We start from the raw sequence: 115,343 nt of genomic DNA, 5'->3' as shown, positions 1-115,343 counted from the left end.
CTACTAAAACTATAGGATAAAAGTAATTTTAAGCTGTGTTTTGCTTTTTATTTTGAAAATAAATTTTACTTTTGAAATCCCTACTATTCCTATAGGATAATAAATTTAACTAAAAATGATTACTGATCAGCTGATTGTAAATAACGAAAAGGAGAAAAGTACTTACGCCAAGGATAGTACTTCGGAAAGTCCTAAAAGAAGCATTGCTAAATCTGTAAGTTGGAGGGTTGTAGGAACATTGGATACCATTTTAATATCATGGCTTGTAACAGGAACCCTAAGTTTAGCTTTTTCAATTGGATTGGTTGAGTTGGTCACCAAAATGGTACTTTACTTTTTTCACGAAAGAATATGGAACTCCATTAAATGGGGTAAATAAAAGTTAGGACAATGGCATTGACTCAAGAAGAAATACAGAATTTGAATCGCCAGTTTAAGGGGATACCACCAGAAGAAATTATCTCATGGGCTATTGGTCATGGTAGGATATCCGTTGTTACTACCAATTTTAGGCCTTACGAGGTGGCCATTCTTCATGCTGTCACCGGAGTGAATAATAAAATTCCCGTAATCTGGTGCGATACGGGCTACAATACACCACAAACGTATCGGCATGCCGAAGAGTTGATAACCCGTTTAGGGCTTAACATAAAACTATATGTGCCAAAGCAGACGTCTGCTCATCGTGATGTGGTCATGGGTATCCCAAATATTGAAAATCCATTGCACAAGGAGTTCACAGAGCAAGTGAAGTTGGAACCATTCCGAAGGGCTATGGCTGAGCACAAACCGGATGTTTGGTTCACCAACTTGCGTAAAGGACAAACAGCACATAGGGATTCCTTGGATGTTTTGAGTTTGAGCAAAGATGGAGTGCTAAAAGTAAGTCCGTTCTACCATTGGAGCGATACCCAGTTAGATGCTTACTTGAAGGAGAAAGGGTTGCCCAACGAGCATAAATATTTCGACCCAACTAAAGTATTGGCAAACAGAGAATGTGGTTTGCATACCTAATAAAATATAAATGATCACCTTGAGTATCAGCGAGAGGTAAAAATAAAATGAAACTTTGAGTACACTCACAGAAGAAATTAAACGACCAGAGACCTTGAATGGCCTTGAAAGACCTAGTGCAAATGCTCTGGAACATGAAGCAATTTACATCATGCGCGAAGTGGCAGCACAGTTTGAAAAACCCGTACTGCTGTTTTCTGGAGGTAAGGATTCCATCACTTTGGTGCGTTTGGCCCAAAAGGCGTTTTGGCCGGCCAAGATACCATTCCCATTAATGCATATCGACACTGGTCATAACTTCCCAGAAACAATCGAGTTCAGGGATAGGTTGGTTGAGAATCTTGGTGTAGAGTTAATTGTACGCAATGTTCAGGATTCCATTGATGAGGGAAAAGTTGTAGAAGAAACAGGAAAATACGCCAGTAGAAATATGTTGCAGACCACAACATTGTTGGATGCCATAGAGGAATTTAAGTTCGATGCTTGTATTGGCGGGGCTAGAAGGGATGAAGAAAAGGCAAGGGCTAAAGAGCGCATTTTTTCAGTGCGTGACGATTTTGGACAATGGGACGAAAAGAATCAACGTCCAGAATTGTTCGACATGCTCAATGGTGAAATTGAAATAGGTCAAAACGTAAGGGTGTTCCCGATCAGCAATTGGACCGAGTTGGATGTTTGGAGCTATATCCAAAAGGAAAACATAGAAATCCCATCCATTTATTTCGCGCACAAACGAAACACCTTCCTCAGGGATGGACTGATTTGGTCTGCGGAAGATGAAGTAGTGTTTAGGGCAGATGACGAACAAGTGGAAGAACGAATGGTGCGTTTTAGAACTGTGGGAGATATGAGCTGCACAGCAGCAGTAGAGTCTTATGCCGATACCATCGATAAAGTGGTGACGGAAATTAGGGATTCCAGAATTTCGGAAAGAGGGGCGCGGATTGATGACAAACGTTCCGAAGCAGCCATGGAAAAACGCAAACAACAAGGATATTTCTAAAAATCAAAAGTCATTTCCACGAAGGTGGAAATCTAAAAAAAATAAAGCATTGGAAGTTTTAAAAATAGCAACAGCAGGCAGTGTAGACGACGGTAAAAGTACCTTGATTGGAAGACTACTGTACGATACAAAATCAATGACCGACGACAAATTGGAGGCTATTGAAAGAACCAGCAAGCAAAAAGGATACGATTATCTCGATTTTTCATTGGCAACCGATGGATTAGTGGCTGAAAGAGAACAGGGTATCACCATTGATGTGGCCCATATCTACTTTTCCACCCCGACTAAAAGTTACATTATTGCCGATACCCCTGGCCATGTAGAGTATACTCGAAATATGGTTACGGGAGCATCAACATCACAAGCATCCATTATTTTGATTGATGCCAGAAAAGGAGTGATTGAGCAAACACACCGTCATTTTTTCATCAATAACCTCTTGAGGGTAAAAGATGTGATTGTTGCTATTAATAAAATGGACTTGGTGGATTTCTCTGAAGAAACGTACAACAATATCAAAGCCGATTTCGAGGAATTGATGGGTAAAAGGGATTATCAAGATCAAAACATAACCTTTATTCCTGTTAGTGCTTTAAAAGGAGACAACGTGGTAAATCGTTCCGAACATATGCCTTGGTACAAAGGGCAAACCTTATTGGAGCATTTAGAGGAATTAGATCAAAAAGATATTTACAATACAGGGACTCCACGTTTCCCTGTCCAATATGTAATCCGTCCAAAGACAGAGGATTTTCATGATTTCCGTGGATTTGCAGGAAAGGTATATGGAGGAGAACTCAGTGTGGGTGATGAAGTAGTTGTGCTACCCTCTATGACCCGATCTAAGATTAAAGACATTTATTTTTACAATAAAGAATATCAAACAGCACCAAGACGATCTTCAGTAACAATTACTTTGGAAGATGAAGTAAATGTAAGTAGAGGAGACATGTTGGTAAAAGCAGAGGATTTGCCAATAGTGGACAAACAATTGACGGCGACTGTATCCTGGATGGATAGCGATAACTTTACCCCAGGGGCAAAATACGTACTCCAACATGGAGTAAATAAGGTGTTGGCAAAGGTAGATACCATTGAGCATAAAATTCATCCGGATTATTCGGGAATTGAGGAGAATGTAACCTCGCTTCAAATGAACGACATTGCCAAAGTGCGCTTAAGGCTGAACAAACCTATTTTTTATGATAGGTTTAAGGATCATCGTACCAACGGTTCCTTCATTATAATCGACAGCCGAACAAACACAACAGCAGGCGTAGGATTTATTGAATAGTTTTTCCGCTTCGGTGGAAAGAAAGGGAGTTTATTTGTATTAACTCTATTAAATAGATAGGAAAACTAGATTATGCAAAGTTTTAGAACAGAAATAGAAAACCCAGTTGTAGAAAAGGACATCATTGAATTGGAGAAAAAGATTCGCCAGTTTAAAGGTGGAAACATTGATGAGGAAAAATTCCGAAGTCTACGATTGGCACGTGGTGTTTACGGTCAGCGTCAGCAAGGTGTGCAGATGATTCGAATCAAGTTGCCCTACGGAAAGGTAAGCTCCAATCAATTGCTCCGAATTGCCGATGTTTCCGACGAATATTCCAGGGGAAGATTGCATATCACCACCCGTCAGGATATCCAGATTCACTATGTGGATTTAGAACGTACCCCTGAGCTTTGGGCGCAATTGGAAAAGGACCAAGTGACCCTTCGTGAAGCCTGCGGAAATACGGTTCGTAACGTAACCGCAAGCGAAACCGCTGGCATTGATGTGGATGAACCTTTCGATGTTTCTCCATACGCTCAAGCGGTTTTCGAATACTTCTTAAGAAACCCCATCGGTCAGGAAATGGGAAGAAAATTCAAGGTTTCTTTCTCCGCCAGTGACGCAGATACGGGACTTTCCTATATGCATGATCTTGGTTTTATCGCCAAAGAGAAAGATGGCGAAAGGGGTTTTAAGGTGATGTTGGCCGGTGGATTGGGTTCACAGCCACGCCACGCCGATGAACTGTACAGTTTTTTGCCCACCGATAAAATTATTCCGTTGATGGAAGGCGTTATTCGTGTTTTTGATAGATACGGAGAACGAAAAAGTAGGGCAAAAGCAAGAATGAAGTTTTTGTTAAAGGACATTGGTCTGGATGGCTTCAAAAAATTGCTCGAAGAAGAACAATTGGCCATCCCTCATCAAACCTACCCAATCAATATTGAAGATTATCCTATAGTAAAAGTAGCTGAGGTTGAAACTCCTGAAGTTTCCATAGAGGACCAAGAAACTTTCGAACAATGGAAATCCACCAACTTGGTGCCTCAAAAACAAGAAGGTTATGTGGCTATCGGCATTAAAGTACTATTGGGTGATTTTTATACCGACAAAGCCCGCGAATTAGCAAAAATGGTTCAGGATTATGCCGCTGGTGAGATTCGTTTGTCCCTCAGACAAAATATTTTGATTCCTTATGTGAAGGAGGAATTGGTTCCTTTCTTTTACCAAGAATTAAAGAAATTGGGCTTCGCTGAAGCAGGGTATAACAAGGCGTTGGATATCACGGCCTGTCCGGGTACGGATACCTGTAATTTAGGTATTGCCAGCAGTACGGGAATCGCCGATGAGCTTGAAAGAGTAATCAAAGCAGAATATCCAGAATACATCAACAATCCAGATGTTGTCATCAAAATTAGTGGATGTATGAATGCCTGCGGACAGCACAATATGGCCCACATTGGATTCCAAGGAATGTCCGTAAGAACCAAGGATAAATTAGTGGCGCCCGCCCTTCAGGTTTTGTTGGGAGGCGGAAACTATGGCGATGGTAGAGCAAGATTTGCGGATAAGGTCGCCAAAATTCCAAGTAAAAGAGGTCCGCAAGCCTTACGTCTTATTTTGGATGATTTTGAAGCCAACGGAAATGGAGCATCCTTCACCGATTATTATGAGGAAAAAGGGCAGCATTATTTTTATGACTTCCTTAAACCTTTGACGGATGTGGATAATCTGACCCAAGATGATTTCATTGACTGGGGCAACGAAGAAAAGTATAAAAAAGAAATAGGAATTGGGGAATGTGCCGGTGTTATCGTTGACTTGGTGGCCACATTGTTCTTTGAAAGCCAAGAGAAAATAGAAAATGCCGAAGAAGCTATCAACGAAGGAAAATGGGCGGCTAGTATCTATTATTCCTATCAATCCATTGTGAATTCTGCCAAGGCATTATTGACTTCGGAGAAAGTAAAGGTAAATACCCATGCAAGCATCATCAGGGATTTTGACAAGCTGTATGTGGAAGAAGGAAAAATAGCCTTTGAGGGCGGGTTTGGAGAAGTAGCCCTTCAATTGAACAAGAACGAACCATCCGAAGCTTTTGCTGAAAACTACTTGGAAGATGCCAAAACCGTTTTGGAGAGGTTGGAAACGTTCAGAAAATTAGAATTGGAACATGCGTAGAGGAAAGTTGACAGTGGTAGGCGCGGGCCCAGGCGATGTGGATTTAATAACCCTAAAAGGAATCAAAGCCTTGCAAAATGCAGATGTTGTTCTGTATGATGCATTGGTGTCCGCAGAGCTATTGGAATACGCTGCAGAAGCTGAGAAAATATTTGTAGGAAAACGCAAAGGATGCTATGCGTATCAACAAGAACAAATCAATGATTTGATTGTTGAACGAGCCACTCAAGGATTACAAGTAGTTCGATTAAAAGGTGGTGACCCCTTTGTGTTTGGAAGAGGAGCTGAAGAGATGGAGCATGCATCTGGATATGGAATTGAAGTAGCCGTAGTGCCGGGAATTTCATCTTCGGTATCCGTTCCGGCATCACAAAATATTCCTGTGACCAAGAGGGGTGCAGCCGAAAGTTTTTGGGTGATTACCGGGACTACCAAAGAACACAAGCTTTCAACGGATGTGGCATTGGCTGCAAAATCCAATGCAACGGTCATTATTCTTATGGGGATGTCCAAGCTTGGGGAAATCATGGAACTTTTTAAAAGAGAAGGAAAAGAAAATATACCGGTTGCCATTATTCAAAATGGGACAACTGAAAATGAAAAGATTGGAGTTAGCACTGTTGCTTCCATTGAGGACAAGGCAAGGGAGCAGCAGTTATCCAATCCAGCCATTATTATTATCGGAGAAGTGGTGAACCATCGCCAAAAACTCTTGGATATTCAAAATGAATATCAAAATCAGGGAAAAAAATTGCTAGAAAAAGTTTAATCAAAATGTCAGGTCGAAGTATGTCACCCTGAGCACAATCCAAGGGGACTTTAAGACCATTTAAAAGGAGAATTATGATAAAAACAGATATCATTATAATCGGAGCGGGCCCAACAGGATTGTTTACGGTTTTTGAGGCAGGGTTGCTCAAACTAAAATGTCATTTAATCGATGCTTTGCCACAACCCGGAGGGCAATGTTCAGAAATATATCCGAAGAAACCCATATACGATATTCCAGCCTATCCCGAAATTTTAGCGGGTACTTTGGTAGATAATCTTATGGAGCAAATCAAGCCATTTGAACCCGGCTTTACTTTGGGAGAACGTGCAGAAACTTTGGATAAACAAGAAGATGGTTCTTATATCGTTACCACCAACAAGGGAACGCAGCATCACGCACCGGTAGTTGTAATTGCCGGTGGACTCGGTTCTTTTGAGCCCAGAAAACCATTGATTCCAAATATTGGACTTTTTGAAAGCAAGGGAGTTGAGTATATGATCAAGGATCCGGAGCAATTTAGGGATAAAAAAGTAGTGATATCGGGTGGCGGAGATTCTGCGTTGGACTGGGCCATATTCTTGGCCGATGTAGCCTCCGAAGTTTCCTTGGTTCACCGAAGAAATGAATTCCGAGGAGCGCTCGATTCTGTGGAAAAAGCACGTGAATTGGCCAAATTGGGCAAAATTCAATTGTTCACCAAGGCTGAGGTAAAGGAAATACATGGTAAGGAAGACCTTCATGCGGTGGTAATCAAGTATAATGAGGAAGAGAAGGAACCAACCTACTTGGAAACAGATTACTTTATTCCGTTGTTTGGATTATCTCCCAAGCTTGGACCCATTGGTAATTGGGGCTTGGAAATAGAGAAGAACGCCATTAAGGTGAACAACGCAAAGGATTACCAGACCAACCTTCCAGGGGTGTTTGCCATTGGAGATGTTAATACGTACCCGGGTAAGCTGAAGTTGATTCTGTCCGGATTCCACGAAGCGGCCGTAATGTGCCAATTTGCCTATCAAATCATCAATCCAGATAAGCGATTTGTAATGAAGTATACTACGGTAGGTGGTGTGCAAGGATTTGATGGATCTAAAAAAGAAGCCAAAAAAGAAGTAGTGCAGAGCATCAATTAAAATCAATTATATAGTTCTCGGAGACACCTTTTGAAAGTAATTTTGAAAGGTGTTTTTGTTTTTAGGGTATATTTGAATTTTACAAGAATATGGATACGCCTTTCACATTAAGTGATTTCTATAGCAAACTTGGTTTGCCCATCCCGGATAATATTGGGAAGGATATTGGGCATTTCAATGTTTTCAATATAGCAGAATACCGAACACGGTTGAACAAAGGTGAAATGCGATATGATAGGCGAGCCTATTTTAAGATTAGCCTTATCAATGGTAAGAACAAAGCCGAATATGCGGACAAAGTGATTCACATTGAGAACAAGGCCCTTTTGTTCGCCTCGCCCAAAATCCCTTATAATTATGTACCTCAGGATGAGGAGCAATCGGGATACTTTTGTGTGTTCACGGAAAGCTTTTTATCCAAAGATAAAAGCGGAATCATTCTTGAAAAATTGCCGCTTTTTCAACCCGGAGGTTATCCCATATTGAATATCTCGGATGAGAATTACAACGAACTGGAACAGATGTTCGTTAAAATTGACAAGGAACTATCTTCGGACTATCCCTTCAAATTTGATTTGATTCGGGCGTATGTGATCGAGATATTGCATATGGGACAAAAGCTACATCCAGTTCCACCTGTGGAGAATGGAAAAAATGCAGCCATACGAATAACCGATATGTTTGTGGAACTTCTGGAACGTCAGTTTCCTATAAATACTCCAGCCCAAAAACTATTATTAAAAACTGCCAACGATTTTGCAGAGCGCTTGGCCGTGCATGCCAATCACTTGAACAAGGTACTCAAAGAGACCACAGGAAGTACCACAACCGCTGTAATCCAAGCCAGAATATTCGAAGAAGCCAAAATACTGCTGAACAATACAGATTGGAACATTTCAGAGATTGCCTTTAGCTTAGGATTTGAAGAAGTGGCACATTTTTCCAATTTCTTTAAAAAACACGCTCAACTATCCCCACTAAAGTTCAGATCTACCATCAAGGTTTGATTTTTACAAAAAACCGATTGATACTTGCAACCCCATCGGGGTATTCGCAGCTAATTTTGTTTTGAAATTATAAATCAAATAAAATGAGCAAAGAAAAAATAGTATTGGTAACCGGTGGAAGTCGGGGACTCGGAGAAGATATGGCCATCAACCTGGCCAAAAAAGGATTGAATGTTTTATTGACATACCGTACAAACAAAGAAGAGGCGGACAAGACCGTGAGTGAAATTGAAAAAAATGGTCAAAAAGGCTACGCGCTTCAACTGGATGTGGCCGACAACCAAAGTTTTGATGCCTTTGTAGATAATGTCAAAAGCGTACTTGATTCCCATTTTGAAGCATCAAAAATTGACTACTTGGTCAACAATGCAGGAATTGGAATAAATGCATCCATTGTCGAAACTACCGAAGAGCAATTCGATGCCTTAGTGAACATCCATTTTAAGGGGGTATTTTTCTTGACCCAGAAACTATTGCCCATCCTTTCAGATGGAGGAGGAATCGTAAATATTTCAAGCGGCTTGGCACGCTTTTCATTCCCGGGTTATTCCGTTTATGGTTCAATGAAAGCTGCCATCGAAACATTGACACGTTACCAGGCCAAAGAATTGGGTGCACGTCAAATTAGGTCCAATGTGGTTGCCCCCGGGGCCATCGAGACCGATTTTGGTGGTGGTGCCAATAAAAATGATGAAGGAAAAAGAACGGCCATTGCAAATTTTACAGCCTTGGGCCGTGTTGGAATCCCCAGCGACATTGGCGGTGTGGTAGCTTTTTTGTGTACGGAAGATGCCAAATGGGTCAATGCACAATGCATCGAAGTATCTGGTGGAATGATGGTCTAGAAAACATCACAAAGAACTGTAAAAAACGGGTTGAGCAATCAATCCGTTTTTTATTGTTGGTTTTCTAAAAATTAAAGGGGTTTTTTTGCTTTTCACTAAGGAGTGCCGTTTCTTTGCAGTTCAGTTCATTAATAAGTTGAAAGTGTTATCAAGAAAGGTGGAGGGATTGGACCCTGTGAAGCCTTAGCAACCCTCGACTTCGAGAAGGTGCTACATTCTACCCTTGTCTTGAACTGGTTTCAAGACCTTTAGGAAGTTTAACTTGTAAGGGGAAGGATAACGTAAAGCATACAGCACAGCATCTACGCACTTTTCTTGATCTCACTACATCCTTTTTTGAAGGTAAATTATACTATGGAAAAAATTGAAGACATATTGAAGAAACGGATTTTGGTGTTGGATGGGGCCATGGGCACCATGTTACAACGCTATAAATTCGAAGAAGCTGATTTTAAGGGAGAACGTTTCAAGGATTGGCCCAGTGATTTACAGGGAAACAACGATTTGCTATCCTTAACTCAGCCAGAGGCCGTCAAAGAGGTGCATAGGTCGTTTTTGGAATCAGGTGCGGATATAATCGAAACCAATACGTTTTCAGGTACAACCATTGCCATGGCCGACTATGGCATGGAAGAATTGGTGTATGAACTGAATTATGAATCTGCGAAGATTGCAAAGCAAGTAGCCCAAGAGTTTACGGAAAAAGACCCAAGCAAGCCCAGATTTGTGGCTGGAAGTATGGGGCCGACCAACAAAACGGCCAGTATGTCCCCCGATGTCAACGACCCTGGGTATCGTGCTATCTCTTTTGATGAGCTCCGAATGGCATATAAACAACAAGTAGAGGCCCTACTCGATGGTGGTGTTGACCTTTTGTTGGTCGAGACCATTTTTGATACCTTGAATGCCAAGGCAGCCCTTTTTGCCATTGAAGAGGTAAAAGACGAACGTAATATTGAAGTGCCGGTTATGGTCAGTGGCACCATTACCGATGCATCGGGAAGAACATTATCCGGACAAACAGCCGAGGCCTTTTTGATTTCGATATCCCATATTCCCATTTTGTCCGTTGGATTCAATTGTGCCTTGGGTGCCAAACAGTTGGTGCCCCATTTGGAGGTTGTTTCAGCAAAATCAGAATATGCCATTTCGGCGCACCCCAATGCAGGATTGCCCAACGCCTTTGGCGAGTACGATGAAACACCGGAACAAATGGCGGTGCAGATAAAGGAATATGTGGACAAAGGTCTAGTGAATATTGTGGGAGGTTGTTGTGGAACTACTCCAAAGCATATTAAGGCCATTGCCAATGTGGTAAAGGATTATAAACCGAGGTTGTTGTCCGTTGTCCGTTAATCGTTGTTAGGAATCAATATTATGGATTACAAAGAACTAGATGTTTGGCTACAAGCAAGGGAATTAGTGAAGAAAGTGTATATACTTTCAGGAAGCTTTCCCAAAGAAGAACAGTTTTCTCTAACGTCCCAATTAAGAAGATGTGTAGTTTCAGTATCTTCTAACATAGCGGAGGGTTGCGGAAGACAAACAGCCAAGGAGGCTATATATTTTTTACATATTGCAAGGGGTTCACTTTTTGAAGCTGAGACTCAAATTATTTTGGCCAAAGATTTAGAAATGGTTTCAGGTGCGGACGAAATACTTGGAGATATAGAAAGAGTAAAGAAATTGTTGAACGGGTTTATCAACTATCACAAAAAATTATGAGTTCCATGAACGATAAACGAACAACGATAAACGAACAACGATATTTAAAACTAAGTGGCCTTGAACCCTTGGTCGTGACTCCGGAAAGCAATTTCATAAATGTGGGGGAGCGCACCAATGTAGCGGGTTCCAAGCGGTTTTTAAGACTTATCAAAGAAGAAAAATTTGATGAGGCCTTGGACGTTGCGCGAGATCAAGTGGAGGGCGGCGCCCAAATTATCGACGTGAACATGGATGATGGCCTGATCGATGGTAAGAAGGCCATGGTCAAGTTTTTGAACCTAATCGTTTCCGAGCCCGATATTGCACGAGTGCCTATAATGATTGATAGCTCCAAATGGGAAATCATTGAAGCAGGATTACAAGTGGTGCAAGGTAAATGTGTGGTAAATTCCATCAGCCTAAAAGAGGGAAAGGAAGAGTTTGTACGTCATGCAAGACTCATCAAAAGATATGGAGCCGCCGTCATAGTTATGGCATTTGATGAAGTTGGTCAGGCAGATACGTTGGAGCGCCGTAAAGAAATCGCAAAGCGATCGTATGACATTTTGGTCAACGAAGTAAACTTTCCACCTGAGGACATCATTTTTGATTTGAACATTTTCCCTGTTGCCACAGGAATGGATGAGCATAAGAACAATGCCATCGATTTTATTGAAGGTACGCGTTGGGTGCGGGAAAACTTGCCTTATTGTAGTGTTAGTGGAGGTGTGAGCAATGTATCGTTCTCGTTTAGAGGGAATAATCCCGTCCGGGAAGCGATTAACTCAGCCTTTTTGTTTCATGCAATAAAAGCAGGGATGAATATGGGGATCGTAAACCCAACTATGTTGGAGGTATATGATGATATCCCTAAAGATTTGTTGGAACATGTTGAAGATGTGCTGTTGAATAGACGGGACGATGCCACGGAGAGATTGTTAGAGTTTGCAGAAACTGTTGTAGGCACAAAAAAAGAATCAAAAGTAGACCTCTCTTGGAGAGAGGAACCACTTCAAGATCGTATTACCCGTGCTCTTGTTAAGGGAATAGATCAATATATTCTGGAAGATATTGAGGAGGCTCGTCAACAGGCTGCCAAACCATTGCATGTAATCGAAGGAAATTTGATGACGGGGATGAATGTGGTTGGAGACCTTTTCGGAAGTGGAAAAATGTTTTTGCCACAAGTAGTAAAATCCGCAAGGGTGATGAAAAAGGCTGTAGCCTATTTAACACCTTATATTGAAGCGTCAAAAGATGAAAACGCCAAGGCCGCAGGGAAAATACTGATGGCCACCGTAAAAGGTGATGTGCACGATATTGGAAAGAACATCGTAAGTGTAGTTTTAGCCTGTAACAATTATCAAATTGTGGATATGGGGGTGATGGTGCCTCCAGAAAAAATCATCAACAAGGCCAAGGAGGAACAAGTAGATATTATTGGTTTGAGCGGCTTGATTACCCCTTCTTTGGACGAAATGGTGTTTTTAGCCAAGGAAATGGAGCGTCAAAACTTTGATGTTCCCTTATTGATAGGTGGTGCAACCACAAGCAAGGCGCACACGGCAGTAAAAATCGACCCACAATACAGTCAAGCGGTGGTGCATGTTAACGATGCCTCAAGAGCGGTAACAGTGGTGGGTGATTTGCTTCAGGATGAGACCTCTGTCAAGTATAAAAAATCCATCAAACTGGATTACGAGAGTTTTAGGGATAAATTTTTAAACCGCTCCAAACAGAAAGAGTATTTGACCTTGGAACAGGCGAGGGAAAATAAACTTCAAATTGAGTGGAACCCATCAGACATAAAAAAACCGAATCAATTGGGTGTTCAGGTTTGGGAAGATTTTAATTTGACCAAATTGGAAGAATTTATCGATTGGACCCCATTTTTCCGTAGTTGGGACCTGCATGGTAAATATCCCGACATTTTAACGGATGATGTGGTGGGCGAACAAGCCACCGAACTTTTTACAGATGCCAAGGAGTTATTGAAGAAAGTCTTGGATGAAAAGTTATTGAAAGCCAAGGCTGTTTTTGGACTATTCCCTGCCAATCAAATTAATGAAGATGATATTGAAGTTCTCAGTTCGAACGGAGTCAAGACCGGGAAAGAAACCTTCATTTTTAGGACCCTTCGTCAACAATTGAAAAAACGCAAAGGAGTTCCCAATATCGCATTGGCGGATTTTATTGCTCCCAAGGATTCTGGAATTAAGGATTACATTGGGTGTTTTTGCGTAAGTACAGGATTCGGAACCCAAGAGTTGGCTACTGAGTTTGAGAAAAATCACGATGATTATAATTCCATTATGATCAAAGCATTGGCGGACAGATTTGCAGAAGCTTTTGCCGAATATCTGCATAAAGAAGTACGAACCAAATATTGGGGCTATGCGGTTGATGAAAACTTGGACAACACCGACCTGATCCAAGAAAAATACCGTGGAATACGCCCAGCTCCGGGCTACCCTGCTTGTCCCGACCATTTGGAAAAACTCACTATTTGGGATATGATGGACGTAGAAGAAAAAATAGGAGTAAAGCTGACCGATAGTTTGGCCATGTGGCCAGCTGCCAGTGTGAGCGGCTACTATTTTGGACACCCGCAGGCCAAGTATTTTGGATTGGGAAAAATAAAGCAAGATCAAGTTCAGGATTTTGCTGAGCGAAAAAATATTAAATTGGAGGAGGCTCAAAAATGGCTGGCTCCTAATATAGTTGACGAATAACCAATGAAAATCACAGACCACATAAAAAAGGCAAAGGGAGAAACCCTGTTTAGTTTTGAAATTGTGCCGCCTGTAAAGGGAAAAAGCATTCAGGAACTGTATAACAATATTGATCCTTTAATGGAGTTTAAACCGCCTTTTATTGATGTGACCACCTCTAGGGAAGAGTATGTTTACAAAGAAAAAGATGGGTTGTTGGACAAAAAACTGACTCGCACTCGTCCCGGAACCTTGGGCATTTGCGCCTCATTAAAACACAAATACAATGTGGATACTGTTCCCCATGTGATTTGTGGTGGTTTTACTAAAGAAGAGACCGAATACCTGTTGGTAGATTGCCAATACTTGGAGATAGAAAATGTAATGGCGCTACGAGGCGATGCCAGAAAAGAGGAAAAATATTTTACACCTACCAAAGGAGGACATCAATATGCCACCGAATTGGTGGAACAGATTCAAAATATAAATGAGGGTAATTATTTGCACGATACCATTGAATCTAGTGATTTGAGTAGTTTTTGCATTGGTGTGGCAGGCTATCCTGAAAAGCATATGGAAGCACCATCCTTGCAATCCGATTTAAAGCGGTTGAAACAAAAAGTGGATTTGGGTGCGGATTATGTAGTGACCCAAATGTTTTTTGACAACCAAAAATTCTTTGAATTTGTGGAGGCTGCAAGGGAAATGGGAATCAATGTGCCCATTATTCCGGGGATTAAACCCATTGCTGTAAAAAGGCATTTGCATTTATTGCCACAAGTTTTCAGGGTAGATCTTCCCCAAGATTTAATTGATGCCGTTGAGGCCTGTAAAACCAATAAAGAAGTACGACAAGTTGGGGTGGAATGGGCCATTCAACAATCAAAGGAGTTAAGAGATGCAGGAGTACCTGTATTGCATTATTACTCTATGGGAAAATCAGATAATGTTAAGGCAATTGCCAAGGAACTTTTTTAATTTCCTACATTAGCGCCCCATGAGGTACCTACTTTGCCTAATCTTATTGTTGATTTCATTTTTTGGGATTTCTCAAACTACCGAAGTTCCAAAGAATTTTGTATTTGATACTAACCTGTTCTACGGTTCTATTCTTTTGCACAATCCGGATATTTCGCATTTGATTACCGATCATCCTGGCGGTATTATTTTGGGTGTCAGTAGAAAAACCTACGGACATAAAGAATGGGAGGCTGATTTTGGATATCCGGATACCGGTTACACATTTGTTTATCAAAATACCAATAACCCAACATTAGGTGAACTTTATAGTGTATACGGACATTACAATTTCTATCTTTTAAAGAGAAACCTCCAACTTAGAATAGCCCAAGGAATTGCCTATAATACCAACCCCTATAATAAGGATGAAAATTTTAGAAATAACGCTTACGGAAGTCATATTTTAAGTAGCACCTTATTAATGTTGAACTATCATAAGGAAAACCTCTTTGCAGGTTTGGGCGTGAATGCAGGACTTTCCTTTATTCACTATTCCAATGCTAATTTTAAAGCGCCCAATACATCTACCAACACATTTGCAATTAATCTTGGCTTGACCTATAATCTTGATAAGGAAGCAGTATATGAGTATTTAAAGCCAGAATCTAAAGGAAAAATTACGGAACCCGTTCGTTATAATTTAGTACTAAGGGGAGGAGCTAACGAAAGTGATGTGATTAATATGGGAAGGTATGGCTTTGCCATTGTTTCTGCTTATGCAGATAAACGTTTGGGCAAGCGAAGTGCCATTCAATTGGGAGCCGACGTTTTCTTTTCTAACTTTCTAAAAGAACTGATTCGATATCAATCCATTGCATTTCCCGAACTTAACGTAGACCCAGATACGGATTATAAAAGAGTGGGCTTGTTTGTTGGGCATGAGCTTTTTGTGAATAACATGAGTGTTGTGGCCCAGTTGGGATATTATATTTATTATCCATTTGATTTTGAGGGAAAGGTTTATAACCGAATTGGGATGAAACGATACTTTGGAGATAAAATCTTTGGAGCCATAACTTTAAAATCACATGGAGCCAAAGCAGAGGCGGTTGAATTTGGAATCGGGGTAAGATTATGAAACGGAGGAAGTTCGAAATACAAAATACAAAGTGTCCCCTTGAAGGATTTTTAGGGGTGTTTGTGATACTATTTGCATTTTTTTTGGTTTCCTGCAACGGCGATAACGTACCAGATTGTTTTCAGAATGAAGGAGATATAGTCCGTGAAACGTTGGATGTTCCCGAGTTTGGTACTATTACTGTTTTTGAAAACTTAAATGTGGTTGTAAAACAGGGTGATGAACAACAAGTAGAGGTAGAAACAGGAGAATATCTGTTGAATGATGTTTCTGCCGTTGTAGAAGATGACCGATTGATATTACGGAACGAAAATAGCTGCAATTATGTTAGGGATTATGGATTGACCACTATTTATGTGACCTCACCTAATATTGCAGAAATACGAAGCAGTACAGGCTTGCCCATAACCAGTGATGGTATATTGAATTATCCGAGTCTTAATTTGATTGCAGAAAGTTACACGAACTCAGAAACAGAAACGACGGATGGCTCTTTTGATCTGAATTTAAATGCAACCACAGTTAGAATCGTAGTAAATGGAATAGCCTATTTCAAACTTCGAGGGAATACCGAAAACTTTAATGTGACTGTAGCAGCGGGGGATTCAAGGATTGAAGCGGAAGAATTAGTTGCAGAAAGGGTAACCATTAATCACAGAGGTTCCAACGATGTGTTTGTGAATCCGCAACAAAGTTTAAGCGGCGTGATTCGTGGCACAGGTGATGTGATTAGCGTGAATCGACCTGTGGAAGTAGATGTTGAGGAATTATTCAATGGCAGATTGATATTCCAAGACTAACATGCTTCAAACTATGACATAAATCGTCATAGTCTATACTATTTCTCGTTAATTTCGAAGTTCAAATCGAACGCTTGGGAAATCTTTTTACACATATCAAAAACTTGTTCGTTCCGTTTCCAAAGGTGGAATCGATGGAAGGATTACACGGGTTGGAAAAAGCCAACGCCCTTTTCCATAATCTGGTGGCGGAAAAAAAAGTGCCAGGTTTGGCGGCGATCATTTTGGAGAAAGGAGAAATCCAACTTCAAAAAGGATATGGTTTTGCCAATTTGGAAAACAGGAAAAAAATTGACCCAAAGCGGACTGTTTTTCGCATTGCCAGTATTTCCAAATGCATAACGGGATTGGCATTGGGCAAAATGATGGAAGATGGAATCGTGGATTTGGATGAATCTTTTTACACCTATGTGCCCTACTACCCCAGAAAGAAATATGATTTTACGCTTCGCCAATTGGCAAGTCATACTGCAGGGATTCGTGGGTATCGAGGCAAAGAATTTGCCTTGAATCAAGATTATTCTATAAAGGAAGGGATAGAAATCTTTAAAGACGACCCTTTGTTTTTCGAGCCAGGAACTAGTTATCTCTACAATAGTTTTGATTTTGTGTTGTTGTCCCTGGCCATGCAAGAAGCGAGTGGAGTGTCATTTCAAAAATACGTTGAGGAAAATATATTGACACCCTTGGACCTAAAAAACACTTTTCCATCGCAAAAAAATGTCAGTTCGGGCGCAGTCGAGAATATAGCACAGTTCTATACCAAAAGATCATTGTGCTTTAAGAAGGCCGTTGAAGTAAATAATGCCTATAAATTGGCTGGTGGCGGTTATTTATCAACCTGTGAAGATGCGGCCAAACTGGGACAATCCATCCTAGAGCAGAAATTGCTCAAAAAAGAAACCTATGCCCAATTGCTGACATCTCAAATTATCGATGGCGCCCCTATTTACTACGGTCTCGGATTTCAAGTCAGCCAAGATGGCAATGGCAGAGCATTTGTAGGTCACGTTGGAAGCAGTGTAGGGGCTTATACCAATCTGTTCGTATATCCAGAGCAGGAGAAAGTGATTGCTATCCTGATCAATTGTACAGACCCAAAAGTCCAAAAAGAATTAGACTTAGTCATTGAAACTATTTTTGGTAGTACGGTTTAAACCTTACCTGCCAATGCCTCCTCAATTTCCAACGCATATTTCTTGCACAAATCAAAAGTGTCGGTCACATCTTCCATAGTGGTTCTTGGGTTGATGAGACACATTCGAAGCACAATCTGTCCATTTAAAATGGTGGTAACAAGCAAAGCTTTGCGTGAATCCACCACTTTTCCAGAAATGTACTGGTTGATTTTATCCAGCTCTTTTTCCGAGTACTTTTTGTTGATGGGGTTGTATCTAAAGTTGATGACGGCCAAAGTCGCTGGGAAAACAACTTCCCAACTCTTACTACCACGTAGCATCGTTTCTACTTCTTCGGCCAAATCAATATTGTAGGTAATGGCGTCCCGGAATTCTTTTAAACCAAAGGTTTTTAAGGACATGTAAAACTTGAGTGCCCTAAACCTACGGGTCAACTGGATGCCGTGGTCGTAAAAATTGATTTCGGAGGTGTTCCCCTCGATATCCCTTAAATATTCGGGTTTTTCGGTAAAGGTATGACTCAGGTTTTTATGATTTCTTATCAAAAGGCAGCCCATTTCGTAAGGTTGGAAGAACCATTTATGTGGGTCTACCGTTAGGGAATCGGCTTTTTCAATGCCTTTCATCGCCTGTTTGCCCTTCTGCGATAAAATGGCGGCCCCACCGTAAGCGCCATCAATATGGAACCAAATATCCTCTTTCTTGCAAATTTTTCCCAATTCTACCAATGGATCCACGGTTCCAGTGTTTGTGGTTCCAGCAGAGGCAATCAAGCAAAATGGCTGAAGTCCTTCTAATCTGTCTTTGGCAATGCAGTTCTTTAATTTGTTTACAGAAAACTTGAGTTCATTGTCGGTGGGGATTATCCTAATCTGTTCTTTTTTGAAGCCCAACACCCGAATTGCTTTAATATTGGATGAGTGTGCCTGATCGGACAAATAGATGACCGCTTTGGAGAAATCATCGCCACATTTTGTTCTGCGAGCGGTAACAACAGCGGTAAGGTTGGCCATGGAACCCCCACTGGTAAATATACCTCCACCTTTTTTCTTCGGAAAACCAAAAATCTTCAACAACCATTGAATGGTTACGATTTCCAATTCTGCAGCGGCGGGACTAGCAGCCCATCCCCCAGAGAAGATGTTGTAGCCAGTTGCAAGCGCATCGGCCATAACACTAATATAATTACTAGGGCCAGGAACAAATGAAAATGATCTCGGGTGAGCCAAGTTGGCACTGTTGGTCATTACCTTTTCCAAAACAAAGTCGAGTACTTGGGATGGGTCTGAACCTTTTTCTGGGGCCTCTTCCAAAAAAAGCGAATCCATTTCTTTGCGGGACCCAAGGGCTACAGGTAATTTTTGGTCTTGCGTAGCGTGATGTTCCGCTATGGCATCCACAATTTGATACCCATAGCTTTTCATTTCTTCTTTGGAAAGTTCCAATCTGGCTTTGTTCTTCTTCATAAGTCCTGTTTCAACTTAACTGCAAAAGTACCATATTTGGGACGGTTTTCCATCCCATTTTGGACGGTTGTCCAATCAATTGGGATAAAAAGAAAGTTAGGAAGTGAGTTCCGTGAAGAGGCTCTCCAAGTTTTTGTTCTTTCTGCTGAGTTGGAGGGTCTTTAATTTATTGTCATGGGCAAAATCGAACACCACTGGCCGCATATCCGTGGAGGTGCTAAAAGTGATTTCGTATACAAATCCACCTGTGTTTTTCACTTTGGAAACATTGGGCATTTGTTGCAGCAATTGCTCCTCTACCCGATAATCAAACTCCACTTCAATGATTTGTTCTTCCGTTTCGCGAAGTTCCTCCAGTTTTTTGTCGGCTACCAATTCTCCTTTGTTTATAATGATGACGCGGTCGCACACAGCTTCCACTTCTTTCATAATATGCGTGGAGAGCAATATGGTTTTCTCTTTCCCAATTTCACGAATCAGTTTTCGGACCTCTATCAATTGGTTGGGGTCCAGTCCGGTAGTGGGCTCATCAAGAATTAGCACCTCAGGGTCGTGCAATAAGGCGGCGGCTAGCCCAACACGTTGGCGGTATCCTTTGGATAACTGCCCGATTTTTTTGTGAGCCTCCAATGTAAGCCCAGTTTTTTCTATAACATCATTGATTTTGGATTTATCCACCTTGTACACATCTGCGTTGAAGGCCAAGTACTCCTTTACATACATATCCAAATACAGCGGATTATGCTCTGGGAGATATCCAATACTTTTTTGAACGTCTCTTTCAGCTTCTACAACATTAAAGCCATTTACGGCTGCTTCACCATTATCCGCTTTATAATATGTGGTGAGAATTCGCATCATAGTAGACTTTCCAGCACCGTTGGGGCCTAAAAAACCTACGATTTCACCTTTGTTGATGGTGAACGAAACATTGTTCAGTGCTTTTTGCGAACCAAAGGTTTTTGTGATGTTCTGTACAGTGATGGACATTCAATATGATTTATTGATTTCAAAAATACACTTTTAGATGTTTTAATCCTTGGGTTTCAAAATCCAGGATGTATGGTTTTTAATCATGGGGAAACAATCATAAGAATAGGAATTCTTAAAAAAGTGTGGTTTCTGTAAAATAATGTGCAGTTAAAATGGCTTTTTTGAGAAATATCAAAAAAAATTTGTGAATACAGGTCCTTTTCGGATTGAATACCTAAATTAGCCGTCAATTAATAACAAGATGACAAACACGTATTTCTGGAACCGTTTTTATTTTTACTTCTTTTTTCAAAGAGGAGCGGGACTATTGTAGATACGTTTAAAGTATAACCAATTTATAAAGTCCCGATACAATCGGGACTTTTTTTTTGCAATGGAATTAAAAGTCGCCATACAAGGAATAAAAGGATCGAACCACCATCAGGTGGCCACGGATTTTTTCGGAGATAAGATTGATTTGCTCGAGTGCAGCTCTTTTGACGCGGTTGTAGATAACATATTGTTAGGTACTGCCGACAAAGGCATTATGGCCATCGAAAACTCTATCGCAGGATCCATAATCCCCAATTACAATTTAGTGTACCACAACAACATTCATGTAATTGGGGAGCACTACCTGAACATCCACCACAACCTTATGGTGATGAAAGGAAAAAAATTTGATGATATCCAAGAGGTACATTCACACCCAATGGCGCTGTTGCAATGCAAAGAGTTTTTTAAGGCACACCCACAAATTAAATTAGTGGAAAGTGTGGATACTGCCGAAACAGCGAAACGAATCAATGAGGAAAATTTAGAGCATATTGCTGCAATTGCCCCTAAAATGGCGGCTGATTTGTACGATTTGGAAATTATTGCGGACAATATCCAGACCATTGTAAACAATTCAACAAGGTTCATCATCCTCAAAAAGCAAAATAAAGTACTTCCGGAAGAAGAAATCAATAAGGCATCTTTGCGATTTATAACCGATCACAAAAGAGGAAGTTTGGCCACTGTGTTGAACGTTTTGAGCGATTGCAATATGAACCTGACCAAGATACAGTCTTTGCCCGTAATCGAGACCCCGTGGAAATATGCTTTTTTTGTGGATGTCACTTTCGATAAATACGAACACTTTGCCAAAACAAAATCTTTATTGCAGATCATGGCCGAAGATTTTAGGGTTTTGGGTGAATATAAAAATGCATTGTTGTAATGGTAACAGCAGATAGGTTAAATAGCGTACAGGAATATTACTTCTCTAAAAAATTAAGGGAAGTAAGGGGGTTGATTGCCCAGGGCAAACCCATCATCAATATGGGGATTGGCAGCCCGGATTTGGCACCTTCGCCACAGGTGTTGGAAACCCTTCGGGATTCTATAATCGAGGCGGGGGCACACCAATATCAAAGCTACCAAGGATTACCTCAATTGAGGGAGGCCATTGCCGACTTCTATCAACAAAAGTTTGAAGTATCGGTAGATCCAGATACGGAGATATTGCCTTTAATGGGTTCCAAGGAAGGAATCATGCATATTAGTATGGCCTTTTTGAATGAGGGAGATGAGGTATTGTTGCCCAATCCTGGTTACCCAACCTATGCCTCTGTCACCAATTTGGTGGGCGGTACAACGGTTACCTACGATTTGAAAGCGGAAAATGGCTGGTTTCCAGATTTGGAGGAACTTTCCAAGAAAGACTTGTCCAAAGTGAAATTAATGTGGATCAGTTATCCACATATGCCCACTGGGGCTACTGCAAATATGGAACAGTTAAAGTCACTTGTTGATTTTGCAAATGCCAACCAGATTCTTTTGGTGAACGATAACCCATACAGCTTTGTGCTCTCCAGTGACCCGACCAGTATTTTGTCCATAGAAGGAGCAAAATATTGCACTTTGGAGCTGAACAGTTTAAGCAAGACCTTTAATATGGCAGGTTGGCGCGTGGGAATGGTACTTGGAAGCGCGGAACATATCAATGCAGTGTTGAAAGTGAAGAGCAATATGGACTCTGGAATGTTCTACGGCATTCAAAAAGGGGCGATTGCTGCTTTGCAAAGTGGTCCCGAGTGGTTCGAGGCTTTGGATAAGGTCTACACCGAGAGACGGGAACTGATGTTCCAACTGGCAGATAAATTGGGATGTACTTACGATAAAAATGCGGTGGGAATGTTTGTTTGGTGCAAGTTGCCCAAAGGAGCTGAACCATCCGAAGAATTTATAGATAAGGTATTGTACGATAAAGATATTTTTATTGCCCCCGGGACCATTTTTGGGAGCAATGGTGAGGGCTACATTCGTTTTTCCCTTTGTGTGAAGGAAGAAAAAATCAAAGAAGCCATAGAAAGATTTTAGATTATGAAAGTAGTCATCATAGGAGTTGGATTGATTGGCGGGTCTTTTGCCAAGGATGTAAAAAAGTTGCATCCTGAAGCAGAAATTGTTGGTGTGGATAAAAGTGATGTTCATCTGGATGAAGCCTTGCAGCTTAAGATCATTGATAAAAAAGGAGATTATTCGACTTTGGCTACGGCAGATTTGGTTTACATAGGTATCCCGGTGAATGTTTTGGTCACCGAATTGCCCAAAATACTGGATGCTGCAGGAGATGAGACCGTGGTGATGGATGCAGGTTCCACGAAACGCTTGATCTGCGAACAAGTTGCCAATCATTCAAAACGAAGAAATTTTATGGCCTGTCACCCTATTGCAGGTACCGAGTTTTCCGGACCAGCAGCAGCATTCGAAGGTCTGTACACGGGCAAGACCATGATAATTTGTGAAGTAGAAAAAACAGCATTCAAGCTTCAAGAAAAAGCATTGGCCATTTTTCAGGAAATAGGCATGCGTATTCGATACATGAACCCCGAAGCACACGATAAACACATCGCCTATGTATCTCATTTATCACACATCAGCTCTTTTATGTTGGGAAAGACGGTTATTGAGAAAGAAAAAAATGAGCGTGATATTTTTGACATGGCGGGAAGTGGTTTTGAGAGTACTGTTCGCTTGGCAAAAAGTTCACCCGATATGTGGACGCCAATTTTTGAACAGAATAAAGACAATGTTGTAGAAACGTTGGAAGAGTACATTCAAAACCTTACCACTTTTAAACAACTGATTTTGGACAACGATTTTGATAATGTCCACCTAGAAATGAGTAACACCAATAAAATAAAACAAATACTAAAAGGAATACCACTTACAAAAAAATAGAGAGTATTATGGAAAACAAAAAGGAAATGAGAAAATGGTTGGATGATATGAATTTGGGTCATCCATTGGTAGTTGCGGGTCCGTGCAGTGCGGAAACCGAGGACCAAGTGCTGAAAATAGCCCATGAGCTTAAGGATACCGATGTAAGCTACTACCGCGCCGGAATCTGGAAACCAAGAACTCGTCCAGGAAATTTTGAAGGAGTAGGAGCCATTGGATTGAAGTGGTTGCAGAAGGTAAAGGAGGAGACCGGCCTAAAAACCGCTACGGAGGTTGCCAATAGGGCACACGTAGATCTTGCCTTGGAACACGATATTGATTTGTTATGGATTGGTGCACGTTCTACCGTAAGTCCCTTCATTGTTCAAGAAATTGCTGATGCTTTGGAAGGAACCGATAAAATTGTTTTGGTGAAGAATCCAGTAAACCCTGATCTATCCCTTTGGTTGGGAGCTGTGGAACGCTTACATTCTGCCAATGTTGAGAAGTTGGGTGTTATTCATAGAGGATTCTCCACTTACGAAAAAACCAAATACCGTAATATTCCAGAATGGCAGTTGGCCATTGAGTTACAGACCAAGTTCCCTGATTTGCCTATCATAAATGATCCAAGTCACATTACAGGAAAGCGCGATATGGTTTTTGATGTTTCTCAAACGGCGTTGGATTTGAACTTTGATGGTTTGATGATAGAAACACATTATGATCCGGACAATGCTTGGAGTGATGCCGCTCAGCAGGTAACCCCAAAAACCTTGGTTCAGATGATGAAAGATCTTCGTATTAGAAAAGAGACTGATGAGGAAGCGGAATACAATAACAATTTGAGCAACCTTAGAGCTCAGATTGATATATTGGACAATCAATTAATTGACCTAATGGGGAAAAGAATGAAAGTTTCTGATGGAATCGGTGAGTTGAAAAAGCAAAAGAACGTAGCAGTACTTCAAAGTAACCGTTGGAATGCTATTCTGGGCAATATGATCTTGGAAGGAGAGCAAAGAGGATTGAGTGAGGAATTTGTATTGAAAATGTTCAAGGCAATTCACCAGGAATCCATTAACCACCAAGAAAAAATCATCAATAAATAGGCTGGTTTTTTAATCAGGATTTTTGAAGAACTATTTGTAGCTTCGGTAAAGTTCCGTTGTTGCAAATAGTTTTTTTGTTTCTAACTGTAACAATTCAATAAAAACATAATCTTTCAGAAGTAAAAACACACTATCATGAAAAAAATATACACGTTAGGTCTCCTTTTACTTCCCTTGGTTATGTTTTCGCAACGAATCATTGATAAGGAAGTTGGAGAATTCAACAAAATCAAAGTTTTTGATTTGATCGAGGTCAACTTGATCCAATCCGACGAGAACAAGATCATGATCAAGGGCTGGAATGTCGATGACATTAAATGGACCAACAAAAACGGAGTTTTAAAACTTCGTATGCAGCTGGACAAAAAGTTCCAGGGCGAGGACACCATGATTGAAGTCTACTACACCAATTTGGATGTAATCGATAGTAACGAAGGTGCCCAGATTACTTGTAATGAGATGGTACAGAAAAGCCGTATAGAGCTTAGGGCACAGGAAGGAGCTGCTATCCGTATTGGAATGGATGTGGATTATGCCGATATACGCGCCGTGACAGGGGGCATTGTTCAAGCTTCGGGCTTGGCAAAAAACCAAACAGTTGTGATTAACACTGGCGGTATTTTTGAAGGAAGAGAACTAAGAACCGCCACAACGGATGTGAAGATTTCTGCTGGAGGCGAAGCGGATGTATTTGCTTCGGAAATGGTCGACATCAATGTAAAGGCCGGTGGCGATGTTTACGTATACGGAAACCCGGAAACGGTGCATAAAAAAACCTTTGTGGGCGGAAGAATACATATTAAGGATTAGTGAAACTTGTAGCTAAAGAAAAAGCCCTCCAAATTTTGGAGGGCTTTTTTATGGGGTTATTTTGGCAATATTACTTTTTGAAAATGTAACGAGTAATAAAGATGCCTTGTCCGTCACCTTTTCCACCTTCACTTTCAACGCCGCTCACCACAAAGGCCAGTTCCCATCCATTGGAAACCATATCGTTGATCATGGAGGTGATCAGGGCATCGTTGGCGGCAATATTCTGGAAACGGATGCCGCCAATGTTATAAAAGTTCAAAAGTTTGGTTTCCTCAAAATTCTTGACACGGATTTCATTTCTTTTGGATTTGTTACGGGTATTGTCATCCTCGGTCTGAACGCTTGTGAACTCCTTGTAATCCTTGTCTTCCAAGGCGTTTATAATTCTTGATCTTCCGAGCCCATTAGGCACAATGGACTCAACACTGGTAACTACATGGTACTGTTGTGCACTCACTGTGAATGAGGCTGCAAATAGTACTGCTACTGCCAAAATGATTTTTTTCATAATAGATTAAGTTAATGATTGTTAAAACTCTCAATAAAGATATACGACGAAAAAGAAGTAATATTGTTTCTTTGTAGTCAAAATATAAACAAATAGTGAACGGAACGGTTTATAAATCAACGGGGAGTTGGTATACGGTAAAATCTGACGAGGGAGATTTTTACGAATGCCGTATTAAAGGAAAGTTCCGAACACAAGGGATTAAAAGTACCAATCCAGTGGCTGTTGGAGACCATGTGGGTTTCGATTTGGAAACCATTGGTGATGAGACGGTCGGTATAATTACAGAAATAGGCGAACGCAAAAATTATATAGTGCGCAAGTCGGTAAAGCTTTCCAAACAAACCCATATCATAGCCGCAAACTTAGATCAGGTTTTTCTGTTGGTCACTTTGAACAATCCGCCCACTTTTACCAGTTTTATAGATCGATTTTTGGTTACGGCCGAAGCTTATGAAATTCCCGTTGTGCTTCTTTTTAATAAGATGGATATTTATAGTGAAGAGGAAAAGTTTGAGGTTGATTATCTGATTGACCTGTATACTAAAATAGGCTACAATTGCATCCAAATTGAAGCCAAACAAGGTATAAATGTCGATAAAGTAAAGGAATTGATGCTCGGTAACATTAGCATGTTTGCCGGACATTCCGGAGTTGGAAAATCAACCTTGGTCAATGCCTTGGAACCAGGACTGAAGTTGAAAACGGCCGAAATTTCCGAGCAACATCTGCAAGGGCAGCATACTACCACCTTTGCGGAAATGTACGACCTTTCTTTTGATGCTCGAATCATTGATACTCCTGGGATAAAGGGATTTGGCATTGTTGATATGGAAAAACAAGAAATAGGCAATTATTTTCCTGAATTTTTCAAGTTGAAATCGGAATGTAAGTTCCATAATTGTCTTCATTTGGATGAGCCTAAATGTGCAATAAAAGAAGCTTTGGAAACTAATGAGATTGCGGCAAGCCGCTATCGCAGCTATGTTCAAATGATAACAGGCGACGAAGACAATCCGTATAGGGAAAGATAAATGAGAACAGTATTACAAAGAGTTTCAAAAGCAAGTGTTACCGTTGATGGCAAAGTGATCTCATCCATTGGAAATGGACTGTTGGTATTGTTGGGCATTGAGGATGCCGATAACAAAGATGACATTGATTGGCTTGCGAATAAAATAATGAACCTACGTATCTTCAATGATGAAAACGATGTGATGAATCGCTCTGTATTGGATATTGAAGGTGATATTATTGTGGTCAGTCAATTTACATTGCACGCCCAGACCAAAAAAGGAAATCGCCCGTCGTACATTAAAGCGGCGAAACCTGATGTTGCCATTCCCATGTATGAAGCATTTGTTGAGGTTCTGGAACAAAAAATGGGTAAAAAAGTGGGCACTGGAATTTTTGGTGCCGATATGAAGGTGGAACTCCTAAATGATGGCCCTGTGACCATTTTAATTGACACAAAAAACAAAGAATAATTGTTTTTTGTCGAAAAAAATATCTTTATTGTAGGAAATTAACCACTTTACCGTTACCTAAATTACCAATTTCTAAACATAAATGCGATTCTATTTTTTTTTCCTACTTAGCTTATCCTTCCACTTTTTATTTTCTCAAGACTATAATATAAACAACATTCCTAAGGAAGTTCGCCAAAATGCAGATGCCGTGGTGCGCTTGGACAAAATGGATGTTGTTATAAGATCCAAAGACGAGATGGAGGTGAATAGCAAAAGAGTTGTTACCGTGTTCAATGAAGACGGAAATGAACATGTACAAGCCTATGCTTTCTATGAGAAAAAGGACAAAGTATCAGCTATTGAAGCAATAATTTATAATGCCCAGGGCGAAGAAATCAAAAAAATCAAGAAAAAGGATTTCGTGGACCAAAGTGCCATTGGCGGAGGCACCCTTTACTCGGATTCAAGGGTTTTGGTAATGAGGTATACACCAAACCAATATCCGTATACAGTCGAATTTACTAAGGAGTATTCCACACCGAATACTGCATTTGCTCCCAATTGGATGTTCTTGGATGATTACAAGGTTGGAACAGAAAGGAGCGAGTTCTCCTTTACGGTAGAATGTGGCATACCTTTTAGGCATAAAGAGGAGAATTTTGGACCATATCAAATAGAAATCGAAGAAACCCCCCAAGGTATAGGCTATAAAGCTAAAAATTTAAAGGCATTGGAACGTGAACCGTTGTCACCAGCTTTTAGGGATTTTGCCCCTCAGGTAAAAATCGCCTTGAATGAATTCCATCTGGAAGGTGTGGATGGCAAAGCCACATCATGGCAAGAACTTGGTAAATGGATGAACGATAAACTTCTTCAAGGAAGGGATGATTTGGACGATGGCACCATACAATATGTTAAAAATTTGGTGAAAGGTGTATCTGACCCCTTAGAGAAAATCGGAATAATTTATAAGTACGTACAGGAAAACACCCGATACATAAGTGTTCAATTGGGTATTGGTGGATGGATGCCTATTAGTGCTAAAGATGTGGATAGGGTAAAATATGGAGATTGTAAGGGATTAACGAATTATACCATGGCATTGTTGAATGCTGTGGGTATTGAGTCTTATTATACGGTCGTTTATGGTGGTAGTCAAGTAAGGGGATTGGATGGTGACTTTGCATCCATGCAAGGCAATCACGTATTTCTTAATGTTCCCATTAATGGGGAAGATATCTGGTTAGAGTGCACAAGTCAAACCACCCCGATGAACCATTTAGGGATGTTCACCGATAATCGGAATGTATTAAAAGTGACCCCCGAAGGCGGGCAACTTGTCAAAACTAGGGCAAATCCAGATGAGGACAATTACCAAAAAATAGCCGGGGAATATACGATTGAGGGGGATGGTAGCATTACAGGAAAGGCAACAATTACATCTTCAGGGACCCAATACGATCAAAAATATTGGCTAAAAGACAAGTCCAGAAAAGAACAGGAAGATTTTTATAAGGAATATTGGAGCTACATCAACAACTTGAGTTTGGAAAATATGTCTTTTGAAAACAATAAAAAAAGTATTGAGTTTATCGAAAAAATTGATATTAAGGCAACAAATTACCTCTCTGCAGCCAATGAAAAATTGATTCTTCCCCTCAATGTTTTCAATAGAAATTTGATGGTTCCTTCCCGCGTTAGAAATCGAAAGAAAGATATGGTAATTTCCAGAGGGTATATGGATGAGGACGAATATTTGATTTATTTGCCCGATAGGTTTGAACCGGAAGACCTTCTAAAACCAATAAATATTGAGAATAAATTTGGTGTCTACGAAACTGCCCTACATATAGTGGAACCTGGCATACTGAAGTACAAAAGAAAATTACTGATTAAATCGGGTTCATACTCCAAAGAGGACTACAATCTCTATCGTGAATTTCGAAAGAAAGTGGCTCGCAGCGACAACGCAAAAATTATACTAAGCAAACTTTAAAAAAATGAAACCAAAACTTATTCTTCTGTTCCTTATAGTGGTTCAGATTGGCTATGCAAGCGATTTTAAATTTGGAAAAGTTTCCAAGGATGAAGTAGCTGCCAAACAACATGTCACATACCCGGAGGCCAACGCCGCCATACTTTATAAAAAAGAATGGGTGCGATTTAATTACCAATATGAAACAGGATGGTCTCAGGTCAGAGAAGTACATTATCGTATCAAGATATATAAGAAGGAGGGTTTCGATTGGGCAACTTTACAAGTACCACTCTACGTCGCCAGTAGCGATAAGGAGGATATAGGTGCCATCAAAGGATATACTTTCAACATGGAGAATGGAAAAGTGGTCAGCCAGAAGCTCAAAAATGACGGTGTATTTATTGAAGAAGTAAATAAATATAGAAACAAAGCCTCCATAACAATGCCTGAGGTGCGGGAAGGAAGTGTTTTGGATATCGAGTACAAGATAACCTCTCCTATTTATTGGCATATTGATGAGTTTAAGTTCCAGTACGATATCCCAGTGGATCAAGTAGAGGCGCGTTTGGATATTCCGGAGTACTTTATCTTCAAAAAATACGGTAGAGGTACGCACCCCATAAATTTTGATCAGTCAAAGAAAAACCGGTCCATGAGTGTTTCCTATAGAAGCCCGGATGAATCGGGAAGGCTTGCCAAGACTACACGGAAAACAGGTTCCTTGGATTTTTCTGAAAATGTATACAACATTGCAGCGTCCAATATTCCAGCTTTGCTGGATGAAAAGTATACGAGCAATATCAACAATTTTAGGACATCCATGAAATTCGAATTGGCATCAACTCGATTTCCCAATAGCCCATATAAAAATTATAGTTTGACTTGGGAAGATGTTGCCAAGTCTATATACGATTATGATGATTTTGGAAATGAATTGAACAAAGACAACTATTTTGATGATGAGGTGGATCAGTTGATATCAAGTTTGTCGACGGATACTGAAAAGGCAATTGCCATTTTTCAGTATGTAAAATCTAAAATGAACTGGGATGGGTATACTGGTGTTGGATGTAGTCAAGGTGTTAGAAAAGCATATAAAGAAGGTGTTGGTAATGTAGCCGAAATCAATTTAATGCTTACATCGATGTTCCGATATGCCGGTCTCGATGCAAATCCCGTTTTGGTAAGTACCCGATCACATGGAATACCAATTTTTCCAACAAGGAATGGATTTAACTACGTGGTTGCCGGACTTCAAACTCAAAATGATTTTGTGTTGTTTGATGCCACGGATAAAAATGCCATTCCGGATATTTTACCAATGCGTGCTTTAAATTGGTTTGGTAGATTGATTCGTGATGATGGTAGTTCCAGTCAGGTAAACCTAATGCCGAAAACCAAATCCTTGGATGCCATTATGATGGTTGTGGATTTGAATGAAGATGGGTCTATCAAAGGAAAATATAGGCAGCAATATACAGCTAACAACGCCTTTGCTTTTAGAAACAACTATACCAGCGGTTCCGAAGATTCCTATTTGGATGAACTGGAAAAAAAATACATTGATTTAGAAATTTCAAACTTTGATTTAAAGAATGCTGAAAATGCCTTTAAACCTGTAATACAGTCATATGAATTTGAAAAAGAAGGAGGTTATGAGAATATTGGGGGTAAACTCTATATCTCTCCATTATTTCATCTAACTACCAGGGAAAACCCCTTTAAAATGGAGAAGAGGGAATTTCCTATTGATTATGGCTATCCATGGCAGGACAAGTATATAATTTCAATCAATATACCGGCAGGGTATGTAATTGAATCTATTCCTGAACCTATTGCCGTTGCGTTGCCAGAGAATCTGGGTCAGTTTAGGTTTAATATTTCGGCTAGTCATGATGTAATAAGTGCAAGAGTGGAAACGGTACTGAACAGCCCTTTAATCCCAGCACATTATTATGCCGACCTCAAAGAGTTTTACCGTCACATAATTGAAAAGGAATCAGAAAAAATAATTCTGTCTAAATCATAGAGGGAGGGCATGAAAAAAATAATGACGCTTTTGGTTTTGCTTCAATGTGTTTCGGTCTTTGGGCAAAAAGTTAACTTTGGACAACTGTCCAGTTTTGAATCTGGTTTTAAAACGTATGAAAAGGATACCACCGCCCATGCTGTTTATCTGTATGAGAAAGGTGAAAACTACTTTGAGGTACGAAGAGGGTATGTTAGGCTGATTACAAAGTATCATGCTAGGATAAAAGTATTGGACAAGGAGGGTTTTTCGGAAGCAGATATTACCATTCCATATTATCATTCCGATAGTAAAACGGAAAGAGTAAATGATATTGTAGGCATTACGCACACAGACGGGCTTAAATATAATATCCTTCAGAGCACAATTTATGATGTAGAGGTCAATGAAAGGTGGTCGGAAAAAAGATTTACATTTCCCAATGTACAAGAAGGGTCAGTATTGGAGTATGCTTATGAAATACAATCCCCGTTTTTTTACAACCTCAATGGTTGGGAGTTTCAAGAAAATATTCCAAAAATATATACTGAGTACAATGCCCAGATTCCAGGAAATTACAAGTACAACAGATCTCTATTAGGTGAATTTTCTTTGGATGTGAACGAGGCTTCTATAAAAGCAGACTGCTTTAGTGTTCTGGGAATTGGAGGTCAAGCGGATTGTGAAGTTCTGAAATACGCTATGAAAGACGTGCCCGCCTTCAAAAATGATGAAGAATACATGTTGGCGCCATCCAATTATAGGTCACGATTGGAGTTTGAGCTTTCAGAATATCAGGGGTTCAATGGACTTGTACAAAAGTTTACGAAGTCCTGGAAGGATGTGGATAAAGAATTTAGAACCGATGACGATATTGGAGGGCAGCTACGCAAGAAGAATTATTTTGAAAGGAATGTCCCCCTGGAGATCATTTCTGGAAAGGAGGATGACCTTACCAAGGCCAAAAACCTATACAACTTTGTGAAACTCCATTATACATGGAACGGTAAGTTTGGAATATTTAGGGATAATAAGGTGAAAAAAGCCTTTGACGAAGGAGTTGGAAATGTTGCCGAAATAAACATCACACTGATCAATTTGTTGAATGCTTCTGGAATTGATACAGATTTGATGGTATTATCAACCCGTAAACATGGTCTGCCCAAAAAGACGCACCCTGTAATGTCCGACTTTAATTATGTTGTTGCCAAATTAGAGATTGATGGGACCACATATTTGTTGGATGCTACCGATAAGCAATTGCCTTTCGGTATGTTGCCTTATCGATGTTTAAACTATTATGGCCGAGTAATGGATTTAGATGGCGATAGCTATTGGTATGATATTTCCCCGGAGAAATTAAATAGCAGGGCTATAAGGGTTCAAGTAAAATTAGATCCTGAAAATGGTTTGGCCAACGGAATCATTGATGAGGTTTCCAAGGGGTACGATGCTTATTTTAAAAGAAGCCAATTGGCATCTGTATCCGAAGAAGAATATTTGGAGGAGATGGAGAAAAATAATACTGATGGCTTTTACATTGAAGATTATGAAATTGTGAAAGAACAATCAAACGAGAAAAGTTTGGTTGAGCGTTTCTCATTTGAAATGGAGGAACTTGAACCCACAGCAACAATTTATTTCAATCCATTTTTGATACGTTATTTTAAAGACAATCCATTTAAAGCGGAAACAAGAAACTATCCGGTTGATTTTGGTTACCTCAGAAAGTTCAACTATATGGCCAAAATTGAATTGCCCGAGGGATACAAAATCAAAGAATTGCCAGAGCCCATAAATTTAGCCCTACCTGATGGAAGCGGGGTAATGCGTTTTAATACAATCGAAATGCAAGGCGACGTTATGGTAGTTTTTTCCTTTCAACTTAGATACACACAGTACACAAGTGAGGGTTATCATTTTGTGAAAGAGTTTTTTGACAATGCCGTGACCACCCAAAACCAAACTTATCTGGTTCTGGAAAAGGAATAAGCAAGTTGTCCTTACATTTGTATATAAATTTAATACTTGCAAGGTGAACATAGAAAATGCACAACAAGCCGTTGACGAATGGATAAAGAACCACGGGGTTCGCTACTTTAACGAACTCACCAATATGGCCCAACTAACCGAAGAGGTAGGGGAGGTAGCTCGTATAATTGCAAGACGTTATGGCGAACAGAGCGAAAAAGAATCCGATAAGGCCAAGGATTTGGGCGAAGAGCTCGCCGACGTGGTATTTGTAGTGCTCTGTTTGGCCAATCAAACAGGAATAAATCTTCAAGATGCGTTTGATAAAAAATTGGATATCAAGACCAAACGCGACCACGACCGTCATCAAAATAACAAAAAGCTCAAATAAAGTTGTCCATGTAAAGGGACTTTAGGGCCGTTTTTTCTAGTTTTGACAATTCATTCAAACTGTAACGAATTGAAACTCCAACTTTCCGCACCTCTCGATAAAAAAGTTCAAAAAACTATTGCCATAACAGGCTCTAAAAGCGAGACAAACAGGTCTTTGTTATTGCAGGCACTTTTTCCAAACATCATAATTGAAAATCTTTCCAATTCTGATGATGGGGAGGTGATGCAAAAAGGATTGGCAAAATCAACAGGAAAGGTGGATATTCATCATGCTGGTACGGCCATGCGGTTTTTAACGGCTTATTTTGCTTCGCAAGAAGGAAAACAAGTGGTGCTTACTGGATCCCAACGGATGCAGGAACGCCCCATAAAAGTACTGGTGGAAGCCCTCCAATTTCTAGGTGCCGACATTCAATATGAAAAAGAAGTAGGTTACCCGCCACTGAAAATCACAGGGAAAAAATTGAAAAAAAACCAAGTCTCGCTTCCAGCTAACATAAGTAGCCAGTATATATCAGCTTTATTATTGATTGCACCAAGCTTGGAAAATGGCTTGGAATTGGAATTGATCGGGAAAATCACATCAGTTCCCTATATAAAAATGACCTTGGCGCTGTTGGAACAAATCGGTGTGCAAACCTCTTTTGAAGGGAACATAATTAAAGTGTCTCCAAAAGAAACGGTAGAGGACACCACCTTGGTCGTGGAATCTGATTGGAGTTCGGCCAGTTATTTTTATAGTATTGTCGCCATGTGCGAAGTTGGCACGGAGATTCAACTCTCGTCTTACAAACAAAGTTCCTTGCAAGGCGATAGTGTTTTGGCAGAAATCTATAAGGATTTTGGAGTGGAAACCACGTTTTCCAACAACACCATACTTCTTAAAAAAACAACTGAAATCAAATCGGAACATTTAGAATACGATCTTTCCAATGCTCCCGATATTGCACAGACCATGGCTGTTACTTGTTTAGGATTGGGGATTGGATGTCACTTAACAGGTTTACATACTTTGCCCATTAAAGAAACGGATCGTTTAGCTGCATTACAGACCGAACTTGGTAAGTTTGGAGCTACGGTGGACATCGATTCCGAAAGCTTGACCTTTCAGTCGCAATCAAATCTTAATAGTGAAGTGTCTGTCGACACTTACAACGATCATAGAATGGCGATGGCCTTTGGCCCCTTGGCACTTAAAGCAGATTTTGTGGTCAATGATGCAGAGGTGGTTTCCAAGTCCTATCCCGATTTTTGGAACGACCTAAAAAACCTCGGATTCGGCATCGAAGAACTGTAAACCACATTTAATCATCAATTTACTTGACATCCGCTATCGCGAGGTTGTATATTTGCCATTCTTTAAAAAAATCGAAAAAAAGCCCACATGAAATTATCGAACTTCAATTTTGAATTGCCTAAGGAATTATTGGCAGAATATCCTGCGGAACACAGGGACGAATCCAAACTTATGGTGATTCATAGGGATACTGGAAAAATTGAACATAAAATGTTCAAAGACCTAGTTGATTACTTTGAAGAAGACGATGTAATGGTCTTGAACAATACCAAGGTGTTTCCTGCAAGACTTTTTGGTAACAAGGAAAAAACCGGAGCTAGAATCGAAGTTTTCTTGCTAAGGGAGCTTAATCAGGAACAACGTCTTTGGGATGTATTGGTTGATCCAGCAAGAAAGATCCGTATTGGTAACAAATTATATTTTGGTGAAGATGAGAGCTTGGTGGCCGAGGTTATCGACAACACTACATCAAGAGGAAGAACATTGCGTTTTCTTTATGATGGTTCGTACACCGATTTTAGAAGAAAACTTAGGGAATTGGGAGAAACTCCACTTCCAAAATATATCAAAAGAGAGGTTACCGCAGATGACGAAGAACGTTACCAGACTATTTATGCCAAGCATGAAGGTGCTGTAGCGGCTCCAACAGCAGGGTTGCATTTTTCCAAGCATTTATTGAAGCGTTTGGAAATCAAAGGAATTGATTTTGCCGAAGTGACTTTGCATGTTGGTTTGGGAACCTTTAACCCGGTGGAGGTAGAAGATTTGTCCAAACACAAAATGGACAGCGAAGAGTTGGTAATCGATGAAAAAGCAACAGAAATCGTAAACAACGCCAAAACAAACAAAAGAAAAGTTTGTGCAGTGGGTACTACGGTAATGCGTGGATTGGAGAGTGCGGTATCATCCGAACATACATTAAATACGTTCGAGGGATGGACCAATAAGTTCATTTTTCCTCCATACGAGTTCAGTATTGCGAATTGTATGATTACGAACTTTCACTTACCAAAATCAACTTTGTTGATGATGGTCTCTGCATTTGCAGGTCACGACCTGATCAAAAAAGCATATAAGCAGGCCATTTTGGAAGGCTACCGCTTTTATTCCTACGGGGATGCCATGTTGATTCTGTAAAAACAAAATTTCATAGAAGAGAAATCCCGTTCGCTTTATGGCCAGCGGGATTTTTTCTTGTTTATCTTTAAGTGGTGGAAATCAAAAAAAAGGACATACGGGCATTGACAAAGGAACAGCTTCGACAATTTTTTGTGGAGCAGGGAGACAAGGCATTTCGTGGCAACCAAGTGTATGAATGGTTATGGCAGAAATCTGCCCACGATTTTGATGCCATGACCAATATTTCCAAGGAAACCCGACAAATGATGGAAGACAACTTTGTTATCAATCATATTCGGGTGGACCAGATGCAGCGCAGTTCCGATGGCACCATTAAAAATGCTGTTCGCTTGCATGATGGGTTGATTGTCGAATCTGTATTGATTCCGACAGAAACCCGGACCACCGCCTGTGTGTCCAGTCAAGTAGGCTGTAGTCTGGATTGCAGATTTTGCGCCACCGCTAGGTTAAAGCGTATGCGAAACTTGAATCCTGATGAAATTTATGACCAAGTAGTGGCCATTGACAATGAAAGCCGTTTGTATTTCGACCGACCCTTGAGCAATATTGTTTTTATGGGTATGGGCGAACCTTTGATGAACTACAACAATGTCTTGAAGGCCATCGACAAGATAACATCACCCGAAGGATTGGGCATGTCTCCCAAACGGATTGTGGTCTCTACCTCCGGTGTGCCCAAAATGATTAGAAAAATGGCGGACGAAGAAGTAAAGTTCGGTTTGGCCGTTTCTCTACATTCGGCCATTGATGAGGTGCGTACTTCGATAATGCCCTTTAATTCCACATTCCCATTGAAAGATTTAAGGGAAGCTTTGGAATATTGGTACAGTAAGACAAAAAACAGAATTACTTACGAATATGTAGTTTGGAAAGGAATAAACGATACCCAAGAGGCAGTTGATGCCTTGGTCAAGTTTTGCAAGTTTGCACCTTCCAAAGTCAATATTATCGAGTACAACCCTATTGATGACGGTGAGTTTCAGCAGGCATCGAACAAAGCGGTGGAAATGTACCAAAAAACCCTTGAGCGAAACGGCATCACGGTAACTGTGCGTAGGTCTCGAGGCAAGGATATTGATGCCGCCTGTGGACAGCTAGCGAACAAAAGCTAGACTTTTCAATATCGAATTAGCAGTAAACAATATTACGATAAAACCTTTCCCCCTTTTTTCTTTCATCCATCAAACTTTACCCAATACCCCTGCAAATCATCGATACTTTTAGAACTGTATCTTAAAACTTCGATTTCATTCCAACAACTCTTGCATTTTCCCTACTTTTAGGGATTCAAAACCAAACACCACACCGTTACGTTGAAAATCGTTTCGCAGATAAGGGAACCCATTGAAAATGAGATGCAGCTTTTTGAGGAAAAATTCCTCAAATCCATGTCTTCCAAGGTAGCATTGTTCAATAGAATTACCTTTTACATAGTAAACAGAAAAGGCAAGCAAATGCGGCCCATGTTCGTATTTTTGACCGCCAAATTATTGAATGGTGGGGTTAATGAACGTACTTATACCGGAGCTTCCATCATTGAGTTGATCCATACCGCGAGCTTGGTGCACGATGATGTGGTCGACGATAGTAACAAGCGCCGGGGCTTTTTCTCTATCAATGCTTTATGGAAAAATAAGATTGCAGTTTTAGTGGGTGACTTCCTTTTTTCCAAAGGCCTATTGGTTTCCTTGGAAAATAAGGATTACGACCTTCTTCATATTATTTCCAATGCGGTTAGGGATATGAGCGAAGGGGAATTACTTCAAATAGAAAAAGCACGATTGTTGGATATTACGGAAGATGTATACTACGATATCATCCGTCAGAAAACCGCAACCTTGATAGCCGCTTGTTGCAGTATGGGAGCTTGCTCAGTTCGACCTGATTCGGAGGAAGTGGAAGCTTTTAGAAAGTTTGGTGAACTTTGTGGAATGGCCTTTCAAATAAAAGATGACCTTTTTGACTACGGTGCCGAGAAAATAGGAAAACCTACGGGGATCGATATCAAAGAACAAAAAATGACACTTCCTTTGATTTACGTGTTGAACCATAGCGACAAGGAAAAGAAGAAGTGGTTGATCAATTCCATCAAAAAACACAATAAGAACAGAAAACGGGTAAAAGAGGTCATTGAGTACGTAAAGGAAAAAGGTGGCTTGGATTATGCTGTAATCAAAATGTTGGAGTTCAAGGATGAAGCTTTGGCAATTTTGGACAATTATCCCGATTCTGAATACAAAAGTGCCCTCACGCTTATGGTCAACTACGTGGTGGATCGTAAAAAGTAAAATTCAAAAATCTGAATATTAATTAGATACTGAAAATTTTTGTTTTCAGGCAACTCTTCGTGTTTTTATCCCGTCTATTAAAATAGAAGCACTTATATAAACCAAACTTTTGAAGATCATCGAGCTACATAGCAACGAAAAACAATTGATCAAAAAATCGATTAAAGGAGACCAACAGGCTCAGAAGTTGTTGTACGATAAGTTTTCGCCCAAAATGTTGGGGGTGTGCAGACAATACGTCAAAGACCTTCATTTTGCCGAGGATGTTATGATCCATGGCTTTGTAAAGGTTTTTAATCATCTAAGTTCTTTTCAAAATAAAGGAAGCTTTGAAGGTTGGATCAGAACCATTATGGTTAGGGAAAGTATTTCGTACCTGCGCAAAAGGCAGTTTGTGGTTTACGATGATGATGCTGTTACGGTGAACGAACAGATTTCACCAACAAATGAGGGTCTTTTGGATGTAGAATATGTACAGCACCTAATTGATGAACTGCCCGAAGGGTACAAAGCAGTTTTTTTGCTTAATACCATGGAAGGGTATGGACATAAAGAGATTGCGGAAATGTTGGAAATTTCCGAAGGAACCTCAAAATCTCAATTGTTCAAGGCCAGAAAAATGCTTCAAGAGAATTTAAGTTTAAAAGGAATGTCGCCAAAATCAAGATCGGTGAACAAAAAATAGAGGGTATGGATAAACTGGAAAAACATATCAAGGAGAAGTTGGAGGAGCGAAACATTGCCCCATCAGCAAATGCTTGGGACAAAATCGCATCTCAGGTGAAGCAACCGTTACCAAGAAAAAAGAATACCTGGTTCCCATACGCTATAGCCGCAAGTGTTGCTGGCATTGTATTGGTGTCGGTTTTCTTTTTTACAAAGGATGATCCTAAAGTGGAACAAATACAGGTAGTGGAAACCGAAACTAAAAAGGAAGCTGAAACCCAAACTGAGGATGAAGTTCTGAAGGAGATTGTACCAGAAGAGCAAACCGTGATTACTGAGACAAAATCTAAATCTATTGTGCCAGCAGAAATAAACGAAGAATTAAGTCCAGAACCACCTATTTCCAACACAGCAGTTGCCGAGCAAGAGGTATTGCAGCCATTGCAAGATGAGGTCATTATAAATTCAGATGAGCTTATTGCCCAAAAAGTGGATGAAGTAGTAGCACAGGTAGAACTAATGGAAAATGCACAGGAAGATGTTTCCGATGCCGAAATAGATTCACTTTTACGAGCAGCGCAACGGCAAATTTTAACCGATAAGTTATTCTCCAAAAGTGGTTCCGTGGACGCAATGTCCTTGTTGGCCGAAGTGGAGGATGAGATGGACGAATCGTTCCGGGATCAAATTTTTGATGCCTTGAAAACGGGTTATCTTAAACTTCGTACGGCGGTGGCAGACCGAAATCAATAAAATTATTCATCAATCAAGTCAAACCTTCAAAAACTTCCTGTCCTACACGGGCGGGAAGGAGGGAGGTTTATAATCTAAAAATCAATCATGAAAACAATTACATTTTATTCAGCAGTTTTATTCTTGTTCTTGGTTTCTCAAACTATGTTCGGGCAAGAGGGCTATCAAAAGAAAATCGAGGCGTTGAAAATTGAAAAGCAGCGCATTATTGAGCAAGAGAAAGATGCCTTAAAGTTTGAGGTGCGGGATATCAACAAACGGTTGGAGAAAGGAGATATCTCCGAGAATGAAGCTAAAATCTTAAAAGAAGAAGTTGCGAAACAAAGAGCTTTGAATATTGAAAACCGAGTGGCCATAATCGAGAATAGGATTGCCTTGTTGGAACGCAATAAGGGAGATGTGCTTACATTATCCGAAATAGACACCATTTATGGTGATAGAATGCGAATAGGTCTGCTCATTGATGGCAAACCTGCGATTACCTTTAATTCCAACCATAGGAAAAGAAAGATAAAATATGATAGACGCACCTATTCCGATTTTGTGATGGCAATAGGTTTAAATAATGCTTTGATCGAAGGTCAGTCGCTCTCCGATTCACCTTATAAAATAGGAGGTAGTCGTTTTTTTGAAATGGGTTGGCAATGGCGAACCAGAGTTTTTAATAATTCCAATTGGCTACGTTTTAATTACGGGTTTTCATTTCAATTCAATGGGCTAAAACCAGATGATAATCAAATTTTCGTTCAAAATGGTGACCAAACTGTATTGGAAGAATTTGAATACGATTTGGATAAATCCAAGTTTAGAATGGACAACCTTGTCTTCCCAGTTCACTTTGAAGTGGGTCCATCCCGTTTGCGAAAATCCGAACGTAGCATGCGTTATTCCATAAGAGATCAATTCAGATTAGGTTTTGGCGGGTATGGTGGATTCAATCTGGGTACGCGTCAAAAATTAAAGTACAACCGCGATGGAGAGAATGTTAAGGATAAACTCAAGCGAGACTATAACAGCAGTGATCTAATTTATGGGGTGAGTGGATATATGGGATTTGATGGCGTGCTACTGTATTTAAAATATGACCTAAATCCAATTTTTAAAGATGCGGATGTAAAACAAAACAATATATCACTGGGCCTTCGGTTCGATATTTAATCATTTTTCGAACCTTGAAACATACGGTCAGGGATTTTCCTGACCGTTTTTTATACTGATAAAGCCCGTTTCATTTCGGGGGTGAAATCTTCTTTGTGGTATACTTTTTTGCAATGCGAACATTCCGCATAGCGAATATTGTTGATGGTAAAAAGAGGAATCCAGAACAAATGGGCATAGTTGGGTTGGGCCACTGCGGTCAACGTACCTGTTTGATTGCAGTAAGGGCAGGTAACATGGGTAAGTACTTTGGTTTCCTTTTTACCTGGTCTTGTTCCAAAAAAGAGTATCATTTAAAATTACTATTAATTGTCCTCAAAGTTAGCGCTTTCAGGGGGTGAATAAAAAAAATGATTTTCGTTTTTAAATATTACCTACATTCGCCCACATTTATGATGCATTGAACGCCTATCACGGTTTGGAGGATTGGTTGTCCTGGATGGATGACATCTCCAGTAAGGATTATGTAGTTATTGACCATTTTCTTCGGGACGAACTATATACTGAAATCAAATCTTTTTTTCTGGGAAAATTACCCAATTTTAAAGAAGCGGGTATCGGCGCCCATTCCAATAATCAGATTGATGACAGAATACGGGGCGATTTTACCTATTGGTTGGACAGGCGGCGAGATGCCGAATTGGAAACGTATTGGAACCTTTTGGACGAGACCATGCATATCTTTAACCGATATTGCTATCTCAGTTTATCGGGTTTCGAGTTTCATTTGGCCCACTACCCGTTTGGAGGGCATTACGATAAACATTTAGATCAGTTCGAAAAACGGAACAACCGAATGATTTCCATGATCATTTATTTAAACGATGATTGGCACACGGGCGATGGTGGGGAGCTGGAGATTTTTGAAAAAGATGGGTCAAGTTTTCTTGTAGAACCTTTGGCCGCTCGTTGTGTACTGTTCAAAAGTGCAGAAGTGCCCCATGCCGTGCTGCAAGCGCACAAAAGTAGATTTAGCCTCACTGGTTGGCTGTTGTACCAACCTTCGGCCATGGGTAAGTTTTTTGGCTAGCTTACCCTAAGCATTTGGAATTTGACGTATCAATTCCACATTTTGACCATGCTGGGAACTGTACGACATGACCATGGTGCCTTTGGTGCCATCAGATGCCTCTAGAGCAAAAACAGTAGCTTGATCGCTTGGATTGGTCTCTCCCTCAAAACGATAAGTCCCAATAATTTTTAAATCACTAGGGGCAAATTCTTTTTTGGAATATAGGGCAGTGATGCTACTTTCTCCCGCCTCAAAATCTTCTTTATAACCTTCCGATGTCAATGTGTTAACCGCTTCCGAAAGTGTTGTGAAACTATGTTTGTCCATGTAATTTTAATTTTTGTAAACTTTTGGCGAAGTTCAGCGTTTGAGCTTCAACCTTTTTCCAGTCCGTATATTCGTAATCCGAATTAATATCTATCTCCTCGCCAGGTCTTTCTTTTTTTGCAATGCTGCACATCGCCATCTTTTTAAGATAATCATATTTTGTAAATTTTAAGGCACCCGCCATATAATAAATGTGGTCAGGATTCCAATTTGTCTTGGTTAAAAATAATTTGGTGATCTCCTTAACCTCTTCATGCTCTTCTTCATTAAAGGAAGCTATAGCGAGACTCACGGAGAAAAACCCAGTGAATTTTTCATTCAAGGACACCAAGTTTTCCTTTATATATGTTTTGATGGAGCTTTTGTATTTGTGCAAATGAATAGAGCTTCCAATGAGTATCGCATCAAATTCTTTAGGTGAGGGAGGTGTTTCGGCTGCGTTTGCAATGGTGACCCAATGACCATCTTGTTGAAGAATATGCTCCATGAACCTTGAGATTTTATGGGTTTGACCTTCAGATGTGCCGTAAATAATTAAAACTTTCATGTCGCTTGAGATATTGATTAAACTACCCTAAAGACACTTAATTTTAATTGTATTTTATATGATTTTAGTCAGTTGACCTGATAGTAAATCATAATTTGCCACCAACTACTGGCAGAATTAATTGTGTCCCATCCAAATCAACCGTCAATTCAGTTCCTGGTTTTGGCCAAAGGGTGAATTCTTTATCACTAGAAAAAATCATCAATCCGATTTGTTGTCCTTTTGGAATAATTTGATCATCGGGCATCAATTCAAATTCCATTTCATAAAATTTATTGGGAACCAAAGGTTCGCTTTCTGTTAATGAACTATGATTTTGAGGGTCTGCCCATCCACGGGTAATAATATTATCGGTAATCTTGGAATTTAAGGCTTCCGTCCAAGGTAGGGATACCAACCAAACGGATAAATTTGCCGCTGGCTTACTGCTGGCGAGCTTAATCTTGATTTTTGCCACTCCCGATATATGAACGTCCTCTTTTAAAGGAGCCGTAGTATAAAGAAGTCGGTGTTCTGTGGTCTCAGCTTTTGCTAAACTGGAACCCGAAAAGGAATAATTGTCTACTAAAGTCTCGGTTCCTTGCTTTTTAGGTTTACTCGTCGTCAATTGTCCTTTAGCGGGAGCTCCTGAGCTTAGATAAAGCTGAACATCCTTTGCATTTGGATTGGGATAATCCTCGTAAGGAGTAGGGTTGTCTTTTTTGTCGTTTTCCCGAACTATCCACGCTTTTGGCTCATTTTCCACACCATTTTCCACACCGTATAGGTATCGTGTAAACCATCTGTTCATCATGGATAGGGGAGGTGGCCCACCGTGCCCGTTCTGATGGTAGAAAATCTGTGTTGGCAATCCCATTTCTTTGGCTTTTTTATAGATACGGTAGCTGTGTTCGGGCATCACATTCCAATCATTGAAGCCGTGGGACATCAAAAGAGCTGCTTTCATGGGTTTCATATCGTTCAAATAATCCCTTCCGGCCCAAAAGTCATTATAGTCCCCAGTAATACGGTCTTGTCCGTTTTTCATTTCGGTATCGCGAACAACTTTATTGTTTCTAGCCCTTTTGGATTCATCACCACTATGGATAAAATCGTAGAGCACATCAATATCTTCTCCCAAATAACCGCCTGGTGAACGCACAAGGCCATTGGAGCGGTAATAATGATAATAGGAGGTGTTCGGGGCAATGGGTATTATGGCTTCTAGACCATCAACTCCAGTAGTTGCAGCAGCAAGTGGAATGGTTCCGTTATATGAGGTGCCCGTCATCCCTACTTTACCTGTGGACCAATAGGCCTTTACTTCTTTATCACCGTCGCGCTCTGTGTATCCTTTGGCTCTTCCATTGAGCCAATCTATAACAGCTTTTGGGGCCAAGGATTCGTTGTCGCCACCAACGGTTGGAGCTCCATCGGAAAGTCCTGTACCGGGAGAGGAAGAGTGGACCGCAATATAGCCTCTGGGAACCCATGTCCTTACCTGTGAGTTTGATATTATGGGGCGCTCTCCGACACGAGTAACGCTGGGGTGTTTTCTTGGTTTACCAGATTCACCAAGTTCATGCTGTACATCCCAAAATATACCTTTCCCCAAACCGGCGGTTCCTGCATAGTACGGACTGGATTCATAAATTACTGGAAGTTTCAGGCCTTCTGATTCTGTTTGTTCAGGACGGGTAACATCTACATGCATCCTATCTAATTCACCATCACCATCAGAATCAAATTCCGTTTCCACCCAAAGATCATGGCGTATCCATTGGCTAGGGTCGGAAAAAGACTCAACTACTTGCGCTTCACCATTTTCTATAACAGGGCCGGCCTTTTCGGGCATTTGACCTTTGGCTACTAAAACAAAGAAAATCAGAAATGTAGCTAATGCCCAATAACTTTTTGGTTCTCTCTTTATCATAGAATCATTTTTTGTATTCTTACATTCTTTAAATCAGTGTTCCCAATATACTAAATCTTAAACAGGGATTTGGTTTTTGAATTCACTAAAACTTTGTTTTTATTTACCTTTAACAGCTATTTTAACGCAACATCTTGATTTCAAAAACTACCATAGACCAAGTATATGAAACCGCCCGTTTGGAGGAGGTAATCGGTGATTTTGTTCAGTTGAAGAAATCAGGTTCCAATTTTAAGGGACTTAGTCCATTTACCGATGAGCGTACACCGAGCTTTATGGTGTCTCCCGTGAAACAGATTTGGAAGGATTTTAGTAGTGGAAAAGGAGGGAACGTTGTGGCTTTTTTGATGGAGCATGAACACTTTACCTATCCAGAGGCAATTAAATATCTGGCCAAGAAATACAATATTGAGGTAGAGGAGACCGAGCAGACGGATGAACAAAAAGAAGAGGCCAATGAGCGGGAAAGTATGTATCTGGTCTCTGAGTATGCCCAAAAATATTTTACAGAGACCCTATGGGAGACCGAACCTGGCAAAGCCATTGGGCTGAGCTACTTTAAAGAACGCGGGTTTACCGACGAGACCATTAAAAAGTTTGGTCTAGGGTATAGTTTGGACGAATGGGAGGCTTTTACAAAAGCTGCATTGGACAAAGGATACCAAATGGAGTTTTTGGAAAAAACGGGGCTTACCATTGTTAAGGAGCAGGCTGGTGGCGAAAGCCGAAAATTCGATAGGTTCAAGGGAAGGGTTATGTTCCCCATACATTCTATGAGTGGTCGAGTTCTTGGTTTTGGTGGACGTATATTGACCAATGACAAAAAAGCTGCCAAATATTTAAACTCCCCCGAAAGCGAGATTTACCACAAGAGCAAAGTGCTTTATGGCATCTATTACGCGAAACAGGCCATAGCCAAAGAAGATAATTGCTTTTTGGTGGAAGGCTATACCGATGTCATCCAGATGTACCAGCGAGGGGTGGAGAATGTAGTGTCCTCCAGTGGAACTGCGCTGACCCCAGAGCAGATTCGACTCATTAACAGGCTTACCAAAAATATTACGGTTTTGTTTGATGGTGACGCAGCAGGGTTGCGTGCATCATTACGCGGTATCGACCTTATTTTGGAACAGGGTATGAATGTCAAGATTTGCACCTTTCCCGAAGGTGAAGACCCTGATAGTTTTGCCAAAAACAATACCTACGAGGATATCGTCTCATATCTCCAAGAAAATGCCAAGGACTTTATACAGTTCAAAACATCTTTGTTGGCCAAAGAGGCGGCCAACGATCCCATAAAACGTGCTGATACGGTAAGAGATATTGTGAATAGCATCAGTAAGATACCAGATCGTATTCAGCAGGAAATCTATGTTCAGGAATGTGCAAAGATTATGCAAATTTCCGAAGAGGTGCTTTACAATACCTTGGCTCAGATTGATAAAAAATATCAAACAGATATTGCTAAAAAGGTAAAGCAAGAACAAAAGGCCTTCGAAGTAGTCAAGAATGATGCTGTGGTTGAGAAGGTTGATGTTCAATATGAGCTGGAACGCAAGATTATTGAGGTGCTCTTACTTTACGGCAATCAAAAGCAAGAGTTTGAAGATTTAGTGCTTAAAGAAAATGAAGATGGAGAACTGGTGCTCGAACCCGAAATTGTAGAGGCTAAAGTTTATGAAAAAGTATACTTAGATCTTCAAGATGATGAAATTGAGCTTACCAACGAGCAGTTTAAGACCATTTATTATAAATTGATTGAAAGGCTTAACGAGGATGCTGACTTCTCCGTGAGTACATTTTTATCCGAATTGGACCAAGAAATTGTTTCCGAGGTGTCTTCCATTTTAATGGAAGAAGAACAATACGTTTTGCACGATTGGGAACGCCGAGATATCTATCCAAAGGAGAAAAAAACAGGAGTGGCCCAATTGGTTGGGGAGACCATACTCACTTTGCGTTGCAATTTGATTAAAAACAGAATTGATAAACTCCAACAAAGGACTCAGGACAGTCAGGACAATACGGAGGTTTTGGAGGAGATCGTGAATTACCTTCAGCTTAATAAATTGTTGAATGCTAAATTGAATCGGGTACTTTCCTGAAAAATATAAAACCCCTTTCAATTTTAATTGAAAGGGGTTTCCACAATAGTTGGTTTGGTTGGGTATTTCTAATATAGTTCCAGGGCTTTTGCTTGTTGCAGTAAGTCCACCAAATTATCCACGTTCAACTTCTTCATTAAACGGGCTTTGTATGTACTTACTGTTTTTTCGTTTAGGTTTAATCCTTCTGCAACCTCTTTGTTTCTTTTTCCACTGGCCAAAAGTTTGAGTACTTCGACCTCTCTGGAAGAAAGTTTTCTAAAGAACCTTCTAGGTTTTTGGGTGCTTTCATCAAAGGCAAGGCGTTGGGCAAGTTCGTTTGTTATGAACATATTGCCTTCGCTTACTTTTTTTACCGCAGAAATAATATATTCTAAGTCGGCAGTTTTGGATAGGTAGCCAAAAGCGCCGGCACGAATTGTGCTCAAGGCATAAACATCTTCGGACTGACCACTGTACATTAAGGTCTTAATGTCGGGAAATTCCAACTTCATTTTTCTTAGGGTAGCTATTCCATTAATTTCAGGAATATCCATCTCTAATATTACTACATCGGGGGTTACGGTTTTCAATGTATTAAAAAGCTCTTTGGTAGTTGAAACATCTGCTATGACTTCAATGTCTGAGCTCGATTCAAGTACCTGTCTAATGCCAAGCCTAACAATAGGATGGTTGTCAGCTATCAATACTTTTATCATTGGATTAGGTTTAATTTAATAATTGGTTAGTGGCTAATTACCTACAATACATAGCGGGCAAGATAACAATTTAATAATGTAAAACTGTAACTTTTTTCTTAAAACCATAGTTTTTCTATGGTTTTTTTCGTCTTAAGCTGGGTTTTTCGGGATAAACAGTTATTTTAGGTTGTCAGGAATCACACAAATAGGAATAGGAATCATCTTATGTTTGTTGGCACTATTGTATCTTTTAAAGATTGAAAATATTTCTTTTTGCCTGCCGGAAAAGTCATCTGCGGTTTTTCCATTATCATCCATTTCCATGGCCCATTCCAATTCAGGGTAAGAGGCTCCGATTTGATCCTCGTCCGTTCGGCTATCGCCCCAAAGCCCATCAGTTGGCGCCGCTTCCATAATATCTTGATTTACACCAAGGACCTTTCCTAGCTCATAAACTTCTGTTTTTAAAAGGTCGGCAATAGGGCTAAGGTCAACACCCCCATCACCATATTTGGTATAGAAACCAATGCCAAAATCTTCTACCTTGTTTCCTGTGCCAGCTACTAGATAGCCCTTTAAAGCGGCAAAATAGTAAAGGGTGGTCATTCGAAGTCTGGCCCGTGTATTTGCTAAGGACATAAAACGTTCTTCTTCCTTGTCCACTTTTGGGAACGCATCGACCAAGCTATCAAACACCGGAGTTAAGTTTACAGGCTGTCTGGAAACATTTGGAAAGTTTTCAATCAACCAATCAATATGTTTATCAGCGCGCGTAACTTGGTTTTCACCTTGGTGAATAGGCATCTCCAAACACAAAAGGTCTAAACCAGTTTTGGCACAGAGTGTGGACGTCACTGCAGAATCAATTCCGCCAGAGACCCCAATTACAAAACCTTTGCATTTTGCATTTTCGGCATACTCTTTTAACCAATCAACAATATGGGTGATAACCTTTTCTGTTTGCATATCTTACTATTTAGATTCTATAAATTACCTTTGTGCCCTGTAAATTTAAACCCTGTGTCCTTAAAAATGAAGCGGTTGTTCAAATACTTTAGTGTTCCGGTATTTAGAAGTTTTCTTTTAATAATGGTTTTGCTTCTTTCATCCTGTGGGGAAACTGATAAAACAGAGGAGGAAATCGATAAAATTACCATTGATTTAAGGATTTCAAGGTTTGATCAGGAATTTGCCAATGCAACTCCTAGTGATATCCCTAAATTGAAGACCAAGTACCCATATTTGTTCCCTGAGCAGTTTCCGGATAGTGTTTGGGTGGCCAAATTGACAGATACCCTCCAAGTTGAACTTTCCGATGAGGTTACCAAAGTTTTTGGTGATTTTGATCAAGAATCCGCGGAGTTGGAATCTCTTTTTAAACACATTCAATATTATTTTCCAGAAACCGAAACACCCCATGTGGTAACACTTACTTCAGATGTGAGATATGATAATCGCATTATTTTGGCAGATTCACTTTTGTTGATTGGGCTAGACAATTATTTAGGGGAAGACCATCATTTTTATGAGGGTTTGCAACGATACATTGCTGCATCTTTGGATGAAAAGTTTTTAACATCGGATGTAGCAAGTGCCTTTGCCAAAAAAGTGCTTTCATATCCTCGTAACCGAACCCTTCTTTCTCGAATGGTTTATTATGGTAAGGAACTTTACTTAAAAGATAAATTGATTCCCTCGGCTACCGATGCCCAAAAGATCGGGTATTCCGAAGAGGAAATGGAATGGGCCAAGGCCAATGAGGAACAAATGTGGAAATATTTTGTGGAACGTGAATTGCTTTATAGTACGGATGCTGGATTGGATAGAAAGTTCTTGGACCCAGCACCTTTTTCCAAATTCGGATTGGAACTGGACAACGAATCACCTCCACGTTTGGGAAGGTATATGGGTTGGCAAATTGTAAGGGCCTTTATGGAGAAAACCAACATAGATTTAAAACAGATGTTGGGGATGCCAGCGGATGAAATTTTAAAACAATCAAATTACAAACCAAAAAGATAAATGGCAGTAGAACACACTTCGGAGATAACATTGACGGTTGGATTGGATGAAAATAGAGTGCCTGAGGAATTGAAATGGTCGGCACAAGATGGTGGAATTAATGAGGAAGAGGCCAAGGCGATGATGCTGTCTGTATGGGACAGTAAAAATCAGGAGTCATTAAAAATAGATCTTTGGACCAAGGATATGCCCGTGGACGAGATGAAAGTATTTTTTCATCAAACTTTGGTGACCATGGCCGACACCTTTTTCAAGGCTACACAGGACGAAAAAATGACTGCCACCATGAAGGACTTTTGTGATTATTTCGCAGAAAAACTAGAGCTGAAAAAATAGCCTTAATCCAAAGGTTCGTCTGTACGGTCAAATTTTGCCTTTTCTTCTCCACGAAGATTTAAGGTGGTCTCAATTTTTTGTTTGGCGGGGCGCTGCAGGAACAAAAAGAAAATCAAAAGTAAGCCGACAATCAAATAGGTGAGATTTTGGGTGTTCCCAAAAATCACAATGCTAAATAGGGCTGCTCCTTCCAGTAACGCAAATTTAATAATTGAGGCCGTTTGGTATTTCATTAGCTTTTCCCTTAGCGTCATGTTATTTGGTAAGGCCTTGATTATTTTTTTGAAGACAAAATCACCCAGAAAAATACTACTTATGGCTACAACGGGAACAATGGCCAAGAACATATCGTTGGAGTTAGTGAAACTTAGTTCGGTATTGGTGGTTCTAAAGTAAAAAAGAGTGCCTAAGACTATTGGGGTAGCTGCAATTCCTAGATGTAAAAAGGAAATAACCTTGATAAATCCCCCAGGGGTAAATTTGTTTGATGTGTCTTTTGCCATAGAAAGATGAATTTTAAGTTTCTAAAATACCTAAAATCATCTTATAATTTCTCGTAACTATCAAGGTAAGTGGTAAAGCGATAATAAACATGCCCCATTTGGGGCATGTTGTGTATTATAATTTAGCCTCCAATTTTGTCGAGCCCCATTGGAACCTCCATAAGTAAAACCCTGCTGTTGGAAATGGATTTAAAATCGAAGGAATCTGTTTCCCACATACCATATCCATCTCTTTTTTCTAGTTTCTGCCCGTTTATTTCCACATCGCCCTCCAAGATAAAAGCGTAGACACCATTACCTTCTTTTTTAATCTTATAGGTATCGGTAACACCGGCTTTAAATTTTCCTAAATGGAACCAAGCATCTTGATGCACCCAAACACCTTCATCTTCAGGATTTGGGGAGAGTACTTGGTAAAAAGCATTCTTTTTCTCAATCTCTCGAATGGAGATTTGGTCATATCTGGGTTCCACATTTCGCTTGTTTGGAAAAACCCATATTTGCAGAAATTTTACCTCTTGGTCGCTGTTTTTATTGTATTCACTATGTTGAATACCGGTTCCTGCACTCATCACTTGTGCATCTCCTTCCTTAATGGTAGTCGTGTTACCCATACTATCCTTATGTTCCAAATCACCTTCCAAAGGAATGGAGATAATTTCCATATTATCGTGTGGGTGGGTGCCAAAGCCTCGACCTGGAGCCACTTGGTCATCATTAAGAACCCGCAGAACCCCAAAATGCATACGCTCGGGGTCGTGATAGCCTGCAAAACTAAAAGTGTGATGTGAGTTCAACCAACCATGGTTGGCATGGCCACGAGTTGCGGCTTTGTGCAATACAGATTTCATTGTATCAATCTTTATATCTGTTGAAAAAAATATTTTTTAGGTAGGATTGGTCGTGAAAATCAACATAATCTTACCTTTTTTGATTGATTGGGAATAGGGCGTGATAACTTATTTGTTGCTGCTAAAAAACTGCTGGTTGATGCCATCAATAAACTCCAAAAGTTCCTCCCGGCCCATTCGGTTGGTGGATGAGGTGGTAAAATGCGGAGGAGCTTCTTCCCAAGCCCCTTCCAATAATTTTTGAAGATAGGCATTTGCTTGTTTTTCGATAACAGCAGGTTTCAATTTATCGGCTTTGGTGAAAATTATAGCAAACGGAATCTGGTTAGTTCCCAGCCATTCCATAAATTCCAAGTCAACAGGTTGTGGCTCATGACGAATATCCACCAAAACAAAACCACAAACGAGCTGCTTTCTTTTTTGAAAATACTCCGTAATATACTTTTGAAACGTTTTCTTGTCCTTTTTAGAAACTCGGGCATAGCCGTATCCTGGCAAATCCACCAAAAACCAATTGTTGTTGATCTTAAAATGGTTGATGAGCTGGGTTTTTCCTGGTCGACCGGAAGTTTTGGCCAAAGCCTTGCGCTCCACCAACATATTGATCAAGGATGATTTTCCCACATTGGACCTGCCGATAAACGCGTATTCCGGTAGTGGTTCATTGGGGCATTTGGCAACATTGGTGTTGCTCATTACAAATTCTGCCGAGGTGATTTTCATGCTTAGAAGTTACGCTTTTTCAGCCAAGCCTCCAGAATATGGTTAAAATCATTAGGGTGTTCCATCATTGGGGCATGACCACATTTTTCTATCCAATAAAGGTCAGAATCCGGTAATAATTCATGGAATTCCTTGGCAACTTTTGGAGGGGTTACGGTATCATTTTCTCCCCAAATTATACAAGTGGGCGTATTCATGTGCGGTAAATCCTTGGACATATTGTGGCGAATGGCACTTTTGGCAATGGCCAGGGTCTTTACCAACTTCATCCTATTGTTGACCGTGGCAAAAACCTCATCAACAATCTCCTTAGTGGCTACTTCTGGGTCATAGAAAACATCTTGGGCCTTCTTTTTAATAAACTCGTAGTCACCACGTTTTGGATATCCATCACCCATGGCGCTTTCATATAGTCCAGAGCTTCCGGTGATTACCAATGCTTTGACCATTTCTGGAAACATTTTAGTGTGCAAAAGGCCAATATGCCCACCAAGCGAATTTCCTAAAAGGATGACATCCTTCAATCCTTTGTGCTCAATAAACCCTTCCAAAAACACAGCAAAGTTTTTTACCGTGGTCTTTAGCAGTGGCATGTCATATATAGGCAATTCTGGAATCAACACCTTGTATCCTTTAGGCGGAAAATATTCGGATACACCTTGGAAGTTGCTCAAACCTCCCATTAAACCGTGCAATATGATCATGGGAGTTCCTTCTCCCTTTTCTATATATCGGTATTTGCCATCCTCAATTAAATGCTCTTCCATCTATAGTCAGTTGGTAGTAAGAGGCGCAAATATAGGAATTTCATATCACAAAGATTTTAGGTTTTTGTCATATCTGGGGCAAGTTTTCTCATTCTGTTAAATCTGCTCTTAAAATCTGCCTATGCAACTCAAGAGAATTTTTGTGTCGATTTTATGGATTTTTATCGAAAAGTGGGGAATTTATTAACAAAAGTGGTGTTTAGTGGAGAAATGTGGAAATAAAATCTATATATTTGAGTTGTATTAACTAACCAATTGATTTCTAGTGACCCATATCATAGGACAACATGATTGTAAAGCGGACTCCAAAGGAAGGGTATTGTTGCCCATTTCTTTGAAGAACCAGCTTTTACCTGTTTTAAAGGATGGGTTTATTATAAAGCGGTCGGTTTTTCAACAATGTCTGGAATTATATCCCAAGGAGGAGTTCGATGTCCTCATGCAGAAAGTGATGAAGAAAAGCAAAATCAATCGAAAGTACGATGCTTTTGTGAGAAATTTTGTAGCGGGCATGAAGGAAGTGACCATTGACGGGGATTCTGGAAGATTGCAGATTCCAAAAAACTTAGTGGAGTTTGCTGGAATTGAGAAGGAAGTGGTTCTGAATGCGGTTTTTGACAAAATCGAAATTTGGAACAAGGATATGTACGAGAAGGTCTTGGCAGAAGGCGAGAAGGATTATGCCGATCTGGCCGAGGAGATTTTTGATGACGATGAGTAGTGCGTATCACAATCCGGTATTGCTGAAGGAGTCAGTGGACGGATTGAATATAAAAGAAGATGGAGTGTATGTGGATGTCACCTTTGGAGGCGGGGGACACTCCAAAGAAATTTTGAAAAGATTGGGTGATAGCGGTAAGTTGTTCGCGTTTGATCAAGATGAGGATGCTCTTCAGAATACAATAGATGATGGTAGGTTTCAATTGATCAACCAGAACTTTCGCTACCTCAAACAGTTTTTAAAGTTCTATGGCATTCGGAAAGTTGATGGAATCTTGGCGGATTTTGGGGTTTCTTCCCATCAGTTCGATGAGGCTGACCGCGGTTTCTCCATTCGGTTCAATGCAGATTTGGACATGCGAATGGATAAAAACAACCAATTGTCGGCCTTCCAGGTAGTGAATACCTACTCCCAAGAAGATTTAGCGTCGGTTCTTTTTCAGTATGGCGAATTGCGAAATGCGAATGCCATGGCCAACACCATTGTTGCGGCACGTACAGAAGAACCCATCAAAACAACTGATGACCTTAAAAAGGTGTTGAGCAGGTTTTTGCCAAAAATGAAAGAGAACAAGATTTTGGCACAAATCTATCAAGCTATTAGGATAGAAGTAAACCAAGAGATTGAAGTGCTCAAGGAATTTTTGGAGCAAGTGCCGGAGATGTTGAATGAAGGTGGGAGGTTGAGCTTGATCAGTTATCATTCTCTGGAAGATAGATTGGCAAAGCGCTTCATTCGAGCAGGGAAATTTGATGGTGAACCAGAAAAGGATTTTTATGGGAACATTAATGTTCCTCTGAAAAAAGTAGGGAAGTTGATTGTGCCATCAGCCGAAGAGATAGCCAATAACAATAGGGCAAGAAGTGCAAAGCTCCGCATTGCGGAAAAAATATAAAGGTGTAATGGAAATGTCATCTTGAGCGCAGTCGAAAGATGGGTATGGACAGATTCCCGTCTACACGGGAATGACAAAAGGAATGCAAAATGAGAAAAGGATTACTGGACATATTAAAAGGAAAGTTTTTGGTGAGCGGGGATGCTCCCAAAAACTGGATGTTTTTGTTGTTTGCATCTTTCTTGGCGGCGTTAATGATTTCCAGTAGTCATAATGCCGATAAAAAAGTATTGGAGATTGCTGAATTGAACGAGGAGGTTCGGAAACTTAAAAGTGAGTTTTTCGAGGCTCGTTCCAGTGTCCAGCAACTCAAATTGGAATCAACCTTGCGAGAGGTGGTGGCGGAAAAGGGATTGGTGCCATCGGAAAATCCTCCCAGAAAAATAAAAGTTAAATCAGCGGAATAGTGGCCATTACCGAAAAAAATATCATGAACAGATTGTACCTCGTAGCCGGGGGACTTGTTGTTTTGGCCATTACCGTGGTGGTAAAGTTGGTGGATATTCAAATGGTTGAAGGTGAAAAATATAAGGAATTGGCCTTGAGCCAAACCGAAAAGATGTTCACCATTGAACCAAATCGCGGTAATCTATATTCAGAAGACGGTAGTTTGTTGGCGGCTTCGGTACCTAAATATGAAATTCGGTTTGACGCCCAGACGGTGTCCAAAGAAAATTTCCAGAATAATGTAGCTGCCCTGTCCGATTCTTTGGGTAAAATGTTTGATAGACCTTCTTCCTATTACAGACAGTTGTTCCGAAAAGCGAGAGCCAATGGCAATCGTTATAAGTTGGTGGCCCGTAATGTGGGTTATTTGGATTATGTCAGAATCAAACAATTTCCATTGTTCAACCTTGGGCCATACAAAGGTGGATTTATTGAGACCCATCGTGTGGTACGTGAGTACCCTTTGGGTAAAATGGCGGCCAGAAGTATTGGTTACGAGCGTGTGGATGAAAATGGATACTACACCAGAGTTGGTTTGGACGGTGCTTTTGGGGAATCTTATCTGCGAGGCAAAGAGGGAAAACGATTAAAGCAGAAAATAGCAAAGGGGCAATGGAAGCCTATTGGTCTGGATAATATCGTGGAGCCTCAGGATGGTTTGGATGTGGTTTCCACCATCGATATCAATATTCAGGATATTGCCCATCACGAATTGTTAAAGCAACTCGAAAAATACAAGGCCGATCATGGATGTGTGGTGGTGATGGAAACCAAAACCGGTGAAATCAAGGCCATTTCCAACTTGGGTATAACTTCCGAAGGAAAATATTATGAAAAGTTGAATTATGCCGTTGGTGAATCGCATGAGCCTGGTTCTACTTTTAAATTGATGTCCATGGTGGCCGCTTTAGAAGATAAGGTGGTGGATACCAGTACGGTCATCGATACCGAAAAAGGAAGATACCGCATTTATGATGGTGTCGTAAAAGATACCAAGTGGGGAGGGCACGGAAAAATTACGTTATCCAAAGCGTTTGCGGTTTCATCCAACGTAGCTTTTGCAAAAATCATCAACGAAAACTATAAGGAGCAACCCGAAAAGTTTGTCAATCGCTTGATGAATATGGGACTTCATAAAAAATTGGGCCTTCCTATCATAGGTGAGGGCGACCCTGTAATCCGCTACCCTGGTGATAAAGGCTGGTCTGGAATTTCCTTGGGTTGGATGTCCCACGGATACGAAGTGTCATTGACTCCTATTCAAACACTTGCTTTTTACAATGCCATTGCTAACGATGGTGAGTATGTTAAACCTCGATTGATTCAAGAAGTACGGGAGGGGAATAAAGTTTTGAAACGATTTGACAAGGAAGTGTTGAATCCTTCCATTTGTTCCGATGAGACCGTTAAAAAAGCACAACAATTGTTAAAGGATGTTGTGGAGAAGGATTATGGTACAGGGCATCGAATGTATTCCAAAAACTTTTCGATGGCCGGAAAAACGGGTACTACGCAAAAAAACTATGTGGAAAAGAACCTGGATAAGTTGGCGTACATCTCCTCCTTTGCAGGGTACTTTCCGGCAGATAACCCAAAATATTCGTGCATCGTGGTCATCCATGAACCAGATAAAAAGGAAGGGTACTACGGAGCTGATGTTTCCGGTCCGGTTTTTAAATCCATGGCACAGAAAATACATGCCATTTCACCTATGGTGGATGAAGTGAACAGCAAAATTATTGAAGATGCTGATTTGGAAAAGGAGTATCAACAGTATTACGTCGATGCACAGAAGAAATATGTCACTATACCTAATGTTAAAGGTATGTGTGGTATGGATGCTGTTTCCTTGTTGGAAAATTTAGGAATCGAAGTGGAGGTGCATGGTAATGGAAAAGTAAAAAAGCAGTCGGTAAATCAAGGGACCAACATTAAACAAGTCAAAAAAATAATTTTGGAACTTTCATGAAGTTATTGAAGGACATATTATATGGTGTAAGCCTTTCTGCGGTAAGTGGAGATACCAACGTGATGGTGAACAATGTTCATTTCGATTCCAGAAAGGTCGAGATGGATGATGTTTTTGTAGCCATTCGTGGTACCGTTACCGATGGTCATGGGTACATTCAAAATGCTGTCGATTCCGGAGCAAGAGCCATCGTATGCGAAGAACTTCCTGAATTAATGGTCAATGGCGTTACCTATTTGCAAGTGACCGATTGTAATAGTGCTCTTGCCATAATAGCCTCTAATTTTTATGATAATCCTTCCAGGAATTTAAAATTAGTTGGGGTTACCGGAACCAATGGTAAAACGACAGTGACCACACTTTTGTACAATCTGTTCAAAAAAGCAGGTTTTAAGGTTGGGCTCATCTCTACCATCAAAGTACTAGTGAATGATGAGGAGTACAAAACTACCCATACGACTCCTGATGTACTTACCATTAACGATTATCTATCCCAGATGAATGCAGTTGGAGTGGAGTTTTGTTTTATGGAAGTCAGTTCTCATGGCATTCATCAAAAAAGGGCTGAAGGACTACACTTTGAAGGAGCCATATTCACCAACTTGTCTCATGACCATCTGGATTATCACAAAACTTTTGCGGAGTACAGGGATACCAAGAAAAAATTGTTCGATGGGTTGCCAAAAACGGCATTTGCCTTGGTAAACATCGATGATAAAAATGGTTTGGTGATGTTGCAGAACACTAAGGCCAAAAAATATACCTACGCCTTAAAATCCTTTGCCGATTACAGGGCCCAGATTTTGGAAAAACAGTTCAATGGTCAACTATTAAAGGTTGATGATAATGAATTATGGTCCAGGCTTATTGGAGATTTTAATGCCTACAACTTGTTGGCAATCTATGCCACGGCGGATATTTTAGGGCTCGAAAAATTGGAGACCCTTAGGTTGATGAGCGAGCTGGAAAATGTGGATGGCAGGTTTCAGTATTACATATCAAAAGAAAAAATAACGGCTATTGTTGATTATGCCCATACGCCGGATGCACTCAAAAATGTATTGGTTACCATCAATGCATTGAGGACTGGAAATGAAAACGTCATCACCGTAGTGGGGTGTGGTGGTGACCGTGACAAGTCTAAGCGTCCGGTTATGGGTCATATCGCTTCAGAAATGAGCAATCAGGCCATTTTTACATCAGATAACCCTAGGACAGAATCACCCGCTGCCATTATAGAGGAAATGGAAGCAGGGGTGGAACCTCAAAACGTACGAAAGGTGTTGTCCATTGAAAATAGAAAGCAAGCCATAAAGACGGCATGTAAGCTGGCTTTGGCCAATGATATTATCCTAGTGGCGGGAAAAGGTCACGAGACCTATCAGGAAACCAACGGTGTCCGGGTCGATTTTGATGATTTTAAAGAAGTTAAAGAAGCTCTTGAGAGCCTAAAAAAATAATGTAGTCCATGTTATACTACTTGTTCGAATTTTTAGAGAATCAATACCAACTGCCTGGTGCGGGACTTTTTCAGTTCCTTACGTTTAGAGCTGCCTTGTCTGTATTGTTGTCCCTATTGATTGCCATGGTCTACGGAAAGCGAATCATTTTATTCCTTCAAAAAAAGCAGATAGGGGAAAGTATTCGCGATCTAGGTTTGGAAGGACAAAAGCAGAAAGCGGGCACACCTACTATGGGTGGTTTAATTATTATCATTTCTACCTTGCTACCGGTGATTCTCTTTGCTGATATTAAAAACATTTATGTCATTCTTTTAATTGTAACTACCCTTTGGATGGGCATCATTGGATTTATCGATGATTACATAAAGATTTTCAAAAAAGATAAAAAGGGATTAAAAGGTAGGTTCAAGGTGGCCGGTCAAGTGGTACTGGGGTTGATAGTTGGAGCAACACTTTACTTCCATCCAGAAGTGACCATAAAAGAGAAAGATAGTACTCGAATAACCCAAAATTTTAAAGTCGAAAACGTGTTTGGCGAAGAGACCAAAGCCGTTCGGACCAATGTTCCATTTTTTAAGAACAACGAATTGGATTACGCCGATTTTATTTCATGGATTGGGGAAGGAGCCGAAGAGTATGCATGGCTTATTTTTATTCCAGTGGTAATTTTGATTGTGACGGCAGTATCCAACGGAGCAAATCTTACCGACGGTATCGACGGCCTCGCCGCTGGATCATCTGCCATAATTGTTCTCACACTAGGAATTTTTGCGTGGGTTTCCGGTAATATTCAATTTTCTGATTATTTGGACATATTTTATCTCCCCAGAGTGGGTGAGTTAGTGGTCTTTATTGCTGCATTTGTAGGGGCCTTGGTCGGCTTTTTATGGTACAATACCTATCCGGCCCAAGTGTTTATGGGCGATACGGGCAGTTTGACCATTGGTGGGGTCATTGCCGTGATTGCCATTATCGTTAGAAAAGAATTGTTGATTCCCATCTTGTGCGGAATCTTCTTTGCAGAATCATTGTCGGTGATGTTGCAGGTTGGCTATTTCAAGCATACGAAAAGGAAGTATGGCGAAGGAAAACGCATATTCTTGATGGCACCGTTGCATCACCATTATCAAAAGAAATCATATCACGAAAGCAAAATAGTAACTCGATTTTGGATTATAGGAATTATGCTGGCCATCATCAGCATCGTTACTCTTAAGATTCGATAAAAATGGGGCGCTTAGTGATACTTGGAGGTGGAGAAAGTGGTGTTGGAACAGCCATTTTAGGGAAGAAAGAGGGATTTGAGGTCTTTGTTTCGGACAAAGGCGAAATAAAAGAGAAATACAAAAAAGTTCTTGAACATTTTGAGATTGAATGGGAATCCGGTGAACATACCGAAGCCAAGATTTTGAACGCCGATTTGGTGATGAAGAGTCCTGGAATACCTGACAATGTGCCCTTGGTAAAAGCGCTTGTCGAAAAAGGTGTTCCAGTGATTTCAGAAATAGAGTTCGCATCAAAATATACGGATGCCAGTATAATCGGAATTACGGGAAGCAATGGGAAAACAACCACTACGATGCTTACATACCATCTTTTAAAAGATGGAGAGTTGCATGTTGGTATGGCTGGTAACATTGGTGATAGCTATGCTAAAATGGTGGCGGAGCAAGATTTTGACCAGTATGTGTTGGAGATAAGTAGCTTTCAATTGGATGGTATTGTGGATTTTAAACCACACATCGCCATGATTACCAATATAACACCTGATCATTTGGATAGATATGAGTACAAGTTTGAAAACTATATCGCATCCAAGTTCAGAATAGCAATGAATCAAGATGAAAACGATTATCTGATTTATGACGCCGATGATGAAGTAATTCAGGATTGGTTAAAAGAACATCCCGTTCAATCCAAATTGGTCCCTTTTTCTGTCAAAAGAGAATTAGAAGAAGGAGCTTGGTTGGAGGATAAAACGATAAAAATAAAATTAGAACATAAAACCTTGGAAATGAGTAAAGATATTTTGGCCTTGGAAGGTCAGCACAACGTAAAAAATACAATGGCAGCAAGTATGGCGGCCATGCTGGTTAAGGTCAGAAAGGAGACCATTCGCAATAGTATCCAATCTTTTCAAGGGGCGCCCCATAGATTGGAAAAGGTATTGAAAATAAACCATGTAGAATACATCAATGATTCTAAAGCGACCAATGTAAATGCCACTTTTTATGCCTTGGATGGTATAAAAAAACCGATTATTTGGATTGCCGGTGGAGTGGATAAAGGAAATGATTATTCCGAATTGATGCCATTGATCCGAGAAAAAGTTAAGGCCATTATTTGCTTGGGAGTGGACAACTCTAAGTTAATAGATGCTTTTGGAAACGTAATCGACCTTATGGTCGAAACTTATTCTATGGAAGAGGCTGTAAAGGTGGCTTATAAAGTGGCCGAGCGCGGAGATGCTGTATTGTTATCTCCAGCCTGTGCCAGTTTCGACCTTTTCAGAAACTATGAGGATAGAGGAGATCAATTTAAAACTGCAATTAAAAACTTGTAAACGTGTTGAGTATATTCAAAAATCTGAAAGGTGATAAAGCCATTTGGGGCGTAGTGGCCCTCTTGGCACTTTTCTCATTTTTGCCGGTGTACAGCGCAAGTACCAATTTGGTGTATGTCAATGGTGACGGGACCACTTTGGGCCATTTGGTGAAACATGCTGTACTCCTTTTCTTGGGCTTTGGAATTATATATGCCGTGCACAGGATACCTACACATTATTTTAAAGGGCTTTCCATAATTGCCATGCCCATTGTTATCCTGCTTTTGATCTACACCTTGACCGTGGAAACTCGAATAGGTGGGGTGACCGCAAACCGATGGATAAAAATTCCATTGGTCGGAGTCAATTTTCAGACCTCTACGTTGGCGGCTGTAGTTTTAATGATTTGGATCGCCAGATATCTCACGAAAATCAAGGAAACAAAAATCACCTTTAAGGAGAGTATTTTACCTCTTTGGTTGCCTGTGGCTTTGGTGGTACTGTTGATTTTGCCCGAGAACTTTTCAACCGCCGCCATTATTTGTTTTATGGTGTTGGTATTGTGTTTTTTGGGGGGATACCCTTTAAAATATCTGTTTGCCATGGTGGCGACAGGAATTGTGTTTGCGGGAATGTTTTTGTTCGTATTGTTCAAAGCACCTGAAGTGTTACCGCAACGAGCCGGCACATGGAAATCAAGGATAGAAACCTTTATTCATCCAGAACAAGCAGATAAGGATGACTTGCACCAATTGACCTTGGCTCAAATTGCTGTAGCCGAAGGCGGTGTAGTTGGTAAAGGAGCAGGTAAGAGTGTGATGAAGAATATGTTGTCTCAAAGCACATCGGATTTCATTTTTGCCATAATAATTGAAGAATATGGATTGCTGGGAGGAGGAGCTTTATTGTTTTTTTACCTCTTATTGCTGTTCCGAATTGTGGTCGCGGCGCACTCGTCCAAAACGGTTTTTTCAAAATTGTTAGTGATAGGAGTCGGACTGCCCATTGTGTTCCAGGCCTTTATCAATATGGCGGTAGTCGTTCAGTTGTTCCCTGTAACGGGTCAGCCGTTGCCTTTGATCAGTATGGGTGGAACCTCTATTTGGATGACCTGTATGGCTATCGGAATTGTGTTGAGTGCAAGTAACAAAAAGGAAAATTTAGAGGAGCAATCCGATGGAATAGATGAAACAAATCCTTTAGAAGTATTAAGTGGACAGATATAGGTTTATACTTTCTGGAGGAGGAACGGGAGGACACATTTATCCCGCAGTGGCCATAGCGAACGAGTTGAAGAGGAGATATCCTGATGCAGAATTTTTGTTCGTTGGAGCCAAGGATAAAATGGAAATGGAAAAAGTACCGCAGGCCGGGTATGAAATAAAAGGCTTGTGGATAAGTGGAATACAACGGAAACTGACATTTAAAAATCTCATGTTTCCATTTAAACTGATAAGTAGTTTGTTGGAAGCACGCAAAATAGTGAAACAGTTCAAACCCCATGTTGCCATTGGCACTGGTGGTTTTGCGAGCGGACCATTGTTGCAAATGGCCGAAAGCTCGGGTGTTCCCTGTGTGTTGCAAGAGCAGAATTCCTTTGCGGGAATTACGAACAAACTATTGGCGGGAAAAGCGAAGAAGATTTGTGTGGCATATGATGGTATGGAGCGCTTTTTCCCAAAGGAGAAGATTGTAAAAACAGGAAACCCCATTCGTACCGATTTGGTCGATATAAAGGAAGGAAAAAAGGAGGCAGCTGCCTTTTTTGGACTGGGTGGAGATAAAAAGACGGTTCTTGTTTTAGGGGGGAGCCTTGGTGCAAGACGAATTAATCAACTGATAGAAAAGGAGCTTGGCTTTTTTGAAGAACGCGGGCTGCAAGTGCTTTGGCAATGTGGCAAGCTGTATTACGAAGAATACAAAAAATACGATTCTGATTCCGTAAAGGTGTTGGCTTTTGTTAATCGAATGGATTTGGCCTATGCAGCAGCGGATGTCATCATTTCCAGAGCGGGAGCTGGTTCGGTTTCGGAGCTTTGTTTGGTGGGCAAACCGGTGATTTTCATCCCATCACCCAACGTGGCAGAGGACCATCAAACCCAAAATGCAAAAGCTTTGGTGGCCAAAGATGCAGCCATTATGCTTCGGGAAAATGAGTTGGATAGCGAATTTGAAAGTAGTTTTTCGGGCTTAATGAACTCCAAGGAGACTCAGGAGAAACTAGGAAAAAACATCAAAAAAATGGCCATGCCCAAGGCTACAGAACATATTGTTGATGAAATTGAAAAGTTGTTGAAGTGAATTTGAAAGATATACATAGCGTTTATTTTATTGGTATCGGAGGTATAGGTATGTCTGCCTTGGCGCGCTATTTCAAATTTGTGGGCAAAGAGGTTGCAGGATATGACCGAACACCGACGCCCATCACCGATGGCTTGATGGAGAAAGGTATCTCGATTCATTTTGAGGACAATGTCGATTTGATTTCTGAAACCTTCAAACATCCAAATACGTTGGTGGTCTATACACCGGCCGTACCATCTTCTCATTCAGAACTTCAATTTTACCAGAATACAGGATTCGATATTAAAAAGCGCTCGGAGGTATTGGGAATTATAACCAAGGATTCTTTTTGCTTGGCCGTAGCAGGTACGCACGGTAAAACCACCACCACCTGCATCTTGGCACATTTATTAAATGAATGTGATTTACCATTGACTGCTTTTCTAGGTGGAATTTCGGAAGACTTCAACAGCAACTTTGTGCTGGAAGGTACCGAATATTCGGTTGTGGAAGCTGATGAATTTGATCGTTCATTTCTACGATTAGCTCCTACGGTTGCCTGTGTAACATCGATGGATGCGGACCATTTGGATATTTACGGAACCAAAGAGGAATTGGAGCATTCTTTTAGAGAGTTTGTGAGTAGAATCAAACCTAATGGAACATTGTTCGTGCGCAAAGGGCTTCCATTGGAAGGCATCACCTTTGGTATTGAAGATGGAGCAGATTACTGCATAGAAAATATTGAAATTGAACATGGAGCCTACATATTTGATCTTGTAACGCCTTCGGAGGTAATTAAGAAGGTAAGGTTTAATAAGCCTGGAAGACACAATTTGCTCAATGGATTAGCTGCTTTTGCGATGGCGGTGCAAACAGGTTCCCCACCACACCGCCTTGCCAAAGCTTTGGGAACTTTTAAAGGAGTTCAGCGTAGGTTCTCGTACCAGATAAAGGAAAAGGACTTTGTGTTTATAGACGATTATGCCCATCATCCCACAGAGATCAGTGCGGTGCATCAGGCAATTCGAGAAATGCATGATGGCCAAAAGGTAACGGTGATTTTTCAGCCCCATCTTTTTTCCCGAACAAAGGATTTTGTGGATGATTTTGCCAAAAGTCTTTCAGATTTTGATGAAATCATCCTATTGGACATTTACCCGGCAAGGGAAGAACCCATTGAGGGGGTTACTTCGCTATGGCTATTGGATAAAATAGAAAACCCCAATAAAAAACTGATTTCAAAATCAGCACTATTGGAGGAAGTAAAAAACTGCAAGTCCGGAGTGTTGGTTGCTCTTGGCGCAGGGGATATTGGATTGGAAGTACCAAAAATTAAGAAAGAATTGAGTTATGCGCATTAATTGGGATTACATAAAACTGGCATTTTTGTCGGTCGCCGTAGTTGCGCTTTACGGTTTTGCCGATCAAAGGAACCAAAAAAGGAAGGTGAGCAATATCTCAGTCAAATTTGTGGGGGACAATAATTTGTATTTGACTGAGGATGCAGTTAATAAATTGTTAATACAAAATTATGGACCCCTTGAGAATAAGGCTAAAGAACAGTTAGTTTTGAATACCATAGAGGGAGTTATACTATCCAATGATATGGTCAAAAATGCCCAGGTCTATCTTACTGTAAACGGGGAGCTTGTATCCAAGATTGTTCAGCGGAAACCAATTGGAAGAATAGAAGGTGTCTCCAAGTTTTATTTGGATGATACGGGTGAACGTATGCCTTTGTCAAAACACCATTCGGCAAGGGTGCCCATTATTACAGGAAAAATTACGGGAAAAACCTTGGAGGATGCCTATGTGATTTTGGACTATATCAACAAACATGATTTTCTGAGGAAGAATGTCATTGGGATACATATTGAGGACGAAGGAAAATATCAGCTCAAATTTCGCATGGAAAACTTTGTGGTGAATTTGGGCGGAGTGGATAACCTGAACAAGAAGTTCAGCAATTTTATGGCCTTTTATGCAAAGGCGACCAAGGACAATTCCTTGGAAGAGTATACAACAGTTAGTTTGGAATTCAACAATCAAGTGGTTTGCACCAAAATTTAAAGTATGGAACAAGGTAATTATTCAGTTGGTTTGGATATTGGAACTACCAAGATCGTAGCAATCATCGGTAGGGAAAATGAGTATGGCAAAATAGAGGTTTTGGGCACTGGACGATCTAAAAGTTTGGGTGTTCACCGTGGAGTGGTCAACAATATTACCCAGACCATTTCTTCTATTCAACAGGCGGTGGAACAGGCCGAGTTGAACTCAGGCCTAAAAATAGGTTCTGTTGTGGTAGGTATTGCAGGTCAGCACATCCGAAGCTTGCACCACAGCGATTACATTACCCGACCCAATTCTGAAGAGGTAATAGATAATGAAGACTTGGACAAATTGTGTAATCAGGTGTACAAATTGGTGATGCTTCCCGGTGAGGAAATCATCCATGTGTTGCCACAGGAGTACAAGGTGGATGGCCAATCTGAGATAAAAGAACCCGTAGGAATGTACGGAGGTCGATTGGAAGCCAACTTTCATGTGGTTGTTGGTCAGGTATCATCCATAAAAAATATTGGAAGGTGCATCAAAAGCGCTGGTTTGGACTTAGGGAATATCACCTTGGAACCCTTGGCATCTGCTGATGCCGTTTTAAGTCAGGAAGAAAAAGAAGCAGGTGTTGCTTTGATCGATATAGGTGGTGGTACTACGGACCTTGCCATTTTTAAGGACGGCATCATCCGTCATACCTCCGTTATCCCATTTGGGGGTAATGTGATTACAGAAGACATTAAAGAAGGTTGCTCTATTATTGAAAAGCAAGCTGAGTTATTGAAGATAAAATTTGGTTCTGCTTGGCCAGGAGAGAACAAGGACAACGAGATTGTTTCCATTCCTGGTTTAAGAGGTCGTGAGCCCAAGGAAATTACTTTGAAAAACCTTTCGAAGATTATTCACGCTCGCGTAGTGGAGATTGTGGAGCAGGTGTATGTGGAGATAAAAAATTATGGCCACGAGGAGCAGAAGAAAAAATTGATAGCGGGAATTGTACTTACCGGTGGAGGAAGCCAGTTGAAACATTTAAAACAATTGGTGGAATACATTACCGGTATGGATACAAGAATAGGTTATCCCAATGAACACCTGGCAGGCGACTCTGACGAAGAGGTTGCTAGCCCGTTGTATGCAACAGCTGTTGGATTGCTAATGAATTCCCTGGAGGCCAACAAGAAAAACCATGTCGTGGATCAAGAAGAGATGCACGAAGAAGAGGTTTTGGTAGGCCAAGAACACGATATGGGAGCCAAGACAAATGTGGCTTCGCATACTGAGAGAAAATCCATTTTTGACAAATGGTCAGAAAAGTTGAAGGACTTTTTGGACAATGCTGAATAATAACCTCATAAGAGAAACACAACTGTCATGAGTAAGAACACTGAATTTGACAATATCGCTTTTGATTTGCCCAAGAACAAAAGCAACGTAATTAAAGTTATCGGAGTAGGCGGTGGCGGAAGTAACGCTATCAATCACATGTTTCAGGCCGGTATTAATGGAGTAGATTTTGTAATCTGCAACACCGATGCGCAGGCATTGCAAAACAGTTCAGTACCCAACAAAATCCAATTAGGGGTTTCCCTTACCGAAGGATTGGGTGCAGGGGCCAATCCCGATGTTGGTGAACAGGCCGCTTTGGAGAGTATGGAGGATCTTAAGGCCATGTTGGACAACAATACAAAAATGGCATTCATCACGGCAGGAATGGGCGGTGGAACCGGTACGGGCGCAGCCCCCGTTATTGCCAAGATTGCCAAAGAAATGGATGTTCTTACGGTAGGTATTGTTACCATGCCGTTCCAGTTCGAAGGTGCTATGCGTAATAAGCAGGCGCAACTTGGGATTGAGAAACTACGTGCCAACGTGGATTCCTTGATTGTAATCAACAACAACAAACTTAGAGAAGTATACGGTAATCTTGGGTTTAAGGCCGGTTTCTCAAAAGCGGATGAGGTCTTAGCTACTGCGGCAAGGGGTATCGCAGAGGTAATTACCCACCACTACACACAAAATATTGACCTTAGAGATGCCAAGACGGTACTTTCCAATAGTGGTACGGCCATTATGGGGTCGGCGGCAGCATCTGGTTCGGCAAGGGCTACCGAGGCTATCATGAAAGCCTTGGATTCACCATTGTTGAACGATAACAAAATCAGCGGGGCCAAAAACGTATTGTTACTCATTGTTTCCGGCTCACAAGAAATCACTATTGATGAAATCGGGGAGATCAACGATCATATCCAAATTGAAGCAGGTCACGGAGCCAACATTATTATGGGTGTAGGAGAGGACGAAGGCCTTGGAGAAGCTATCGCGGTAACAGTAATTGCCACTGGTTTCAATGTGGATCAGCAAGACAATATTGTAAATACCGAATCCAAAAAGGTGTTTTACACTTTGGAAGATGAACAAACAGCAGAACAGGATTTAACTCCCGAAGCTACATCGGTACGGGAAGTGAAAGTTGAAAAAACACCAACCCCTGAACCTGAGCCAGAGCCAACACCAGAACCAACTGTGGTGAAACACACCTTGGAGATGGAAGAGGAGCAAGAGGAAGTAGCTCCCAACATAGAGGTAAAAAACCCTGATTTAATTCCAACAACCAATTACATTAGAAACTTTAATGTGTTCTACGAGGAAGTTGTTGCAGAGAACGTTGAGGATGACTTTGTAATCATTGAGGCCAAGAATGTAATAAATAATATAGATGTAGTTGATGCTGAAGAAGTGTCGTCAAAGAACAATGAGGACCAGTTCACATTAAGTTTTGATATGCCGTTGAACAGTCAGGCTGAAGAAGAAGGTGACGAAAAAGAACACACAGTAACCTTTAATTTAGATGACGGGGTAGGAGATGTTGAAGTGAACGATTATGTGGAGGTTAAGCCAGTTTTGGAATACAAAAAGGAAGGCGAGACCCGATACGATTTACAAGAATACATGGAGTTGGAAAACAAGTTGACCGGTGCGAAGTCAAAAGCGGAAACCCATGAACCAAAATTGGTGGAGAATGAACTTGTTTTTGAAAAGAAGACCGTAAAGGTTGAAGAAAAAAGTGAAGGTTCAGGGAAAAACGAAGAAACTACGAATAGTCTTGACCCAATGAACAGTTCTATCAGCGATATCTTAAAAGATAGGGCAGATGAACGCAGGAGAAAGCTGAAAAACTTCAACTATAAATTCCAGAACAACCGCAATAGTATAGATGATATAGAAAAAGAGCCCGCATATAAGCGTCAAGGCGTGGATTTAAACGATGTTCCAAAGGAACAAAAGGTATCCAGAACCTCCTTGGGCGAGGATAGCAACGATGATTTACAGTTGCGTTCCAATAACTCTTTTTTGCACGATAATGTTGATTAGTAGTGTTTAAATTAACATCCATTTTAATGGATAGCATAAACCCGGAAGTAACGTAACTTTCGGGTTTATTTTTTATCTTCGCGAACTAAATCAGAATACATGGGTTTGCAAGAAAAGGTGATGACAGAAATGAAAGTTGCAATGAAGGCAAAAGATACTGTTGCCTTGGAATCATTGCGAGCTGTTAAATCTGCTATTTTATTGGCTAAGACCGATAAAGGTGGCGGTGCTGAATTGTCTGAAGAGGACGAAATTAAATTGGTTCAAAAATTGGTAAAACAACGTAAGGATAGTGCAGCCATATACCAAGAGCAAGGTCGAGAAGACTTGGCTGGACCAGAATTGGCACAGGTAGCCATAATCGAAAAGTTTTTACCGGAGCAGCTTACCGAAGAGGAAATTGAGAAAGTGGTAGTAATGACCATCGATTCTGTTGGGGCTTCGGGTATGCAAGATATGGGTAAGGTAATGGGAATTGTTTCCAAAGAATTGGCCGGACAGGCTGATGGGAAAACTATTTCAGCCATTGTAAAAGCTAAATTGAGTTCGTGATTATTTAAGTAATGGCCCAGTAGTTCAACTGGATAGAATATCAGATTTCGGCTCTGAGGGTTGGGGGTTCGAATCCTCCCTGGGTCACGGATAAATAAAAAAGCACGCTGAAAAGCGTGCTTTTTTATTGCACAACTTTTATCAAGCTACTTTGCTGATCGTTTTGGTTGATACTACCTTGTTCATTTTATAAAAGAGCAGAGGCCCATTTACTGGTTTAGTTACTAGGTCGTTGGCACCCAATTCAAAAATGTTTTTTCTTGTTTGGCTCGTATTGTCGGCAGTAAGTACAATTATAGGAATCTGAGCGTCACAATTAGCTTCTCCGTTTCTGATTATGGATATTGTTTCGAATCCGTCCATTTCAGGCATTTGCAGATCCATCAGAACAAAATCAAAGCTCTTTTTCTTCATGATTTCCAGAGCTTCTTTGCCATGGTTGGCTATCGTAAGCGTTGCATTGCTCCAATTCTTTTTGAACAATAATTTTACAACGGTCTGATTCATTTTGTTGTCTTCCACATAAAGTATATTTCCAGTTTTCAATTGGATATTTGAGGAAGCTGTTTTTGATTCATCGGTAGTCATTGTTTGATCTTCATCAATCTCAAAACTTAGACTTATTTCACAGATAGTACCTTGGTTTATATTGTCTCGAAGATCGATTGTTCCTTTTTGAAGATCTACATAGGTTTTTACGATATATAGACCTAACCCCAAACCACTGAATTCTCGTTTATCCATAAAGGATTTTTTGGTAAAGGATTCATATATGGTACTCATCTTTTCTTTGGAAATACCAATACCGGTATCTTTTATGGTAAAATTTAAGGTGGCATGGTCATTATCTTTTTTACACTTGACATCCATGGCCACACTTCCTTCATTGGTAAACTTAATTGCGTTGTCCAAAGTGTGGTTAAGGATTTGGACGAGTTTACCCTTGTCTCCAACAATTCTAGCGGGTAAAGTATTTGAAATGGATACATTGAGCTCCAAACCTTTGACGGTCGCCTTTTTCTCTTGAAGTTTGATGACTTTTGATAAGGTTGATTTTAAATCAAAAGGAACCTCTTTCAACTCTTGGTCTCCTTTTTCGATTACGGTAAAATCCAGGATATCCTCTATGTAACCCAATAAATTTTTGGAGGAGTTGAGTAGCATCTTGCATTTCTCTTCCAGATTGTCTTCCTCTTTGTGTTCTTGCAGTGAAGTGGCCACACCCATTATCAAGTTGAGCGGTGTTCTTAGTTCGTGACTGATGTTGGAAAGAAAGGACGATTTGATTTCGTTCATATCTTCTGCCCTTTGTAGGGACAACAGTTGATTTTTTTCATTCTGCATACGTAGGTCTCGTATCCTATTGCTCATTGAGATGGATAGGAAGATGATTTCCAATCCAATGCCAAATTTTGTTCCATTGCTCGTGAAGAAAGAATTTTCAATGGTATTGAAGTTATTTAGTATGAAGACCACAAACCCAGAGACCAAAAATGAAATACCAATCACAAAGTAAGGATCTATTTTTTCTTTTTTCAATTTCAATGTGACTAGGGAGGTAATCATGTGAACCAATACCAAAATACCAATGGCATTGGCCAGCGGGTAGCAATACTTAAAAAGACTTGGAATCAAAGCCAATATCAAGATTCCTATGATTATACCGGAGCTAATGGCTTTGCTCGCGACATGTAGAACAGAGCTGTTCCTTTTCAGGTCAAGAATGACATCGCCATATTTGCTAAAAAATAAAAGAGAGATAAAAGCGGTTAGCAATACAGCTCTATCGGAAAGCCATCCGCCTTGAGGGGTAAAATATTGATGAAAAAAACCATCCAACGAAAACTGCATCAGTGCTATAAAAAGCACGTAGAGTGCATAGTAGATAAACGCTCTGTCTTTTAAAGCGAAAAAGAAAAACAGGTAGATGATACAGGCTAAGATCAAAATTCCATAAAAGAAACCATAAAAAACCTGCTCTTTATAGGTAAGGTTGAAAAAATCATCTTCTTGATATAAGCGCATGGGGAGCATTACCACTTCTCCATCACTCTTAAGGTGGATGTAAGCTTGCATTTTTTGAAATGGCTCCAGCTCTATATCAAAAATTGATTTTCTATGCTGGATTGTCTTTTTTGAAAAAGGTATTTTATCGCCACTATATTGTTCTTGTACGTTACCTTCATTATCAACAAGGTACAGGTTGACAATGTCCGTTATGGGTCTGGCAGTTTCTAAATAGTATTGGGCAAACTCAGAGGTTTGGTTCTCTAAAGTAAAGGACATCCAGTAATTATCACTGGAAAAACCTAGGTTCTCCTTTAAACTGGAAAGTGGAACAAACTCTAGATTTGGGTTATTTCTAATTTCATCAAAACTATAATCCCTTTGTCCAGCCAATAAAACAGAGGTTTCAGGACGCAATGAGATAGCTTCGATGTCATTAATTTTATCTCCAAACTGAGCGTTGGAAATAATCGTAAAAAAAAGGAAAAATATAATGGGCCATGTTGATGGCTTTGGGGGAATTGTGTTGCGCATTAAGTAGGCTTTGTTGATATCGCTTTTTGGGGAAGCGGATATCATGTTGTTGGTTTGAGTTTTCAACGTTTATGATTTGCGATTAGTACATTATGCAGTAAGTAATTGATAATGATTAGATGTAACTCAAAAAAATATCGATGAATGACAATAAAAATTGAAAGGAATCCACTTTACTATGGACTAAAGTACCCATGTTGGGTGATTTACATCTTTGTTTTTGGTAGGTGGAAGTCCTTAAAAGTCAAGAATTATGCGCAAGATTATATGGATTCTTTTTTTAGTAATGGGAGCTTTAGGCTATTCCCAAAGTATAGATTACAATACCAAAAAAAAAGGATATGCAGTCAATGGCTATGATGTGGTTTCTTATTTTAATAATAAGCCTATGGAGGGTAAAGAAGAATTCACGACAACATATGATGGTGTCAACTACAAGTTTTTTAGTAAAGGGAATATGGAAAAGTTCATTGCCAAGCCCAAAGTATATTTACCAAAATATGGGGGATACTGTGCATATGCGGTTGCGGTAAACGGGAAGAAAGTAAATGTGGACCCAGAGACTTATGAAATTAGGGATGGAGAACTTTACTTGTTCTACAATAAGGGAAAGAACAATACATTACAGTTTTGGCTCAATGAATCCCCAACTGATCTTAAAACCAAAGCCGATAAAAACTGGGAGAAAATAAAGAATTGAATATTCTTTTTATCTTATACTCAAATTCGTCAAAAAACAATCAAAACGAAACCAATAATTAAACAATCATGTTCAAATCTTCCTTGGAAACTTTGGAGCAGTTCAAACAAGTGCTGTTGGAGCTACCCAAAAATTGTTATTCACAGTCGTGCAGTATACTTTCCAACGCCAGCATAGGTCAACATACAAGGCATGTAATAGAACTGTATCTTTGCCTCATAAAGGGTTACGATGTTGCTGATGTTTCTTATGATAGAAGGGAACGTGACCTTAAGATCGAAGAGGATTTGGCATTTGCCCTTGAGCAATTGGGGTACATTCAAAAGCATTTGGAAAAACCCAATAAGTCCATAAAAGTTAAGTACGAATTGGCTGGAGTGGAAAACTGTCTGGATTCCAATTATTTTAGGGAAGTCATGTACAATTTGGAACATACCATTCATCATCAGGCTTTGATTAAGGTCGGCATTGAGCATTTTTCAAATCAAGAGGTTCCAGAATCTTTTGGAGTGGCACCATCTACCATACAATACAGAAAGGCATGTGCACAGTAAGTTTTATTTCATCAGGTGGTCAATATTTTATAACATCGAACAGAGATGAACATGTTTCAAGACCGTTGGCATTGGAACCTCAGGAAGAAACCATTGGTTCGGCCAAAGTACTTTTTCCCAAAGACCCTAAAGCCGGAGGTACTTGGTTTGCCCTCAACGAGAATGGTTCGGTCGGGGTGCTCCTAAATGGAGCCTTTGTAAACCACAACTCAACAGGAAATTACGCGCGAAGTAGGGGATTGGTGCTTTTGGATGTCATTGCATCTGAGAACCCTTTTGACCTGCTTCAAGAAATGGAATTGTATCAGATAGAGCCGTTTACTTTGGTATTGTTCAAAACTACATTGTTGGAGTTTAGATGGGATGGTAACCAAAAGTATTTTAGGCCGTTGGACAAGACAAAAAATCATATTTGGTCTTCTGCCACGCTTTATAAGGATAAAGTGATTGAACATAGAAGGCGTTTGTTTGAACAGTTTATTGGAGGGGATTCTGATATATTGGCATCGGAGGTGGTGGATTTTCATTCGAACAACTATGATGATTTTGAGAACGGATTTATTATTGACCGAGAATCTGGTTTAAAGACCTTCAGTGTTACTCAAGCAATCATAGGTCAGGATGATGACATTGTAATGCGTCATTTGGATTTATTGAACGAAAAACTTTTCGAGGCACCCTTTTCTCCAACTCAACTTACCATGTAGCGATTATGGATTCTCTTAAATTGATATGGCATAGAATCACTCATTGGGAGTATTGGCCCTTTTGGTTGATTTATTATCCCATGTTTCCAGTTTGGCTATACTATTCGTTCAAGGCACGTTCCATTTTCTTTTTTAATGCTGCCAACCCTGGAATGAAGAATGGAGGTATGGCCATGATATCTAAAATGGATATCTATAATATGACACCTACCCAGTTTATTCCCAAAACACTGTTCATTGATAAAAATGAATCTCCCGAACTGGCCTTGGAGCGTATTTTGGATTTGGATATCCGTTACCCGTTTATCGCTAAGCCCGATATCGGTATGAAGGCATTTGGGGTGGAAAAAATCCATAATAAAGATGAATTCCTGAAATATGTGGGTTGGAGCCCTTCCGATTTTTTGGTGCAGGAATTAATTCCGTATCAAAAGGAAGTGGGTATATTTTATGTAAGAAAACCTGGGGAAGCCCATGGTAAAATAACGGGTGTTGTTTCCAAGGAGTTTTTAACTATTACGGGTGATGGCGAAAGTACTATGGTGGAACTCATTAAAAAGAATCCAAGAAGCCATTTGCAGTTAAAGGTGTTGGAGCAAAAGTTTGGAGACAAGCTTCAAAATATATTGGAAAAGGATGAGAAGTTTGTTTTGGTGCCTTATGGAAGCCACACCCGAGGGGCCAAGTTTGTGGATATTAGCCATCAAATCAATGAGGATTTGGTGAATACGATAGATGGGATATGCTCTCAAATGAAAGGTTTTCATTACGGTCGTTTGGATGTGTTGTACAATACCTACGAGGAACTGTGCGAAGGAAAGAACTTCAGTATTATTGAGGTAAATGGCGCAGGTGGGGAGGCCACTCATATTTACGATCCCAAACACTGCTTATTATGGGCTTGGCGAGAGGTGGCACGCCATTGGGGCATGCTATGTGAGATCAGTGTGTTAAACAATCAAAAAGGACATTCTTATTTAAGTTTTAGGGACGGTAGGGCCATGCTAAAACAAAATGGTGCCCTGCAGGCACAATTAAAGTTTTAGGGTACAATTAAAGTATATCCTGAATATAATTTTCCATACCACTGGGTTCCGTCGTGGGTGCAAATCGTTTAACGGGCTTTCCTGTTTTATCAATCACAAATTTGGTAAAATTCCATTTGATTTTTCCGCCCAACAAACCACTTAATTCTGATTTGAGGTACTTGAAAATAGGATGGGCATCGCTGCCGTTTACCTCAATCTTTGTGAACATGGGAAAGCTTACACCATAATTCATTTGGCAAAATTCTTGGATTTCATCGGCACTGCCGGGCTCTTGGTTTCCAAATTGATTACAGGGAAATCCCAAAACCACTAATCCTTGATCCTTATATTTTTGATAAAGAGCTTCCAGACCTTTGTACTGAGGGGTTAATCCACATTTACTGGCAGTATTTACCACAACTATAGTTTTGCCCTTATATTTTTCCATGGATTCTGTGGTGCCATCCAAGCGCTCCGCTTTAAACTCATAAAATTTCATGGTTACTTTTTTCCTTTGATTAATAAATGTTTCAATGCTCCGGTGGACCAAAGCGCCCAGAGTATCAAAACGGGCTGAAAGAACAGGCGAATAAATCGTTTTAAATCCGTGTCCAATCCAAAGGCATCAATACCATTGGTGTATTGCGAAATGTTTCCAGGGAAAATCAAAACATAGAATATGGCCAACACGATACCTACTTTGACTTTGTGTTTTAACAAGAGGACCATGGCCAAGCCCAACGCCATTTCGACCACTCCAGAGGAAACTACAACAAAATCCATGAAAGTGTCGCTTGTGGGCAACCAACGGGGTACCTGGGCTTGGAATTCTTCGCGTTGAAAAGTAAGGTGGCCCACACCTGCCATAATCATAAAAAGGCCTAATATTATCCTGAATATATTTTGGGTAGAACTTGTGGTCGTGCTCATCAGAAAACTTTTCCAGTTTCCTTAAATATAACCATATCTAAATAGAACAATTGTGAAATAGCCCCAAAACCTTGGTGAAAATTATAAGTTTTATTCAGTCAACTGCATTTTATGCTTAATGGTGTTCATAATGATGGGGGCGTGGATTCGTGAGTTTTCGATAAACCATTTATGAGTTTCCATGCCACCACATATTACACCTGCCAAAAATAGACCATCAATATTGGTCTCCATGGTCTCTGGGTCGTAGGTAGGGAGTCTTTTTTGGTCGTTGGATAAGGTGATACCCAGTTTTTCCAAAAAAGCAAAATTGGGTTTGTATCCTGTCAAGGCCAGCACAAAATCGTTTTCCAATGTTACCTCCCCTTCGGGCGAATTGATGATGATTTCATGGGGTTTTATTTTCTTGACGGTAGAATTATAATAGGCTTTGATGCTACCCTCCTCAATTCGGTTGATGATATCGGGACGTACCCAATATTTTACACGTGGACCCACTTCTGGACCTCGAATCACCAAGGTTACCTCTGCACCTTTTCTCCAACATTCCAAAGCCGCATCTATGGCAGAGTTACTGGCGCCGACTACTACTAATTTTTGACTGGCATAAAAGTGTGGGTCGTTATAGTAATGGGATACTTTTGGTAAATCTTCACCAGGAACATTCATGGTGTTTGGCAAATCGTAAAAACCGGTAGCAACTACTACGTTTTTGGCTTGGTACTCATCTTTGTCGGTCTTTACCAAAAAAGTTTCTCCTTGCTTTTCAGTATCCAGAACTTTTTCAAAAAGATGGATGTTGAGCTGGTTGGATGTTACGATCCTTCTATAATATTCCAAAGCCTCGTTTCTTTTGGGTTTGGCTTCATTACTGATAAAGGGAATTTCGTCAATTTCCAGCTTTTCCGAAGAGGAGAAAAATTGCATGTTCACAGGGTAATTGAACAACGAATTTACAATCGGTCCTTTTTCAATTATGATATATGAAATACCTTGTTTTTTAGCTTCCAAACCGCAAGCAATCCCAATGGGACCACCTCCTATGATGACAACATCAAATTCCTGCATTATGCTATTTCTTCTTTTAATTTTTTAATGGTTTCGGTTGGGTTTTCACTTTTGAATACAAAACTTCCAGCAACCAAAACGTCCGCACCATGATCAACCAATTTTTTAGCATTACCTGCATTTACACCTCCATCAATCTCGATCAAGGTCTTTGCATTCTTACGGTTGATCAGCTCCTTGAGGTCGGCTACCTTTTGATAGGTGTTCTCAATAAAGGATTGTCCGCCAAAACCTGGGTTCACACTCATGATAAGTACAATGTCTATGTCCTGAATAGTGTCTTCCAATAATTTTATGGATGTATGTGGATTGATTGCCACTCCAGCCTTCATACCTTCAGCTTTTATGGCCTGTAAGGTTCTGTGCAAATGAGGACAAGCTTCGTAATGAACAGTTAAGAAATCAACACCTAAATCTCCAAAGGTTTTGATATACCTGTCTGGGTCAACAATCATCAAGTGGGTGTCCAACGGTTTTTTGGCATGTTTGGCAATAGCTTGTATCACTGGCATTCCAAAGGAAATATTCGGAACAAAAACACCATCCATTACGTCCAAATGAAACCAATCAGCATCACTTTGGTTCACCATTTCTATTTCTTGTTGAAGGTTGGCAAAGTCGGATGCCAAGAGCGAAGGGGCAATCATTGATTTGTTCATAGTACAAAGTTAGCCAATTACAGCCATCCTTAAACGAAAAAAACTCCGGTAATCAGCCGGAGTTTATTCATCAATCAAAAAACGAACAGTCATGATAAACTGTTATATCTTACTAAATTACAACTTTCCTGCCAAAAATCAAATTTAAGGATAGTTTAACTGTAATTTATAGAGTGATTTTTACACTTTATCCCAAATAAGTTTTCAAAATCTTACTTCTGGAGGTATGTTTTAGCCTACGGATGGCTTTTTCCTTAATCTGGCGAACTCTTTCCCTGGTAAGGTCAAAAGTTTCACCGATTTCCTCCAATGTCATGGAATGTTGTCCTGCCAAACCAAAGTAAAGTCTGATTACATCAGCTTCACGAGGGGTAAGGGTTTCCAGTGCACGTTCGATTTCAGTACGAAGTGAATCGTGCAAAAGCTCCTTATCTGGGTTTGGAGATTCACCACTACGCAATACATCGTAAAGGTTGGAATCCTCTCCATCAATCAATGGGGCATCCATGGATACATGGCGACCTGAGTTTTTTAAAGATTGCTTCACATCTTCCACGGTCATGTCCAATTCTTTGGCAATTTCCTCTGCAGATGGTGGACGCTCATGCGCTTGCTCCAAGAAAGCAAATGTTTTATTGATCTTGTTGATGGAACCAATCTTGTTCAGTGGCAAACGAACAATACGGGATTGTTCTGCCAATGCCTGAAGAATAGATTGACGAATCCACCAAACGGCGTAAGAAATAAATTTAAATCCACGAGTTTCATCAAAACGTTGAGCCGCTTTGATAAGCCCCAAGTTTCCTTCATTGATCAAATCAGGAAGTGTCAACCCTTGATTTTGGTACTGTTTTGCCACAGAAACCACGAACCTAAGGTTGGCTTTAGTTAATTTTTCTAAGGCTATTTGGTCTCCCGCCTTAATTCGCTGTGCCAACTCCACTTCTTCATCGGCGGTAATCAAATCTACCTTACCGATTTCCTGCAAATACTTGTCCAACGACGCGGTTTCCCTATTGGTAACCTGTTTTGTAATCTTTAACTGTCTCATCTAAAAAATCCCTTCAAATTAAATTTGTGAACCGGAGCTCATTAGGTTATACGTTGAAAAAACCAAAAAGTTACATTTTGATCGCATTTTTTTAAAAAAAGAAACCCCGGGAATAGTTCCCAGGGTTTTTTTATATGATAGGATTGTTTAAAACTAATCCCTTCTCGGTTTTCTATCTCTATCTCTATTTCCACCTCTGCGGTCGCCACCACCTCTACGATCACCACCTCTATCATTTCGTGGTGGTCTTTCGGTATACCCTTCAGGTTTTGGCAACAAGGCTTTTCTTGATACCTTTTCCTTTCTGGTTCTTGGGTCTAGACCGAAGTACTTTACATCAAAAACATCACCCATGTTCACAACATCGGATACATTTTCGGTGCGTTCCCATGCCAATTCGGATACGTGGAGCAATACTTCGTTCCCTGGTGCATCGGTGTATTCCACCACAGCGCCAAAGTCAAGCATTTTAATCACTTTTACCTCATAAACACTTCCAACTTCTGGCTTGAACATTAATGCATCGATTTTTGCCAATACGGCATCGATACCTTCTTGTCCTGTACCCAAGATTTCCACAATACCTTCTTCGGTTTCGGGGTCTTCGTTGATAACAATAGTAGTATTTGTTGTTTTTTGAAGCTCTTGAATCACTTCACCACCTTTTCCTATCAATGCGCCAATATATTCACCAGGAATAACTCTGGTCACAATTTTTGGAGCATAAGATTTAACTTCTGGTCTAGGTTCGGCAATAGTATCGGTAAGTTTGCCCAAAATGTGCATTCTTCCATCTTTCGCCTGAATCAAAGCATTCACCAAAATCTCGTAGGACAATCCTTTTACTTTAATATCCATTTGGCAAGCAGTAATACCGTCTGCTGTACCGGTTACCTTAAAGTCCATGTCTCCCAAGTGATCTTCATCACCTAAAATATCGGAAAGCACGGCGTATTTGCCAGTTTCCGTATCCGTGATCAATCCCATGGCAATACCGGAAACAGGTTTTTTCAACTGAACCCCTGCATCCATCAACGCCATTGTTCCTGAACATACGGTAGCCATAGATGAGGAACCATTTGATTCCAATACTTCGGAAACTACACGAACAGTATAAGGACAATCTTCTGGGATCATTCCTTTAAGGGCACGTTGTGCCAAGTTACCATGTCCTACCTCTCTACGGGATGTACCACGAATAGGTCGTGCTTCACCAGTGGAGAAAGGAGGGAAGTTGTAATGCAAATAGAATGTTTCTTCACCTTCGAAAGATGGCATATCAATTTGATTGGCCTCTCTGGAAGTACCCAAAGTAACAGTTGCCAATGCCTGTGTTTCACCACGGGTAAAAATAGCTGATCCGTGCACGGAGGGTAAATAATCAGTTTCACACCAGATTGGTCTTACATCTGTAGTTTTACGTCCGTCCAAACGAAGCCCTTCTTCCAATGTAAGGTTTCTAACAGCTTCTTTTTCGGCTTTGTGGTAATATTTCGAGATCAAATCACCGATCTCTTCCAATTCCTCTTCGGAAAAAGATGCTTTGATTTCTTCTTTGATAGCGGAAAATGCTTCGCTACGTTCTTTTTTAGAGGAACCAGCTTTGGCCACTTCATACACCTTGTCATAGGCCATGTCATGTACTTTTTTCTGTAGATCTTCGTCTTCAGCTTCTGGCTCGTACTCACGAACTTCTTTTTTACCGAATGCTTCGGCTAATTTTTCCTGTGCAGCACATTGTACTTTAATGGCTTCGTGGGCAAATTTGATGGCTTCCACCATTTCCTCTTCGGAAATTTCGTCCATTTCGCCTTCAACCATCATTACAGAATCTGCAGAAGCACCGATCATCATGTCGATGTCGGACTCTTGAAGTTGTGCTCTGGTCGGGTTGATGATGAATTCACCGTTTACCCTACCTACACGAACTTCCGATATGGCACACTCGAACGGAAAATCCGAAAGTTGAATGGCAGCGGAGGCAGCCAATCCAGCCATTGCATCTGGCATAACATCTTCGTCATGCGACATCAACTGAATCATCACCTGTGTTTCAGAATGATAATCTTTTGGGAACAAAGGTCTCAATACCCTATCCACCAAACGCATGGTCAATACTTCACCATCACTTGGTCTGGCTTCTCTTTTAAAGAAACCACCTGGATATCGTCCTGCAGCAGCAAATTTTTCACGATAATCTACGGTAAGTGGCAAAAAGTCCACATCCGAAGCTTTGTAATTGGAGACAACTGTACACAATAGCATACACTTGCCAGATTGGACAACAACAGAGCCATGGGCCTGCTTTGCCAGTTTTCCGGTTTCGATAGAAATCTCTCTACCATCACCTAGGTCTATGACCTCTTTGAATGTCTTTGGAATCATAAAATTAATCTTACCCTGCCATCGTGGCGGGGTCGTTAAACATTTGGTCTACCGCCATCCGGGCGGTCGGGTTGTGTTGTTGTTGTGTGTGCTTGGGAGCACTTGACCAATGAAAAACTATTTGTAGCTTTTTGTGTTTGCCCAGTTTTATGCTGGGACTTTATATAGTTGAAACATTCAACTAAAACAAAGGGGAAGCCAAAGCCTCCCCTTTTGTTTTTATTTTCTAATACCTAATTCCTTAATTAGAGTACGGTATTTTGCAATATCTTTCTTCTTTAGGTAATCCAAAAGACTACGTCTTTTACCTACCAATGCCACCAAAGAACGCTCGGTGTTATAATCTTTGTGGTTCTTTTTAAGGTGTCCAGTTAAATGGTTGATACGGTGTGTGAACAAAGCAATTTGTCCTTCCGTAGAACCGGTGTTGCTCTCAGAGCCGCCGTGTTTTTTGAAAATCTCGGCTTTCACTTCTTTTGTTAAATACATTCCAATATTATTTAAATGATTTTTATGTATTGATTGACCTTCAATCAGCGTGCAAAGATATACGTTTTTTTGAATTTAAAATACTTATTGAATATAAACTTTTAAGGCTGGTACGCAGTAGACTTTCTCTTTCTAAAACAAAAAAGCCCCGAATTCGGGGCTTTTTTTAATTTCTTACAGGTTGATTGGTAATCAAATCAATATAGAGATTGATTTTTTTCTTCAGATCCCTACGGTGCGTAATGAAATCCAAGAAACCGTGTTCTTTAAGGAATTCAGATGTTTGGAAACCTTCGGGAAGGTCTTTTCCTGTAGTGTCCTTTACAACCCTTGGTCCTGCAAATCCAATCAATGCTCCCGGTTCTGCAATGTTGATGTCCCCCAACATGGCATAAGAGGCAGTTGTTCCCCCTGTTGTAGGATCTGTGCATAACGAGATGTATGGTATTTTTGCTTCTGCCAATTGCGCCAATTTAGCGGATGTTTTTGCCAATTGCATCAGGGATAATGCTGCTTCCATCATACGGGCACCACCTGATTTGGAAATCATTATGAATGGCACTTTTTTCCTTTTGGCTACGTCTATGGCGCGGGATATTTTCTCTCCTACCACGCTTCCCATGGAACCTCCGATAAAGCCAAAGTCCATACAGGCTACAACAATATCTTTTCCTTGAGATTTTCCAACTGCTGTCCTAACGGCATCTTTTAATCCGGTTTTCTTCTGGGCAGCTTTCAGCCGGTCGGAATATTTTTTGGTGTCCTCAAACTTCAAAGGGTCTTTGGACGCCATTTTTGTGTCAAGCTCACGGAACTTGTTATCATCAAAAAGGATTTCAAAGTATTCTTTACTACCTATTCGGACGTGGTAATCATCTTCTGGACTTACGTAATAGTTTTTGGCCAAATCTTCAGCCTCAACAATTTTACCGGTAGGGGATTTGTACCATAACCCCTTTGGGGTGTCTTTTTTCTCCTCGGTAGCTGTTTGTATTCCTTTTTCCTTTCTTTTAAACCAAGACGACATGCAATCAATATTTAGTTAGACAAAGGCTTACAAAGTGTTTACGTTGTTCAAATCCTCGAAGGCTTTCTTTAAACGAGCGATAAAGGTTTTCTCTCCTTCTCTTAGCCAAACTCGGGGGTCATAGAATTTTTTGTTGGGTTGGTCATCACCATCTGGGTTACCTATTTGAGTCTGTAGGTAATCAGCCTTACCTTGAACGTAATCCCTGACACCTTCCAAGAAAGCGTATTGCAAATCTGTGTCGATGTTCATTTTGATTACACCATACCCAATGGCTTCCCTGATTTCCTCTAAAGTGGAACCGGAACCTCCATGGAATACAAAATCGATGTGATTGTGCTCAACTCCGTATTTTTCGGTAATAAACTCTTGAGAGTTTTTAAGGATCTTTGGAGTCAATTTTACGTTTCCAGGTTTATATACCCCATGTACGTTACCAAATGCAGCTGCGATGGTGAATTTTGGACTAACTTTTGAAAGTTCTTCGTAAGCAAAGGCCACTTCTTCGGGTTGCGTATACAATTTGGAATCGTCGACATCGGTATTGTCCACACCATCTTCTTCACCTCCTGTGATTCCCAATTCAATCTCCAAGGTCATGTCCATTTTGCTCATGCGCTCCAGATACCCTTTACAGATTTCAATGTTTTCTTCGATGGGCTCTTCGGAAAGGTCGATCATGTGTGAACTGAACAATGATTTGCCAGTTGCTTTGTAATGCTCTTCACTGGCATCCAATAATCCATCGATCCAAGGCAATAATTTTTTGGCACAGTGGTCTGTATGAAGGATTACCGTTGCTCCGTAGGCCTCTGCCAATTGGTGAACGTGCTTAGCACCTGCAACAGCACCAAGAATAGCTGCTTTTTGACCATCATTGGAAAGTCCTTTACCTGCATTGAACTGGGCTCCTCCATTCGAAAATTGAATGATTACGGGAGAATTCAATGTTGCAGCGGTTTCCATAACGGCATTGATGCTGTCCGAGCCGATAACATTTACGGCAGGAAGGGCATATCCGTTTTCTTTTGCATGGTTAAAAATTGCTTGTACTTCATCACCAGTTGCAACACCGGGCTTTATATTGTGGGACATAGTTATATTGGTTTCGAATTAAATAGAAGACAAAAGTAATAAAATATTTGCTCTAGAAAGGATAATTGATTCCTATGTTGAAGACAGCTCTTTTGAAGTTATAACCATCGAACCAGCGATCAGACCCAACTTTAGCAGGGTTATAGGTCTTGAAACCCACATCCAACCTAAAAACAAAATAAGTAAAATCATACCGTAGTCCAACCCCTGTACCCAAAGCGATGTCGCCCAGAGAAGGGAAACCACTGAAGATGGCTTCGGGATTGGTTTCATTATCAAAGACGTTCCAAATATTTCCGGCATCCGCGAAGAGCGCTCCTTTTACATCTCCTGCAATGGGGAATCTATACTCAAGATTTAGGGCAAGTTTTAGGTTGGCTTCATTAAAATCATTGACATTGTCGGTTCTACCCGGCCCCAATTCGTATGCATTCCATGCTCTGTTGTCGTTGGATCCACCAGCAAAATAACTGCGAACAAAGGGTACATTGTTGGAGTTTCCATAAGGGATTGCCAAACCAGAGAAGCTTCTAAAGGCGATTACCTGCGAACCGCCTATTTCCCAATGCCTGATGTAATCGAACTCGGCTTTTACATACTGTGAAAAAGGAACATTGAAGACAAGGTTCTGTCCGTTAGGATTTTTATTGTAGGGTAAAACATTTGCGAGTAAGGATAGCATGCCCCCTGCACTTTCCAACTTCATTCTATATTGATAAAAATCAAGGTCGTTTATTCCTGATTTACTGTTTTTGGTATGCGTAAAATTGGTGGCAAAAATTAAATTGTTTTCCGTTAAACGAATACGTCTTTCTTCTATGCTGTTTACCTCGTCATATTGATCTGTACTAACTTGCAAGTTGCCATCCAAAACATCTCGGGCAAAACTATTGGCGCCGGCTGGAATAGCTAAAACAGGGTCTTCAATAGCAAAATCCTTAAAATATTCAGCATATTGGGGATCGTCTTGAAAATCATCAGCTATTCCATCTAAGTTGGAAAAAGTGTTTCTGTACACATTATAGAAATTGTCTGGATTAACATTGCGAACAAACTCTACATTGAGTAATTCTATATTGTTTTTTAGGCGATCGGAGGGAGACCAGTTGTATGATAGTATGGAGTTAAGGGATTGTTTGTCCAAACCTATGTTTTGCTGAAAGTTGGTCCCTGCCGATAATCTACTTTGGGGCAACATGTAATAAGGGATTATCTTTTCTGTATTGAACGGTAGCCATATCCGTGGAAAGGTAATGTTGATGTCGCCACCAAGCTCAGAGGTAAAAGTGGCATCTGTTGGTCCAGAATCATTTAATAATCCTACGGACCCTCTTGCAGAAATGTTAAGAGTTTCGGCACCCCCAAAAACATTTCGTGTAATTACTGTAGCGCTAAAGGCAGTACCTACTTGTTGAATGTTAGAGTGGGTCACATCAAAATTAAGGTTAAGGGAATACTTTGCTTTGGCGGCTAAATATATGTTGGATTCCAATTGTGTTTGGGTGGAATCGGGAATGAATTCAACGTTGGGATACTTAAATGTATTCAAATTGGTAATTTGTCTATAGGTTCTTATCCTGTCCAAATCTCTATAAATACTATCCTTTTCAAAGAAAATGGCATCTGCCAGCGCCTTAGGTTTGTACCTTAGTTTACCACTATAGTATATGTTATAGTTTTCGTATTCTACGCTTTTTAAAGTATCGGTTGCACCATTGATATTGTAATCTGCGTAAATATTTATCTTTTTGTGTCGTGCAACCTTATATGTGTTATTGGTGTCAGTACTGTCACTAGTGCTTCTAAATTTGTTGATATTTAATTGCACATCCATAAGTTGGTCATCCGCAACAAGTGAGGTGTCCCTGAGTATATCGTAATTGATGGAGCTTTCCTGGAAATTGTAAACTCCTGAATTTCTGAATAATGTCGTCAAGCGTTCACGTTCCATGGTGAATTTGTCCAAATCAAATCGGTCTCCCTTTTTTACATAGCTTTTTTCGGCAGTAATAGCATAAATGGAATCCAGTTCTGGTGAGGTGATATTTTTTTGAATGGTATCTATGATAAAAGGTTTGTTCAAAGTAATGCTATAATCAATTTTGGCCCTTTTCTTTTTCTTTTCAGGAACTATTTCATAGGAACCTGTATTGTTGAAGTACCCCTTACTGTTGTAATAGGCTTTTAATTTGTTGATGGATTTGTTGGTCTTCGCTGTATCAATAATTATAGGTGGTTCGCCAATTCTTTTCAAAAATTCGCTGGCGCCCTTAACCAAAAATGATTCTCCTAGCCGGTTAACCTGTTTTTGAGAAAGTAAATTGTTTAGGCGCTTTTCTCTTTTCTCTTTTCTGTGTAACCAATCTTGAAAAGATGAATCCGGGTTTTCTTTGGCAAGATTATAAAGGTTCAATTTTAAAGGGTACCCTAGAACATTACTATTCGGTTTTTGGGATATAAGTCCATTTATTTCACTATTGCTGACTTTCTTTTCATCGACCAAAATGGAGTTTTTAGTGAGCAATAATTCATCCTCCCCAACTTTTTTTAAGGTATTGCAACCCGAAATGATTAGCAAAAGCAACAATAACCCTATTTTTGCCCAGTTGCACATTAGACCTAAAGAACCCCTCATAGAAGCCAAAAATACACGATTTAGATGGTTACAAAAAACCAAATTAAACTAGTTGTTAGCCTAAAGCAAAAAAAGTACCGATCTCAACATGGGCTGTTTGTTGTTGAAGGAGAAAAGGTAGTGACCGAGTTGCTGCGGGCAGGAGTGAAACCATTTAAAGTTTTTGTAGATGAGAGCGGTAGGGTAGAAGAGTTCAAAGAAGCGGAATTGGTTTCCAACAAGCTTTTAAAGGAAATGAGCAGCCTAACCCACCCCAATGGGGTATTGGGTGTTTTTTATATGGCTGAGGCCGGTAACACTTCCATTCAGGATTGGGTCGTAGTATTGGATGCCGTTCGAGACCCAGGTAATTTGGGTACCATTATTCGACTTTGTGATTGGTTTGGAATATCACAGTTGACCTGCTCACAGGATACCGTTGATTGCTATAATCCTAAAGTATTACAGGCCACTATGGGTTCCATTGCAAGGGTGAATATTGCCTATGTTGATTTGGAAGAATATTTGGGAAAGACAAACCTTCCCGTTTATGGTGCTTATATGGATGGAGAATCGGTTTATAGTTCTGATTTGGCCAAAAAAGGGATTTTGGTGATGGGCAACGAGGCCAATGGAATTTCTGATGCGGTTGGCAAGTTTATTACCAAAAGAATATCAATTCCCCAATTCGGAGCTTCCACTACCGAAAGTCTGAATGTGGCCACGGCCACGGCTATCCTTTTAAACGAAATCCGAAGGGATTGATCTATTCAAAGGTAAAATTGATAAAAATACCTCGGGTACGCATTGCATTGATGTTTCCGGTCCATGGACTGTTCGGGTCTACGTCCGGCACCAATTCGTTTGTAAGAGCAAAAACACCACGTATAGAGGGTGTGAACTTAAAATATTCCGTGTAGAAATCAATTCCAAAACCAAGTTCGTAACCATAAACATTCTGTTTCATCCTGAATTGTCCGCTACTGTTGTCGTCCAAACTATCCTCTTGGCTGCCTAGATTTATTGAGGTGTATACGCCACCTACAATAAATGGTTTCCAGTTTCCAATTCTTCGGGTACTGGCTTTTAACAACAAAGGAAATCTGATATAAGTGGAACGCACCTCACGGATAGCATCTGCTTCCGATGTAAATCCAGGGAATCCCAAGGTTCTTGAAGTATAAAGTAAACCGGGTTCAAAGCGTACATCCAAAAATTCATTGATTCTAAGCTCGCCGATTAATCCCACATTAAATCCAAAACTTTTATCCACTAAGATGTCCCTTCCAATATCATCCTTGTATTCAAATTGAAAGTCGTATTGGTTAAACCCTAGATAGTAGCCCCAGTTCAAAAATTTCTTATCCTCGTTTTGGAGGTTTAAAATGGGTTCATCGCCAAATTGGGCAATACCTTTTGTGTTTGACAGTACGAGCAGTCCAAAAAGGAAAAGAAGATTTTTCATTAATCTATTTTGAAGCGACATAAATGGATGCTACACCCATGGTCTGTGGTTTGTTCTCTACTCCTATAAACCCAATTTTCTTCAAAATATTGTTGAAAGCTTCTCCATGAGGAAAAACAGAGGCCGATTCGCTTAAATATTTGTAGGCCGACCTGTCTTTTGAAAATAGTTTGCCAATGGTCGGTAAAACATATTTTGTATAAACTTTGTACCCTTGCTTAAATGGTGTTTTGGTTGGGACCGAGGTCTCCAAGACAACAAAATGCCCTGTTGGTTTCAATACCCTATAAATTTCTTCGAGTCCCTTCTCCAGGTTTTCAAAATTCCTTACTCCAAAAGCTACCGTAACGGCATCAAATGAATTGTCTTCAAAGGGAAGATTTTCACTATCTCCCACAATCATTTCAATAGTACTTTGGAGGTTTTTGTTGGATACTTTGTTCTTCCCTACTTCCAACATTCCAGGGGAAAGGTCCAAGCCGACAATTTTATCGGCTCCCGTTTTTGCCATGGCAATGGCAAGGTCACCCGTGCCCGTGGCAATGTCCAAGATGGAATTTGGTGATTTGTCCTTTAAAAATGATACTATTCGATTGCGCCACTTTACATCAGTTCCAAAGGAAATTACCCGATTAAGGCCGTCATAATTCCCAGATATATTATCGAACATCTGTTTTACCTGCTCTTTTTTACCAAGCTCAGATTCTTTGTAGGGCGTCACCTTTTTTGACATTACTTTAATTTGCTGGCAAATATACAACTTAGCATAAGGGATGTAGACAAAAATATTTGTGTAATTTTGCCCATCAAAGGGATTTAATTTCCGTATTTGGTTAAAAGTATGCAGTTTACGTATTGCATACTATTCTTAGTATCATTTGTAGCGTACAAATTGAATTTATTTAAGAACACATCCTATTCTAATCAATGAGAATCATTATTGCAGGTGCAGGTGAAGTGGGATTTCATTTGGCAAAATTATTGTCCTACGAAGCACAGGAGATCACTTTGATTGATACCGACAAGGAAAGACTATCCTATGCTGATAACCATTTAGATATTCGTGTACTTCGGGGCGATGCTACGTCCATTCAAGTTTTGCAGGATGCCCGTGTAAGCGCATCGGACCTTGTGATTGGCGTTACCGCTTCGGAAACTACCAATTTAACCCTATGTGTTCTCGCCAAGCAATTGGGATGCAAACGTACCATGGCCAGAATTTCCAATACGGAGTTTATGGACAATCGAGAGCTTATCAAGTTTGAAGAGTTGGGTATTGATGAGCTGATATCCCCAGAGCGTTTGGCCGCTATGGAAATCCAATTGATGCTTAATCAATCCGCATTTAACGATACCTATCAATTTGAGGAGGGTTTGTTGACCATGTTCGGGGTAATTCTTCCCAAGACCGCACCCTTTGTGGGAAAGATGGTAAAGGAAGCGGCTAGAATTTTTCCTGAACTCAATTTTATGCCCATCGCATTGCAACGAACCGGCACCCAATTCACTTTAATCCCAAGAGGAGACACTATTTTTAAAGAAGGCGATCAAGTTTACTTTATTACTTCGGATAAGGGAGTGGAAGAATTGTACAAACTTTCTGGAATGCAGAAGCAGGAAATTAAAAATGTTATGATTCTTGGTGGGAGTAAGGTAGGCTACAAAACAGCGCGAGACCTCTGCGACAAAAAGTTCAATGTAAAGCTTATAGAAAAGAACAAGGAAAAGGCGTTTGATATTGCTGATGAATTACCGTATGCTCTTGTAATTAACGGGGATGGAAGAAATGTTGAGCTTTTGGACGAGGAGAACTTGGAATCCATGGATGCTTTTATAGCCGTAACGGGTAATTCCGAGACCAACATTATGTCCTGTTTGGTTGCCAAGAGCAAAAAGATTAAAAAAACCATTGCCTTGGTGGAGAATATGGACTATTTTCAGTTGTCCCATTCTATAGGGGTGGATACGCTCATAAATAAAAAACTACTTGCTGCGAACAGCATATTTAGATATATCCGCAAAGGGGAGGTGCTTGCCCTTACCCGTTTGAACAATTTAAATGCTGAAATTTTGGAGTTCGAGGTGAAAGCATCCTCATTGGTGAACGGTGAGATTATCAGAGAGTTGAACTTTCCCCGAGAAGCCAGTATAGGAGGAGTCATCAGAAATGGAAAAGGAATTATTGCTTTGGGTGACTTTAGAATTACCGAAGGGGATAAGGTAGTGGTCTGTTGCTTGCCAAAGGCCATACCAAGGATAGAAAAGCTGTTCTTATAATGAAGCTCAACACAAGAATCATTATTCACATCATGGGGCTTTTGTTGCTTTGCAATGGGTCCTTTATGCTTTTAGCGGCAATTGCCAGTGGTATTTATAAAGATGGCGCTACCATGGATATTATGTTGGCTGCCATTGTTACCATGCTTTTCGGAATTATGGCAATGTTCTACACCCGGGGCCATAAAAAGGAGGTCAAAAAGAAAGAAGGGTATATCGTAGTGACTTTCGGATGGATTGTGATGTCCATATCAGGAATGTTGCCCTATCTCTTTTCAGGTTCCATACCTTCGATAACCGATGCCTTTTTTGAAACCATGTCGGGCTACACCACGACGGGAGCATCAATTTTGGATGACATTGAATCCCTACCTGAAGGGATTTTGTTATGGAGAAGCCTTACCCATTGGATTGGGGGAATGGGAATTATTGTGTTGGCCATTGCCATATTGCCACTTTTGGGTATTGGTGGTATGCAGTTGTTTGCTGCGGAAGCACCCGGTCCCGGAGGGGATAAGCTTCATCCAAGAATTACAGATACCGCCAAAAGATTGTGGCTTATCTATTTTGGCTATACGGTTTTGGAAATGTTGTTGTTGAAGTTTGCCGGTATGTCGTTTTTTGATGCAATCAACCATGCTTTGGCAACTATGTCAACAGGAGGATTCTCTACCAAGAACGCCAGTTTGGCTTTTTGGAACGATCAACCTTTGGTTCAATATATTGTCATACTGTTCATGTTTTTGGCTGGGAGTAATTTTGTACTTAGTTACTTTGCCTTAACAGGTCGTGTGCAACGCATCCTAAAAGATGAAGAGTTTAAATATTACTTTGGATTTGTAGTGGTATTTACCATTATTGCTGCGTCAGGTGTATATTTTGGAGCAGATGTCCCTGTTTCTGACTTTCACCCAATGGTCTTGGGTGAAGCGGAAAGCGCCTTTAGGCATACCTTGTTCCAGGTAGTCGCGGTAATTACCACTACTGGGTTTGTATCCGCAGATTTTACTTCTTGGACGCCATTTTTGACCGTTTTCTTTTTTGGTTTGATGTTCCTTGGCGGCTCTGCAGGTTCTACCGCGGGTGGGATCAAGGTAATGCGTCACCTGTTGATCATTAAAAATGGTATTTTGGAGTTTAAGCGAACCTTGCATCCCAATGCAGTAATTCCCGTTCGATATAATCAAAAAACCGTTACAGAGCATATTGTGTACAATGTAGTGGCCTTTTTTGTGCTATATATGTTACTATTTATCATCGGCTCGCTGGTCCTTGGTTTCTTGGGCTTGGATTTCGTATCTGCCGTTGGAGGTTCTGCTTCTTCTTTGGGCAATGTAGGCCCAGCCTTTGGTAGTTTGAATCCTGTGAGCAATTACAACAGTTTGCCGGCAGCAGGGAAGTGGTGGTGTAGTTTCTTGATGCTTTTGGGGCGTTTGGAATTGTTCACTGTACTGATTGTACTTACCCCATATTTCTGGAGAAAGACCTAATAAAAAAACCTCCTGAAGTAAACTCCAAGAGGTCTTTTGATTCGTCACCCTGAACTTGTTTCAGGGTCTCATCTTAATATATCTAAAGTACTTCCTTAATTCGGGCAATGGCCTCTTTCAATTCTTTTTCTGATGCTGCGTACGATATACGGATACAATTTGGGTTACCAAAAGCTTCACCGGTAACGGTAGCAACATTGGCATGCTCCAATAAATAAAGTGAAAAATCGGAAGCATTGTTTATGGTAACACCGTTCAATGTTTTTCCGAAGAATGCAGAGATATCAGGGAACACATAAAATGCTCCTTCCGGCACGTTGAGGTTGAAGCCTTCTATTTCCCCTAAAAGTCCAAGAACAAGGTCTCTTCTTTCGTGGAACTTTTCGATCATAAATTGGATTTTGCTCACAGGAGCTTCCAATGCAGTGATAACTGCACGTTGTGCAATGGCATTGGCACCACTTGTTACCTGTCCTTGCAGTTTGGTACATCCCTTGGCAATCCATTCGGGTGCTCCAATATAACCGATACGCCATCCAGTCATGGCGAAAGCTTTGGATACCCCATTTACGGTAACGGTTCTATCGTACATTCCATCAATGCCGGCGATACTTACGTGCCCGCCTGCAAAGTTGATGTGCTCGTAGATTTCATCCGATACTACATAAATATCCGGGTATTTTTTGAGCACTTCGGCCAAACCTTCCAATTCTTCCTTGCTGTACACCGAACCACTAGGGTTGCATGGTGAGCTGAACCAAAGCATTTTGGTTTTTGGAGTGATGGCAGCTTCCAACTGTTCGGGAGTCATTTTAAAATCGGTATCGATTTGTGTAAGAACCTCTACAGGGATCCCTTCTGCCAATTTTACAATATCACTATAACTTACCCAATACGGAGCGGGCAGGATTACTTCATCACCTGGATTAAGAACTACCATGGCCACATTAAAGAGCGATTGCTTCGCCCCAGTGGAAACCACGATTTGGTTCAATCCATAATCAAGGTCATTGTCTCTTTTGAACTTGTTGGAGATGGCAGTTTTTAGGTCTGCGTATCCGTCAACAGGCGTATAACTGCTATAATTTTCGTCAATGGCCTGCTTTGCGGCTTCTTTGATAAAATCAGGAATATTGAAGTCGGGTTCCCCCAAGCTCAAACCTATGATATCTTTTCCTTCATTTCGTAATTCCCGTGCTTTGGCGGCCATGGCCAAAGTTGCTGACGTGGACATGTTCTGGACCCTGTCAGATAGATGGTTGCTCATTGGTACTTCGTTTTTTACTGATATTGAAGTGTAGGCTTTTTACCTAACTCCTTTAAGTGTTTGAAGTGCGAAATTATAGCTTTTCTGGTAGTTTTATATTCGTGGTACGGTAAATTGAACTCCTGAGCAGTCTGTTTCACAATTTTGGAAATATTTGTGTAATGTATATGACTGATGTTCGGGAATATGTGATGTTCTACCTGATGGTTCAATCCGCCAGTAAACCAGTTTACAATTTTGTTTTTGGTCCCAAAATTCACTGTAGTGAACAATTGGTGAATGGCCCAAGTGTTTTTCATGTTTCCTTCTTCATCCGGTAGTGGGGTTTCGGCATGGTCAACAATGTGTGCCAACTGGAATACCACACTAAGGATTACTCCAGCTACATAATGCATGATAAAGAATCCAAGCAACACTTGCCACCAAGCAATATCAACAAAAATCAATGGAAGTACGATCCAAATGGTTATATAAATCACTTTGGTAATAACCAATGTGCTCCAGTTGATTACCGGGTTGGGTAGTTTTCCGTAGCTCAATTTCCTCTTCATGTAACGGTACATTTGCTGGAAATCTGTGGTAATGGCCCAGTTAAAGGTCAATAGGCCATATAGCAAAATGGAATAGTAATGTTGGAATTTATGGTGTTTTCTCCACTCGGCATGCTTTGAGAACCGAAGCACTCTTCCGGCTTCCATGTCCTCGTCATGTTCGTGGATGTTTGTGTATGTATGGTGCAGCACATTATGCTGAACTTGCCAGTTATATACATTCCCTGCCAAGATATAGATACTGCTTCCCATGAGTTTATTTACCCATTTTTTGTTGGAATAGGCACCGTGATTACCATCGTGCATTACGTTCATTCCAACTCCGGCCATCCCAACTCCCATGGTAATGGAAAGTAGCAAATAGCCCCAGAAAGGCAGGTTTAAGGTTAACATTAAAAAGTAGGGGGTCAAAAAAATGGCAAACATCACTATGGTTTTTAAGTGAAGCTTCCAGTTCCCGGTTTTCTTGAGATTATTTTCTTTAAAGTATTCGTTTACTCGCTTGTTCAGTGTTCTGAAAAATTGTGCCGAATCCTTTCTTGAAAACCGGATGGTATTCTTATCCATATAATAAATTTTTACAAAGGTAACTAAAATGCTTCTTTCAAGCTCATACTGTTGTGTTAGAACGGTGTTAAGGTCTTTAAAAGTATTAGCTTTGCTAAAATTAACGTTTGATATATGAATGCGGAACTTATATTCAAATATTTTACGACGCTCAACGAAGAACAGAAAGAACAGTTTTCCAAATTAGAGACGTTGTACCACGATTGGAACCAAAAAATAAATGTGGTCTCCAGAAAGGATATCGATGAGCTGTACCTAAGACATGTGCTTCATTCTCTGGGAATTGCCAAGATTCAAATTTTTAATGAAGGGGCAGATATTTTGGATGTAGGAACAGGAGGAGGATTTCCAGGTATCCCATTGGCCATTTTATTTCCAAACGTAAAATTTACACTTGTTGATGCCATTGGTAAAAAAATAAAGGTGGTGAATGAGGTGGTGGAGGGACTTGGGTTGGAAAATGTGGAAACCCATCATTCCCGTGTTGAAGATATTCCCGGACAGTTTGATTTTATTGTGAGTAGGGCCGTGGCAGCTATGCCCACTTTTGTGCACTGGACCAAAGGAAAAATTAAAAAAGATTCTGCCCATCAGCGCAAAAATGGCATACTTTACCTTAAAGGCGGAGACCTTACGGAAGAACTCGAAGGGTATGAAACCGTTCAGGTCTTTGATTTGAATGAGTATTTTGAAGAGGATTTCTTTGAGACTAAAAAAGTGGTGTACTTGCCTCAGAAGTTTAAGGGCTGATTATATACTGTACATCCGTTTATACACCAATCTACATTTTCTGGCGTAGTCCTTGGCAGACTGCCATAATTGCTGATATTTTTTAATCATCAATCTCCCCCATGCATTGATTCTAGCTGTCATAACTAATCGATTTAGGAATACTAATTTAGTTTAATTACGTTTAATTTACAATTAGTTAACGTTAAATTTACATATAAATTGTGTGATGATATCCAGAAGGCTGTTTTATAAGATATTAAATTATTGGTATGCTGATAAATACGTCTTATTCGTATAATTCGTTTTTATCAGTCTGAGCAATATCTACAAAAAGCTGCCCCATTTTTGCGCAAACTAGATTAAAGAACACTTCTCCTTTTTCTTTGGAAGCTTTACTAGGGTCGCCCACGCCAGTATCCTCGCTTATTTTGGACCAAGGCCGCTCTGTCCAGGCCCATCCTTCGGAAAAGGCTTTGATTTTGTTTTTAAACTCTTTTCCATCTCCCCATTCATCTCTAGGTAATACCAATTCCGGTGTTAGATGGAGTATAAGGCTGGTTTCCATTTCATCGGCATGATCTCCTGGATTTTCAAATATTTCAGACTTTTCTCCGAGTTTGAACCAATTGGTGACACAAAGGAACATATCGGGAAAAAGGAGCCCCAATTCTCGGACAATGGCTTTCCAATTGTTGCCTCCGTGACTGTTCAAAATCATGAATTTGTGTACACCTTGACGGTTCAATACCGTGAGGATATCTTTTAAAATGGCAAACTGTGTACTTGGATTTAGGTTCATGTCCAAATAAATATCGGATTGACCTGTATTGACTCCAAATGGGATGGTCGGGAGCACAACGACCTTGGCTCCCTGTTCCCAAGCTATTCTGGCTGATTCTTCTGCAATGAAGGTACCCTCGATAACATCGGTAGCGTAAGGTAGGTGATAGTTGTGTGCTTCTGTGGCGCCCCAGGGCAGTATGGCCAGGTCAAAAGATTCGTCTTTCAGGTGTTTCCAATTGGTTTCTGCTAAAATATAGGGTCTGGGCATGTTTGTATAGGTTAGATTAAATAAAAAAAAGGCCGTCATTTTAAAATGATGGCCTTTAAATTAGGTGTTTTTGGTTTTATCCCAAAAATGGATATCTATAGTCTTCAGGGGTCACAAAAGTTTCCTTGATCAATCTAGGTGATACCCAACGTAAGAGGTTCTGCATGGAACCTGCTTTATCGTTGGTGCCCGATGCCCTTGCACCGCCAAAAGGCTGTTGCCCCACAACGGCCCCGGTAGGCTTGTCATTGATGTAGAAGTTCCCGGCGCAGTTCTGCAATGCCTTTGTGGCCTCGTCAATGGAGTAGCGGTCTCCGGAAAGCACAGCTCCGGTAAGGCCATACTCCGATGTGCCATCCACCAACTTTAATGTTTCGCTCCAATCTTTATCTTCATAAACATAAATGGTCACTATTGGGCCAAAAAGTTCGGTGTACATGGTCTCGTACTTTGGATTGGTGGTCAATATCACCGTAGGTTCAATAAAGTATCCTTTGGATTTATCGTAATTTCCACCAGCGATTACTTTGGCATCATCATCTGCCTTGGCCTGATCAATATATTTGGCCAGTTTGTCAAAAGCACCCTCGTGTATTACAGCTGTGATAAAATTGCTCATGTCCTCCGGTGAACCAGGCTTATTGAAAGAGGCAATGTCCTTTTTGACCAATTCCAGAATCTCATCTGCGGTGGACTTGGGCAAGTATACCCTTGATGCGGCACTACATTTTTGTCCTTGGAACTCAAAAGCCCCTCTGCTGATGGCTGTGGCCACCTGTTGGGGTTTAGCCGTTGGGTGGGCAATGATAAAGTCCTTACCACCTGTTTCCCCTACAATTCTAGGATATGTTTTATAGTTATGGATGTTGTTTCCAATCTGTTTCCAAAGTGATTTGAATACATTGGTGGAACCTGTGAAATGGATTCCTGAGAAATCAGGACTCGACAAGACCGTGTCCGAAATCATTACAGGATCTCCATACACCACATTGATAACGCCATCGGGAAGTCCAGCTTCCTTGAAAACGTCCACGATTACCTTGGCGGAATATACTTGGCTGTCACTCGGTTTCCACACCACTACGTTCCCCATCATCGCGGCACTTGCGGGAAGGTTTCCTGCAATGGCGGTAAAGTTGAACGGGGTGATGGCGTATACAAAACCTTCCAAGGGACGATACTCCACTCGGTTCCAGACACCTTCGGAGGATTCCGGTTGTTCGCCATAGATTTGCGACATGTACTCTACATTGAATCGCAGAAAGTCTATGATCTCACATGCCGAATCGATCTCGGCCTGGTAAATGTTCTTGGATTGTGCGATCATGGTCGCAGCGTTCATCTTGGCACGATAAGGTCCAGCTATTAACTCTGCGGCTTTCAAGAAAATCGCTGCACGTTGCTCCCAAGTTAAATTGGCCCAAGCATCCCTTGCTTCCAAACAATTGGAAATGGCTTTTTCCACGTGTTCTTTTTCTGCCAGATGATAATGCCCTACAATGTGCTTGTGATCGTGCGGAGGGGACATGGGTTTGGTGTTTCCCGTTTTTATCTCTTCGCTTCCAATGTAAAGCGGTACGTCCACTTTATCGTTGTAAAACGCTTTATATTGTTTTAGTACTTCTTCTCGTTCAGGGGAACCCGGAGCATAGCTCAGAACAGGTTCATTGTATGCGGTCGGAACTTGAAAAAATCCTTTTCCCATAGAATTATTTTTAAAGATTAACAATTCTACCAAAGGTAGTGAAACCTATAACGAATATAAAATGATGGTGATTAGTTTATGGCGAAGGGGGCCGCAAACTTAAATGTTGGGATTTCAACTTCAAACTCTTCTGCATTGGTAAAGTTGACCATATTATAATGACCTCGCATGGCACCTACTGGTGAAGCTAGTAAACAACCGGAACTGTAGGTGTGCGATTTGCCGGGTTTTATCACCGGCTTTCTGCCAATTACACCCTCTCCATCAACGGTTTCCATTTCTTTGAGGGCGTCAAATACATCCCAATGCCTTGCCGTAAGCTGCACGGTATCCTTACTAAGGTTTTCAATGGTTATGGTATAGCCGAACGCATAGTGCACTTTATAGTTTTTGAAGAAAGTCCCTTCAAAAGAGGTGCTAACCGATACTTTAATTCCTTTAGTTACCTGTGTAAACATATCAATTATAGGTAAAGACACTTCCCGTAAACGTAGCTATGATCGTGATAAAGGCCAAAATCATAAATATAGTGTTCAGAAAGATGTATTTCACAATGGTTTTAAATCTTCCCTGTCCATAAAATTTTCGCATCGCCTTATACAGGTAAAAGCCGAAAATCAGCAGAAAGATTCCTGAGCTGTTTACATCGAATAAGGTATCCAATGTAAAGCTAAGGATGAGCAATATAAATAAGAGTGATTGATTGTGAAAGCTAAAAATAAGATGATCGGTGTAGGTATAATTATTTCTGATGTAAACCAGAGAAATGAACACTGTGAACACTGGTAAAAAGAAAAATATGATAAAAGGAAGCTTGGATATGGTGTCATTGATCCATGTTCCAGGTTGGCTCATTACCTTCAAAATGCTGTTGGAAAAATTGAAGGCCATCTTATTGGTGGTGCTTTCGTCTATATTGTATTTGGCTTGTGCCTGTTTAAAGTTGTAAAGGGTATCTCTTTTAATAGCATATCCGAAAAATTCAGCTTTTCTCGAAAATGCACCCATGCCAGACTCTTTTTCAAGACTTTTAAAGTAGCCTACTGGGTCGGCATTCATAAAAGAATCTTTTTGCTTTTTCTTTTCATTCGCTCCTTGCATAAAAATTCCCAAGGAATCCAAATACTTCAATTGTGATGACATTTCTGGGTCATCGGTATTAATGGAGTCGAACTTTTGTAGGCCTGCCAAAATCTCGGGGTTCCCTTTTTTTAATGAATCCAAATTTTTCATGGCTTTTTCGGATTGCTTTTTCATGGCAACACTGTCCACTTCCAAATCACCCGAACCCAAGTCAAAGCTAATGGGGCCATTATATATGGTGCCATCAAAATTTTTGGCGGCTTCATCTAAATTGGCGAACTGGTTATTGTAGGTGACCATCAAAAAATACAGGAAGGCCAAGCTCAATAAAAACCGGAATGGATTGGTGTATGTAATTCTTTTGCCATTTACATAATCCTTAGTTATTCTTCCCGGCCTCAATAATAGGGCGTAAAGTGTGGTTAAAAGCTTGGAATCGTAATTGATCAAGCTAGAGAAGAACTCATCAAAAAAATCCTTTAACGTCAGTTTTTTTGTGCTGTTGGCTTGTGAGCAATTTGGGCAATACTTATCACTAATGTCGAGTGGGTGTCCGCAGTTCAGGCATTTAACACCTCTGAACTTAAGTTCGTAGCGACCTTTGGTGATCAAACCATCTTTTTTCCCCATACCTTTTTTCAGGATTTAGGTCTAAAGATAATTAATTGCTGATATTTCTGGAGTTTACCGAGCCTATACCTATTATGCTATCGTACATATCCCCAAAATTCCGGTAATAAACCAAAATGAGATAGTTGTTTTCGGTAAAGTGGAAGTTACCGCTCACTAGATTGGGTTCAATAGTTCCATCTTCTCGTTGTACAACATATTTATAATTGTAGAAACCCTGCTTCATCATAAGGGTCGCCTCAAACTTTCCGGTTTCTTCATTGAAAATCATTTTGTTTTCCTCGTTCAATGCATAATTATTGAACTTTCCGATAACATATACATTGTCCAATCCAATTTGATTGGTGTAGGGCAGGCTAAAATGCACTTTGGAATATTCCGCTTCTCTAGAAACATCATCCCCTTGGAGTGTGCGTACCACAAAATCCCCATTAATGTCGGGGAAATAGGTGTACTCCTTGTCGTACCTATATTGATTGGTGAACAAATAATGGTGGTACACATCTCTCATCTCGATTTTGGATATGGCAAAGGTGGGAGAGCGGAGGTCTTTGGTGTCAAAGTTCAAATATTCGTTTCCACCAAAAAAGCTGGTTTCCTCATTGTATTTGTAAACGAGTTCAGTGCCAATAGTGAATTGGGGCTTTATATTGTATAGTGCTGTTGGCCAATGGTGGTTTTGTATTATAGCGACCTTTACTTCTTTTTTTGGGTTGACTACCCTAAAAGAAGCCGTGTTAATGTTGAATTGTACAACCTGTTTAGTGTTGATGAAGTTGAAATCCCGAGACCTTTTTACAACGCCTGCAACGGAAACTGCATCACGGAATACTACAAACCTTCTCGAAAATTGGAGGTCGCCGTAGCTATTGTAGATTTCCAGTACATAGTTGCCCGTAACCTTTAATTTAACATTTTCGTTCGGGATTGTGAGCCGATAATTGGAGTAAGGTTGTAGGGTGGTGTAGCTGTTTTCGTAGTCTATAATTCGTTGGTTGTCCGCCCCGGATAGGTATTGGGATTTTAAAAGCTGCGACGGGGTCCAGTCATAATCACAATGAATAATTTTGTAATAGTAATCTTGTTCATTGGCTGTTAGGTCATCAAACTCCAAAGTCATGGATTCCCCAAGTTGTATTACGGGAAATTGGTCTTCCGTAGGACCTTTAAATACTATGGTTTTGATGTTTTCTGGTGGATTCACCTCTTTTACAACTTGTCCAAAAGTAGAAGTGGTAATAAAAACCGATAGGAAGAGAATGTAGGTAAAGCGCATCAAGGACAAAAATTTAGAGTAAAGGTAAACAAAAAGTATGCCCAGTGAATTAAGCTCGGTATAATCCCAATTTTATGGTTAATTATTATGAAAACAATCCTTTTAGTGCTATTTTTGCGTCCGATTTTGATAATAAAAGGTCTACAATAATATGTCTAAAGACATCCGGATTAGAAAGGGGTTGAACATCAACCTCGTCGGGGCTGCAAAGCAGACTGTTTCCAAAGCCGTTACTAGTAACGTGTATGCCCTGAACCTAGATGATTTCCACGGAATCACTCCAAAAATGTTGATAAAACAAGGGGAAGAAGTAAAGGCGGGAGAACCCCTCTTTTACAACAAGAATAACGAAGAAATGCACTTCGTTTCTCCAGTTAGTGGAGAACTTGTGGAAATTGTCAGGGGAGCAAGGAGAAAAATCTTAACACTTAAGATTCTTGCCGATAAAGAACAAAATTACATGATTAATAAGGTGCCGGATTTGGATACGGCGGATGGAGAAGCCATTAAATCCTACCTCTTGCAATGTGGTGGATGGCCTTTCATCAAACAAAGACCTTACGATGTGATTGCTGACCCCAGTGTAACCCCAAAAGCAATTTTTGTTTCGGGATATGCCACGGCACCATTGGCGGCGGATACCGACTTTATCCTCAAGGGTAAGGAGCAGGAGATTCAAGCGGCGGTAATGGCCCTAAGTAAGCTTACGCCTGGAAAAATCCATGTGACTGTTGGAACGGGCAGATCTCCTTTTAATGATATCAAAGGCATAGAGCTGCACAAGATTTCAGGTCCCCATCCAGCAGGTTTGGTGGGTACGCAAATCAACAGAATCGATCCCGTTAACAAAGGTGAAACGGTTTGGACTTTGTCCCCGCAAGACCTTGTTATGGTCGGTGAACTTTTGCTGACCGGTAAGTTCAATGCGGAAAGAATTGTGGCCTTGGCCGGTTCTGTGATAAAGGAGCCAAAATACTATACAACGAAAATCGGAGCCGAAATCTCTACCTTTTTATACGCAAGTGGTGTTAATGAGGATAGGTTTAGGTTGATAAACGGAGATGTGCTAACGGGAACCAAAACAAACACTGAAGGACATCTTGGATTCTATAATAATACCGTAACTGCCATCCCTGAAGGTGATGACTACGAATTTTTCGGGTGGAACAAGCCGGTGTTCAATAAAATTTCCACTACAAGAGCATTGACCTTTTCTTGGTTGATGCCTAAAAAGAAATATGATTTGGATACCAATACCAACGGAGAGCATAGAGCTTTTGTGGTAACCGGGCAATACGAGCAAGTTTTTCCAATGGATATTTACCCGCTTCAATTGTTGAAGGCCTGTATGGTAAAAGATTTGGACGAGATGGAGCAATTGGGCCTCTATGAGGTAGCTCCAGAAGATTTTTCTTTGACAGAATTCATATGCATATCAAAACAACCACACCAACAAATAATCAGGGAAGGATTGGATTTGTTGCAAAAAGAACTTGGATAATATGGGCATGAAAGATAAATTACATCAGTTAAAACTTAAGTATCAGGGCAAAAAAATGGCCCCGGCCTTTAATGCACTGCATACTTTTCTTTATACGCCAAATGACACTACACATTCTGGTGCTCACGTTCGCGGTGCGGATGACTTGAAACGTACCATGAACACCGTAATTTTGGCCTTGGTGCCATGTCTGTTGTTCGGAATGTTCAATGCAGGATATCAGCATTACTCTGCAATCAATGGGTTTCCGGAGAGTTTCTCTTTGTTTGAAAACTTTTTGACATGGGATAACTTCTTGGTGGGTATCACTACGGTTTTGCCTTTGGTAATAGTTTCTTATGGAATTGGACTAGGTATTGAATTCTTGTTCGCTGTGATCAAAGGTCATGAGGTTGAAGAGGGGTACTTGGTAACAGGAATGTTGGTTCCTTTGATTGTTCCTGTAGATACACCACTTTGGATGTTGGCCATTGCGGTAGCCTTTGGTGTTGTTATCGGTAAAGAAGTTTTCGGTGGTACCGGAATGAATATATTAAACCCTGCGTTGACCATACGTGCATTTTTGTTTTTCGCTTATCCAACCTGGATGAGTGGTGATAAAGTTTGGGTACATGGTGCGGTTGAAAGAGCAGGGACGGCAGATGCCATTTCAGGTGAAACCATTTTGGGTTCATTGGCACAAGGTTCGGATTATAGTTATTCGTTGGCCGATATGTTCTACGGATTTATACCGGGCTCCGTTGGTGAAACATCTACCTTGTTGATTATATTGGGAGGTCTTTTCTTGGTCTTCTCAAAAATAGCCTCTTGGAGGATTATGGTGAGCGCTGTAGTTGGAGCTTTGGCCATGGGACTTATATTTAATGGAATTGTAGATGCCGGTTGGTTACCGGAGTATAGTAAGTTCTATACCTTAATGAGTTTTCCTTACTGGCAACACTTGTTGGTAGGAGGCCTGGCCTTCGGTATCGTATTTATGGCTACAGACCCTGTTACCGGTTCTCAGACCAATAAGGGCAAATGGTACTATGGATTCTTTATCGGATTCCTATCGGTTATGATTAGGGTGTTCAACCCAGGTTATCCAGAAGGTGTGTTCTTGGCCATCTTATTGATGAATGTATTTGCACCTACCATCGACCATTATGTAGTAAGGGGCAACATTAAAAAGAGATTGAAACGATTGAAGACTGCAACCATATATCCTAAAACTTCGGATGAGGTTGATTCACTAAAAACGGAAACAGCTTAGATATGGCAATCAATACAGAAAAAAACAGCTATACTGTAATCTTTGCGGCCATCATGGTGGTTGTTGTTGGCTCATTGCTCGCATTTGTGGCATCTGGGCTCAAACCTAAGATTCATGAAAATCAACGCTTCGAAAAACAACAGAACATCCTTTATGCCATGGGGGTGAACCAGAACGAGGGTGATGGTGATGTTACCTTTATCCCTACAAGTTCTGTTGAAGCCGATTTTTCCAAATACATTACAGAGCAATTGGTGGTGGAAGGAGCAAAAGCCACCGAAATGGATAACGCCTATTTAATCAATGTGCAAAAAGAGCTTGCCAAGGCCAAAAAGGGTGAAGCGGCAGAACTTCCTTTGTTGATCGGAGAAAAGGATGGTGAAAAATTCTATATCATTCCAATGTATGGTAAAGGACTTTGGGATGCTATTTGGGGATACATTTCTTTGGATGACCAAATGGTTGTTCAAGGGGTATATTTTGATCACAAAGGAGAAACACCCGGACTTGGAGCCAATATTAAGCAGCGCTTTTTTATGGATGATTTTAAAGGAGAATCCATCATGTCCGGAAATAAATTCGAGGGTATTACTGTGGCCAAAGGAAACGGTGATCCTTTGAATACGGATAAAGAAGACAACAAAGTGGACGCTTTGGCAGGGGCTACGATTACTGGTAATGGTGTTACGGCCATGATCAGGGATTGCATCAAACTTTACAAACCTTATTTAGAAACCATTAGAAAGAAATAATATGGCACTACTATCAAAAAAGGATTCAAAGCTGATATTGGACCCTTTGGCTGACAACAACCCGATTACCATTCAGGTATTGGGAATCTGTTCTGCCCTAGCGATTACGGCAGAGCTAAAGGCATCTGTGGTTATGGCCCTTTCAGTGTTGTTTGTACTTAGTATGGGTAACGTGGTTATTTCGTTAATGCGTAATATCATCCCATCAAAAATTAGAATCATTGTGCAATTAGTGGTTGTTGCCGCATTGGTAATCATTGTGGACCAAGTTTTGAAGGCGTTCGCCTATGATTTGAGCAAAACACTTTCTGTATTCGTGGGATTGATCATCACCAACTGTATCATCATGGGGCGCTTTGAAGCTTTTGCACTTGGGAACAGCCCAGGTAAGGCTTTTTTAGATGGAATAGGAAATGCTATGGGATATGGTATCATATTGGTCATTGTTGGTTTTTTTAGAGAGCTATTGGGTTCTGGAACCCTTTTCGGTTTTAAAGTACTGGGAGACCCTGTTACCAAAACTGGATTGTATTCCATCGGATACGAGAACAATGGATTTATGATTATTCCCCCAGCTGCATTGATTGTGGTGGGAATCATAATTTGGGTACAACGCTCTAGAAATAGGGCATTAATTGAAGAAGCATAAACCAAGGAAGTATGTTAGAGCATTTAGAACTATTTTTTAGATCAATCTTCGTAGACAATATGGTGTTTGCGGTCTTTTTGGGAATGTGTTCCTACTTGGCCGTATCCAAGAAAGTTTCCACAGCCGTTGGTTTGGGTGCTGCAGTAATATTCGTGTTGGGTGTTACCGTGCCGCTTAACTGGTTGTTGGATCAATATCTGTTAAAAGATGGAGCCTTGGTTTGGTTGGGCCCGGAGTATGCCGATTACGACCTAAGTTTCCTATCATTCATCCTTTTTATTGCAACCATCGCGACCATGGTTCAGTTGGTTGAGATTGTAGTGGAAAAGTTTTCACCATCACTGTATAACTCCTTGGGTATATTTTTGCCATTAATTGCAGTAAACTGTGCCATCTTAGGTGGTTCTTTGTTTATGCAGACACGTGAAATACCAAATATTGGGTTAGCTTTAAATTATGGGGTTAGTTCAGGTATCGGATGGTTCCTTGCCATTTTGGCGATAGCTGCCATTCGTGAAAAGATTAGATATTCCAATGTACCAGCGCCTTTACGTGGTTTGGGAATCACTTTTATAATCACAGGTTTAATGGGAATTGGGTTCCAAAGTTTTGGAGGCATGCTCACGGGAGACAATGAGCCGCCAGAGGAAACTCAAAGCACAACCGTTGAAACTAAGGAAGAAAAAGAAATTAAAAAGGAGATTGAGGACAAGGAAGAAGCAATCTCTTATAACGAAGTCTTAAACAAATAAAGATGATATTAGCCGCAAGTACCGGAGGTACTATCTTAATTACTGTAGTAGCATTTCTTGTTTTGTTGTTAGTGTTGGTGGCGTTGTTGCTATTCACTAAAGAAAAATTATCCCCATCAGGTCCAGTAACCATTACTATTAATGGAGAAAAAGAGTTGGAAGTTGGTTCGGGAGGATCCTTGCTTTCTACCTTGGGTAACCAAAAAATATTCTTGCCATCCGCTTGTGGTGGTGGTGGAACATGTATCCAGTGTGAATGCCACGTACTTTCGGGTGGTGGTGAAGCATTGCCTACTGAAACCCCACACTTTTCAAAAAAGGAATTGCAAGAAGGAGCTCGTTTGGCCTGTCAGGTTAAGGTAAAACAAGACATGGAAATCACCATTCCAGAGGAGGTCTTTGGTATCAAAAAATGGAACGCTAAAGTGGTGCGTAACTATAATGTGGCCTCTTTCATTAAGGAGTTTGTTGTAGAGATTCCAGAAGAAATGAATTACAAAGCAGGAGGGTATATCCAGATTGAGATTCCACCTTGTGAAGTAAAATATTCGGATATTGATATTACTGCTCACCCCGAGGAGCACGAAACTCCGGACAAATTCCAGGCGGAGTGGGATAAATTCAACCTGTGGCCATTGGTCATGAAAAATCCAGAAACTGTGGAAAGGGCCTACTCCATGGCCTCTTACCCAGCCGAAGGAAGAGAGATTATGTTGAATGTTCGTATTGCGACCCCACCATGGGATCGTAGCAAAAACGGATGGATGGACGTGAACCCAGGTATCGCTTCATCTTATATTTTTAGTTTGAAGGAAGGTGACCCTGTAACCATTTCAGGTCCGTTTGGTGAATTCTTCATCAATGAGTCGGATGCAGAAATGCTGTACGTAGGTGGTGGTGCTGGTATGGCCCCTATGCGTTCTCACTTGTATCATTTGTTCAAAACATTGAAAACAGATAGAAAAGTAACTTATTGGTACGGTGGACGTTCCAAAAGAGAGTTGTTCTATATTGACCATTTTAAGCAATTGGAAAAGGATTTCCCTAACTTTAAGTTCTATATGGCACTTTCAGAACCAATGGAAGAAGATAATTGGAAGGTCAAGAAGGACATTAACGATGAAGAAGGAGATGGTTTTGTCGGGTTTATTCACAACTGTGTTATCGATAACTACTTGAACCATCACGAAACTCCAGAAGATATCGAACTATATTTCTGTGGCCCACCATTGATGAACAAAGCTGTTCAAAAAATGGGTGAAGATTTCGGTATTCCAGATGAGAATATCAGGTTTGATGACTTTGGAGGATAAAACCAAAATTGATTGGCACCTCGAGCATTGTCGAGAGGTATAAATAAAACCAAACCGATGCTCATGCATCGGTTTTTTTGTTACTTATGGCAAGAGAATTAACAGAACAGGAGCTACATAATTTGGCAATGAATATCGTAGGGCGTGAGCTCGAGGCCAATGGATTTGAGTTTATGGCCATTAATAGTAAGCCTAAGAAAAATCCACAATATGTATGTCTTAAGGAAAAGGTACTGCATTTTATAGTGGTGCGTAATGTGGAATTTCCACTAAACCCACGAGAGTATGATGAAGAGTTGATGCAGACCGTCAAGGCACATGCAGAAAAGTTTGAAGCAAGAACCTATTTTGCTGGAGTTGGTCTTTCAAACGCTTCTGACAGGACCGAGCCCCTGTATTTGGACGAAGAATATGTAGTAGACTATCAAGGTTTAATCGAGATATAAATGAAGAGCAAAATATTGTTTTTAGGGCTGGTGGTGCTTTTTTTTAACTGTGCACCGAAGGAAACTGTAAAAAATCAAACATGGGGAAATGCCCTTGGTACCACATATTCCATTATTTATATTTCTGATGAAGAGCTGGACTATCAACAGGAAATTGATTCCGTTTTTCAAGTGTTGAATCAATCCATGTCCACTTACATTCCTTCTTCGGATATCTCTAAAATCAATGAAGGGGATTCCACGATTGTGGTAGATGATATGTTCAAAGAAGTTTTTGATGTTTCCAGTAAAGTTCATGAAGCTTCCAATGGCTATTTTGACCCTACTATTGGCGTTTTGGCCAATGCGTGGGGATTTGGTCCAGGAGAACAAATTGAGCTCGATAGCCTTCGTGTAGATAGTTTATTGGGTTATGTTGGATGGGAAAAAGTACAATTGAATCAGGATAACACGATTACCAAAACGCATCCATCCATTCGTTTTGATTTTAATGCGGTGGCCAAGGGGTATGCCATAGACCGATTGGGCGCTCTGCTGGATGAAAAGGGCATCAAAAATTACTTAGTGGAAGTTGGCGGTGAAGTATTGGCCAAAGGAACCAATATCGATTCGGGTAAACGATGGACCGTTGGAATAGACGACCCACAAACGGAAACAGGTCGTCAACTAAAACAGATTGTTTCTTTGAAAGATGTGGCCATGGCCTCATCAGGAAACTATAGAAAATTTCGAGTAGATCCTGAAACTGGAGAAAAGTATGTGCATACCATCAACCCAAAAACCGGGTATACTAAAAACTCCAGTGTTTTGGCAACAAGCGTGGTTGCCAAAACCTGTGCGGTTGCTGATGCTTATGCCACAACCTTTATGGCGATGGATTTAGAAGATTCCAAAGGAGTGCTTCAAAATCATGATGAGTTGGAGGCTTACATTATTTATTTGGATGAAAATGGGGAGACCCATGAGTTTTTTACACCGGGTTTTGAAGCTTTGATCAAGAATTGATTATTTCCGCACCAGGGGAATGATTTCACCCTTTGCCAATCGATATTTTTCAACTTCTTCCTTTGGAAGAGTATGGGTGTAATCCAATTCTTCGACTATGAAGCCTATGTTTCGAAGTTTGTCAAAATAATCTCTTCCGTAAATGCGAACATGATCATACTGACCAAAAATACGAGCTCGCTCTTTTTTATCAGTGATAGTGTCATCCTCAAATGTTTTTTCCCTCTTCAAATCTTGTGGAATCTGAAAGATGCCCCATCCGCCCGGTTTCATAACACGGTAGAGTTCTTGCATGGCTTTGGTGTCGTTGGGAATATGTTCCAAAACATGATTGCATAAAATCACGTCAAAAGAATTATCCTGAAAGGGTAGATCGCAGATATCAGCTTTCACATCTGCCAAGGGAGAATTCAGGTCGGTGGTTGTGTATTCCAAATTGCCCAGCTTTTTAAATCGTTTGTAAAAAGCTTGTTCAGGAGCAAAGTGGAGTAACTTTAATGGCTTAGCGAAGAAATTGGTTTCTTTTTTTAAGTACAGCCAAAGTAAACGGTGTCTTTCCAAGGATAGGGTGGAGGGAGAGAGCACATTCTCTCTGGGATTTTCATAACCGTATGGTAAAAAACTTCTGAAACTTTTTCCGTCAATGGGATCGGTGAACCTATTTCCCTTTAGGGAAAAGGCAATCAATGGACGTACCCAATAGCTTAATCGGATAAGTAAAGGTCTAGGAATTAGGTTGAGGAAGTATTTAAATATTTTTGACACGAATCACACTAGTTTATACGAATTATTACCGGTTGTGAATTTTGAATGATGGTGGCAAAAGAAATGTCAGTTCGAGTTTTTTCCCCTTGGGAAAAAGTATCGAGAACAAGGGATTTAATGTTGATACTCCAATTCTCGATACAATCTTTCTCCGTTTCACTCCAAAAAAATCACTCGAATTGACGAATTTTCATCAAAACACGAAACGGTTATTTTATAATATTACTCTTCTATGGGTAAAACTATCCTCTCCAGAATTGACTATCAAACCCAAATTCATCTTTGATGCTGCTAAATATTTTATTGGTTGTTTTTATAACTACTGCGAAATTTGTGTCAATATAAAGATTACTGACCACTAAAGCACCAATTTCTTGCTGCGGAATTCGTCTTCTTCGTCACTGGTAATCCCTAAAGCTTCATAAATATATTGGAAAGTGGACAACAGTTCCGGTTTTCCATCCACTAAGGCCACATCATGCTCAAAGTGTGCACTAGGTTTGCCATCGGCGGTAAGTATGGTCCAACCATCCTTAAGTTGTTTTATGCGTTTGGTACCCATATTGATCATGGGTTCTATGGCCACCACCATTCCGTCAACGAACTTTTTACCTCGACCTCTTTTGCCATAGTTGGGCATTTGTGGGTCTTCGTGTAGTTCTCTTCCCAAACCGTGGCCTACCAATTCACGGACAACACCATAACCATGGTCTTCCGTATATTTTTGAATGGCATAACCAACATCACCGACTCGGTTGCCTAATTTAAACTCCCTGATTCCGATGTATAGGGATTCTTTGGTAACCCTTAGAAGTTTTTTGGTTTCCTCTTCGACTTCGCCAACCTCAAAAGTATAGGCGTGATCACCATGGAACCCATTTTTAACGGCACCACAATCCACAGAAATAATATCACCTTCTTTCAAAGGTTCATTTCCGGGTATTCCGTGAACAACTTGTGCGTTTGGACTCCAATTCAGGGTGTTTGGAAAGTCGTACATGCCCAAAAAACCAGGCACTGCTCCTTGTTCTCGAATAAACTCCTCGGCCATTTTATCCAATGTTAATGGATTTGCACCGGGCTTTATTTCCTTGGCCAACATGCCCAAAGTTTTGGATACGACCAAAGCGCTTTCGCGCATCAACTCAATTTCCTCTGCTGTTTTTACTTGAATCATAGCCGCAAAGATAATTTGATTCTATGGATTTTAAGGAATGTTTGCTATACCAATGGCTTTTGAGTCATCAATTCCGGTTGTGGAACCCCCAATAATTTAAGAATGGTAGGGGCAATATCTCCCAAAACACCACTTTTGACCTCTTTTACATCATTATCGACTAAAATAAGAGGAACAGGATTTGTGGTATGTGCCGTATTAGGGCTTCCATCTGGATTCACCATGGTATCACAGTTTCCATGGTCCGCAATTACAATAGTGGAATACCCATTTTCCAATCCAGCGGTAATGACGTCCTTGGCACATTCATCAACGGTTTCGCACGCTTTGATTGCCGCTTCCATTACTCCGGTATGGCCTACCATATCAGGGTTGGCAAAATTAAGGCAGACAAAGTCCACTTCACCTTTTTGAAGCTCGGGCACAATGGCATCACGAATATCGTAGGCACTCATTTCAGGTTGAAGGTCGTAGGTGGCCACTTTGGGTGATGGACAAAGAATACGTTGTTCCCCTTCAAAAGGTTCTTCGCGACCCCCATTAAAGAAAAAGGTAACGTGCGGATATTTTTCGGTTTCCGCGATACGTATTTGTTTCTTGCCGTTTTTGGCAAGGGTCTCACCAAGGGTATCCTTAATATTATCTTTATTAAATATGATTTTGATTCCCTTAAAAGAATCATCATAATTGGTCATGGTAACGTAATACAGGTCCAGTTTGTGCATGTTCTGCTCATGGAAATCCTGCTGGCTCAAGGCTTGGGTCAGTTCTCTACCACGGTCTGTCCTAAAGTTGAAGAAAACAATGACATCCCCATCCTTGATTTTGGCGACTGGTTCATTCTCATTATCCGTTAAAACCAAAGGTTTGATAAATTCATCCGTAACGCCATCATCATAGCTTTTTTGCATGGCTTTGCCAATATCCTGAGTTTTTTCTCCCTCAGCATTGACCAATACATCGTAAGCCATTTTTACGCGTTCCCACCTTTTGTCACGATCCATGGCATAATATCTTCCCACAACGGTGGCCAATTTGGTATTTTTATCGGAGCAATAATTGGTAAGGTCCACCAAGAATCCTTTACCACTTTTAGGGTCTACATCCCGACCATCGGTAAAGGCATGCACAAAGGATTTTTCCACTCCACTATCATCGGCCGCTTTAATCAGGGCCTTTAAGTGGTCGATGTGACTGTGCACCCCTCCGTCGCTCACTAAACCAAGAAAATGGATAGGTTTGTTGTTTGCTTTGGCATATTCAAATGCTTCTTTGAGCACTTTTTCGTTTTTTAGGGTATCTTCTTTTACAGCCTTATTGATTTTGGCCAGGTCTTGATACACAATTCTTCCAGCACCAAGGTTCATGTGTCCCACCTCACTATTTCCCATTTGCCCTTCAGGAAGACCAACATTCATTCCGTCGGTATGAAGGTCTGCATCGGGATATTTGGTATAAAGTGAATCAATAAATGGTGTGTTTGCTTTTGCAATGGCCGAAACTTTTGGATCGGGAGATTTTCCCCAGCCATCCAAAATCATTAGAATAACCTTTTTGTTCATAGTGAAAAATTGTACCACAAAAGTAAAATGATCTGGTTGGATGCCCTAGTTTTTTCTTTAATTTTCTGATTGTTAATTTGTTAATTGTTTTGTTATTTTCTTGAATGATTGTTAAAATTTAGTTATTTAACTGTTAATCCTGTAACATCCTTGATTTAAAGAAGTCTATTTTTATAACAAGTAAATTCATTAATCAAAAACAATTCATCATGAAAAAAACAATCTTTACAGTGGCCGCAGTTTGCTTGTTGGCCCTAAGCGGTATTTCTGCCAATGAGCTGAAAACCACAAACACTGAAGCAGACATTACAATAGTGTCACCAGATGACCTTAGCGCTTTTTGCAAAGCGGTAATGCAGGGTGATGTTGATACTGTTAAAAAGTTTATTGAGCTTGGAGAAGATGTCAACCAAAAATCTTTAGGTAAGGCGCCTATCCACTATGCGGCCCGTTATAATAAGGCCGAAGTATTAAAAGTGCTTATTGAAAACGGCGCTGACCTTAAAAAGCGTTGCGACGGAGGTATGACAGCAATGAAATATGCCAAACTATCCCATGCCACGGAAGCAATAGCTGTGTTGGAAGATGCTATGAAAAAATAAGAAAGGAGTTTATTCGTCTTATGAAAAAGGCCCATCCGATCGGATGGGCCTTTTTTCTCATTTACATATTTAGTGTTCTTGCAAAAGAGTGTGTCTCGTGACTTAGAATTCAAAGCCGGTAAAAGCTCTGTACAAAAATGCATATACGGCCATAAATAACATAACCGCGCAAAATATAGAGTACCCTTTTAAAAAAAGTACTACAAAGCTTGGTTTGCAATCGTCAAATGCCTCTAAATAGAGATCTTTAAAGTGTACTAGTGTTCCCATATGTTCTCTCTTTTTTATAGCATAAAAGATTAAGAGAACCTTAGTAGGATTTGGGTTTTCTCAAAGGTACAGAAATTATGCCAATCTTATTGTTTTATCGATAAACGGCCAATTCTATCGACCTGAATATTTTTGGATGGCTTCTTTTATTTTTTCAATTCGGTTTTCGGGATCGGGGTGGGTACTTTGAAATTCCGGAACCCTGTTTGGGCCGGCCGCAGCTTTCAGGATCTTCATCACTTCTATCATTTCATTTGCCTCGTATCCAGATTGAATCATAAATAAAACACCGAGTTCGTCGCTTTCCAATTCATCACCTCTTCCATTTTTTAGTAAGGTATTCTGACCAATACCGGCTACCACGTTGCCCATGTCGCCCCCAACTGAGGCGCCTGTTGCCAAGGTTTGCCAAAAATTGCTCTCCGCAATACGTTCTGCCGAATGCCTGCCTATTACATGGCCGATCTCGTGTCCTAAAACACCAGCTAGCTGCGGTTCGTTGAGCTGGGAGAAGAGTGCATAGGTTATAAAAATCTGTCCTCCGGGAAGGGCAAATGCATTTATGGTTTGATCATCTGCCAAAAGGTGAAACTCATATTGATAAGGGGTTTCTCGCGCTACACTACTTTGCACCAATTTGTTGCCCACGGCATCCACCAAAGCTTGCATACGTTCATCAGGATAGAGGCCACCGTGCTGTTGAGCCATTTCGGGTGCACTTTGCAGCCCGATCGCAATCTCTTGCTCGGCGGTCATGTTTATATTCTGGGTCCTGCCCGTATATGGATTTTCTTCTTGATTGTTGCACCTACGTACAAAGGCAAAGGCCACAATGGCCAAACCGATAAGGATACGAATCCTCCAACTTCCTCTTCTCATGGCTAAGTGTTCTTGTTAATTGAAGATACAAAAAAACCGTTTATAGCAGCGTCGGGTTAATGTCCAAAATATTGTCTTGCACATAGGTCTTGATAAAACCAGTGGTAAAGTGCTCACTGCCGAAAAAATCTTCGTTTTTCAATAATTTCAGGACATTCAATTTTCGGTAGGCCGTTAACATAGGTATGGATAAGGGGGCATAGCTGTAGTGCCATGGTTCAAATTTAAAACCTCTTCTTCTGGGGTTATCGGTATATACAAGATAGAACCCATATTTCACTGAATTTTCATCCATCCACAGTTTAAGGCCCTCATAAGGTCCGCCTGCCTCAAACTTTTCGGTTACCAAAACATCACCTGTAACTTCGGGGTATCCATCAATAATATCGATATCGGTGCCCCAATGGTGCCTGCTGGTTCCGGGTATAGTGGAGTATTCAATAATTTTGTCGATGGCATCCAAAGGAGTCATGTTGTCCTCTTCGGTAAACCTTAGGTATTTACGTTCCCAAATGCCTCTTTGTCTATAAAAATCTCTATAACTGGAGGCAATTTTGATATCAAATCCATCAGAATAGGCGGCTTTTTTCATTGCTAAAAAGGACTCGTAAGCTTCTTTCCTTAGGTTGATACCTTCACCAAAAAGTTCAATTTCTTCCTTGCCCATAAGCTCTTCGGTGGAGTAATCAGCATTGAAAAAGCTTGGAAAAATGGGGGGGATGGTGCAGGCCAATCCTGATGCGGAAGCCGTTTTTATGAAGGTCCTTCTTTTCATGAAACAAATTTTGTCCCAAGTTAAGAAGTATTTTTAATTCCTGCTTTTGAAAATGCTCTTTGAAAATGTGATTGATTTTACCGATCTAAGAAAAGAAAGCCAGTATATTCCAACTCCAGGTCGTCCAAGGTAACGAGGTAAAAATAAACACCTTCGGGCAAACCGGCACTCTGGTTCGTAATGAGGGTTCCCGTATTGGCGATTCCACTAAACTCATTGGTGTAATTGATTTTCTCAAAAACCTGTTGTCCGTATCGGTTAAAAATACGTACACTGTTATTGGGCGACTCTTCCAGACCATCGATAATCCAAAAATCGTTGGTGCCATCCCCGTTCGGACTCAAAAAATAGTTCCCCAAGGTGGGGTTGTTCACCGCGAACGTATCGGTGGGCAATGGAGTGGTACCAAAAGTAATGGCGGCATAGTCATTTGGCAAAAAGGTTTCTGTGGTAATAAACCCTTGCGTTAAATCACCACTAATGGACGAATTGCCAATAATCACCCATTGGTTGGACGATTTGCTCCATCCAACCACAATAATGGATTCCGCTGTGGCATTGGGGATGGCTCCCAAAGCACTCCGGGAGTTCCAAGAAATGGTTACTTGGGCCGGTACATCACTCTGGACAATCCAGAATTCACGATCGGTTATAGAACCAATGTCCTGTATTTTTTCCTCCCTATCAAAACTTTCCAAAATGGAGGAAGGGCTGGACGGGTCTTCATAAAAGTAAGCGCAGATGGCCAAAGGTGTGGTACCTTGGGAATTCAATGTTAATGGCCTAAGTTGTTGACGATCGCCCACGGGGAACGAAAACACATCGCGGTTGTTTACTGCAGCAAAGCCCGTTACTTTGGAGGCATCGCTTTCACCGGTAAAAAAACCTTGGTCCATAAAATTGAGGTATACCATTTGCCTGTTTGTAGGTGTTAGGAAATTACCGTAGATAAAATTTACGTTGTTCCGCACCATGATGGAGTTTTGCAAAAAAACATTGCCAACAGCCATGATCTCCGTGTCCCAAAGCGTAGGAGGGATGCTCCCCGAAACCAGTATCACGTTATTGCCGTAAAATCCGACCAATCCTGTGGTTTGGTCAAAGTTGGCATCGTTGATAAAGTTGGTGTGCAAACCTATGTTGGCATTGTGGTGTACCTGCAAATTACCGCGATTATACAGCCCACTTTGGGCCACAGCAAAGCTGACCGACAACAAAAACGCTATGTGGAGGAGGTATTTCAAAATTTTAAAAACTGATAACCGTGAAAAACCAATCTGCATCTACAATCGCAGATGCGCTATTATATATTACAACATCAAAAGTAGTAGCGGTTTGATTAGTTACTTGGATTGTTCGGATAGCACCGGAGGTGTTGTAAAGTGTTAATTGAATTGTGTAATCTCCAGAAGGTGGATTATCTAAAGTAATGGTGTAAGATCCACCTAAACCTGAAATTGTGGCTCCCGATCCAGTTAGTGTTCCACTTGTTACTCTTCCAGTTGCTACGACTGGATTTGTGATGGCAACATTAAATTCTTGTGCGGATGGGTTTGATACTGTGATTCCATCTCCAGATGTAACATTAATTCCGTCGACGTAGTTTTTTGTTGCGGCGTCCTGTGGGTTGGTGGGGTCGGTCACATCGGTTATCGCGTTGTTTCCCGCACTTGGGTCCAATGTAAGAACATCTGTTAGGTCCTGGGCCTCCGTTGCGGTT

The 115,343-nt window shown here is 40.5% G+C and carries 111 protein-coding genes, 1 tRNA gene and 1 riboswitch; of the genes, 70 read left to right on the top strand and 42 right to left on the bottom strand.

Going from position 1 to position 115,343, the window contains the following annotated elements; all coding sequences use genetic code 11:
* Positions 1-115: 115 nt before the first annotated feature.
* The 16 genes from ACQQ5U_RS15795 to ACQQ5U_RS15720 all read left to right on the top strand — a co-directional run bounded on the left by ACQQ5U_RS15795 (position 116) and on the right by ACQQ5U_RS15720 (position 17,707).
* The gene (locus ACQQ5U_RS15795; protein WP_437398988.1) at positions 116-379 is read left to right on the top strand and encodes a DUF2061 domain-containing protein; all 264 of its coding nucleotides are present in this window, start codon (positions 116-118) and stop codon (positions 377-379) included.
* An 11-nt stretch (positions 380-390) separates the two neighbouring features.
* On the top strand, positions 391-1,014 hold the full coding sequence (locus ACQQ5U_RS15790; protein ID WP_437398986.1) for a phosphoadenosine phosphosulfate reductase domain-containing protein: 624 nt from the start codon (positions 391-393) through the stop codon (positions 1,012-1,014).
* A 94-nt stretch (positions 1,015-1,108) separates the two neighbouring features.
* The gene (gene cysD, locus ACQQ5U_RS15785) at positions 1,109-2,017 is read left to right on the top strand and encodes a sulfate adenylyltransferase subunit CysD (protein WP_437399088.1); all 909 of its coding nucleotides are present in this window, start codon (positions 1,109-1,111) and stop codon (positions 2,015-2,017) included.
* A 49-nt stretch (positions 2,018-2,066) separates the two neighbouring features.
* Positions 2,067-3,314 carry a sulfate adenylyltransferase subunit 1 gene (locus ACQQ5U_RS15780; RefSeq protein WP_437398984.1) on the top strand — a complete coding sequence of 416 codons (1,248 nt, stop codon included), beginning with the start codon at positions 2,067-2,069 and terminating at the stop codon, positions 3,312-3,314.
* Between the two features lie 72 nt (positions 3,315-3,386).
* On the top strand, positions 3,387-5,477 hold the full coding sequence (locus tag ACQQ5U_RS15775; RefSeq protein WP_437398982.1) for a HEPN domain-containing protein: 2,091 nt from the start codon (positions 3,387-3,389) through the stop codon (positions 5,475-5,477).
* Complete coding sequence (cobA, locus tag ACQQ5U_RS15770; protein WP_437398980.1) at positions 5,470-6,246, top strand: uroporphyrinogen-III C-methyltransferase; 777 nt, start codon at positions 5,470-5,472, stop codon at positions 6,244-6,246. The genes ACQQ5U_RS15775 and cobA overlap by 8 nt, the downstream gene beginning before the upstream one ends.
* Before the next feature lie 74 nt (positions 6,247-6,320).
* Positions 6,321-7,382, top strand: a complete 1,062-nt coding sequence (locus tag ACQQ5U_RS15765) for an NAD(P)/FAD-dependent oxidoreductase (protein ID WP_437398978.1) — start codon at positions 6,321-6,323, stop codon at positions 7,380-7,382.
* Between the two features lie 89 nt (positions 7,383-7,471).
* Complete coding sequence (locus ACQQ5U_RS15760; RefSeq protein ID WP_437398976.1) at positions 7,472-8,389, top strand: helix-turn-helix domain-containing protein; 918 nt, start codon at positions 7,472-7,474, stop codon at positions 8,387-8,389.
* Positions 8,390-8,472: 83 nt separating this feature from the next.
* Entirely contained in the window at positions 8,473-9,234 is a 762-nt protein-coding gene (locus ACQQ5U_RS15755; RefSeq protein WP_437398974.1) for an SDR family NAD(P)-dependent oxidoreductase, read from the top strand.
* 142 nt (positions 9,235-9,376) lie between these two features.
* Positions 9,377-9,517, top strand: a riboswitch (SAM riboswitch).
* A gap of 71 nt (positions 9,518-9,588) precedes the next feature.
* Positions 9,589-10,590 (top strand): homocysteine S-methyltransferase family protein, encoded by a 1,002-nt coding sequence (locus ACQQ5U_RS15750; RefSeq protein ID WP_437398972.1) that lies wholly within the window; start codon positions 9,589-9,591, stop codon positions 10,588-10,590.
* A 21-nt stretch (positions 10,591-10,611) separates the two neighbouring features.
* Complete coding sequence (locus tag ACQQ5U_RS15745; RefSeq protein ID WP_437398970.1) at positions 10,612-10,959, top strand: four helix bundle protein; 348 nt, start codon at positions 10,612-10,614, stop codon at positions 10,957-10,959.
* Positions 10,960-10,964: 5 nt separating this feature from the next.
* Entirely contained in the window at positions 10,965-13,673 is a 2,709-nt protein-coding gene (gene metH / locus ACQQ5U_RS15740; protein WP_437398968.1) for a methionine synthase, read from the top strand.
* A gap of 3 nt (positions 13,674-13,676) precedes the next feature.
* Positions 13,677-14,630 carry a methylenetetrahydrofolate reductase [NAD(P)H] gene (metF, locus tag ACQQ5U_RS15735; RefSeq protein ID WP_437398966.1) on the top strand — a complete coding sequence of 318 codons (954 nt, stop codon included), beginning with the start codon at positions 13,677-13,679 and terminating at the stop codon, positions 14,628-14,630.
* Positions 14,631-14,649: 19 nt separating this feature from the next.
* Positions 14,650-15,750 (top strand): acyloxyacyl hydrolase, encoded by a 1,101-nt coding sequence (locus ACQQ5U_RS15730; RefSeq protein ID WP_437398964.1) that lies wholly within the window; start codon positions 14,650-14,652, stop codon positions 15,748-15,750.
* Positions 15,747-16,550: a head GIN domain-containing protein gene (locus tag ACQQ5U_RS15725; RefSeq protein WP_437398962.1), complete on the top strand. Its 804-nt coding sequence runs from the start codon at positions 15,747-15,749 to the stop codon at positions 16,548-16,550. The genes ACQQ5U_RS15730 and ACQQ5U_RS15725 overlap by 4 nt, the downstream gene beginning before the upstream one ends.
* 134 nt (positions 16,551-16,684) lie before the next feature.
* The gene (locus ACQQ5U_RS15720; protein ID WP_437398960.1) at positions 16,685-17,707 is read left to right on the top strand and encodes a serine hydrolase domain-containing protein; all 1,023 of its coding nucleotides are present in this window, start codon (positions 16,685-16,687) and stop codon (positions 17,705-17,707) included.
* On the opposite strand, the gene ACQQ5U_RS15715 is transcribed toward ACQQ5U_RS15720, so the two are convergent.
* On the bottom strand, positions 17,704-19,155 hold the full coding sequence (locus ACQQ5U_RS15715; RefSeq protein ID WP_437398958.1) for a pyridoxal phosphate-dependent decarboxylase family protein: 1,452 nt from the start codon (positions 19,153-19,155) through the stop codon (positions 17,704-17,706). The two genes, ACQQ5U_RS15720 and ACQQ5U_RS15715, sit on opposite strands and share 4 nt — an antisense overlap.
* A gap of 96 nt (positions 19,156-19,251) precedes the next feature.
* Positions 19,252-20,145, bottom strand: coding sequence for a gliding motility-associated ABC transporter ATP-binding subunit GldA (gene gldA, locus ACQQ5U_RS15710; protein ID WP_437398956.1), 894 nt, complete (start codon positions 20,143-20,145; stop codon positions 19,252-19,254).
* Between the two features lie 376 nt (positions 20,146-20,521).
* Here gldA and ACQQ5U_RS15705 point away from each other — a divergent pair, with 376 nt between their 5' ends.
* From ACQQ5U_RS15705 to ACQQ5U_RS15685, 5 genes are all read left to right on the top strand, one after another.
* The gene (locus ACQQ5U_RS15705) at positions 20,522-21,349 is read left to right on the top strand and encodes a prephenate dehydratase (protein ID WP_437398954.1); all 828 of its coding nucleotides are present in this window, start codon (positions 20,522-20,524) and stop codon (positions 21,347-21,349) included.
* On the top strand, positions 21,349-22,491 hold the full coding sequence (locus ACQQ5U_RS15700) for a pyridoxal phosphate-dependent aminotransferase (RefSeq protein WP_437398952.1): 1,143 nt from the start codon (positions 21,349-21,351) through the stop codon (positions 22,489-22,491). The genes ACQQ5U_RS15705 and ACQQ5U_RS15700 overlap by 1 nt, the downstream gene beginning before the upstream one ends.
* A gap of 3 nt (positions 22,492-22,494) precedes the next feature.
* Positions 22,495-23,355 (top strand): prephenate dehydrogenase, encoded by an 861-nt coding sequence (locus ACQQ5U_RS15695; protein ID WP_437398950.1) that lies wholly within the window; start codon positions 22,495-22,497, stop codon positions 23,353-23,355.
* Between the two features lie 8 nt (positions 23,356-23,363).
* Positions 23,364-24,446: a chorismate mutase gene (locus ACQQ5U_RS15690; RefSeq protein WP_437398949.1), complete on the top strand. Its 1,083-nt coding sequence runs from the start codon at positions 23,364-23,366 to the stop codon at positions 24,444-24,446.
* Between the two features lie 135 nt (positions 24,447-24,581).
* Positions 24,582-25,256, top strand: a complete 675-nt coding sequence (locus ACQQ5U_RS15685; protein WP_437398947.1) for a head GIN domain-containing protein — start codon at positions 24,582-24,584, stop codon at positions 25,254-25,256.
* Between the two features lie 70 nt (positions 25,257-25,326).
* Here the strand turns inward: ACQQ5U_RS15685 and ACQQ5U_RS15680 are convergent, their stop codons facing one another.
* On the bottom strand, positions 25,327-25,767 hold the full coding sequence (locus tag ACQQ5U_RS15680) for a hypothetical protein (RefSeq protein WP_437398946.1): 441 nt from the start codon (positions 25,765-25,767) through the stop codon (positions 25,327-25,329).
* Between the two features lie 95 nt (positions 25,768-25,862).
* Here ACQQ5U_RS15680 and rsgA point away from each other — a divergent pair, with 95 nt between their 5' ends.
* The 13 genes from rsgA to ACQQ5U_RS15615 all read left to right on the top strand — a co-directional run bounded on the left by rsgA (position 25,863) and on the right by ACQQ5U_RS15615 (position 40,888).
* Entirely contained in the window at positions 25,863-26,801 is a 939-nt protein-coding gene (rsgA, locus tag ACQQ5U_RS15675; protein ID WP_437398944.1) for a ribosome small subunit-dependent GTPase A, read from the top strand.
* Positions 26,802-27,254 (top strand): D-aminoacyl-tRNA deacylase, encoded by a 453-nt coding sequence (gene dtd, locus ACQQ5U_RS15670; protein WP_437398942.1) that lies wholly within the window; start codon positions 26,802-26,804, stop codon positions 27,252-27,254.
* An 82-nt stretch (positions 27,255-27,336) separates the two neighbouring features.
* Positions 27,337-29,232: a DUF3857 domain-containing protein gene (locus ACQQ5U_RS15665; RefSeq protein ID WP_437398940.1), complete on the top strand. Its 1,896-nt coding sequence runs from the start codon at positions 27,337-27,339 to the stop codon at positions 29,230-29,232.
* Between the two features lie 4 nt (positions 29,233-29,236).
* Positions 29,237-31,243: a transglutaminase domain-containing protein gene (locus ACQQ5U_RS15660; RefSeq protein ID WP_437398938.1), complete on the top strand. Its 2,007-nt coding sequence runs from the start codon at positions 29,237-29,239 to the stop codon at positions 31,241-31,243.
* Between the two features lie 9 nt (positions 31,244-31,252).
* Positions 31,253-33,214, top strand: a complete 1,962-nt coding sequence (locus ACQQ5U_RS15655) for a DUF3857 domain-containing protein (protein WP_437398936.1) — start codon at positions 31,253-31,255, stop codon at positions 33,212-33,214.
* Positions 33,215-33,257: 43 nt separating this feature from the next.
* A complete protein-coding gene (locus ACQQ5U_RS15650; RefSeq protein ID WP_437398935.1) occupies positions 33,258-33,584 on the top strand; it encodes a nucleotide pyrophosphohydrolase in 327 nt (108 codons plus the stop codon).
* Positions 33,585-33,653: 69 nt separating this feature from the next.
* A complete protein-coding gene (locus tag ACQQ5U_RS15645) occupies positions 33,654-34,883 on the top strand; it encodes a 3-phosphoshikimate 1-carboxyvinyltransferase (RefSeq protein ID WP_437398933.1) in 1,230 nt (409 codons plus the stop codon).
* Positions 34,884-34,970: 87 nt separating this feature from the next.
* Entirely contained in the window at positions 34,971-36,020 is a 1,050-nt protein-coding gene (gene queA, locus ACQQ5U_RS15640; protein WP_437398931.1) for a tRNA preQ1(34) S-adenosylmethionine ribosyltransferase-isomerase QueA, read from the top strand.
* A 74-nt stretch (positions 36,021-36,094) separates the two neighbouring features.
* Complete coding sequence (gene rlmN / locus ACQQ5U_RS15635; protein ID WP_437398929.1) at positions 36,095-37,135, top strand: 23S rRNA (adenine(2503)-C(2))-methyltransferase RlmN; 1,041 nt, start codon at positions 36,095-36,097, stop codon at positions 37,133-37,135.
* 201 nt (positions 37,136-37,336) lie between these two features.
* Positions 37,337-38,311, top strand: coding sequence for a polyprenyl synthetase family protein (locus ACQQ5U_RS15630; protein ID WP_437398928.1), 975 nt, complete (start codon positions 37,337-37,339; stop codon positions 38,309-38,311).
* A gap of 109 nt (positions 38,312-38,420) precedes the next feature.
* Positions 38,421-38,996, top strand: coding sequence for an RNA polymerase sigma factor (locus ACQQ5U_RS15625; RefSeq protein ID WP_437398926.1), 576 nt, complete (start codon positions 38,421-38,423; stop codon positions 38,994-38,996).
* 5 nt (positions 38,997-39,001) lie between these two features.
* Complete coding sequence (locus ACQQ5U_RS15620) at positions 39,002-39,730, top strand: hypothetical protein (protein WP_437398924.1); 729 nt, start codon at positions 39,002-39,004, stop codon at positions 39,728-39,730.
* Positions 39,731-39,817: 87 nt separating this feature from the next.
* A complete protein-coding gene (locus tag ACQQ5U_RS15615; RefSeq protein ID WP_437398923.1) occupies positions 39,818-40,888 on the top strand; it encodes a coiled-coil domain-containing protein in 1,071 nt (356 codons plus the stop codon).
* Between the two features lie 50 nt (positions 40,889-40,938).
* Here ACQQ5U_RS15615 and ACQQ5U_RS15610 read toward each other — a convergent pair whose 3' ends face one another.
* Positions 40,939-41,181, bottom strand: coding sequence for a zinc-ribbon domain-containing protein (locus tag ACQQ5U_RS15610; RefSeq protein WP_437398921.1), 243 nt, complete (start codon positions 41,179-41,181; stop codon positions 40,939-40,941).
* 107 nt (positions 41,182-41,288) lie between these two features.
* On the opposite strand from ACQQ5U_RS15610, the gene ACQQ5U_RS15605 reads away from it, so the two are divergent.
* On the top strand, positions 41,289-41,918 hold the full coding sequence (locus ACQQ5U_RS15605) for a 2OG-Fe(II) oxygenase (RefSeq protein ID WP_437398919.1): 630 nt from the start codon (positions 41,289-41,291) through the stop codon (positions 41,916-41,918).
* A gap of 6 nt (positions 41,919-41,924) precedes the next feature.
* Here the strand turns inward: ACQQ5U_RS15605 and ACQQ5U_RS15600 are convergent, their stop codons facing one another.
* The 3 genes from ACQQ5U_RS15600 to ACQQ5U_RS15590 all read right to left on the bottom strand — a co-directional run bounded on the left by ACQQ5U_RS15600 (position 41,925) and on the right by ACQQ5U_RS15590 (position 44,686).
* A complete protein-coding gene (locus tag ACQQ5U_RS15600; protein WP_437398917.1) occupies positions 41,925-42,227 on the bottom strand; it encodes a phosphoribosylpyrophosphate synthetase in 303 nt (100 codons plus the stop codon).
* Positions 42,214-42,774 (bottom strand): flavodoxin domain-containing protein, encoded by a 561-nt coding sequence (locus ACQQ5U_RS15595; protein WP_437398915.1) that lies wholly within the window; start codon positions 42,772-42,774, stop codon positions 42,214-42,216. The genes ACQQ5U_RS15600 and ACQQ5U_RS15595 overlap by 14 nt, the downstream gene beginning before the upstream one ends.
* An 88-nt stretch (positions 42,775-42,862) precedes the next feature.
* Complete coding sequence (locus ACQQ5U_RS15590; RefSeq protein WP_437398913.1) at positions 42,863-44,686, bottom strand: Xaa-Pro dipeptidyl-peptidase; 1,824 nt, start codon at positions 44,684-44,686, stop codon at positions 42,863-42,865.
* Between the two features lie 134 nt (positions 44,687-44,820).
* On the opposite strand from ACQQ5U_RS15590, the gene dnaG reads away from it, so the two are divergent.
* Positions 44,821-46,791, top strand: coding sequence for a DNA primase (gene dnaG / locus ACQQ5U_RS15585; RefSeq protein WP_437398911.1), 1,971 nt, complete (start codon positions 44,821-44,823; stop codon positions 46,789-46,791).
* A 68-nt stretch (positions 46,792-46,859) separates the two neighbouring features.
* Here the strand turns inward: dnaG and ACQQ5U_RS15580 are convergent, their stop codons facing one another.
* Entirely contained in the window at positions 46,860-47,489 is a 630-nt protein-coding gene (locus ACQQ5U_RS15580) for a response regulator (protein WP_437398910.1), read from the bottom strand.
* A 159-nt stretch (positions 47,490-47,648) separates the two neighbouring features.
* Positions 47,649-48,437: an NAD(+) synthase gene (gene nadE, locus ACQQ5U_RS15575; protein ID WP_437398908.1), complete on the bottom strand. Its 789-nt coding sequence runs from the start codon at positions 48,435-48,437 to the stop codon at positions 47,649-47,651.
* 66 nt (positions 48,438-48,503) lie between these two features.
* Here nadE and gldB point away from each other — a divergent pair, with 66 nt between their 5' ends.
* Entirely contained in the window at positions 48,504-49,493 is a 990-nt protein-coding gene (gene gldB / locus ACQQ5U_RS15570; RefSeq protein ID WP_437398906.1) for a gliding motility lipoprotein GldB, read from the top strand.
* Positions 49,494-49,829: a gliding motility protein GldC gene (gldC, locus tag ACQQ5U_RS15565; protein ID WP_014033322.1), complete on the top strand. Its 336-nt coding sequence runs from the start codon at positions 49,494-49,496 to the stop codon at positions 49,827-49,829.
* Positions 49,830-49,831: 2 nt separating this feature from the next.
* Here the strand turns inward: gldC and ACQQ5U_RS15560 are convergent, their stop codons facing one another.
* The 4 genes from ACQQ5U_RS15560 to ACQQ5U_RS15545 form a co-directional block, all read right to left on the bottom strand.
* Positions 49,832-50,332 carry a hypothetical protein gene (locus tag ACQQ5U_RS15560; RefSeq protein ID WP_437398904.1) on the bottom strand — a complete coding sequence of 167 codons (501 nt, stop codon included), beginning with the start codon at positions 50,330-50,332 and terminating at the stop codon, positions 49,832-49,834.
* Between the two features lie 122 nt (positions 50,333-50,454).
* Positions 50,455-51,183 (bottom strand): pirin family protein, encoded by a 729-nt coding sequence (locus ACQQ5U_RS15555; protein ID WP_437398903.1) that lies wholly within the window; start codon positions 51,181-51,183, stop codon positions 50,455-50,457.
* Between the two features lie 108 nt (positions 51,184-51,291).
* On the bottom strand, positions 51,292-51,906 hold the full coding sequence (gene yihA, locus ACQQ5U_RS15550; RefSeq protein ID WP_437398901.1) for a ribosome biogenesis GTP-binding protein YihA/YsxC: 615 nt from the start codon (positions 51,904-51,906) through the stop codon (positions 51,292-51,294).
* A 2-nt stretch (positions 51,907-51,908) separates the two neighbouring features.
* On the bottom strand, positions 51,909-52,673 hold the full coding sequence (locus ACQQ5U_RS15545) for an alpha/beta fold hydrolase (protein ID WP_437398900.1): 765 nt from the start codon (positions 52,671-52,673) through the stop codon (positions 51,909-51,911).
* Positions 52,674-52,938: 265 nt separating this feature from the next.
* Between ACQQ5U_RS15545 and ACQQ5U_RS15540 the strand changes: the two genes are divergently transcribed.
* The 15 genes from ACQQ5U_RS15540 to ACQQ5U_RS15470 all read left to right on the top strand — a co-directional run bounded on the left by ACQQ5U_RS15540 (position 52,939) and on the right by ACQQ5U_RS15470 (position 69,068).
* Positions 52,939-53,394 (top strand): division/cell wall cluster transcriptional repressor MraZ, encoded by a 456-nt coding sequence (locus ACQQ5U_RS15540; RefSeq protein ID WP_100817372.1) that lies wholly within the window; start codon positions 52,939-52,941, stop codon positions 53,392-53,394.
* Positions 53,387-54,289, top strand: a complete 903-nt coding sequence (gene rsmH, locus ACQQ5U_RS15535; RefSeq protein ID WP_437398898.1) for a 16S rRNA (cytosine(1402)-N(4))-methyltransferase RsmH — start codon at positions 53,387-53,389, stop codon at positions 54,287-54,289. The genes ACQQ5U_RS15540 and rsmH overlap by 8 nt, the downstream gene beginning before the upstream one ends.
* An 89-nt stretch (positions 54,290-54,378) precedes the next feature.
* A complete protein-coding gene (locus ACQQ5U_RS15530) occupies positions 54,379-54,696 on the top strand; it encodes an FtsL-like putative cell division protein (protein ID WP_437398896.1) in 318 nt (105 codons plus the stop codon).
* A complete protein-coding gene (locus ACQQ5U_RS15525; protein ID WP_437398895.1) occupies positions 54,696-56,705 on the top strand; it encodes a penicillin-binding protein in 2,010 nt (669 codons plus the stop codon). The genes ACQQ5U_RS15530 and ACQQ5U_RS15525 overlap by 1 nt, the downstream gene beginning before the upstream one ends.
* A complete protein-coding gene (locus tag ACQQ5U_RS15520) occupies positions 56,702-58,165 on the top strand; it encodes a UDP-N-acetylmuramoyl-L-alanyl-D-glutamate--2,6-diaminopimelate ligase (protein ID WP_437398893.1) in 1,464 nt (487 codons plus the stop codon). Before ACQQ5U_RS15525 ends, ACQQ5U_RS15520 begins: the two co-directional genes overlap by 4 nt.
* A gap of 8 nt (positions 58,166-58,173) precedes the next feature.
* Positions 58,174-59,394, top strand: a complete 1,221-nt coding sequence (mraY, locus tag ACQQ5U_RS15515) for a phospho-N-acetylmuramoyl-pentapeptide-transferase (protein ID WP_437398891.1) — start codon at positions 58,174-58,176, stop codon at positions 59,392-59,394.
* Between the two features lie 2 nt (positions 59,395-59,396).
* Positions 59,397-60,731 (top strand): UDP-N-acetylmuramoyl-L-alanine--D-glutamate ligase, encoded by a 1,335-nt coding sequence (gene murD, locus ACQQ5U_RS15510; RefSeq protein WP_437398889.1) that lies wholly within the window; start codon positions 59,397-59,399, stop codon positions 60,729-60,731.
* Positions 60,732-60,733: 2 nt separating this feature from the next.
* Positions 60,734-61,939: an FtsW/RodA/SpoVE family cell cycle protein gene (locus ACQQ5U_RS15505; RefSeq protein WP_437398888.1), complete on the top strand. Its 1,206-nt coding sequence runs from the start codon at positions 60,734-60,736 to the stop codon at positions 61,937-61,939.
* The gene (gene murG / locus ACQQ5U_RS15500) at positions 61,926-63,014 is read left to right on the top strand and encodes an undecaprenyldiphospho-muramoylpentapeptide beta-N-acetylglucosaminyltransferase (protein WP_437398886.1); all 1,089 of its coding nucleotides are present in this window, start codon (positions 61,926-61,928) and stop codon (positions 63,012-63,014) included. Before ACQQ5U_RS15505 ends, murG begins: the two co-directional genes overlap by 14 nt.
* A complete protein-coding gene (gene murC / locus ACQQ5U_RS15495) occupies positions 63,011-64,360 on the top strand; it encodes a UDP-N-acetylmuramate--L-alanine ligase (protein WP_437398884.1) in 1,350 nt (449 codons plus the stop codon). The genes murG and murC overlap by 4 nt, the downstream gene beginning before the upstream one ends.
* Positions 64,350-65,069 carry a cell division protein FtsQ/DivIB gene (locus ACQQ5U_RS15490; protein ID WP_437398883.1) on the top strand — a complete coding sequence of 240 codons (720 nt, stop codon included), beginning with the start codon at positions 64,350-64,352 and terminating at the stop codon, positions 65,067-65,069. The genes murC and ACQQ5U_RS15490 overlap by 11 nt, the downstream gene beginning before the upstream one ends.
* Positions 65,070-65,072: 3 nt before the next feature.
* A complete protein-coding gene (ftsA, locus tag ACQQ5U_RS15485) occupies positions 65,073-66,401 on the top strand; it encodes a cell division protein FtsA (protein ID WP_119606233.1) in 1,329 nt (442 codons plus the stop codon).
* Between the two features lie 27 nt (positions 66,402-66,428).
* Positions 66,429-68,429: a cell division protein FtsZ gene (gene ftsZ / locus ACQQ5U_RS15480; protein ID WP_437398881.1), complete on the top strand. Its 2,001-nt coding sequence runs from the start codon at positions 66,429-66,431 to the stop codon at positions 68,427-68,429.
* A 99-nt stretch (positions 68,430-68,528) separates the two neighbouring features.
* On the top strand, positions 68,529-68,981 hold the full coding sequence (locus ACQQ5U_RS15475) for a GatB/YqeY domain-containing protein (protein WP_437398879.1): 453 nt from the start codon (positions 68,529-68,531) through the stop codon (positions 68,979-68,981).
* 13 nt (positions 68,982-68,994) lie between these two features.
* Positions 68,995-69,068, top strand: a tRNA-Arg gene (locus ACQQ5U_RS15470).
* A gap of 54 nt (positions 69,069-69,122) precedes the next feature.
* Here ACQQ5U_RS15470 and ACQQ5U_RS15465 read toward each other — a convergent pair.
* A complete protein-coding gene (locus ACQQ5U_RS15465; RefSeq protein WP_437398878.1) occupies positions 69,123-71,567 on the bottom strand; it encodes a 7TM diverse intracellular signaling domain-containing protein in 2,445 nt (814 codons plus the stop codon).
* A 208-nt stretch (positions 71,568-71,775) separates the two neighbouring features.
* Between ACQQ5U_RS15465 and ACQQ5U_RS15460 the strand changes: the two genes are divergently transcribed.
* The 4 genes from ACQQ5U_RS15460 (at position 71,776) to ACQQ5U_RS15445 (ending at position 74,529) form a co-directional block, all read left to right on the top strand.
* Positions 71,776-72,222 (top strand): YHS domain-containing (seleno)protein, encoded by a 447-nt coding sequence (locus tag ACQQ5U_RS15460; RefSeq protein ID WP_437398877.1) that lies wholly within the window; start codon positions 71,776-71,778, stop codon positions 72,220-72,222.
* 68 nt (positions 72,223-72,290) lie between these two features.
* Positions 72,291-72,776, top strand: a complete 486-nt coding sequence (locus ACQQ5U_RS15455) for a DinB family protein (RefSeq protein WP_437398875.1) — start codon at positions 72,291-72,293, stop codon at positions 72,774-72,776.
* Entirely contained in the window at positions 72,764-73,483 is a 720-nt protein-coding gene (locus ACQQ5U_RS15450) for an NRDE family protein (protein WP_437398873.1), read from the top strand. The genes ACQQ5U_RS15455 and ACQQ5U_RS15450 overlap by 13 nt, the downstream gene beginning before the upstream one ends.
* Positions 73,484-73,488: 5 nt before the next feature.
* The gene (locus ACQQ5U_RS15445; protein ID WP_437398872.1) at positions 73,489-74,529 is read left to right on the top strand and encodes a D-alanine--D-alanine ligase; all 1,041 of its coding nucleotides are present in this window, start codon (positions 73,489-73,491) and stop codon (positions 74,527-74,529) included.
* 7 nt (positions 74,530-74,536) lie between these two features.
* On the opposite strand, the gene ACQQ5U_RS15440 is transcribed toward ACQQ5U_RS15445, so the two are convergent.
* The 10 genes from ACQQ5U_RS15440 to ACQQ5U_RS15395 form a co-directional block, all read right to left on the bottom strand.
* The gene (locus ACQQ5U_RS15440) at positions 74,537-75,010 is read right to left on the bottom strand and encodes a glutathione peroxidase (RefSeq protein ID WP_437398871.1); all 474 of its coding nucleotides are present in this window, start codon (positions 75,008-75,010) and stop codon (positions 74,537-74,539) included.
* Positions 75,011-75,012: 2 nt separating this feature from the next.
* Entirely contained in the window at positions 75,013-75,441 is a 429-nt protein-coding gene (locus ACQQ5U_RS15435) for a DoxX family protein (protein WP_437398869.1), read from the bottom strand.
* A gap of 90 nt (positions 75,442-75,531) precedes the next feature.
* Positions 75,532-76,509 (bottom strand): YpdA family putative bacillithiol disulfide reductase, encoded by a 978-nt coding sequence (locus ACQQ5U_RS15430; protein ID WP_437398868.1) that lies wholly within the window; start codon positions 76,507-76,509, stop codon positions 75,532-75,534.
* Entirely contained in the window at positions 76,509-77,168 is a 660-nt protein-coding gene (rpe, locus tag ACQQ5U_RS15425; RefSeq protein ID WP_437398867.1) for a ribulose-phosphate 3-epimerase, read from the bottom strand. Before rpe ends, ACQQ5U_RS15430 begins: the two co-directional genes overlap by 1 nt.
* A gap of 187 nt (positions 77,169-77,355) precedes the next feature.
* Complete coding sequence (locus tag ACQQ5U_RS15420) at positions 77,356-78,219, bottom strand: sigma-70 family RNA polymerase sigma factor (protein ID WP_014033356.1); 864 nt, start codon at positions 78,217-78,219, stop codon at positions 77,356-77,358.
* Positions 78,220-78,372: 153 nt separating this feature from the next.
* Positions 78,373-80,604, bottom strand: a complete 2,232-nt coding sequence (locus tag ACQQ5U_RS15415) for a polyribonucleotide nucleotidyltransferase (RefSeq protein ID WP_437398865.1) — start codon at positions 80,602-80,604, stop codon at positions 78,373-78,375.
* A gap of 219 nt (positions 80,605-80,823) precedes the next feature.
* Positions 80,824-81,093 carry a 30S ribosomal protein S15 gene (gene rpsO / locus ACQQ5U_RS15410; RefSeq protein ID WP_100817397.1) on the bottom strand — a complete coding sequence of 90 codons (270 nt, stop codon included), beginning with the start codon at positions 81,091-81,093 and terminating at the stop codon, positions 80,824-80,826.
* Positions 81,094-81,259: 166 nt separating this feature from the next.
* Positions 81,260-82,120: an acetyl-CoA carboxylase, carboxyltransferase subunit beta gene (gene accD, locus ACQQ5U_RS15405; RefSeq protein WP_437398863.1), complete on the bottom strand. Its 861-nt coding sequence runs from the start codon at positions 82,118-82,120 to the stop codon at positions 81,260-81,262.
* A gap of 27 nt (positions 82,121-82,147) precedes the next feature.
* Complete coding sequence (gene fbaA / locus ACQQ5U_RS15400; RefSeq protein ID WP_437398862.1) at positions 82,148-83,215, bottom strand: class II fructose-bisphosphate aldolase; 1,068 nt, start codon at positions 83,213-83,215, stop codon at positions 82,148-82,150.
* Between the two features lie 52 nt (positions 83,216-83,267).
* Positions 83,268-85,799 carry a BamA/TamA family outer membrane protein gene (locus tag ACQQ5U_RS15395; protein ID WP_437398861.1) on the bottom strand — a complete coding sequence of 844 codons (2,532 nt, stop codon included), beginning with the start codon at positions 85,797-85,799 and terminating at the stop codon, positions 83,268-83,270.
* Positions 85,800-85,874: 75 nt separating this feature from the next.
* On the opposite strand from ACQQ5U_RS15395, the gene ACQQ5U_RS15390 reads away from it, so the two are divergent.
* The gene (locus tag ACQQ5U_RS15390) at positions 85,875-86,594 is read left to right on the top strand and encodes a TrmH family RNA methyltransferase (RefSeq protein ID WP_437398859.1); all 720 of its coding nucleotides are present in this window, start codon (positions 85,875-85,877) and stop codon (positions 86,592-86,594) included.
* A 1-nt stretch (position 86,595) separates the two neighbouring features.
* On the opposite strand, the gene ACQQ5U_RS15385 is transcribed toward ACQQ5U_RS15390, so the two are convergent.
* Both ACQQ5U_RS15385 and ubiE read right to left on the bottom strand, forming a co-directional pair.
* Positions 86,596-87,294: a porin family protein gene (locus ACQQ5U_RS15385; protein ID WP_437398857.1), complete on the bottom strand. Its 699-nt coding sequence runs from the start codon at positions 87,292-87,294 to the stop codon at positions 86,596-86,598.
* Between the two features lie 4 nt (positions 87,295-87,298).
* Positions 87,299-88,027 (bottom strand): bifunctional demethylmenaquinone methyltransferase/2-methoxy-6-polyprenyl-1,4-benzoquinol methylase UbiE, encoded by a 729-nt coding sequence (ubiE, locus tag ACQQ5U_RS15380; protein WP_437398856.1) that lies wholly within the window; start codon positions 88,025-88,027, stop codon positions 87,299-87,301.
* A 194-nt stretch (positions 88,028-88,221) separates the two neighbouring features.
* Here ubiE and trkA point away from each other — a divergent pair, with 194 nt between their 5' ends.
* On the top strand, positions 88,222-89,571 hold the full coding sequence (gene trkA, locus ACQQ5U_RS15375; RefSeq protein WP_437398854.1) for a Trk system potassium transporter TrkA: 1,350 nt from the start codon (positions 88,222-88,224) through the stop codon (positions 89,569-89,571).
* Positions 89,571-91,061: a TrkH family potassium uptake protein gene (locus ACQQ5U_RS15370; protein WP_437398852.1), complete on the top strand. Its 1,491-nt coding sequence runs from the start codon at positions 89,571-89,573 to the stop codon at positions 91,059-91,061. Before trkA ends, ACQQ5U_RS15370 begins: the two co-directional genes overlap by 1 nt.
* An 82-nt stretch (positions 91,062-91,143) precedes the next feature.
* On the opposite strand, the gene ACQQ5U_RS15365 is transcribed toward ACQQ5U_RS15370, so the two are convergent.
* Complete coding sequence (locus ACQQ5U_RS15365; protein ID WP_437398851.1) at positions 91,144-92,328, bottom strand: pyridoxal phosphate-dependent aminotransferase; 1,185 nt, start codon at positions 92,326-92,328, stop codon at positions 91,144-91,146.
* Between the two features lie 14 nt (positions 92,329-92,342).
* On the bottom strand, positions 92,343-93,446 hold the full coding sequence (locus ACQQ5U_RS15360; protein WP_437398850.1) for a fatty acid desaturase family protein: 1,104 nt from the start codon (positions 93,444-93,446) through the stop codon (positions 92,343-92,345).
* A 114-nt stretch (positions 93,447-93,560) separates the two neighbouring features.
* On the opposite strand from ACQQ5U_RS15360, the gene rsmG reads away from it, so the two are divergent.
* Positions 93,561-94,196 carry a 16S rRNA (guanine(527)-N(7))-methyltransferase RsmG gene (rsmG, locus tag ACQQ5U_RS15355; RefSeq protein ID WP_437398848.1) on the top strand — a complete coding sequence of 212 codons (636 nt, stop codon included), beginning with the start codon at positions 93,561-93,563 and terminating at the stop codon, positions 94,194-94,196.
* Here the strand turns inward: rsmG and ACQQ5U_RS15350 are convergent, their stop codons facing one another.
* The 6 genes from ACQQ5U_RS15350 to ACQQ5U_RS15325 all read right to left on the bottom strand — a co-directional run bounded on the left by ACQQ5U_RS15350 (position 94,197) and on the right by ACQQ5U_RS15325 (position 99,923).
* Positions 94,197-94,319 (bottom strand): hypothetical protein, encoded by a 123-nt coding sequence (locus tag ACQQ5U_RS15350; RefSeq protein WP_262696685.1) that lies wholly within the window; start codon positions 94,317-94,319, stop codon positions 94,197-94,199. It abuts the gene before it with no gap.
* A gap of 145 nt (positions 94,320-94,464) precedes the next feature.
* Entirely contained in the window at positions 94,465-95,229 is a 765-nt protein-coding gene (locus ACQQ5U_RS15345; RefSeq protein WP_437398845.1) for a creatininase family protein, read from the bottom strand.
* A 76-nt stretch (positions 95,230-95,305) separates the two neighbouring features.
* Positions 95,306-96,934, bottom strand: a complete 1,629-nt coding sequence (gene pruA / locus ACQQ5U_RS15340; RefSeq protein WP_437398844.1) for an L-glutamate gamma-semialdehyde dehydrogenase — start codon at positions 96,932-96,934, stop codon at positions 95,306-95,308.
* 71 nt (positions 96,935-97,005) lie between these two features.
* Positions 97,006-97,392: a Co2+/Mg2+ efflux protein ApaG gene (gene apaG, locus ACQQ5U_RS15335; RefSeq protein ID WP_437398842.1), complete on the bottom strand. Its 387-nt coding sequence runs from the start codon at positions 97,390-97,392 to the stop codon at positions 97,006-97,008.
* 1 nt (position 97,393) lies between these two features.
* Complete coding sequence (locus ACQQ5U_RS15330; RefSeq protein WP_437398840.1) at positions 97,394-98,647, bottom strand: DUF3667 domain-containing protein; 1,254 nt, start codon at positions 98,645-98,647, stop codon at positions 97,394-97,396.
* Positions 98,648-98,678: 31 nt separating this feature from the next.
* The gene (locus tag ACQQ5U_RS15325; protein ID WP_437398839.1) at positions 98,679-99,923 is read right to left on the bottom strand and encodes a DUF5103 domain-containing protein; all 1,245 of its coding nucleotides are present in this window, start codon (positions 99,921-99,923) and stop codon (positions 98,679-98,681) included.
* 151 nt (positions 99,924-100,074) lie between these two features.
* On the opposite strand from ACQQ5U_RS15325, the gene ACQQ5U_RS15320 reads away from it, so the two are divergent.
* The 8 genes from ACQQ5U_RS15320 (at position 100,075) to ACQQ5U_RS15285 (ending at position 107,593) form a co-directional block, all read left to right on the top strand.
* Positions 100,075-101,424, top strand: coding sequence for a Na(+)-translocating NADH-quinone reductase subunit A (locus ACQQ5U_RS15320; protein ID WP_437398837.1), 1,350 nt, complete (start codon positions 100,075-100,077; stop codon positions 101,422-101,424).
* A 1-nt stretch (position 101,425) separates the two neighbouring features.
* Positions 101,426-102,676, top strand: coding sequence for an NADH:ubiquinone reductase (Na(+)-transporting) subunit B (locus ACQQ5U_RS15315; protein ID WP_437398836.1), 1,251 nt, complete (start codon positions 101,426-101,428; stop codon positions 102,674-102,676).
* Positions 102,677-102,678: 2 nt separating this feature from the next.
* Positions 102,679-103,428, top strand: a complete 750-nt coding sequence (locus tag ACQQ5U_RS15310) for a Na(+)-translocating NADH-quinone reductase subunit C (protein WP_437398834.1) — start codon at positions 102,679-102,681, stop codon at positions 103,426-103,428.
* Position 103,429: 1 nt separating this feature from the next.
* The gene (locus ACQQ5U_RS15305) at positions 103,430-104,077 is read left to right on the top strand and encodes an NADH:ubiquinone reductase (Na(+)-transporting) subunit D (protein WP_437398832.1); all 648 of its coding nucleotides are present in this window, start codon (positions 103,430-103,432) and stop codon (positions 104,075-104,077) included.
* An 11-nt stretch (positions 104,078-104,088) separates the two neighbouring features.
* A complete protein-coding gene (gene nqrE / locus ACQQ5U_RS15300) occupies positions 104,089-104,829 on the top strand; it encodes an NADH:ubiquinone reductase (Na(+)-transporting) subunit E (protein WP_437398830.1) in 741 nt (246 codons plus the stop codon).
* A 2-nt stretch (positions 104,830-104,831) separates the two neighbouring features.
* Entirely contained in the window at positions 104,832-106,142 is a 1,311-nt protein-coding gene (gene nqrF / locus ACQQ5U_RS15295) for an NADH:ubiquinone reductase (Na(+)-transporting) subunit F (RefSeq protein WP_437398829.1), read from the top strand.
* A gap of 86 nt (positions 106,143-106,228) precedes the next feature.
* Positions 106,229-106,588 carry a Na(+)-translocating NADH-quinone reductase subunit F gene (locus ACQQ5U_RS15290; RefSeq protein ID WP_437398827.1) on the top strand — a complete coding sequence of 120 codons (360 nt, stop codon included), beginning with the start codon at positions 106,229-106,231 and terminating at the stop codon, positions 106,586-106,588.
* Complete coding sequence (locus ACQQ5U_RS15285; RefSeq protein ID WP_437398826.1) at positions 106,589-107,593, top strand: FAD:protein FMN transferase; 1,005 nt, start codon at positions 106,589-106,591, stop codon at positions 107,591-107,593. It begins immediately after the preceding gene.
* On the opposite strand, the gene ACQQ5U_RS15280 is transcribed toward ACQQ5U_RS15285, so the two are convergent.
* The 3 genes from ACQQ5U_RS15280 to gpmI all read right to left on the bottom strand — a co-directional run bounded on the left by ACQQ5U_RS15280 (position 107,594) and on the right by gpmI (position 111,097).
* Positions 107,594-108,358: a class I SAM-dependent methyltransferase gene (locus ACQQ5U_RS15280; protein ID WP_437398824.1), complete on the bottom strand. Its 765-nt coding sequence runs from the start codon at positions 108,356-108,358 to the stop codon at positions 107,594-107,596.
* A gap of 358 nt (positions 108,359-108,716) precedes the next feature.
* On the bottom strand, positions 108,717-109,535 hold the full coding sequence (gene map / locus ACQQ5U_RS15275; RefSeq protein WP_437398822.1) for a type I methionyl aminopeptidase: 819 nt from the start codon (positions 109,533-109,535) through the stop codon (positions 108,717-108,719).
* 44 nt (positions 109,536-109,579) lie between these two features.
* Entirely contained in the window at positions 109,580-111,097 is a 1,518-nt protein-coding gene (gene gpmI / locus ACQQ5U_RS15270) for a 2,3-bisphosphoglycerate-independent phosphoglycerate mutase (RefSeq protein ID WP_437398820.1), read from the bottom strand.
* 209 nt (positions 111,098-111,306) lie between these two features.
* Here gpmI and ACQQ5U_RS15265 point away from each other — a divergent pair, with 209 nt between their 5' ends.
* Entirely contained in the window at positions 111,307-111,699 is a 393-nt protein-coding gene (locus ACQQ5U_RS15265; protein ID WP_437398818.1) for an ankyrin repeat domain-containing protein, read from the top strand.
* Positions 111,700-111,801: 102 nt separating this feature from the next.
* On the opposite strand, the gene ACQQ5U_RS15260 is transcribed toward ACQQ5U_RS15265, so the two are convergent.
* The 5 genes from ACQQ5U_RS15260 to ACQQ5U_RS15240 all read right to left on the bottom strand — a co-directional run.
* A complete protein-coding gene (locus ACQQ5U_RS15260) occupies positions 111,802-111,969 on the bottom strand; it encodes a DUF6747 family protein (protein ID WP_437398816.1) in 168 nt (55 codons plus the stop codon).
* A gap of 114 nt (positions 111,970-112,083) precedes the next feature.
* Entirely contained in the window at positions 112,084-112,848 is a 765-nt protein-coding gene (locus ACQQ5U_RS15255; RefSeq protein ID WP_437398815.1) for a M48 family metalloprotease, read from the bottom strand.
* Between the two features lie 40 nt (positions 112,849-112,888).
* The gene (locus tag ACQQ5U_RS15250) at positions 112,889-113,623 is read right to left on the bottom strand and encodes a M15 family metallopeptidase (protein WP_437398813.1); all 735 of its coding nucleotides are present in this window, start codon (positions 113,621-113,623) and stop codon (positions 112,889-112,891) included.
* A 77-nt stretch (positions 113,624-113,700) separates the two neighbouring features.
* On the bottom strand, positions 113,701-114,867 hold the full coding sequence (locus tag ACQQ5U_RS15245; protein ID WP_437398812.1) for a gliding motility-associated C-terminal domain-containing protein: 1,167 nt from the start codon (positions 114,865-114,867) through the stop codon (positions 113,701-113,703).
* Positions 114,868-114,871: 4 nt separating this feature from the next.
* On the bottom strand, positions 114,872-115,343 hold a 472-nt coding region (locus tag ACQQ5U_RS15240; protein ID WP_437398810.1), incomplete at its 5' end, for a hypothetical protein.

Origin of the sequence: Flagellimonas lutimaris, assembly GCF_051494225.1 — a bacterium.
Taxonomy (GTDB): Bacteria; Bacteroidota; Bacteroidia; order Flavobacteriales; family Flavobacteriaceae; genus Flagellimonas; species Flagellimonas lutimaris_A.
This window is presented reverse-complemented; position numbering and strand designations above follow the sequence as displayed.

Coding starts and splice junctions, on each gene's coding strand:
- ACQQ5U_RS15795 (WP_437398988.1), top strand. CDS start 116: ATGATTACTGATCAGCTGATTGTAAATAACGAAAAGGAGAAAAGTACT.
- ACQQ5U_RS15790 (WP_437398986.1), top strand. CDS start 391: ATGGCATTGACTCAAGAAGAAATACAGAATTTGAATCGCCAGTTTAAG.
- ACQQ5U_RS15775 (WP_437398982.1), top strand. CDS start 3,387: ATGCAAAGTTTTAGAACAGAAATAGAAAACCCAGTTGTAGAAAAGGAC.
- cobA (WP_437398980.1), top strand. CDS start 5,470: ATGCGTAGAGGAAAGTTGACAGTGGTAGGCGCGGGCCCAGGCGATGTG.
- ACQQ5U_RS15765 (WP_437398978.1), top strand. CDS start 6,321: ATGATAAAAACAGATATCATTATAATCGGAGCGGGCCCAACAGGATTG.
- ACQQ5U_RS15760 (WP_437398976.1), top strand. CDS start 7,472: ATGGATACGCCTTTCACATTAAGTGATTTCTATAGCAAACTTGGTTTG.
- ACQQ5U_RS15755 (WP_437398974.1), top strand. CDS start 8,473: ATGAGCAAAGAAAAAATAGTATTGGTAACCGGTGGAAGTCGGGGACTC.
- ACQQ5U_RS15750 (WP_437398972.1), top strand. CDS start 9,589: ATGGAAAAAATTGAAGACATATTGAAGAAACGGATTTTGGTGTTGGAT.
- ACQQ5U_RS15745 (WP_437398970.1), top strand. CDS start 10,612: ATGGATTACAAAGAACTAGATGTTTGGCTACAAGCAAGGGAATTAGTG.
- metH (WP_437398968.1), top strand. CDS start 10,965: ATGAACGATAAACGAACAACGATAAACGAACAACGATATTTAAAACTA.
- metF (WP_437398966.1), top strand. CDS start 13,677: ATGAAAATCACAGACCACATAAAAAAGGCAAAGGGAGAAACCCTGTTT.
- ACQQ5U_RS15730 (WP_437398964.1), top strand. CDS start 14,650: ATGAGGTACCTACTTTGCCTAATCTTATTGTTGATTTCATTTTTTGGG.
- ACQQ5U_RS15725 (WP_437398962.1), top strand. CDS start 15,747: ATGAAACGGAGGAAGTTCGAAATACAAAATACAAAGTGTCCCCTTGAA.
- ACQQ5U_RS15720 (WP_437398960.1), top strand. CDS start 16,685: ATGGAAGGATTACACGGGTTGGAAAAAGCCAACGCCCTTTTCCATAAT.
- ACQQ5U_RS15715 (WP_437398958.1), bottom strand. CDS start 19,155: ATGAAGAAGAACAAAGCCAGATTGGAACTTTCCAAAGAAGAAATGAAA.
- gldA (WP_437398956.1), bottom strand. CDS start 20,145: ATGTCCATCACTGTACAGAACATCACAAAAACCTTTGGTTCGCAAAAA.
- ACQQ5U_RS15705 (WP_437398954.1), top strand. CDS start 20,522: ATGGAATTAAAAGTCGCCATACAAGGAATAAAAGGATCGAACCACCAT.
- ACQQ5U_RS15700 (WP_437398952.1), top strand. CDS start 21,349: ATGGTAACAGCAGATAGGTTAAATAGCGTACAGGAATATTACTTCTCT.
- ACQQ5U_RS15695 (WP_437398950.1), top strand. CDS start 22,495: ATGAAAGTAGTCATCATAGGAGTTGGATTGATTGGCGGGTCTTTTGCC.
- ACQQ5U_RS15690 (WP_437398949.1), top strand. CDS start 23,364: ATGGAAAACAAAAAGGAAATGAGAAAATGGTTGGATGATATGAATTTG.
- ACQQ5U_RS15685 (WP_437398947.1), top strand. CDS start 24,582: ATGAAAAAAATATACACGTTAGGTCTCCTTTTACTTCCCTTGGTTATG.
- ACQQ5U_RS15680 (WP_437398946.1), bottom strand. CDS start 25,767: ATGAAAAAAATCATTTTGGCAGTAGCAGTACTATTTGCAGCCTCATTC.
- dtd (WP_437398942.1), top strand. CDS start 26,802: ATGAGAACAGTATTACAAAGAGTTTCAAAAGCAAGTGTTACCGTTGAT.
- ACQQ5U_RS15665 (WP_437398940.1), top strand. CDS start 27,337: ATGCGATTCTATTTTTTTTTCCTACTTAGCTTATCCTTCCACTTTTTA.
- ACQQ5U_RS15660 (WP_437398938.1), top strand. CDS start 29,237: ATGAAACCAAAACTTATTCTTCTGTTCCTTATAGTGGTTCAGATTGGC.
- ACQQ5U_RS15655 (WP_437398936.1), top strand. CDS start 31,253: ATGAAAAAAATAATGACGCTTTTGGTTTTGCTTCAATGTGTTTCGGTC.
- queA (WP_437398931.1), top strand. CDS start 34,971: ATGAAATTATCGAACTTCAATTTTGAATTGCCTAAGGAATTATTGGCA.
- ACQQ5U_RS15620 (WP_437398924.1), top strand. CDS start 39,002: ATGGATAAACTGGAAAAACATATCAAGGAGAAGTTGGAGGAGCGAAAC.
- ACQQ5U_RS15615 (WP_437398923.1), top strand. CDS start 39,818: ATGAAAACAATTACATTTTATTCAGCAGTTTTATTCTTGTTCTTGGTT.
- ACQQ5U_RS15610 (WP_437398921.1), bottom strand. CDS start 41,181: ATGATACTCTTTTTTGGAACAAGACCAGGTAAAAAGGAAACCAAAGTA.
- ACQQ5U_RS15600 (WP_437398917.1), bottom strand. CDS start 42,227: ATGGACAAACATAGTTTCACAACACTTTCGGAAGCGGTTAACACATTG.
- ACQQ5U_RS15595 (WP_437398915.1), bottom strand. CDS start 42,774: ATGAAAGTTTTAATTATTTACGGCACATCTGAAGGTCAAACCCATAAA.
- ACQQ5U_RS15590 (WP_437398913.1), bottom strand. CDS start 44,686: ATGATAAAGAGAGAACCAAAAAGTTATTGGGCATTAGCTACATTTCTG.
- ACQQ5U_RS15580 (WP_437398910.1), bottom strand. CDS start 47,489: ATGATAAAAGTATTGATAGCTGACAACCATCCTATTGTTAGGCTTGGC.
- nadE (WP_437398908.1), bottom strand. CDS start 48,437: ATGCAAACAGAAAAGGTTATCACCCATATTGTTGATTGGTTAAAAGAG.
- gldB (WP_437398906.1), top strand. CDS start 48,504: ATGAAGCGGTTGTTCAAATACTTTAGTGTTCCGGTATTTAGAAGTTTT.
- gldC (WP_014033322.1), top strand. CDS start 49,494: ATGGCAGTAGAACACACTTCGGAGATAACATTGACGGTTGGATTGGAT.
- ACQQ5U_RS15560 (WP_437398904.1), bottom strand. CDS start 50,332: ATGGCAAAAGACACATCAAACAAATTTACCCCTGGGGGATTTATCAAG.
- ACQQ5U_RS15555 (WP_437398903.1), bottom strand. CDS start 51,183: ATGAAATCTGTATTGCACAAAGCCGCAACTCGTGGCCATGCCAACCAT.
- yihA (WP_437398901.1), bottom strand. CDS start 51,906: ATGAAAATCACCTCGGCAGAATTTGTAATGAGCAACACCAATGTTGCC.
- ACQQ5U_RS15545 (WP_437398900.1), bottom strand. CDS start 52,673: ATGGAAGAGCATTTAATTGAGGATGGCAAATACCGATATATAGAAAAG.
- rsmH (WP_437398898.1), top strand. CDS start 53,387: ATGAGTAGTGCGTATCACAATCCGGTATTGCTGAAGGAGTCAGTGGAC.
- ACQQ5U_RS15530 (WP_437398896.1), top strand. CDS start 54,379: ATGAGAAAAGGATTACTGGACATATTAAAAGGAAAGTTTTTGGTGAGC.
- ACQQ5U_RS15520 (WP_437398893.1), top strand. CDS start 56,702: ATGAAGTTATTGAAGGACATATTATATGGTGTAAGCCTTTCTGCGGTA.
- mraY (WP_437398891.1), top strand. CDS start 58,174: ATGTTATACTACTTGTTCGAATTTTTAGAGAATCAATACCAACTGCCT.
- murD (WP_437398889.1), top strand. CDS start 59,397: ATGGGGCGCTTAGTGATACTTGGAGGTGGAGAAAGTGGTGTTGGAACA.
- ACQQ5U_RS15490 (WP_437398883.1), top strand. CDS start 64,350: ATGCGCATTAATTGGGATTACATAAAACTGGCATTTTTGTCGGTCGCC.
- ftsA (WP_119606233.1), top strand. CDS start 65,073: ATGGAACAAGGTAATTATTCAGTTGGTTTGGATATTGGAACTACCAAG.
- ftsZ (WP_437398881.1), top strand. CDS start 66,429: ATGAGTAAGAACACTGAATTTGACAATATCGCTTTTGATTTGCCCAAG.
- ACQQ5U_RS15475 (WP_437398879.1), top strand. CDS start 68,529: ATGGGTTTGCAAGAAAAGGTGATGACAGAAATGAAAGTTGCAATGAAG.
- ACQQ5U_RS15465 (WP_437398878.1), bottom strand. CDS start 71,567: ATGATATCCGCTTCCCCAAAAAGCGATATCAACAAAGCCTACTTAATG.
- ACQQ5U_RS15460 (WP_437398877.1), top strand. CDS start 71,776: ATGCGCAAGATTATATGGATTCTTTTTTTAGTAATGGGAGCTTTAGGC.
- ACQQ5U_RS15455 (WP_437398875.1), top strand. CDS start 72,291: ATGTTCAAATCTTCCTTGGAAACTTTGGAGCAGTTCAAACAAGTGCTG.
- ACQQ5U_RS15450 (WP_437398873.1), top strand. CDS start 72,764: ATGTGCACAGTAAGTTTTATTTCATCAGGTGGTCAATATTTTATAACA.
- ACQQ5U_RS15445 (WP_437398872.1), top strand. CDS start 73,489: ATGGATTCTCTTAAATTGATATGGCATAGAATCACTCATTGGGAGTAT.
- ACQQ5U_RS15440 (WP_437398871.1), bottom strand. CDS start 75,010: ATGAAATTTTATGAGTTTAAAGCGGAGCGCTTGGATGGCACCACAGAA.
- ACQQ5U_RS15435 (WP_437398869.1), bottom strand. CDS start 75,441: ATGAGCACGACCACAAGTTCTACCCAAAATATATTCAGGATAATATTA.
- ACQQ5U_RS15430 (WP_437398868.1), bottom strand. CDS start 76,509: ATGCAGGAATTTGATGTTGTCATCATAGGAGGTGGTCCCATTGGGATT.
- rpe (WP_437398867.1), bottom strand. CDS start 77,168: ATGAACAAATCAATGATTGCCCCTTCGCTCTTGGCATCCGACTTTGCC.
- ACQQ5U_RS15420 (WP_014033356.1), bottom strand. CDS start 78,219: ATGAGACAGTTAAAGATTACAAAACAGGTTACCAATAGGGAAACCGCG.
- ACQQ5U_RS15415 (WP_437398865.1), bottom strand. CDS start 80,604: ATGATTCCAAAGACATTCAAAGAGGTCATAGACCTAGGTGATGGTAGA.
- rpsO (WP_100817397.1), bottom strand. CDS start 81,093: ATGTATTTAACAAAAGAAGTGAAAGCCGAGATTTTCAAAAAACACGGC.
- accD (WP_437398863.1), bottom strand. CDS start 82,120: ATGTCGTCTTGGTTTAAAAGAAAGGAAAAAGGAATACAAACAGCTACC.
- fbaA (WP_437398862.1), bottom strand. CDS start 83,215: ATGTCCCACAATATAAAGCCCGGTGTTGCAACTGGTGATGAAGTACAA.
- ACQQ5U_RS15390 (WP_437398859.1), top strand. CDS start 85,875: ATGGTTACAAAAAACCAAATTAAACTAGTTGTTAGCCTAAAGCAAAAA.
- ACQQ5U_RS15385 (WP_437398857.1), bottom strand. CDS start 87,294: ATGAAAAATCTTCTTTTCCTTTTTGGACTGCTCGTACTGTCAAACACA.
- ubiE (WP_437398856.1), bottom strand. CDS start 88,027: ATGTCAAAAAAGGTGACGCCCTACAAAGAATCTGAGCTTGGTAAAAAA.
- trkA (WP_437398854.1), top strand. CDS start 88,222: ATGAGAATCATTATTGCAGGTGCAGGTGAAGTGGGATTTCATTTGGCA.
- ACQQ5U_RS15370 (WP_437398852.1), top strand. CDS start 89,571: ATGAAGCTCAACACAAGAATCATTATTCACATCATGGGGCTTTTGTTG.
- ACQQ5U_RS15365 (WP_437398851.1), bottom strand. CDS start 92,328: ATGAGCAACCATCTATCTGACAGGGTCCAGAACATGTCCACGTCAGCA.
- ACQQ5U_RS15360 (WP_437398850.1), bottom strand. CDS start 93,446: ATGGATAAGAATACCATCCGGTTTTCAAGAAAGGATTCGGCACAATTT.
- rsmG (WP_437398848.1), top strand. CDS start 93,561: ATGAATGCGGAACTTATATTCAAATATTTTACGACGCTCAACGAAGAA.
- ACQQ5U_RS15350 (WP_262696685.1), bottom strand. CDS start 94,319: ATGACAGCTAGAATCAATGCATGGGGGAGATTGATGATTAAAAAATAT.
- ACQQ5U_RS15345 (WP_437398845.1), bottom strand. CDS start 95,229: ATGCCCAGACCCTATATTTTAGCAGAAACCAATTGGAAACACCTGAAA.
- pruA (WP_437398844.1), bottom strand. CDS start 96,934: ATGGGAAAAGGATTTTTTCAAGTTCCGACCGCATACAATGAACCTGTT.
- apaG (WP_437398842.1), bottom strand. CDS start 97,392: ATGTTTACACAGGTAACTAAAGGAATTAAAGTATCGGTTAGCACCTCT.
- ACQQ5U_RS15330 (WP_437398840.1), bottom strand. CDS start 98,647: ATGGGGAAAAAAGATGGTTTGATCACCAAAGGTCGCTACGAACTTAAG.
- ACQQ5U_RS15325 (WP_437398839.1), bottom strand. CDS start 99,923: ATGCGCTTTACCTACATTCTCTTCCTATCGGTTTTTATTACCACTTCT.
- ACQQ5U_RS15320 (WP_437398837.1), top strand. CDS start 100,075: ATGTCTAAAGACATCCGGATTAGAAAGGGGTTGAACATCAACCTCGTC.
- ACQQ5U_RS15315 (WP_437398836.1), top strand. CDS start 101,426: ATGGGCATGAAAGATAAATTACATCAGTTAAAACTTAAGTATCAGGGC.
- ACQQ5U_RS15310 (WP_437398834.1), top strand. CDS start 102,679: ATGGCAATCAATACAGAAAAAAACAGCTATACTGTAATCTTTGCGGCC.
- ACQQ5U_RS15305 (WP_437398832.1), top strand. CDS start 103,430: ATGGCACTACTATCAAAAAAGGATTCAAAGCTGATATTGGACCCTTTG.
- nqrE (WP_437398830.1), top strand. CDS start 104,089: ATGTTAGAGCATTTAGAACTATTTTTTAGATCAATCTTCGTAGACAAT.
- nqrF (WP_437398829.1), top strand. CDS start 104,832: ATGATATTAGCCGCAAGTACCGGAGGTACTATCTTAATTACTGTAGTA.
- ACQQ5U_RS15290 (WP_437398827.1), top strand. CDS start 106,229: ATGGCAAGAGAATTAACAGAACAGGAGCTACATAATTTGGCAATGAAT.
- ACQQ5U_RS15285 (WP_437398826.1), top strand. CDS start 106,589: ATGAAGAGCAAAATATTGTTTTTAGGGCTGGTGGTGCTTTTTTTTAAC.
- map (WP_437398822.1), bottom strand. CDS start 109,535: ATGATTCAAGTAAAAACAGCAGAGGAAATTGAGTTGATGCGCGAAAGC.
- gpmI (WP_437398820.1), bottom strand. CDS start 111,097: ATGAACAAAAAGGTTATTCTAATGATTTTGGATGGCTGGGGAAAATCT.
- ACQQ5U_RS15265 (WP_437398818.1), top strand. CDS start 111,307: ATGAAAAAAACAATCTTTACAGTGGCCGCAGTTTGCTTGTTGGCCCTA.
- ACQQ5U_RS15260 (WP_437398816.1), bottom strand. CDS start 111,969: ATGGGAACACTAGTACACTTTAAAGATCTCTATTTAGAGGCATTTGAC.
- ACQQ5U_RS15255 (WP_437398815.1), bottom strand. CDS start 112,848: ATGAGAAGAGGAAGTTGGAGGATTCGTATCCTTATCGGTTTGGCCATT.
- ACQQ5U_RS15250 (WP_437398813.1), bottom strand. CDS start 113,623: ATGAAAAGAAGGACCTTCATAAAAACGGCTTCCGCATCAGGATTGGCC.